This is a genomic window from Acidisoma sp. S159 (genome assembly GCF_009766125.1).
Classification (GTDB): domain Bacteria; phylum Pseudomonadota; class Alphaproteobacteria; order Acetobacterales; family Acetobacteraceae; genus Acidisoma.
On the sequence record NZ_LMUG01000009.1, the window covers coordinates 1 to 115,343 of the forward strand.

Sequence of the window (115,343 nt, forward strand, 5' to 3'; positions counted from 1 at the left end):
CAATCCAGCGCTTCTGCCAAAGAACCGTCGACGTCCAGCAGAGATGTGGATAGAAACTTCGGAATCAGGACACTAGCCGACGACTGCTGGTCCATTCCAAATCTCCGGACCATGACGGTCAGCCCGCGGTTCTTCGGCAGTCCAGCGGAGGCGGTGGGGGAGAATGCAGCTTTGGACTGTTGATACCGGAGTGATGCTCCCCAGAAGCGCCGTTTGAATTCTCCCCAAGTGGCCTTGTTTGCTGGGCTTGCGGAGCTAGCTCCGCAAGCCCAGCGGCCGCGATGCGTGGATGCTTCCCCCGATCGGCGGGAGGGGCGCAACGGTGGTCAGGCTGGAGGGGATGGTGATGATCCTGGATCTGCATCGGCAGGGGCTCACGATATCTGATATCGCCCGACAGTGTGGGCTCGATCGCAAGACCGTCCGCCGTTACATCGAGCGTGGGCTGGAACCGCCGGCCTATGGGCCGCGGCAGCCGAGACCGACGCTTCTGGACCCGTTCACCAGCTACCTCCGTGAGCGGGTGAAGACCTATCCCGGGTTGACCGGCTCGCGGCTTCTCCGAGAGCTGAAGGAGTTGGGATACGCGGGCAGCTACACGGCCGTCACCGACTTCCTGCGCGACGTGCGGCCAAGCGCCGACACCAAGTTCGAGGCGCGCTTCGAGACCGCCCCGGGGAGCAGGCTCAGGCAGACTTTGCACGGTTCCAGGTCGTGTTCACCGACGAGCCCACGACGCCGCGGATTGTTTGGCTGTTCTCCATGGTGCTCGGCTACAGCCGCCTAATCTGGGCGAGATACGTGGTGCACCAGGACCTCGCGACGGTGCTGCGTTGCCACGTTGCCGCCTTCGAGGCGTTTGGCGGCGCGCCACGGGAGATCCTCTATGATCGCATGAAGACCGCGGTGACCGGCGAAGGCGAACGCGATGGCATCGTTTACAATACCGTCGCCAATCCGCGGGTGCACGCCACCACACGCCGGGTCGTCAACGAAGCCTTTGCCGAGGAGAAGCTGCATCTGCGTCCTTTGCCGCTGGCACCGTTCCGGGCAGTCCTGCGACTTGAACGTCGCATCTCTCGCGACGGCATGGTGAGCGTCGGCGGCAATCTCTACAGCGTGCCGGATGCCACCCGCCGCCGCATGGTGGAGGTGCACACGCTGGCCGAGGAGGTCCACATCTTCGAAGACGGCGCCCTGATCGCCGCTCATCCCGTCCTGGAAGGCCGCCACCAGCGGCGCGTTGCACCGGGCCACCGAAAGATCGGTGCCGAGACGCGCAGGCGCAGGGACGAAGCGATAACTCGGCTCGGCCGCACCGGCGACATGGTGACGCCACGGCCGTTGGAGTTCTACGACGCCGTCGGCCGCCGACTGGCGCGGGAGAACCGCCCATGAACGCGCTCGCCGAGCTCACGCCTTCCATGTTCGACCGCATCCGCCACGACCTGGTCGGGCTAAAAATGCCGCGGGCGCTGGAAGCCCTGGACCAGATCGTCCGCCGCTTGGAGCGCGCCGAGATCAGCGCCTTGGAGGCAATCGACATCCTGCTCTCCGAGGAACTGACGCTACGCGAGAACAGCCGCATCAAGACCGCGCTGCGCATGGGCCGCCTCGCCACCATCAAGACGCTTGCCGGGTTCGACTTCTCCTTCCAGCCCTCGCTCGACCGTGATCGGATCCTAACGCTGGCCCAACTCGGGTTCGTCGCGCGCCACGAGGTCGTCCACTTCCTCGGACCGCCAGGCACGGGAAAAAGCCACTTGGCGACGGCCCTCGGTGTCGAGGCGGTGAAAGCGGGCCGCAGTGTCTACTTCTGCACATTGGCCGATCTGCTCGGCCAACTCGCCCGCGCCGAGCGCGAAGGTCGATTGCACGAACGCATCCGGTTCTTTGCCCGGGCGGGGCTGCTAATCGTCGACGAGATCGGCTACCTGCCGGTCGTACCCGGCGGTGGCAATTTGTTCTTCCAACTCGTCGCTGCACGTTACGAACGCGGCGCTATGATCTTGACCTCCAATCGTGGCTTTGCCGAATGGGACGATGTCTTCGGCGACCCAGTCGTCGCCACGGCGCTGCTCGACCGCTTGCTCCACCATGCTGTCGTCGTGCAGATTGAAGGCTCCAGCTATCGCCTACGCCAACATGCCGAACTCATGCCCGAGCACGTCCGCTCGAAGGCGATCATCACCCCACCAACGTCAACATTAGCGACGCGCCGGCGCGGTCGGCCACCCAAAAATGACCATGCACACCCTGGCCCCTAACCGGCGAAAGTGAGGAATCTTACTTCGGCGGAGCTGCGGATAATTCACGCGGCATTGACATTGGACTTCTAAGGCCGCTCCGATGACCAACGGAAGTCGGCAAGCATCTCGGTCGCCCGCACGCCCCCTCGGGGCAAGCTCGGGCCTCCAGCACGGCAATCCGGCGATCCAATGACTGCGACATCGTCCTCACGCCCCTCGCTCACCCCACGAGACGACTGCCAATGTCTGGCGAGGGCTTGGTGCTTTGCATGCGCCAAGATCTGCCTCTTCTGAAGGTGACATTCCGAGTGGCATCCAGACGGAGGCCTTTTGTAGAACAGCGCCAGTCGCATTGGCCTCCAAGGCCCCAAGACGGCGGATCAACGAGATAGCATCCAGATCGCTCCCCCCGGCATGCAGACGAGATCCCATGAGCGATCGAGGAACGCGACGTTTTCGCGGCCGGCAGCCGCGCCCCTCCAAAATATCAATGCTGGCGTGTGTCGACGGCTCGTCTGGCGCGGCTGAGCCCGCAATCACCTCGAGAGTGCTGCAGGACGCTTCGGACGATAGTCCCGCCACCAAAGGATCGTGCCCCTCCGTTCAGAGCGCTCTTGATTACGGAGTGGAAAGCGGCGACAGGCGGCGCAGCGAGGATGCATAGCGTCTCCCAGCAAGCTCATTAAACACTGCTCCATGATATTTACTTAAATACACCTTTGCTTTCGTCTCGTTTCGGCAATATGTCGCGAAATCATTGTCAGCCGACAAACCACTAGCATCTTCGGCACACCAAGCATGGATCATGCCTTCATACCAGTTTAAGAACCTGTATCCCTTTAGGCTGAGTTTTCTGAACCAGTCAGTTCCGATGTCGAGACTCAGTGTGCCGAACGGTTCGATCTCTCCGATCGGGGAAACGAGATTTCGCACCATCTGAAGATTGACCAAGCACCCAAACTCATTGAGGCGGCATTCCGGGAAAGGCATTGGGCTTTCGCGGTCGATGCCCTCGATAAAGGTGCGCGGCGAGGGGTGATTTTGAACGATCGCGGCGGCCTCTGCATAGTCAGGCTTGTAATTTGCGTAGGTGTTGCCGTCACAGAAGCCGGCACTGTGGGCGGGGCAATTCCAGCACTGCCCAACCCGTCCGACGCCCGCGTATTCTTGACCTTCCAATCTCCGAAGCATGCCTCCGATGATATCGGTCTCGTAGAGACAATCGTTGTGGGTAAGGAACAAAAAGGGCTTGTCGCTTTCCTCCCAACCATACTGATAGCGTATGGAACGTCGATAATCATCTTGCTTGAGGCGCTGCTTGTCCGTGAAGGCGACCCCAATGTGATGCTGCGGTTTGAAATGCACGATGCTCTTGTGGCGGAAGCATTCGACAACTGACACTACTTCGTCGTCGAAGGGTTGCTGCCTCTCTTCCTGAAAGTATATCTTGTCGATATGCTGACTGCAATGCTGGAGGAGTGATGCTAGAGTTATGGCAGTTTGGTATGGTTTGCCATAGGCGCAAATTACGACATCCACCAAATTCCGTGGCTGTGTCGGATCCTCCCGACCGGTTGCATCATCTGCTGACGAGCGTAGAGTTGCATCTACATCCGGTTCCAGCAATTTCCACTGATCTTTATGCACGAGATTGATGTGTGGCTCGACCGCTCGATCATCAACTGTCGCTTCCGCGATGAGCCAATACTTGTCAACCTCGCCGGCAATGACGCCTCTAAGGAGCACGCCTTTTCGCACGGCCCTCTTTTGATCGTCAGGCAAATCGCGTGAGTGACGGAGTTTGGACTTTAAGAAAGTATCTATGAGAGCGAGCCACTCTCGCCGCTCTGGAGACATCAATTGAGCCACCGCACCCTCGACCAATGGAATATCCCGCTCACATGAGAGCGGTTTAGCCTTTGCTGCCTCGCTTGAAGGGATGGCGGCCTATTGGTTCACCATTTGCCTTCAAGTTCGGCATTCGCAGAAGAGACCCAGGCTAGCGCAAATGGGTGCGAGCGCATACCGTGTTAGGGCTTTGATGGACCCAGCCAAGACCTTAGCAGGACTGGAGAACGGAACCGATGACGACCGTGTGCGTGACGTCCCGCGGTTAGACTGCGGGCACGACGAGTCGCGGCGCGTTGGCGGCGGGCAGGCCGTCAAATCGTGGCTGAACCTGCACTGGCGTGGTCGAGACAGCAATGGTGTTGTTGCGGTGATTTGTCCTGGGCATTGCCTCTCGCCATCCGAACCGTGGTGGGCCGCCGGATGGATCAGGTCTTCGACAACTTTATTTCCGCTTTCGGCCGCACCTGCTTGACGGTGGCGGAAACGGCTCCAAAACAGCTCGCTCAGAGCTGGTCAGAAGGCGGGCAAAGGGGGCCCTTCCGCCTTACGAGCCAGAGCTAAACGCCGCGCAAGCTGCTCTCTTGTGAGAGCCATGCAACAACATCCGCGGCGTTCCGGTCCGGCGGGAATACGGGATAGAAGACGTGGGTTATGGTTCCATCATCGATGATGAGCGTGAATCGCTTTAACAGTGTCATGCCGCTCGCTTCGAAGGTCGGCAAAGCCAGCGCCTTGGTCAGCGCCTCAGCTTCATCGGACAGTAGTGGAAACGGAAGGTGCAGACGTTCCGCCGCCTCGGCCTGAAAGTTAGTGTCCTGTGTCGATAGGCCGAAAACATGGCTGGCCCCGAGGGCCTGGAGCTCCGCGAAGTGATCCCGGAAAGCACAGGATTGAGGGGAGCAACCGCGCGCCCCCGGGATCATGTCCCAACCCTCAGGATTGGGGATGCCGGGCCGACCAGTCCGAGGATAAGCATAAACCACGGAGCACCCCGGAAGCGCCGCGAGGTCCACAGTGCGACCATCCGTCGCGGCCAGCGGGACCGAGGGTAGCTTGGCGCCCATTAAATGCTTGATCGCTCCGTCGTCCTGAGGAGCCGGAATGCTCGTCCAATCCGGCGTATCAACGAAGGTTTCCGCCATCAGACATCTCCCTGCTGCCAAGCGACGTGATTGCCTGCAAGCCGTCGCCTGGCCGATGGTGATACCCGACGATTTTAACTCTGATACGGATCGAGCGCACGCCGAGTTTTGTGGGGTCTCCCCGGCAAGGGATGTGGATTGTCTCATTCCGGACAAGACGCGCTGGTCCGCGTAGTGCCGCCCAGGCCGACCGTGCTGATGGCGACTTCCCCCGCCGCGAAATACCCCGCCCTTTCGCGGTGAGGCGATAGCTGGCAGCCTGGGGCATGCTCGTGTCGCTGCTACCCTTTTTGGCCTTCGCCATCGTGGCCTCCGCGACGCCGGGTCCGAACAACCTCATGGTATTCTCGGCTGCCGCCACGCACGGCCTTCGGGCCACGATCCCACTCATCCTTGGAATTGCGTTGGGCTTCGGGGTTCTGGTTGCCGTGGTCGGCAGCGGCCTCGCGGGTCCGCTCACGCGCTATCCCCCGCTCTACACCGCGCTGCGCTTGCTGGGCGCCGCTTGGCTGTTGTTTCTCGCCTGGAAAATCGCGCGGGCAGGGAGTAAATCCTTGCCCACCAAGGCGGCATCGCGCGCCCCTATGGGGTTTTGGGGCGGAAGCGCGTTCCAGTGGGTCAACCCAAAGGCCTGGATCCTGGCGTTGGCCACGACCGCGATCTACACGGTGCCGGGCCACAACCTTTATGCCCAAGTTTGCTCGCTGGCGCTGATTTTCGTTCTTATTTCCGTGCCATGCGTTGGAATGTGGGCGATTCTTGGACTAGGCGTCAGCCGGCTTCTCGAATCTCCGGCACGCTTACGCTTCTTCAATTTGCTCATGGGGGTGCTTTTGGCCGCCTCGGTCATACCGGTGATCTGGGATAGGTAGTTGCCAAGATGCTTTTCTGGCGTCATGCGACATCTACCACTATTGGGTGTTCAGAATTTACTTGCTCCGGAACAGAATTTGTTGACACTTCCAGTCAATATCACAAGAAACTGGAGGGCGGCTATGAGTGGTACACAATCCGGGACATGCTTTTGCGGTGCTGTCGAGATCAAAGTGACCGGCGAGCCGAATGCAATGGGCTATTGCCATTGTGAATCATGTCGTTCGTGGTCGGCTGGCCCCGTCAATGCTTTCACACTTTGGTCGCCAGAGGCCGTGGAGGTGACAAAAGGCGCGGAGAACATCGCGACATTTCAAAAGACAGATATGAGCCAGCGCCAATTCTGCCAGCTTTGTGGCGGCCACGTGATGACCGCGCATCCTCCTCTGAATATGATTGACGTCTATGCGGCAACGATACCAGGGCTAACCTTCGTGCCCCAGGTGCATGTTAACTACGCCAACACCGTTTTGCCGATGCGAGACGGGCTGCCAAAGTTGAAGGACTTTCCGGCCGAATTTGGTGGCTCCGGCGAACTCGTTGCGGAATAGGTCGATTGCGGGGCTTTAGTCTCACCCGGCCGGAGATATCGTAAAGCGGTCGCAGGCTGCTTTAACAGCCTGCGACATTCGCGATGCGGACAATCGTCAATCCGCCGGCTGGACCGGCTCCCAGGCGACCTAGGCCAGAATGGGCCTGTGGACGGCGCTTCGGAGGGTGGTTTCCGCCCTCCTTTTTGCTTGTTGCGGCCCGTGAAATCGGCCGGCGGGTATGCTAGCTTCGAAAAATGTCCCTCACTATCGCGTTGATCGTCATCTTGTTCTCGACGCTTATGGCCGCCTTCGCGAGCATCGCCGTGCATCGGAAGGTCCACCTGGATGTCCGGCGGCGCCATAGCGAGGTTGGGACCGCTGTCTTTCTTCAACTCGGGGTGATCTTCGCTGTTTTGTTAGCATTCGTCTTCAGCGAGGTCTGGAGCCAGTATAACGCGGCCGCGAGCGCGATTGAATTCGAGTGTGGTTCTCTCGAGGATGCGGCGACGCTCATGAGCGCGATGCCTGCAGATCAGGCGCGGCCGCTTCTCGCGGCCGAAGCTGCCTATGTTGCTTCCGTCGTGAAAGACGAATGGCCCGAGATGTTCGCGAATCGCGCACCGAACAACGGCGCGGACCGGAAGCTCACAAGTCTGATCCAAAACGTCGTGCGGCTGCGGCCGACCAGCCCGGCGGATCTAGGGACACGACAGCAACTGTTGATTTACCTGGAGCAGGCACATAGCCAGCGAACCATGAGGATCTTCCAGCTGGCGAGCGGTATTCCCATTTTTCTCTGGGCGCTTTTGATAGGCTTGGGCGCGATCCTAGCTGCATTCGTGACCATGGCAGGAGTTGAAAGCGGTCGCGCGCTTGCAAGCTTCTCGATGACGTTCGCTGCGACAGTCGCCGCGATCCTCGTCCTGATTCACCTGCTCGACTATCCGTTCGAAGGAGCGCTCGCCATGCAGCCTGATCATTTTGTCACAACGTTGCAGAAAATCACGGCGCTCGAGCACTCGTTGCAATAAGAAATGGCCCTCCATGTCCTAATAGTCTCGCAAACTCTCGCCTTGCGTGAGCTTGCCGTCTATTGTGGTGATGAGGGCTAGAAAAGCCCACGTTTAAGTCAGGAGCGGTGATGCCAACAGATATTCGAGTCGTGGCGATACTCAAGTTCAAAGCCGGCAAAAAGGACGCGGTGGCAGCGGCCATTCGTGGCTGCCTGCAGCCCAGCCGCGCGGAGCCTGGCTGTCTTTTTTACGTTCCGCATTGGGACAAGGAAGACGACCAACGGGTCGTGTTCGTTGAGCATTGGCGGAGCCAGGACGACCTCGACAAACACATGCAGACCCCTCACTTCAGTGCCCTGATCGAGAAGCTCGACGGTCTGCTCGATGGTGCTCCAGACATTCGGACCCTAACAGAGTTTGAGTAGTCCCTGCTCGGAGGTGACAGCTTGGGAGCCTAGTGGCTCGTCGGCTGTCCAGGTGAGTATCGCAGCCTAAACATGTCCTCGCGCGCTGGGAGATTGAGTTTGTCGGAGGAAAGCGGAACGCGCGAGACGATGGCGTCGTCCGTTTACAGCCAGCTGCGAGACGAGCTGCTGCATTGTCGTATCCAGCCGAACAGTAAACTCCGCGTGGAATGGGCGGTCGCGCGATATGGCGCGGGCGCCTCGCCCGTAAGGGAGGCGCTGAACAGGTTGGCGTCGGAGGGGTTGCTCGATCGGCGGGACCAGCGCGGCTTCTTCGTGACACCAATCACTCTCGAAGAACTCGAGGAGCTGACGAGAACGAGATGCTGGCTGGAGGAGCGCGCCCTACGCGAGAGCATGCTCCACCGGACGACGGAATGGGAGGAGACAATCGTGCTCTCGCTCCACCGTTTGTCACGCGTGCCGAGGCGGATGGCGAACACCGGCGCCTATAACCCGGAATGGGAGGCGCGGCACCGCGCCTTTCATCGCGCCCTCATCGCGGGATGCCGCTCACAACCGCTGATAGGTTTTTGCGAACAGCTTGCGGATCGCGCCTATCGCTATCGGCAGGTAGCGCGTGAGGGGGTCGGCGCGCCGCGAAACGAACTCACGGAACACAACGACATCGCGTCAAAAGTGATCGAGGGCAATATAGACGCCGCGGTGGACGCCCTGATGCATCACTACATCCTCACCAGCGAGCTATGCGCCAGTGGCCTCGTTCAACAGCCCGATGCGGCAGTTGTCGTTGCATCCGCCGCGGGATAGCCGAGCTTACTCCGCGGCAAGAGGAACGTCGTTCCTGGCAAGCCGGAATGTAAGATCGATGACTGGCCGCCCATCCTTCTGCTCGGCAGCCACGATCAACGATTTGCGCACCCCGAAAACCGCGTCGCTGCCGAGATAGCGGTCACCCGCTACGAAAATCTCGGTAGTGACGGAACGGTGACCGGGCGCCATCACAAGGAAATGAAAATGTGCCGGTCGCCATGCGGTTCGGCCACCGGCACGCAGCAATTCGCCAACGGGGCCGTCGTCCGGAACCATATAAGGTCCCGGCAATACTGTGGTGAAACTAAAGGTGCCATCATCCGCGCAACGCATCTTGCAGCGGAAGGCATTGTCCGGAACTGCGTCGTCTTGAGTAGCGTAGAGACCGTTCTCCGCCGTCTGCCACATGTCGATCGCCGCGCCGGGTACGGGTGCCCCATCAACATCGACGACGCGACCGAGCACCAGCTGTCCGGTTCCATCAGCGGTCGGCCTCAGATCTCCGCCAAGCGGAACCTGCGGGCTATCCGACGCGTAAAACGGTCCGAGCACGCTGCCTTCTGTCGCGCCCTGCGGTGCGTCCGTCATATCGACGAGTGAACTCAGCCCCAGCACATCCGACAGCAACATGAACTCGTCGCGCTTATCCGAGCTGATCTCGCCGCAGCGAAACAGAAACCCAATCGCCTCGGCCCATTCGGCATGGGTAAGCTGGTTTTCCCGCGCGAAGCTGTGCAGATGTCCTACGAGGCTGTTCAGCAACTGCTGTTGTCGTGGCGTCTTCATGACGAAGGAGGCGATGACCTTCTCGGTGACATTCGCCGGGCTGATATCATAGGCGGGAGTCTGACTTTGGCGATCCATGAGGGTTTTCCCTGTCACGCGGCGACGAGTGGCGAAGCGGCTCGTTGCGCCACCTCATCCTGGATGACATTGCGCAGAACGCCAATTCCTTCGATCTCGACCTCCGCGACATCTCCATGTCGCATCCACAAGGGCGGCTTGCGCGCATGGCCGACGCCGGAGGGTGTTCCCATCACAACGACATCGCCTGGCTCCAAGGTAATGCATTCCGACAACAGCGCGAGGGTTTCCGCCACTGGGAAGATCATCTCCCGCGTATTCGCATTCTGCACCACTTGGCCGTTCAGCCGGCAGGTGATGCTGAGGCCGCTGGCCCCGCGTGGCAATTCGTCAGCGGTCACCAGGTAAGGACCGAAGCCGCCGGATTGTTCGAAATTCTTGCCCATCGTCCACTGAATCGTCTTGCGCTGATAGTCGCGCACGGAGGCATCGTTGAAGCAGGAATACCCGTAGACTGCATCGACCGCCTGTTCAGGCGTGGCGTGGCGGATGGGTGAGCCAATCACCAGGGCGAGCTCTGCCTCGTAATCAAGCTGCTCGGAGACGATCGGGCGGATGATAGGGGCGCCATGCGCCGTCAGGCTCCGAGGGCAACGCAGGAAGATGGTGGGCCAGGAAGGGCGCTGATAGCCTCCCTCCGCCGCATGCTCCGTATAGTTCAGCCCGAGGCAGAGCATCTTGCCGGCCGACGGGATCAGGGGTCGGAAGGTTATGCTTTCGGGATTGAGAAGCGAGTGGCCGGCCCCAACCGCCGCTAGAGCTTTGTCGCGTAAGACGGCTCCGCCGGTGATGAATTCGACGAGTTCGCTGGGAAATCCCTCATCCAACCCGGTAAGATCGAGGATACCCCCCTCTTGCGCGATGCCGACCGCGGGTCGGCCGTTCTTCAAGAACGATAGCAGACGCATTGTTCCCTCGTTTTCCCACCCTTCCCAAGGATCTAGCATCGGCGAACAGGTCCGACAAGGAAAATCGATATTTCGCTTGGAATGGTAAGTTCTGACGACGACACCGCGAACGGATCATATTACCGCGCAATGTGCATTGCAGCATAATAAAATCGATATTCCATGTTTACACTTGAAAACATATGCCGCAAGATGGGCTTCTCATCGGGGTCGGTGAGATAGGGCCGCCGTAGAGCCGCCGTGGGGAGCGTTGATGACCGAGACGCGCATACTCGAAAATTTTTTTAGCCTTTCCGGAAAAGTCGCGATGGTGACTGGCGCTGCGGGAGGGCTCGGCCGCGCTATTGCCGCGGCCTATCTCCAGGCGGGGGCTAAGGTGGTCCTCGCTGACTTGAAGGAGGGCGAGCTTCAGAGCGCTGCGGAGGAGCTTGGCGCTCTGGGCGATGTATTCCCGGTCGCCGTCGATGTCACTAAGGCTGCTGCCGTCGAGGAAGCTGTCTCTTCCGCCCACGCGCATTTCAAGCGCCTCGACATCCTGGTGACGGCCGCAGGGATCGCGCGGCGCAAGGCCGCTGAGGAATTGCCGCCCGAAGAATTCGACTTTGTAATGGACGTCAACGTTAAGGGCACGCTGTTCTGCGCGCAATCCGTTGGCCGTCATATGATCGCGCAAGGCGGCGGGCGCATCATCACCATCGGCTCGGTGCGTGGTCTTGTCGGCCATCCGCTTGGCTACGTCGCCTATGGTGTGAGCAAGGGCGCGGTTCATCTGCTGACACGTCAGCTTGCAACCGAATGGGCGAAGCATAGCATCAACGTGAACTGCATTGCACCGAGCGTGCTCAAAACACCTCTCGCCGACTTCATCCTGAAGACCCCGGAAGTGCGGGATCTCTTCATGTCTCGCATTCCTTTCAATCGTGCGGCCGAGCCGGAGGAATTGAGTGGCACCGCGATCTTCCTGGCCTCCCCAGCAGCCAGCTTCATCACGGGTCAGATCCTTTTCGTCGATGGCGGAAGTGTCGCCGGGTAGCCAGAAACTTCGGTCTCAGCGTCGCGGCCAAAGAAGCCGACAAAAGCAAAAGCATTAACGGAGGAGACATCCATGAAAACGCCAAAGAGCCAGTCCTGCAGAGGCGGAATGTTCCGCCGTAGCCTGTTCGCGGCCAGCTTCGCCGTTGCCGCGGTAACGTCCATGGCGACGGCCTATGTCTCGCCGGCCCGCGCGGCGGAGAAAGGCAGCCTGATCATCGGCATCGATGAAACAGCATCGGAATACTGGGCCGAATATACCCAGGGCGCCCAGGATATCGCCGACTCGATCGGCACGAAGCTCACGGTCATCACAAGCAATTACCAGGGTGCGCAGTTGCTCGCGCAGCTTGGCGCGATCTATGCCACCGGCTGCAGCAAATGCGCGCTGGCGACGGACCCGTCGTCCAACGCATTCGTCAAGGCGGTGGTCCATCGTTCGGCGGTCGCGCAAGTGCCGATCGTCACCATCTGGAACCGCCCAGAAAATATCCATCCGTGGGATACCGACCCGAAATACTGGGTGGCTCACACCTCCTTCGATGGTGTGATGTCCGGCTATTACCAGATGACGGCGCTTTGCAAGGCACTCGGCGGCAAGGGTCAGATCGCGGCAGTCGAGGGGGTGCCTTCCACGCCGCCCGCCTATCAGCGCATCCAGGGCCTGCACAAAGCGCTGGCTGAATGCCCTGGCGTGAAGCTTCTCGATACCCAGGTCGGAGACTGGCAGGAAACCAAGTCTCAAAACATCGTGCGTACCTGGATTGCGCGCTATGGCGACAAGCTGAACGGCGTTTTCGCCTCGAATGACGCGATGGCTCGTGGTGCAGTGGCCGCTTTGCGCGAGAAAAACTTGAACGGCAAGGTTTTCGTGACCGGTTCGGATGGTTCGAAAGTCGCGCTCGATATGGTGAAGAGCGGTGACATGCTCGTGACCGTGTGGAATGATCCCGTTCTACAGGGCGCCGTTTCCATCTCGCTTGCCCATGCCGCAGCGGTCGGGGACATCGATCCCGAGAAGCTGACCCACGCGCAACGTGACTTCTACCTAAAGCAGGAAGTGGTCGATAAGAGCAACGTTGACCAGTATCTCGCGCTCAAGGCCAATGCACCGAAATACACCTACGACCAGATGAAGGCCAATTTCTGGAAAGACTCTGCTGGCCAGATCCCGGTCGGTGCCAATAAATAGGCTATCTCGAGGAGCGGGAGGCGCGGCCGGATCATGAAGCTCGTCGCCAAGGCCGGGGAGGTGCCCGGCCAGCCCGCTTCCCGTTCGCTGCGTTTCCCGGCCAGGCCGGGCCGTTGGCTGCAAAGCATCGGTCCGGTAGCTGTTCTAGTCGTCCTTGCTCTCGCTTTTCAACTTGCGAGCCACAACTTCCTCTCGCCTGGAAACCTCGCGGCTATTGCTGAGGCGGTAGCTGTTCCCGTCATCCTGGCGACCGGCCTGAGCTTCGTCATTCTCCTTGGCGCCATCGACCTGTCGCTCGAAGGCGTGATGGCGACATCGAGCATGACTGTCGCGTTGCTCGCGGCTAATAATGTCAACGGGCATCACTGGGGCATCTGGGCCATCGTCGCGGCGCTCGGTGTCGGCGTCGTCTTCGGGGCCTTCAACGGCGTTCTGAATACCTACTTCCGAATGCCTTCGCTGATCGTGACGCTCGGTTCTTGGTTCATTGGCCTCGGTATCGCGAGCGTGCTGTTTCCGAGCCAGGTGCCTGGCATCCGCGATCCCATCGTGCTCGGTCTCGCCTCGACGCAATTTGCCGGCCTTAGCCTCATCGTCTTTATCGCCGTCGCGGTGCTGGCGATTTTCCACCTTGTCCTGAACTACACTCATCTCGGCCGCATGATCTACGCGGTCGGCGGCGGGGAGGCGACGCTGGTCGCCACCGGCCTGCGCGTGCCGCTATTCAAGCTCGCCGCCTTCATGATTTCCGGCTTTCTCGCGGCCTTGGCGGGCCTGCTGCTGTCGGCGCAACTAGGCGACGGCAATGCGGATATCGGCAATGGCTTGCTGTTTCCAGCTGTCAGCGCCTGCGTGCTCGGCGGCACATTGCTGAGCGGCGGACGGGGCGGCGCGATCCAATCCGCGATCGGCGCGGTGATCCTGGAAGTGCTCAATAACGGTCTGATCCAGATCGGCGCCGGACCCTATGTGCGCAACATCATCAGCGGTGCGGTCATCGTGACGGTCGTCGCGATCAGCGGCCTGCATCTCCGCCGCAAACTGAGGATCGTCAAATGACGAATCTTCTGGAAGTCCGCAGCGTCGGCAAAACCTTCGGCCGCGTTGTCGCACTCGAGCCGATCGATCTCAGCCTTCGCCAGGGCGAGGTGCTGGGGCTGGTTGGCCAAAATGGCTCGGGCAAATCAACGCTGCTCAAGATCATGGCCGGCCTGGTGCAGCCGGGGCAGGGCGAGATGCTTCTGCGGGACAAGCTCGTCCGCCTAAATAGTCCTGCCGAGGCCACCATGCATGGCATCGGCATGGTGCATCAGGAACAGTCGCTCGTGCCGAACCTCACGGTCGCCGAGAATATCTTCCTGGACAAGCCGAACGCCGCCAAACGCCACGGCCTCTATCGTTGGCGCCGTTTGTTCGAGGCGGCGGAGCGGCAACTCAAGAAGATCGAAGTCGATATCGATCCACGCGCGATCGTCGAGGATCTGCGCTTTGCCGAGCGCCAGCAAGTAGAACTCGCTAAGGTTCTCGCCATCGAGGATCTGGTCGATCACCCGCCGATCATTCTGTTCGACGAGCCGACCTCCGTCCTGACCCAAGGCGAGATCGTGCAACTTTTCCGCCAGATCGACCGGCTGCGGCAAACGGCCGCCATAGTCTTCGTGTCCCATCGTCTCGACGAAATCCTCTCCATTTGCGATCGTGCCGTGGTTATGACGGACGGCCGCAAGGTTGCGGAGCACCCGACCGCCGATATTGATCGCGACAGCCTGTACCGCCTCATGGTCGGCCGCCAGCGAGCGACTCATGGGCCACGGGTGAGCGTAAGCGGCAGTCCGGCGTCCACAGAAAAGCCTCGGCTTGAAGTGGAGAACCTTTCCTCAGCGAACCATGTGCGTGGGGTGGGCCTAAGCGTGGCACCCGGTGAAATTCTCGGCATGCTAGGTGTCCAGAGTTCAGGCGCGGAGGAGCTTTGCCGCGCCATATTCGGCGCCGAGGATGAAATGACCGGCGTCATTCGCTTGAACGGACGCGAGACCGATGTTGCCTCTCCGGCCTCCGCCGTTCGTCAAGGCATCGGCTACCTTCCGGCCAATCGTCACCTCGAAGGGTTGCTGAAGGGCCGCACGCTGGTCGAGAATATGGTGCTGACCTCCGGCCTCGATTACGGGCATGGCGGCATCGTCATCAATCGCGCCGCAGAGCGAAAAGCCGCGACAACCTGGATCGAGCGCCTCAAGGTCAAAACACGCTCGAGCGATGCCAGAATCGACGAGCTGAGTGGCGGCAACCAGCAGAAGGTCGTGCTCGGCAAATGGCTGATGTCGCGGCGCCTGCAGCTTCTGTTGCTAGATCATCCAACGCGAGGCCTCGACCCTGGCGCGCGAGACGATCTGTTCGACGCGGTGCGTGACGAAGTCGCGAAAGGTCTCGCTGTGATCTTCGTTGCCGACACCATCGGCGAGGTATTGGATTTCTCGGATCGCATTGTCGTCATGCGGGACGGCGCCATAAGCGCGCAATATGATCTGAACCGCGGAGATGCGCCAAGCGAGGAAGACCTCGTCCGCGCGATGGTCTGAGCCAGAGGTAGAACCGCCATGTCCGCATTCAGAGGCACAGGCCGCGCCGAAGGCTTCGACCTCGCCGTGGCTCTGCGGCGTTTCGTGCCAATCAGCGTTTTGGTCCTGCTGCTCGGCGCCAGCGCCATCGTGGCACCCGGCACCCTGTCCTTCTCCGCGCTCACCGGCTTCGTCTCGGATGCGGCGCCGTTGTTGATCCTGGTCATTGGCAGCACCATGCCGATCCTGACTGGCAGCATCGACCTCTCGGTCGCCGGCATTGCCTCATTAACTGGTGTGCTCGTCGTGCAGCTTGCGCCGATCTTCGGTCCCTGGACCTGCCTCGTGGTGCTGCTGATCGCGATTGCTTTCGGTGCGCTTCAGGGTTTCGCGCATGCCTGGCTGCAGATTCCGTCCTTCATCACCACGCTGGGCACCCTGAGCATGCTGTCCGGGCTGTCGCTGCTGCTGTCGAATGCGACGGCGCAGCCGCTGCCGGACAGCGATCCCTTCATCACGCTGCTCAGCAACACCACCTTCGGCATTCCAAACACCGGCTACGCCGTGATCGTGGTGGTGGCGCTGCTGGCCCTGCTCATGCGCTACAGCCGGATCGGCCGCGACCTTTTCGCCTTGGGAGCGGGGGAGCGGACCGCCGTCATGTCCGGCGTGCGCACGATCCGAGTGCGCAGCTTCGCCTTCGCGTCCTCGGCGGGCTGCGCGGCGCTCGCGGGTCTGGCACTCGTCTCGGTCACGGAGTTCAGCTCGCCGACGCTGGCGGGTAACCTGCTTTTGCTTTCCATCGTCGGTGTGGTGCTAGGCGGCACTGCGATTTCGGGTGGCGTGGGGGGCTTGTGGGCCGGCGTGATCGGCGGTTTGATCACGGCATGGCTGCGCGTCGCCACAGTGCTGATCGGCGTCGCTCCGACGGCCCAATATATTGTCTTCGGTATCATGGCGCTCATCGCCGTCGGCCTGACCACGGATCGTGGCAAGATCGGCGTCATCAAATAACTGGCGCGGAAATAAGCGCTGGAAACTGGAAGGACTGAGGGAATGCCACGTCTGGAAGACAAGGTCGCGATCATCACCGGTGGTGGCACCGGCATCGGCGAAGCAACCTGCGAGCGCTTTGCCCAGGAAGGTGCCCGGGTCGCGATCTTCGATGTCGATCTCGCCTCGGCCGAGAAAACGGCGGAACGCCTTCGCGGCGGTGGCTATGAAGCCTTCGCCATCCGTGTCGATGTCACCAAGGAAGACACCATCACCGAGGGTGTGCGGCAGGTGATCGATCGCTGGGGCAAGATCGACATTCTGGTCAACAACGCCGGCATTCCGGGCGCAAACAAATTCACCCATGAGGCGACTGTCGAGGAATGGGATCTTGTTTTCGCGGTGAATGCGCGCGGCCCTTTCCTGTGCAGCAAGCATGTTCTGCCGCATATGATGGCGGCGAAGCGTGGCTCCATCGTCAACTTCTCTTCGATCTACGGGCTGATCGGCAATGACGATCTGCCGCCCTACCACGCCACCAAGGGCGCCGTGCTGATGATGACCAAGACGGATGCTATCTGCTACGCGCCCTATGGCATCCGCGTGAACTGCGTGCATCCCGGTTCCACCAAGACGCCGCTGTTCCTGAAGGCCGGCGAAACTTATCCGGGCGGCTTCGACCACTATATCGAGATGATGAGCGCCAAGCATCCGCTGACCTTGGGCGAACCGGTGGATGTCGCGAATTGCGTGCTGTTCCTCGCCTCGGATGAGGCGCGGTTCGTGACCGGCGCCAGCTTGGTTTGCGACGGCGGCTATACCGCGCAATAATCTTACCGAACAAGAGGGCGGCCCAATGCTGTTCGCGATCCACTGCCTCGACAAGCCTGGCGCCCTCGATCAACGCCTGGCGCGCCACGCTGAGCACCGCGCATATCTCGCCGAGGGGCGGGTTCACCTCATCGTCGCGGGTCCGCTTGTCTCGGATGACGGAACTGCCATGCTCGGCAGCCTCTTCATCGTCGATGCGCCATCGCGCGAAGCGGCGGAGGCTTTCAATGCCGACGATCCCTTCACCAAGCACGGGATCTGGGGCGAGGTCATTATCAAGCGCTTCGACAAGAGGACGGACAACCGGTCCGATTTACCGGCCTCGTGACCACAGCCACACGCAAAGTCTGGGACGCCGCGCGGCAGGATCGCAATGCACGACGCGCGGCGGGCGCGGCTTTCGCCGATGGCAAGCTGGTGCCGGCGGCGAATACGACAGCGTTGCTGGAGTCAGTCATTTGTCCGGGTGACCGGTTGTGCGTCGAAGGCGACAATCAGAAACAGGCGGATCACCTTGCAGCCGCGCTTGCAGCGGCCGATCCGGCAAAACTGTACGACTTGCATATCGTACAGTCGGGCGTCGTGCTTCCCGAGCATATCGACCTGTTTCGGCGCGGCATCGCGAAGAAGCTCGATTTTTCCTATTCCGGTCCGCAGAGCACCGCCATTGCTCGCGCGCTGAGGGCGGGCACCATCGAACTCGGCGCCATCCACACCTATCTGGAGCTGTTTGCCCGCTACTTCGTGGATCTCACGCCGAATGTCGCGCTGATCGCGGCGGTTTCGGCCGATCGCGAAGGGAATCTCTATACCGGCGCCAATACCGAGGACACGCCTACCATCGTGGAGGCGACAGCTTTCAAGAACGGCATCGTGGTGGCGCAGGTGAACACGCTGGTCGATCGCGTCCCGCGCGTGGACATCCCCGCTGACCAGGTCGATTTCGTCATCGTCGCGCCACGGCCATTCTATGTCGAGCCGCTTTTTACGCGCGATCCGGCGAGCCTGACCGAACTGCACGTCCTGATGGCGATGCTCGCGATTCGTGGTATCTATGCAGAATATGGCATCCGTCGCCTCAACCATGGCATCGGCTTTTCCACTGCCGCGATCGAGCTTTTGCTGCCGACCTATGGCGAACAACTCGGGCTGAAGGGGAAAATTGCGACGCACTGGGCGCTCAATCCGCACCCGACATTGATCCCCGCGATCGAGAGCGGCTGGGTAGAGCAGATCCACTGTTTCGGCTCGGAAGTCGGCATGCAGGATTACATTGCCGCGCGGCCAGACATCTTTTTCACGGGCCGCGATGGTTCGCTGCGCTCCAACCGTGCGCTTTGCCAGGTTGCGGGTCTCTATGCCTGCGACCTCTTTATCGGTTCGACGCTTCAGATCGATCTCGCGGGCAATAGTTCGACGGTGCTGCGCGACCGCATCGCGGGTTTTGGCGGCGCGCCCAATATGGGCTCCGATCCGCATGGGCGCCGCCATCCGTCCGAGCCTTGGTTGAAGGCGGGACGGGAAGGGGCTTCGGAACAAGGTATGGCCCAAGGCCGCAAGCTCGTGGTGCAGATGGTCGAAAGCTTCGGAGACAAGATGGCGCCAGTTTTCGTCGAGGAACTCGATTGTGTGGCACTCGCCGACGAATTGAAGCTCGATCTTGTGCCGATCATGATCCGAGGCGACGATGTGACCCACATAGTCACCGCGGAAGGTATCGCCAATTTGCTCCTTTGCCGAACAGCCGGGGAGCGTGAACAGGCGATCCGCGGCGTCGCAGGCTATACGGATGTCGGCCGTGGACGCGACAAAGCGATGGTCGCGCGCCTGCGCGAAAGACGGGCGATCCTCTATCCTGAGGATTTAGGCATCGACGTTCTGGAGGCGCAGCGGCACCTGCTTGCCGCGCGGTCGATCAAGGATCTCGTGCGCTGGTCCGAAGGCCTCTATCAGCCGCCCGGCAAGTTCCGCAATTGGTGATTCGTGATGGAAACGATCGATATCTGCCATTCGGGCCTCAAACCGTTGCCGGGTAGAAAGCCTTGGGCCTTGGTGGGTGTTGTCGCTTCCGGCAACCTCGAGGTTTTGCTTGAGCGTGAGGAAGGCGATCGTTGCTACGTCCACATCGAAACCAGCGTTCCGGGCTTTGCCACCGTGTGGCGCGCCGTCGTCGAGGATTTTGTGACGCGCGCCGCTCCTGGTGGCCTGCGCATCTCGATCAATGATTGCGGCGCGCGACCGGATACCGTTTCGTTGCGGCTCCTTCAGGGCGCCCGGCTGATGGAGGATGCGCCATGAGGCCGGACGCCCTCGTCGCAACGAGCTGGTATGAATCCAGCGCCCGCGAGCGTCTCGCTGAATTGCTCGACCCCGGCAGTTTCACTGAAATTATTCCGCCCACCGAACGCTGTATCAGCCCGCATCTTGCCGGCTTCGATCTTCCCTCGGCTTTCGACGACGGCATCGTCATCGGCAGCGGGCGGCTCGAGGGGAACCGCGTGCTCGTCGCCGCTCAGGAGAGCAGTTTCCTAGGCGGGACTTTCGGCGAGGTCCATGGCGCTAAAATGATTGGCTTGTTGCGGGCAGCCGCCGGCTCTTCAGGCGTATCGGCGGTGCTGCTGCTACTCGACACGGGTGGCGTGCGACTACAGGAGGCGAATGCCGGGGAAATAGCCGTCGGGCAGGCGATCGTGGCGTTATTGGAAGCGCGCGCTGCGGGCGTGCCCGTCCTCGCGCTGATCGGCGGCCGCGCGGGCTGCTTTGGCGGTGGTGGGCTTATCGCGGGATCCTGCAGTGCCGTCGTGATTTCGGAGCAAGGGCGTCTCGGCGTCAGCGGACCAGAGGTTATTGAAACAAATCGCGGCGTCGAGGAATTCGATGCGCGCGACAGGCCATTGGTCTGGCGCATCACCGGCGGCCGGACTCGTCGACTGCTGGGTATCGCGGATGCCTATGTGGAAGACACCATCGACGCGTTCCGTACCGCCGCCAATCGTCTGCTCGCGGATGCGCCGCCCTTAGACCTGCCGGTGCTTCTGGCGGAACACGAGACGCTGGCGCAACGCCTCGCCATCTTCGGCGATTGTCGCGACGCTCCCGAGATCTGGCAGCTCCTGCATCTGCTCACCGCAGTGCAGGACGTGTCCGACGCCGCATTCGAGAAAATGGTCGCCGGATTGCAAGCCCCACCGGACGGGCCGGCGGCCCTGGCTGTCGCATCGCAGCCCGTTGTCCTCTCGGAAATGCTTGGCGTCGCTTTCGATTGGCGACATCAGGTCACGATCGATACGGATGGTGTCATCCTTGGGAACGCTCATCCGCCATCCGGTGTGCCGATGGCGATCGTCGGCCTCGCGAAAGGCCTGCCACTCGGTGCTGCGGCGGCGCTCAGACTTTCCGCTGCTGTGCAGTCCGTGATGCAATCCGCCCCCAGCCAGCCGATCCTTGTTCTCGTCGATACTGAGGGCCAGACGATGAGTCGCGGGGAGGAGCTGCTCGGCCTCAGCCAAGCGATTGCTCATCTGGCGAAAACCATTGTCCTGGCGCGTCTTTCTGGGCACCGCGTTATTGCACTTCTGTACGGCAAGGCGGTGGCGGCGGCCTTTATCGCGCTCGGGCTGGTGGCGGAGACCGCGCTTGCGCTACCAAAAGCCGATCCCGCCGTCATGAATCTCGCAGCGATCGCCCGCGTGACCAAGCTGCCACTCGCGCACTTGGAATCGATGTCGCAGACAACGCCGGTTTTCGCCCCGGGCCTCGGCCCAATGCTGCGCTTGGGAGCGATCAGCGAAATCATCGGTCCGGACATCAATCTGGCAACGCGCCTGGGCGAGATTTTTGCGACACCCGGCAAGCTGGTAGCGAATGTCGCATTGCCGGGTGCTGATCTGGCGCGCCGCGTGCAAGCCGAAGCCTCGCGCGAGTAAGCGGTGCGGCGTCACGACCTACTGACAGTCGATCCCGCCTACTGGTCGTCGATGCTGCGCGACAAGCCGGAATTCGCGGCAATTTCGTTGCTGGACGAATGGGCGATGCGAGGCTTCCCGGTTATCCTGCGGCGTGCTTTGCCGGGTGAAACACCTAACCTCGTGCCGACGGGTATTCCTCTCCCGCCCTCGCAAGGCAGGCGGCATGTTGCAATTCTTCTACCGGCCGCCGCCATCATTGCCGTCCGGCAGCCGCTGCGCGCGGAGGAGGTGATCGCGGCGGCACCATCGTCCTGGCGCGAAACTCTCATTGCTGCCGGTCAGGCCCCAGGCGCGGAGGACGGCGCGCGGGTCTTCGGAAGTCTGCTTTGGGAGAGCATCACGGGTTTTTCTTACATGACGGAGAAATCGGATCTCGATCTTCTATGGTTCTGCCCTGACGATCCGTTCCCGCTCGCCACCGCCATCGCGGATCTTGAACAGCGTAGTCCCGTTCGGATCGATGGAGAGATCGTCTTACCGGATGGCGGGGGGTGCCACTGGCGGGAAATTCTCGACACAGGATTGCCGGATGTCCTGGTGAAAACGCTCACCGGTGTTGAGCTACGATCGAAAGCATCTCTTCGGCCCAGTCCGCGCACTTCATGAACGCCACTATTGAAGCGTTCGCCTCTCGAAGTGACCAAGCCGCAGCGCTGGCCGAGATCGCCGTGCGATGCCTCCGCCTTGAGTTGGAGACGTGGCCGAAACCGGGGCTGGTCAGCCACATTGATAGCGGCAGCCATGCCGATATGGATGCCACGATGCTGCGCGCCAGTGCCGCGACCTTGCGTTCGCATTTCGCGGCTCTCGTCGCGGCAGGTACAGAGGGCGCCACCATGCCGCGCTTGCGCCAACTCGGTTTGGCGGCGGAGCGCGACATGCTGGCACGAACTGGGGGCGTCAACACACATCGCGGCGCGATTTTCGCGCTTGGGCTGCTCTGTGCCGCCGCCGGCTTCCTTGGCCGTCGCGGCGGGGTCTCGGTGGAGGGCAGCCTGGGTCGATGCGTCAGGACTCGATGGGGCGAGGCCATCATGGTGGCGGTCGGATCATCCAGCCATGGCGCGAAGGTCAGAGCGCAACACGGCGCCGGTGGCGCGAGAAGCGAGGCGGCAAATGGCTTCGACACCGTCTACAGGATCGGACTGCCCGCACTAAGGTGGGCGCGCCGCCATCATGCGGAGGACGACGAGCCACCGCGCGTCCAATGTTTCTTCGCGCTTCTGGCCGCTGTCGAGGACACCAACCTCTTGTATCGTGGTGGTGCGGAGGGGCTGGTATTTGCGCGAGAAGCGGCCCGGCGCTTTCTCGAAGGTGGCGGCGTTGCGCGACCCAAATGGCGCGATGCGGCTTCCGTCATCCATGCGGAGTTCGTGCGACGCGGATTAAGCCCCGGTGGCTGTGCTGACTTGCTCGCCGCTGCCCTCTTCATCGATCTGCTCGAAGTCTGATGGCGGAGGCGCTTGCCTTCTTGCTCGCCGGCCAAGGAGCGCAGCATGCCGGCATGTTCGACGCGCTTCAGAACCAACCTGAGGCCGAGCCAGTCTTCGCCGCGGCCTCAGCGCTTCTCGGGGGAACAGATCCCCGCGATCTGGTGCGCGCGCCTGCCGCCGACCTACAACAAAACCGCCCGGCACAAATTCTATGTTGCACTGCTATCGCCGCAAGCTGGGCGATCTTATCGCCGAGGATTACGCAGCCATACACTCTTGCGGGCTACAGCCTTGGCGACCTGGCGACATGGCATTGCGCCGGCCTACTCAACGCGCCGACATTGTTGCAATTGGCGGCCGCGCGAGCGGAGGCGATGGATGATGTCGGGCGTCAGTCACCCGGCGGCCTGATCGCCGTCTTAGGTCTAAGGCGCAGCGCGATCGACGAAGTTTGCCGGGAGCACAAGGCGGAAGTCGCCATCATCAACGGAGAGGATCACTTCGTCCTCGGCTGCCGATCGGACTTGCTTGCCTCCCTCGTGGAGGCGCTGGAGCAGGCACGAGCCGCTGTGGTCCGCCCATTGCCAGTCTCTGTCGCCTCGCACACCTCGCTGCTGCAACCAGCGACCCCTGCCTTCCATCAGCGATTGGCAGCGGTCAGCATGCCGGAGATCGTTCCAAATACTGTCCGACTGCTTTCCGGCCTCGATGGCGAAAGCGTCTTCAAGACGGCACCCGGGCAAGCCAAGCTTGCAGCCGCCATCTCGCACACCATCGACTGGGCCGCGTGTCTCGACGCTTGCGGCGAGGCAGGGGCGACGACGATTCTGGAGCTCGGACCCGGCCGCGCCTTGGCGACCATGGCACGCGAGGCAATACCCGAGGCACGTATTCGCAGCTTCGATGATTTCCGCACCCTCGACGGCGTCTCTGCGTGGTTGGAGGCTGAGTGACCGCCGCGAGCAGGCCAAGACCTAAGGACGAACGAGGATCTTGAGGTGCTGCCCCTGTGGGTCGAGCAGCGCCTCGAACCCTTCGGCCACTACATCCTTCGCATCAATCGTCGCGGTGACGACGCGTTCCACCGGGAAAATCCCAGCCGCGATCATGCGGGCAATGCGTGACCAGCTCTGCACCGGATAACACCATGTTGCTTCGATGCTGATGTCCTTCAGTGCCCAGGTCATCGGCGTCACGGTCGCGGGCTTGATATGCAGCCCAGCCTGAACAACGACACCCTGGCGCCGCACGGAATCGACACAGGCGTTGAGCGAGGCTTCGTTGCCGACGCATTCGATCGCCGTATCGACGCCGATGCCTTCTTCCGTATGGCTGCGCACCACCTCGGCGACATTTTGCTCCCGCGGATTGATCGCGATCACGCCGGGCACAATTTCCTGCGCCTTCCGCAGACGATGCGGGTTAGTCTCGGCCACGAACAGGATGCTGGCACCCGCCGCGCGCGCGGCAAGCAATGTCAGCGCGCCGATGGGTCCAGCACCCGAAACCAGCACTGAAGAACCTGACGTGACCCGCCCGCGGTCCACAGCATAAACCGCGACAGCCGCCGGCTCAATCAGTGCGGCTTGTGCATCGCTCAGCGAATCCGGCACCGGAATCGCGTTGATCGCATCAACCACGGCCTTCTGCCCGAAACCGCCCCAGGCCCAGGACAGCCCCACAACACCCAGCCGATCGCTGAGATGCACCAGCCCGCGCCGGGCGAAATAATCATCCTCTGGCGCCATCAAAGGCTGGATGGAAACACGATCGCCCGGCTTGAGGTTCGTCACGGCCTTGCCGGTCGCCAGAATCTTCGCGGAAAACTCATGGCCCAGGATCTGCGGCAGCACAGCGCCTGTCAGGCTGTTCGGTGTCGCCGGGGTCACGATCGGACCCGCGATATACTCGTGCAGATCGGTGCCGCAGATGCCGCAGAGCTTCGGCTCGATCAGCACCTGGTGGTCGAGAACCTCGCTAGGCTCCGCGATCTCTTCCACCCGGATATCACGCTTGTCGTAGAACCGAACTGCCCGCATGACGCACTTCCTTTAAATCGCCGCCCGCTGTCGCTTGGCCGCCGTAAATCAGTCGCGGTTATCCATGCGTTTGAGGAAGGGGTGGATCGACACCGTCTTCCAAACATTCGCTGCCTTGAAGGGGTCGTTGTCGTGGAACGACTGAACCTCAGCTTGTGTTGCTGCTTCGACCAGGAACAGACTGCCGATCATCGTCTCGTTGTCCGCCGCAAGGAGCGGACCCGAGATCACGATGCGCACCGGGGACTTGGAGAGATAGGTCTTGTGCGCCTCGTAGTGCGCAAGCCGCGTCTGGACCGCATCAGGGTGATCCAGACAATGAATGATGAAATGCATGCGCGTTTCGCTTTCGTTGATCGTCAGCTGACGGAGTAGCCGCCGTCAGTCATGAGTAGATGGCCGTTCACGCCGGTTGCGGCATCGGAAACCAGGAACCCGACCGTGCCGGCAATTTCCTCCTGCCGCAGTAGCCGGCCGATCGGCATGTCCTCGATCCAGATTTTCATGACCTCCGGCTGGGTGCGTCCCACCTCGGCCAATAGTTCCGTATCGACATAGCCCGGCCCAACCGCGTTGACGCGGATGCCGAAGGGCGCCCATTCGATGGCGAGGATGCGCGCCATATGCGCGACGCCAGCTTTGGCGACATCGTAGCCGACATGCAGTTCGGGCCGCACCGCCTTCACGCCGGCGATCGAGGAGATCAGCACCATCGCGCCTGTTTTCTTGGCGATCATCGCCGGAGCAAAGGCGCGCGCCGTATAGAACACCCCGTCGAGATTGACGGCCATGACCCGGCGCCAATCCTCGTCCGTATGATCGACCGCGGATTTTTCATACGCGATGCCCGCATTGGCGACGAGGATATCCACCCGGCCATGCTTGTCGAGCACCTGCTTGGCGGCGGCATCGACGGCTTTGGAATCGGTTACGTCGAACACCAGTGCGCTCGCCGGCGATCCGAGTTCGCGCGCGGTCTCCTCCACGGTCGCGTTGCGGTCCGCCAGCACCACTGTCGCGCCCAAAGCCGCTAGGTGGCGGGAAATCGTCGCGCCGATGCCGCGGGCGGCACCCGTGACCACAGCGACGCGGCCCTGCAGGCCGTAGACGGATAATCCGGACATTGCTTCCTCCTCTAGTCGGCTCGCCCGGCTTACCGCGGGCATTTCAGTCTCTGTGCGTGGCTTACCTGGTGCGGTAGCAGGCTGCCGCCAATACGATCACGAGACCCTTGAGAATGATCTGGAACTGCACGGGCAATCCGACAAGCAGCACGATGTTGGATACCAGCACCAGAACGGCCGCGCCCGCGAGCGCGCCCGGTATCGTGCCACGGCCTCCGGACAGCGCAAAGCCGCCTATGACCGCCGCCACGATGCTGTCGAGTTCGAAGCCGCTACCCACCGAGTTATCGACGATCTCGGCATAGCCGCCCAGAATGAGTCCCGCGATCGCGGCAAGGCAGCCCGACGCGACATAGGCTCCGATGGTGATGACCGCCACCGGATAGCCCAGCAGCCCCGCCGCCACCGGATTGCCGCCGATGATGTAGATCTTGCGGCCGAGAATCGTGCGATGAACCACAATCCCGACCACAGCTGCGATGGGCACGAGAACGAATAGGCTGAGCGGCACCTGATGCCAGCTCTGGGTGCCCAGTGCCCGGAAGAAGGGCGGCATCGCCCCGGTCGGCGCGCCATGTGTCCAGGCGAAGCGCAGCCCCTGAAGGACGATCATGCTCGCAAGCGTCGCGAGGAAGGGCGAGACTTGGCGTTTGGTCACCAAAAGACCGTTCACTAGGCCCGTGGCGGCGCCGATCAGCACGGCGACAACGATGATCGGCAGAACCGCGTGATTGTCCCCCGAGAAGCTGGTCCCGACCACGGCGGCGGTCGCCATGACGGAGGCGACCGACAGATCCAGCCCCCGCGCCATGATGACCAGGCATTGTCCGAGAGCCACCAAGGCGAGCGGCACAAGCTGTATGACGAGGTTAGAGAGGTTTCGCGCATGGAGAAAGGACGGCGCGACAATGCCGGAAACGACGATGAATAGCACGAGGAAGACGTAGATGCCCCATCGCGCGGCGAGGGCCCGAAGCTCTCCGCTATGGCGGCGGATGCCGGCGGTTTTGACGCCGGCGGGCAGCGCTTGCTCGCTCATCACGCGACCTTCTTCCGCTCGACATAGGCCGAGACCGCAACCATGATGATCAACCCTTGGGCGATCAGTTGGATCTGCGTCGAAACATGCATGAAGTTCAGCAGATTGTTCAAGACGGACAAAAGATAGGCACCCAGCAACGTGCCGATGACGCCGCCGCGCCCTCCGCTGAGCATTGTCCCACCGACCACCACGGGCGTGACGGATTCCAGCGTGTAGTAGGTGCCCGCGTAAGGCTGTCCGGTGCCGAAGCGCGAGACGAGATAAATCGCCGTGAGCGCACAGAAAAATCCGCAGAGCGCGTAGACGAGAACGGTGACTCGCCGAACCGGCAAACCAAGCAGCACCGCAGCCGCGGGCTCGTCGCCGGTCGCATAAATCGCGCGCCCCGTCGCCGTTCGCCGCATCAGGAAGGCGACGAGGAGATACAGCAGAACCGTGATCGTCGCGCTTACGGACAGGCCTCCGACCCGCGAATAAGCCAGCGCGTCGAACCCGTCAGGCGTGCTTCCTGCCGGGCCCAGGGCGTAGAGCAACGCGACACCCTGCAACACCGCACCCATCCCGAGCGTTACGATCAGCGGATGGATACGAAGGAAAACCACGCCCAGCCCGTTGACGACACCGATCAGCACGCCGAGCGCGATGACCCCCGCGCAGACCGGCAGAACCAGCGAGCCATCGCCATTGATCAAGCCGGAGGTCAACACGGAAAGCAGGCTGATTTGCGAGCCGACCGAAAGGTCGATGCCTCCCGTCAGGATCGTCAGCGTCTGACCGAGCGAGACCAAGGCAAGATCGGTCGACTGCTCATAGATGTTGAGGAAATTTGTGCTGCGGGCAAAGCGGTCGGTCAACACCGAGCCGATAACAATGAGCACGGCGATGAAAAGCACGACCAGTCCCAGCCGGATAACATGGGGCGATGGCCGGAAGGTCGGACTCTTCGCCGGTGATGAGATGCTCAAACCATTCTCCTCAGGCCGCCTGAGCGTGATGGGTCGCGAGTTCCATCACCGCCTCTTCGGTAATCGCGTCGCCCTCCAGGAACCCGGCGATCACGCCTTCCCGCATCACATAGACGCTGTCGGACATGCCGATGACTTCCGGAAGCTCCGAGCTGATCATGAGGATGGCGATGCCCTGCGCCGCAAGGTCTCGCATGATGCGATAAATTTCGGTGCGCGCCCCAACATCCACGCCGCGCGTCGGCTCATCCAGGATCAGCACGCGGCGGCATGTTCGAGCCCAGCGCGCGATGAGCAGCTTCTGCTGGTTGCCGCCCGACATGGTAGCGACCGGATTGGACGGGCCACGACAAACGACGCGGTAATTCGCAATGCCAGATTCTGCGACCTCTTGCTCCTTTCCGCGATCCAGGAAAGGCCCGCTCTGCACGGTGCCAAGGGAGGCCGCGGTGATATTCGCCGCCACGTCCAGCAGCATGGCGAGACCCTGGCCCTTGCGGTCTTCGGTCACGAAGCCGATCCCGAGCGAGATAGCCATCGCAGGCGTCATATGGCGGATGGTCTTGCCGTCGCAGGTGACCGAACCCGAGTCCATAGGCAGACCGCCAAATATCGCCATCGCGAGTTCCGACCGGCCGGCGCCGACCAGCCCAGCGAGGCCCGTGATGGTCCCGGCACGCAGCGAAAGCCCGGCGCCCCGAACGCGGCGGCCAAGGTCAATGCCCTCAGCTATCAGAACCACCGCCGGCTCCTGTTGCGCGGCTGTCAAAGCGGGCTTCGGCGGGAAGAGGTGGCTAAGATCGCGTCCGACCATCATGGTGATGAGGTCGGCACGGCTGACCTCCGACACTTTCCGGCTACCGACCACCCGGCCATCTTTGATGACGGTTAATTGATCACAGAGCTGAAAGATTTCTTCCAATCGATGCGATATGTAAATGACTGCGACGCCCTCGTCCCGCAGTCGCCTGATGCGCTCGAACAGAAGAACCACCTCCTGCCCAGCGATGACAGCGGTCGGCTCGTCCAGGATGAGAACCTTGGGCCGATGGATCAGCGCCTTGGCGATCTCCACCATCTGCTGGTCGGCGACGGTAAGGCTCTCCACCAATCGCTGCGGATCGAGCGCAACGCCCAGCCGCGCCAATACCTCGCGCGCGGCGGTAACCGCGCCTTTGCGGTCGAGCAGCCCTAGCCGTGTCCGTGGCGCCTGGCCGACGAAAATGTTCTCGGCCACCGTGAGGTGGGGGAAAAGCACGAATTCCTGGTAGATCACATGGATCCCGGCGGCCTTCGCCTCCGCCGGTCCATGCCACTTCACGACGCGGCCATCGAGCCGCAACTCGCCTTCATCCGGGGGCTGGACCCCCGCGATGACCTTCGTCAAAGTCGACTTTCCCGCTCCGTTCTCTCCGACAAGCGCATGAATTTCCCCGGCCGCGACATCCAGGCTGATGTCGGAAAGCGCCTGAACGCCGGGGAAATACTTGCTGATGCCGGAGACGGAGAGCACGGGGGTGCGCCTCGTGTTCAGTGTGGATATTGAATATGCGCTGTGGCGGGGTTGTAGGTCGGCCCTAGATCGTTGGTGATCAGCAGATCCGGCGGTCCATTCGGCACAACCATGTCTTTGATCGCGCGGTCGGGATGGGGGATCGAGGGTGTCTCATCACCATCCGTCAAACCGATCTGGGAATTCACCGTCACGACGCAGGGAACTGTCGCCCCCGACAGAACCTTGATTGCCACGTCGATCGCAAGCCGGCCCTGAGCTGGCGGGTCACCAATCTCCAGCATGGGCACGTGATACTTCAGCGCATCCTGTAGCGCGCCATTGATATCGGCAGTCGTGTGCATCGGGATCTCGCCCGGCTTGAATCCGGCTTCGAGAAAGGCCTCTATCGAGCCCGGAACCTGCAAGCCATGCGCCGACCAGACGGCGTCGATCTTATGGCCATATTTCGCGATGACCGCCTGCATGACCTGCTTGGCCTTCACCGGGCTCCAATCCGAATAGACGGTATCGAGAATATGGATGTCGGGATACTGCGCGAAGATCTCCTTCGCGGGGCCCATGCGGTTCTCGTTCGGGCTCGATCCGGCCTGGCCGCCGAGCAGGACAATATTGCCCTTGCCGTGCAGCTTCTCGACGATCCACTGCGCCCAAAGACGGCCCATCATCGGATCAGAGGCATTCACATAGGTCACGAAATGATCGGAGGAGATGCGCCGGTCGAGCATGACGACCGGGATGCCTTGCTTCATGGCGCGTGTCACGACGGGATCCAGCGCCTTCTCGGTATTCGCGCTGACGATCAGCAGATCGACCCCTTGCGAGACGAGATCCTGCACATCCGAGACCTGTTTGGAGTCGTCATGCCCGGCATCGGTAATGATGAGCTTCTTGACCACGTCCTTGTGATCTTCCGCGCCCTGCTTGATCTCGTCGAGCATGACGACGCGCCAGCTATCACCGAGACCGGCATTCGAGAAGCCGATCGTGTAGGGCGGCGGCTTCTTGTATTGCGCGGTATTGCGCAGGCAGGTGGTCAATGCCGGATTGAAGAGCATGGTGCGCGGCGCGCCCTGATAGCCGTCCGCCAGCGCGGGCGCGGTGATCGCCCCCACAGCCAGCATCCCGAGGAAAATAGTTTTCAAACTGTCCCGCATCGTATCCCCCTACCGGTCCCTATGGGAAACCAGCTGTTCTTTGCGCTGAGCTTATGAACAGCTTCGGCCTCTGAGAATTGCGATTTTGTCCAAAGCGGATAAATTGACGCTCGTCAGGATAGTTCCGGCGGTAGAGTTTGCGATGCCGCAAGAGCCGTCGCGATGCCGTTGTGCAGTTGCGAAGACATGGGAGAAATGCCGATGTTAAGCCCCTTCGTATATGAAGCGCTACCGATGCGCGTGCTCTTCGGCAATGGCACAGTCGCGAAGCTCGCTTTCGAGGCTGAGAGGCTCGGGATGAAGCGCGTTCTCGTGCTCTCCACGCCTGAACAGGCCGCGCAGGCCCAGGACATTGCCACGACTTTGGGACCGCTAAGCGCCGGGGTCTTCTCGCAGGCCACCATGCACACGCCGAGCCATATCACGGAACTCGCGCTCGAAGTCGTCCGGCGCGAGGCCGTGGATGGCGTGGTTTCCGTGGGCGGCGGGTCTACGACAGGGCTGGGCAAAGCCATCGCGCTCCGCACGGATCTGCCGCAGATCGTCATCCCGACTACCTATGCCGGCTCCGAGATGACGCCAATTCTGGGCGAGACGAATAACGGCGAGAAGGTCACGCAGCGCACCCTCAAGGTTCTGCCAGAGACGACGATCTACGACGTCTCGCTTACGCTGAGCTTGCCCGTTGGTTTGACCGCGACCAGCGGCATGAATGCCATCGCCCATGCCGTCGAGGCGCTCTATGCCGAGGAAGGCAATCCGATCATCTCCCTGATGGCCGAGGACGCCATCGCCGCATTGGCGGCGGCATTGCCGGTCATCATCGAAAAGCCGCGCGATCTCGAGGCGCGTACCCGCGCGCAATATGGTGCATGGCTCTGCGGTGTTGCGCTGGGAAGCGTCGGCATGGCGCTGCATCACAAGCTTTGCCACGTGCTGGGCGGCAGTTTTGGCTTGCCCCATGCGGAAACCCATACTGTGGTTCTGCCTCACGCGGTCGCCTATAACGCCGCAGCGGCGCCGGAGGCAATGCGCCGCATCGCCCGTGCGCTGGGCGCATCTGATGCCGCTGGCGGTCTGCATGACATTGCCCGCAAACTGAACGCGCCGACAGCACTTGCCGCGCTCGGGATGAAGGAATCCGATCTTGACCGTGCTGCCGATCTGGCGACCGCGAAACCATATCCGAATCCCCGCCCATTGGAGCGCACCGCCATCCGCGCTTTGCTGGAAGACGCTTTTCGCGGCGCTCGTCCGAAATCTTCCAATTCCGTCATCCACGGAGCCGCCGCATGAGCGTGGTCGATCGCGACTTCAACGAAGAGACCGCAACGGAGATCGTGCTCGGCCGCAACGCCGCCTGCACCAGTCCCCGCCTCAAGCAGATCATGGAGGTCTTGGTGCCTCATCTGCATGCGGTGGTGCGAGAGCTTGAACTGACCTCGGCGGAATGGATGGCGGCGATTGAGTTTCTGACTGCGACCGGTCAGATCAGCAGCGATCGGCGGCAGGAGTTTATTCTACTCTCCGACACGCTCGGCGTTTCCATGCTGGTCGATGCGATCAACAACCGCAAAACGCAGGACGTCACGCCTTCCACCGTGCTTGGTCCTTTCCATGTTGATGGCGCGCCGCGCATGGCGATGGGAGAAAACATTTCCAAGGACGGTCGCGGCGAGCCCCTTTTCGTGTCGGGCCGCGTGCTGGATGAAAACGGCGAGCCCCTCCAAGGCGCGGTCCTGGATGTCTGGCAAACCTCGGAAGATGGTTTCTACGACACGCAAGATCCGCGCCAGCCCGACATGAATCTCCGAGGCGTCTTCCGCACGGGCAGCGACGGCCGCTTCTGGTTTCGCACCATCGTGCCCGCTTCTTACCCGATCCCAAATGACGGGCCGGTCGGACGAATGCTGAAGGCTCTGGCGCGCCATCCCATGCGCCCGGCCCATATTCATTTCATCGTCACCGCCGCCGGTTTCGACTCTCTTGCGACCCATGTTTTTCTCGCCGATGATCCCTATTTGCAGAGCGACGCGGTGTTTGGCGTGAAAGATGCACTTATTCGAGAGGTCGAGATTTCCCAAGATTCCGACCGTGCCGCCGCCTTTGGGACGCAGGCGCCGTTCAAGTCGCTCGACATTGATATCCGGCTGCAGCACGAGGAGGTTGGCCACATACGCGGGTCGCGCGCCGGCTTCGCAGAGGGAAAGACTTCATGATGGACGTGGCGACGGGCACCCCCCGTCTAGGCTGGATCGGCCTTGGCAAGATGGGTGCGCCGATGTGCTTGCACCTGCTCAAGGCAGGCCATTCCGTCGATGTCTTTGACACGCTGACCAGCGCGATGACCGCGGTTGAGGCAGAGGGCGCCACTGTTGCCGCCTCTGCTCGCGCGGTTGCTGAAAGTGCCGCGATCATTTTCGTGTCGCTACCGAACGACGGCGCGCTGCGTAGCCTGATTCTGGGTGAGCACGGCATCGTTTCCGCCCTCAAGCCTGGGAAAATTATCATCGAGACAAGCACGGTTTCGCCCACCGTTTCTCAGCAGGTCGCTGAGGCCTTGACCGCAGGGGGCGTAGATTATCTGCGCGCCCCTATCTCCGGCAGCACGGCCACAGCGGCTTCCGCGAAACTCACCGTGCTCGCGTCAGGGCCTGAAGCCGCGTATCGGTGCGTCGAACCTCTCCTGGGTGCTTTTGCTATTCGCTGCTTCTACCTCGGCTCTGCCGAGGAAGCCCGTTACATGAAACTTGCAATCAATATGCTGGTGGGATCCACCTCGGCCGTGCTTGCAGAGGCGCTGACCTTCGGTCGCAAAGGCAATCTCGATGTCGCGCAGATGCTGGAGGTGATCGGCGAGAGCGCCGTTGCGTCTCCGCTGATAGCCTATAAGCGAGACATGCTGTCGCGACGCGACTTCAGTCCCGCCTTCTCGGTCACTCAGATGATCAAGGACTTCGACCTGGTGCTAGACGCGGCAAGATCGGAACACGTGCCGGTCTATCTCATCGCGCTGATCCGCCAACAATATGAAGCGGCCTATGCGCAGGGACGCGGCGACGAGGACTTCTTCGTGCTCATGGAACAATACGAAGCGCTGGCAGGTTTTGCCGCGACCGCGCCTACGGCGGCTCCCGTCTGACCGGCGATGGGGAAAGCCTGCACTAACGCGCTGGAGACCCTGCGGATCCTCGAGTTCCTTGAGCATCTTCGCGCACCCTGGGCAGCCCTTTTCCCTTACGGCGACCCCGAACTTGTGTGGCGCATCGTCAACCACCTCATCCGCAGCAATCTAAAAAGCGAAGTGGTGACCATCTCGGCGCTCGCCCAGGCGGGTTACGCGCCCTACACGACCGCCCAACGCAAGGTCGAGGAGTTGATCGCCACCGGTCTGATCGAGAGGGTCCCGCGCGGCAAAACCGGAAAATCCTTCGCGCTGCAGCCAAGTTCGGTGCTCTACGAATCCTTCGAGACTTACATGCGGCAGGTCAAGGGCTTGTTGGCGCAGACCTTCGGGAACCGGCAAAAAACGGAAGAGGCAGACAATTATTATTTCGGCGGCATGCCGTCGGGCGAAGTCATGGGACCGCCGCCACGCCTGCTGCAGCAACCAAGCCGGCGGCCCGATCTGCGCTTCCTTATGGGTGAGGACAACTACTTCATCGCGTTGCAAAACATGTGGGCGGATCTGCGCACCAGCTTCGGCGCGCGGCGGGACTTCGATCTCGCGGGCCTGCCCCAACTCTACCGCCTCGCGACCGCTAATGCTTCGCGCCCAGTTTCAGAATATGACGTGATCGCGGTCAATTTTCCTTGGGTTGGCGAATTCGCAAGCCGAGGCCTGATCCGGCCCATCAGCAGCGAACTCGCCATAGCGGGCATCAAGCCCGACGACTTCCACAATCGCTTCTGGCCGAGCGGGCAATGGCGAGGACAGCAGTTCGGCGTGCCGATCTACTGCACAATCGAAACCCTCGCTATTCGGCGCGACCTGTTCCACGACGCCGGCCTCACGCAGCCGCGCACTTTCGACCAGGTAATCACGGCGGGCCGCGCGCTGCATGCACCAGCGCATGGCCGCTACGGCATCGTATGGAATGCCGCACGGGGCATGCCGATCGCCTCGAGTTTTCTGTTTTTACTCGGATGCTGCGGTGCTTTCATCGTGAGTCGCGGCGATGATGGGCCGGATGCCCGGCCGCATTTGCCTCTAGAGGCCAGCCTGCGTGTGCTCAACTATATGCATCGCCTGACCGAAATCTCGCCCCCTGGCGTCGCCGAACTGGACTGGGAATCGAGCCTCGACATCTTCCTCAATGGTCACGCCGCCATGACCTATTGCTGGAGCATGCGGGCCACGCGTTTCGAATACGACACTCGGTCGCGTGTGCGTCGGCAGGTGGATTACTTGCCACATCCCGCCGGACCCGAGGGTGCCAGCACTGCGCCTGTCGGAGGCTTCGTCCTCGCGGTTCCCGCCAATCTTCCCGAAAGTCGCGTGCAACGGGCGGTGGACGCCATCGCCTGGATGCATTCGCCGGATATGGTTCGCAGCCATGTCAAAAGCGGCTTTCCTGTGCTACCGCGCTTCAGCCTCGCCTCCGACCCTGAGATGCAGCAGAGCTCGTCGATCGTGCATTTCGTCGAACGTGTCGCGCAGCGCAATTTACTCGATAGTTGGCAGCGGCCGCCCATTCCGGAATATCCGGCGATCGAACGGATCCTCGGCGAAGAGATCCACGACGCGCTGACGGGCCGCAAAACCGATGTCGCCGCCTTGAGCGCTGCGCAATCGGCGATCGACGCGCTCTACAAGGTATCGCGCCCCGCGCGCAGTTCTCGTGGTCGCAAGAAAGACGATGCCGAGGCTCCAGCGGCAGTGGCGCGGAATGACCAGACGGCATTTCGCGTCGGCGCCTGACAGGATCGGCTTGGCGTAGCGAACGGATGGAATGAGGGAGCAAGAAACAATGGCAATCGTCAAGGTTGCGCTTATCGGTCTCGGCTGGTGGGGCCGCAAGATGGTCGATACGCTGGGAACGAAGAGCGACGTTATCCGCATAACCCGCGCCGTGGATCCGGCGATCGAATCCGCTCGCGATTTCGCGTCGGCTCGCGGGCTTCCGGTTGGCAATGATTTTGCCGATGCGCTCGCCGATCCCGAGATCGATGCGGTCATCCTAGCGACACCGCACTCGCTGCACGAAGCCCAAATCGCCCAGGCGGTGGCGGCGGGCAAGCACGTCTTCTGCGAAAAGCCACTGGCCCTCACCGGCGCCGGTGCGGCGCGCGCGGTGAAACTATGCCGAGACGCCAGGCTCGTCCTCGGCATGGGTCATGAGCGCCGTTTCGAGCCGCCGATGGCGGAACTGCTGCGGGACGCGGCGGCCGGGCGGCTCGGACGCCTGCTGCAGATTGAGGCGAATTTCAGCCACGACAAATTCCTCACGCTCGATCCGACAAATTGGCGCCTAAAACCCGACCAGGCGCCGGCGGGGGGCATGACCGCAACCGGCATTCACCTTACCGATCTTGCCATCCACCTGATGGGAGCAGCGTCGGAGGTGACGGTAACCTGCGAGCAGTTGGCCTCGAAACTTCCGTCCGGCGATACGATGAGCGCCTATATCCGCTTCATCGGCGGCGGCACCGCCTATGTTTCGGCGAGCCTCGCCACACCCTTTGTCTCTCGCTTCGCTGTTTTCGGCACGAAAGGCTGGGTCGAAATCCGTGACCGTGCCCATGTCGAGGCGCCTGCTGGCTGGGTTGTGATCAAGGGTTCCTCCACCGGGCCGATCGCAACATCGGAAGTTGGGCCTTCGGAAGCAGTGTTCGCCAATCTCGAAGCCTTCGGGCGGGCTGTGGCCGGTGCCGCGCCCTATCCCATCACCGGTGAGGAGATGATCGCGAATATCACATTGCTGGAGACGATCGTGCGCGCTTCGGGCTCCGGCAAGGTCGAGCCGGTCGACAAGGTCGATCTAACACTGCAACGCGCTTTGGCGGAGGCCGTATGATGCGAGCCCTGACATTCAACGCACCCGAACAGGCGGAATTGCGGACCGTCGAAATGCCACGGATCACGCCGGATGAGATCCTCGTCCGCATGAAAGCCGTCGGCATCTGCCACTCGGACTACGAGTTGCTCGGTGGCCGCTACATCATCCCGATCTCCTATCCGGTAACGCCGGGTCACGAATGGAGCGGCGAGATCGTGGAACTAGGGCGCAACGTTCAGGGTTTCTCGGTCGGCGACCGGGTCGTTGGGGAATGCGTGGTGCGTTTGCCAGACCGCATCCACCATTTCGGGTTCTCGCTGGATGGCGCGGATCGTGAGTTCTTCACCGTGCGGCCGGAATGGCTGCACAAATTGCCCGACGGCATCGACGATCTGGCGGCTTCCTTCATTGAGCCATTCACCTGCGGCTTCTACGGTGTGCAGAGGCTGGGCGGCACCGATGCGAGCGAGACGGTCGTCGTTTCCGGCGGCGGCACGATCGGCCTTGTCTCGGCGGCAGCGGCCATCGGCATGGGCGCGCGGGTGATTGTCATCGACCCGATTGCACACCGGCGAGAAGCCGCGCTCAAGCTTGGCGCGGATGCGGTGATCGATCCTCTGGCCGAAAACCCCGTCGATCGCGTCATGGAAATGACGCGTGGTGGCGCGGATCTCGTGATCGAGGCTGCGGGACATGATCGGTCGCTGGGCAAGGTCTTTGATCTGGTGCGTGAAGAAGGCCGCGTCGCGATGATCGGCATCAATATCGGGCGCGAGGTATCCTCGCATCTCGGCAATATCCAGATGCGCAATCTCACCGTAAAGGGCTGCATCGGTTCGCCCGGCGTTTGGCCTGCCGCGATACGCTTCCTGGAGCGCACCGGCCTAGATTTGTCGCCGATCCGCACCCATAGCTTCCCGTTGGAGGAGGCAGTTTCGGCCTTCGAACTCGGGAAGCAGGCGGATAAATGCATCAAGGTTACGTTGTTGAATAGCTAGAATCCTGGAAGCACGGTGAGATCGTCATGGAAAGACTGAATGACCGCGTCGTTATCGTAACGGGTGGCGCGCAGGGGCTCGGCGAAGGTATCGTGCGACGTCTTTTGCGGGATGGCGCGCGGGTGGTGATCGCCGATCGCAATGGCGAAAAGGCGCGGAGCCTCGCCGCTGAACTGAGCGCCGACGGAACGAGAGCGCTCGGCGTTGCTGTCGATGTTGCCGAACGCAATCAGGTGCAAGCGATGATCGCACAAACGTCGGAGGCCTTCGGCGGCATCGACGTTCTCTTCAACAATGCCGGCTTCAACAAGCCACTGCCCTTCTTCGATGCGGATGAGGACAACTTCAACTCAATCATGCGGGTCAACGCGCTGGCGGTGCTGATCGGCATGCAGGAAGTCGGAAAATACATGATCAAGCAGGGCAGGGGCGGCAAGATAATCAATACCGCCTCGATCGCCGGGCGGCAGGGTTATCCCGAATTCGCGCCCTATTGCGCCAGCAAGGCGGCCGTCATCTCGCTCACTCAAGCCGGTGCTCGCGCCATGGCGCCGGACCATATCACGGTCAATGGCATTGCGCCCGGTGTTGTCGTGACCCCGCTTTGGGACGGGTTGGAGCAGGATATGATCGACAAAGGCGTCATCAAGGAGAGGGGGGAATTCATCAACTCGTTCTCTGCCGGAATCCTGATCGGTCGGCCGGCAAAGCCGCAGGATCTCGATGGTGTCGCCGCTTTTCTCGCCTCGTCGGATTCCGATTACATGACAGGCCAGATCATCATGTGTGACGGCGGCATGGTTCTCGTTTAGAGACGCGCGGGTCCGGGCGCAACGTTGCTCCCGGACCCGGCCCCAAATTACGGAATGATCTTGCTCTGACGCAGCCGAGCAAAAAGATCGAGGAGAGACTTGCGGCTATCCTGATAGGCGAGGAAACCGGCATTCCGGCTCTTCGACATATCAGTGACGCATTCGAGCTGACGGCCGAGATCCGCATCCGTGTGCCACGGTGAAACCAGGCGATCGAGCTTCGTCTCCCGCAAGCCATACTTTGCGGCGATATCCGCCCAGGCCGCTGTGTCGTCCTTCATCTGCTCTTCGAGCAGTGTGGGATGGCCAGGATAGGGCGCCGCCTCGATCCCGAACTGTGCGGCGATCTGGGACCACATCCAGCGCCAGCGGAAAACATCGCCATTAACGATGTTGAAGGCTTCGTTTCGTGCCGCCGGCGTGGTCGCGGCCCATTCCAGCTGTTCCGCGAGAATTCGCGAATCCGTGATGTCGACTAGGTTATTCCACTGTTCCGGGGAGCCGGGGAACAGGAACGGGCGCCCGAGCTCACGGCAAATCGTCGCGTAGACAGCGAGCGTCACGCCCATGTTCATCGCATTGCCGATGGCATAGCCGATGACGGTATGTGGCCGATGGATGCTCCAGCCAAAGCCTTGCTTTTCGGCAGCGGCGTAAACCTCGTCCTCCTGCGTATAGTAGAAGTTGTCGCCCGGCAGCCGCGGTTGCTCCTCACGGAAAGGCGTGCTGGGAAGATTGCCTTTGCCATAGGACTCGAATGGCCCGAGGTAGTGCTTCAACCCCGTCACAAGTGCGACGTGCTCGAGCGGCGCGGTCCGCAGCGCGTTCAACAGGTTGTGCACTAGCCGCCCATTGATCTCGCAGTTTTCGATTTCCGTGGGCTGGCGCATCCAGGTTGTGATGAACACATGGCTCGGCCGAATGTCTTGCAGGGCGTGACCGAGGGCAGCGGTGTCGAGAAGGTCTGCGGCGACGGGGTGCACGCCTTCGAGATCCGTGAGCGGCCTGCGCGCGAGCCCGTGGACCTGCCAGCCGTTCCCGGCAAGCCGCCCGGCAAGCGTATTGCCGATGATGCCGCTCGCGCCGACCACCAGCGCTGATCGAGTTGTCATGGAAAACCTCCGGAAATTCTAGCAAGTGCCAATCAGGCTCGGAGAGTGATACCGCTAAGTGCCGTGAATGGGCTAGACGACATCCATCTGCCAGCCATGTCTCGCTTTGCCGAGGAGGAAAGCCCATGAAAAACGACCAAGCCGCATCAGCATCTCTTTCGCAAGCCGTCGGCCGGTCCGAGGAGCGGCATGATGTGGTCGGCCCCGTCACCTTGCGCGGCTTCGCGGCCCTCCTCGATCTCTCTCCGGACGAAGCGCGTCTGGATGAGGGTTTGCCGCCGCTGTGGCACTGGGGCCTGTTCCAGGACTGGGTGCGGCCAGCTTCGATCGGAGATGACGGTCATCCGCGGCGAGGCGGCTTTCTGCCCGCGATAGAGGGGCTAGACAGCCGGATGTTTGCCGGCGGGCGGCTGCAGTTTCTCCGGCGGCTTAGGCCGGGTGAGGCAGTCACCCGCCGCTCCATTATCCGCGAGGTGAAAGAGACGGAGGGCGGGGCAGGGCGCTTGGTTGTGATAACCGTCGAGCACCGCATCGGCGGCGACGCGGGCGATGCCACGATCGAGGAGCAGGACCTCGTCTTTCGCGCTGCGGTTCCTCTTCCAGCGCGCGCGGACGCTTCCGCGCCGCCAGCTCCTACCGACGCCTGGCGTCGCGAAGTGAGGCCTGATTCCGTTACCCTGTTTCGCATGTCGGCATTGACCGGCAATGGCCATCGGATTCATTACGACCACCCCTATGCGACCGGCGTAGAGGGCTATCCGGCCCTCGTCGTTCACGGACCAATGCAGGCGATCTGGATGGCGGATCTTCTGCGGCGTCATACGCCCGAGGGTCAGCGCCTTGGCCGGTTCTCCTTCCGTGGACGCCGGCCTGCATTTGCCGACAAGCGGTTGACGCTAGAGGGATGGCCTCTGAAAGGCGGCTTCCAACTGCGAACGTTGAACGAAGACGGCGTCGTCTGCATGACGGCGGAGGCCGAGTTGGTTTCCGAGTGAACCGCCGCGCACGACTATAAAACGACTCCACCATGCCGCATCATAGAAGCGCCGTGGTTGAGCCGATGAATTCCCAGAACCGCTTCGGCCAAACGCTCCGATGCTTCCACGCCGAGCACATTATCGACGAGACCGGAGAATTTTCCACGTAACTCGATTTCGGTCAGGAAGTTCGTGGGTTCTCCTTTCGGCACGATCACGCTGCGAACGAAAACCTGGTCTCCGGACTTCACGGTCAGTTTTCCCGACATATTGACGGGAAACTCGGCTTCCATGTCCGGATCATTCTCGCAACTCACCCGCTGCATCAGAGTGCGGACGGAGGGATCGCCTAGCTGCCGATAGCTATCCCACTCCATCTTCCCGTTCAGCAACGCCACCGCGACAACGAAGGGGCCGCTGAATTGGGCATCGACGATATTCGCGGGGTTCAGCTTTTTCTGTACTGGCTCACCGATGAGCAGAATTCCGGCACGGGAGATGCCGAGGGTGACCGCATCAATGGTCTCGGCGGTTAATCCAAGTTCCGCGCGAAGGGCGATCGCCGCGTCAATGCCGGCATGACCCCAGCGGCAGGACGGGTAGGGCTTCACCCCCGTCCGCATCAGTTCCCATTCCACGCCGATATTCTGCAGCACGCGCTCCGGCTCGGGTGCTGGGGCGTAGGATCGCAGGAACCCGTGCTTGCCCTCGATCGGTTGCGCCGCTCCCTTAAACCCCTCGCGAGCCAAGGTTGCCGCCGCAAAGCCCGCCATGCTCGCCCAACCGACCTGGAAGCGCTTCGTCCAGGCGCCATTGGCGAGAAATTGCAGGCTCCCCGCACTCTGGCTAAGCACAATGCCAAGTGCATGCTCGGTCGCGGCGGCATCCATCCGAAATGCGCGCGCAGCCGCGGCAGCAGCACCGAAGGCGCCGCACGTCGCCGAGGGGTGAAAGCCGCGATCGTAATGCGCCCCTGCGGGCAGCGCGAGCGCCAGACGCAGCGCCACCTCGTACCCGGCCACAATTGCCGCCAGAAGTTCTGCACCGGAAGCGCCGCTGATTTCCGCCGCTGCCAAGGCCGCCGGAATGACCGTCGCGCCGGGATGGAGAATGGCCGCCGCATGGGTGTCGTCGAAGTCGAGCGAATGGGCGAGCGTTCCGTTCACCAGCACCGCTCCCGCCGGCGCATAGCCTACGGGATCAGCAAAAACCCGCGCCTCACCCAAGCCCAGCCCCATCGCTCGCACGGCAGCCAGGAGGGAAGGCGTGCTCTCGGAATCATGACGCGCGCGAACTGCGTTGCCGACCAGGTCGAGGAGCAGGAAACGGGCACGCTCCGCCAGCTCAGCCGAGAGGTCGCCCGGCTGAAGTCCGGAGGTGAAGGCAGCCAGCTGCTCGGTGATATTCATGCCAGTCGCTCCGCCTCCGCTCATTCCAATAGAACGCAAATCCGCCGTCAATATGAGCGCGGTAGACCGAGCACATGTTCCGAAAGATAGCTCAGTATGAGGTTGGTCGAGATCGGTGCCACCTGATACAGCCGGGTCTCGCGGAACTTGCGCTCGACATCGTATTCCTCGGCGAAGCCGAAGCCGCCATGGGTTTGCACGCAGGCTTCCGCCGCGTCCCAGGAAGCCTCAGCGGCGAGCAGCTTCGCCATATTGGCTTCAGCGGCGCAATTCAGCCCAGCTTCGAACAGCGCCGCCGCCCGCTGCACCATGAGTTCCGCCCCCCGCATCCGGGCATAGGCTTTCGCAATTGGAAACTGCACGCCCTGGTTCTGGCCGATCGGCCGGCCGAAAACGACACGCTCATTGGCGTAGGCGGTGGTCTTCTCGATGAACCACTTGGCGTCGCCGATACACTCCGCGGCGATCAGGATCCGCTCGGCATTCATGCCCGACAGAATGTAGCGAAACCCGCGACCCTCCTCGCCGACCAAAGCGCTGGCCGGGATACGAACATTGTCGAAAAACACTTCCGTCGTCGCGTGGTTCATCATCGTGCGGATCGGCCGGATAGTCAGGCCATTCTCCTTCAAGGCGCGCATGTCGAGCAGGAAAACCGACAACCCGTCGGTCCGCTTCTTAATCACCTCGCGGGGCGTGGTCCGTGCGAGCAGTAGCATGAGATCGGAATGTTCGGCGCGGGAGGTCCAGATCTTCTGGCCGTTGATGACATATTCGTCGCCGTCGCGCTTTGCGGTGGTCTTGAGCGCGGTGGTGTCTGAGCCTGAGGTCGGTTCAGTCACGCCGAAAGCCTGCAAACGCAGCTCGCCGCTGGCGATTTTGGGCAGGTAGAACGCCTTCTGGGTCTCGCTGCCATACCGCAGCAAAGTGCCCATGATATACATCTGCGCGTGACAGGCGGCTCCATTGCATCCCGCGCGTTGCACCTCTTCGAGGATCGCGGCGGCCGCGGACAGCGTCAGCCCTGAGCCGCCATGCTCTTCCGGGATCAGCGCCGCGAGCCATCCGCCTTCAGCGAGAGCACGAACGAATTCCGCCGGATAGGCTGAGTCTCGATCCAAGGCGCGCCAATAGCTGCCGGGGAATTGCGAGCAGAGGCGCGCCACCTCGACGCGGATCTCCGCATGCGGGTCCGAATCGAGCGAGGCGGATGATGGGTTCAAGCGATTTCTCCGTCGACGAGAAGGGCAGGGCGCGCCCCACCTCACTGCCCATCAGTTGGGCCCCGAAGACTATGACGGCTGGCGCCTCGGATCAAAAATCGTTAAGCGGCCCAGGCTGAGGTCGATGCCCGCCCATCGCCGATCGCGGTTGCGCGAAGCGAGGCGAGGCGAGGATCGCCCGAAGGGACAGACCTAAAATGATGAGCGCTAAGTCCTTCCCTCATTAAGTATCCAATGACTGCAACGAAAAAAGCGGCTCTTGTGCCTTTTTAACATGGCTGGCTAGGCGACCCACCTAAGAGGGAAGTCAACGGATGCAATCTCAGCCGAAAACCTCTCTTTGGATGGCAGGTGCCTTCTCGGCCGCGATCTGCCTCGCTGGGGCTATGCTCGTGACCTTTGGCACGGGCCTGGAGGGAATTTCCGCCGCTCTGGCCGCCACGGCACGGCTGGGTTTCATGTTTTTCCTGCCTGCCTACGCCGGCAGCTCCATGGTCGCGCTGTTCGGCCCGGCTTTCCTGCCACTGAAGCGATACGGCCGGGAGCTTGGCCTGGCTTTCATCTCCGTTCTGACGGTGCATCTGAGCCTCGTTACATGGCTCTGCCTGATCGGGGAGGCGCCGGGGCGCTCTACCTTCATTCTATTCGGTATCGGCGTGATCTGCGCCTATGCCATTGCGCTGCTATCGCTCGGCGGGCTCCGGAAGGCCATGGGACCCGGCGTATGGTGGTTGGTGCGCGTGTTGGGGATGAATTACATCCTCTACGCCTTCGCCATCGATTTTCTCAATAGCCCTCTGCATGGCAGCGCATGGCATATCGCCCTCTATCTACCTTTCGCCAGCCTGGCCCTCGTCGCGCCGGTTCTGCGTATCGCTGCCGCGATACGACGCGCCGATCACCTGCTGCGTCACTCGCCTTATCGGCCAAATGACCGGCGCAAGGTCACATCGTAAGTACGTCAAGGTCACATCGTAAGTACGTGCAGGCCGAGGCGCCGGCTATCGCGCGACCTCGATGATCATGGCGTGATCGCTCAGGCCGAGAGAAACGGAGCGGACGTTCTTCAAAACCTGCACAGGTTCGGTTCCGGTCGTCACATCATAGACTTTGACGGTCTGATGCTTTCCCCCTAGCGCGACAGTGACATTGTCGCTGCCCTTCACGCGCTCGTCCCAAACGATCAGTTCAAAGGTTCCGCTGCTTTTCTGCAGAAGCAAGTCGTGAACAGTCTCCGGTTGATTTGAAATTGAGTAGGTAAGGCGCCTCGGATGGGCGAGCTGCCCGCTATCGGCGAGGATCGTCGTCAGGTTATGGATATAAGTGGCGGCAAGCTTCGGAGCGCTCTTGTGATACAGGCCTTGATTGCCTGCGCCACCCTCATCGTCCCGCATCTCATAGATAAAAGTATATTGCCAACCACGCTTGAACTGCGCGAGATAGGTATTCGTCAGAACGGTGCCCTGGGTGTGCTCGCCACCCGCGTTGACAGCCGTATCCCAACCCGTTTCCGTCGTGACGCGCGCCACATGCGGCAATTGCTGGTCGCTGTAGCCTTTGTAGTGGTGGGCCCAGGTAAGTCCGTTATTTCCATAGAGCCCGTCCCAACGGCCGTTGAGCGTGGGATCGGCGGCGTTCCAGGCTTGGTTGTCGCCATATTGGTTGCCGTTTCCGCTGACATAGTTGTGCGGATTCACATAGTCGGCGAAGCGGGCTTTGTCGGGAAAGATCGCCTCCGCGCCTACGGGGATTGTCAGGAACTGCAAACCGACATTGTCGGTTTCCGCCCCGGTTTCGGAGGGGCTGAAGACCGCATAGCGCTTGAGAACCAGATCACTCTTCACGGCGGCATACAGGTCCTTCTGGTACAACGCCACCGGAATCCAACTCTTGCCCTGTCCGCCGCCGCGCTGGCCGTTGTAGAGAATTGGAAAATTGTTGACCTCGTTCGGTCCCTCCAGCGCGAGAAGCGCGTTCGCTTTCGCGAGTGTTCTTCCGTCGTTCAGGAGGTTGTCGAGATGCAGCTCCCCCCCATCGCTAATGGTGAAGTGCGCGCCGGTCTTCTGATGGATCATCACATCGCTGTCGATGTGGCGCGACCCGTCCCGGACCTGGCGGATCCCAGTAAATTTCAAGGGTTCGACATAGGAGTTAGGGTCATAGCCTTGATCGACATGGGTATTAACCCCGAGGGAACTCAGGAAACGGTCCGCGCTCACTGCGAGAACTCCGGTGAGACGCGAGTGTTTGTGGGATGACGCGCCAAACGCGCTCGACACAGCCGTCGGCAATACGTTCAGAACGCTGTGCCGGCCGACGAGGTTGGGCAGAACAAAAGCCGCGGACAAGATGCAAGTTGTCGCGACGTAGTATGAAGACATGCGCATCAAATACCGCCGATCTGGTCAAGTGTAACGCATCTTAGGCCACGGCCGCTGACCGCAGACTCACGGGAGCCTATCCACCAGCCCATCCGCGCCACGTCTTTCGTCCGCGGAACATCGTCGGAGCCAGGCCGGGCACCAAGTCAGCCGATCGGACAAGGCGAGGAAGGCGAAAATCCCATCGGTTCAAGCCAATAGTCCTGATATTGCACAGCTCACGGATTCTGCGAAAGCTCATCATTTCGGAGTCCGGTGGGTGTCAGAACAGGATATTACCTTCCGTTCATGGCGAAGTTTTTCCAGGCACAACTGGCCGAAACCGATCTGCGGCTGCTTCGCGTCTTCCATACCGTCGCGGAGAAAGGCGGATTTACGGCTGCCGAGGTGACTCTGGGCAAGAGCAAATCGGCGATCAGCGCCGATATTTCGGCGCTGGAGAGCCGGCTCGGGGTAACGCTCTGCCAGCGCGGGCGGGGCGGTTTCTCTCTCACCAGCGAGGGAGTTCAGGTCCGCGAGGCGATCGAGCGCCTGCTGGTCGACTTCGATAGATTTCGCGATCGCGTCAATCGGGCCCGCGGCCGTTTGACGGGCACCCTGACCCTCCATGTGACCGACAATATCGTCACCTATAGCGATAGCCCGCTCGTCCGCGTCATGGGCAAATTCGCGTGCGACCATCCGGAGGTCTTCATCCAGCTCGCCTCCGCCCCAGCCAGTGACGTCGAGCAGGCCGTCCTCGAAGGGCGGGCCGCGATCGGCGTTTCGGTCCTGCCCAGGCTGGTCCCCGCGCTCGATCTGGTGCCGCTCTTCACCGAGACTTTGTATCTCTTCGCCGGTGCGGGCCATCCGCTCTTTTTGGCCGATCCGCAAAGTCTGACGCCGGAGGTCATCGGCCAATACAGATCGGTGGAAGTCTCGGCCGGAGCGACCGGACCCCACTGGCCGATCTGGCGCGAACATCTCAATTTCTCCGCTCATGCCGGCAGCATCGATGCCCGCGCCATCCTGCTCCTGAGCGGCGAGTTCCTCGGCTTCCTCCCGCCAGCCTATGCCGAGCCCTGGGTCAACCAAGGCCGGATGAAGGCGCTTATCCCAGACCGGCTATTCCTCACCAATGTCTTCCATGCCCTGACCCGGCGCGGGGCATCGCATGGATTGGTGGTGGAGTCGTTCAAAGCGATGCTGATCGCGGGTTTTGCCGACGAAGCGGGCACTTCGACGGATTTCGCGCCGGATCAGGCCGGCTGAAGTTCAGTTTGCGCCTTTCGCAACCATCGCCGCCTCGCCCCATCCTATAAATCGGCCTGCTAGGGCTGCTTGGAGTTGAAGCGATGCAGGATTGGGTCTCGGCGCGAGGGGCGAGGGTGGTGCCTTCCACCGTACTGAAGTCGCTCAGCGCGCGGTCCGATCTGCGCGGGCTGCTGCAACTTGGCAGCCAAATCGCGGCCATCGCGGCGACCATCGCCCTGGTAGTCATCCTGGCCTCCAGCGCTTGGGTCGTCTTGCCCTTCGCGGCGCTCGGCATCTTGTTGAACTGTATCTACGCGGGCCAGCATGAGATGAGCCACCGCACGGCCTTCCGCTCCCGTTGGCTGAATGACGGCGTGGGCGCCGCCATTGGCTTCCTCTCGATCTATCCCGCGCGCTGGGACCGCTACTTCCATTTCGCCCATCACCGCCACACCCAGGATCCGGAACGCGACCCCGAGCTACAGGCCCGTGGGGCGTACACGCCAATGTCCTATGCGCTCTACCTCATGGGCTTCACCTACTGGTATGGACGCGCCCGCAGCACCATCCGGATCGCTAGAGGACTTCTGCCCAGCTACGCGACCTATCTGTCACCGGCCCAGCGGGATGAGGTCATCGCCGAGGCGCGGTGGCACCTTCTCGGCTACGCGGCAATCCTGCTGATTTCCCTGGGTCTTCAGAACTGGGCCGCTTTGACCTTCTGGCTCGCGCCCATGATGCTGTTCAAATGGGTCCACAACCTGCAGAACACCGGCGAGCACACTTGCCTCACCCATGAGCAGGACACGCTCCGCAACACCCGCACCCTGCGCGGTCCGCCCCTGGTGCGATGGCTGGTCTGGAACATGTCCTACCACACCGCTCACCACACCTTCCCTGGCATTCCCTTCTTCGCTTTGCCGGCGCTCAACCATGAGATCCAGACCCGTCTCGGCGAAGTGCTGCCCGGCGCGGGATATATCGGCGCCCAGGTCGAAATCGTGGCGACGCTGCTGCGGGACGGGGACCGCATGGAAGCGGTGGCGTGAGCGCCCATCGGCTGGAGGTCTTCCAATCCCTCTGGGCCATGGAGCAGCGCCGCCCGGGCGTCCCCGAGCGGCCAGTCGAGGAAAGCTTTGCCATGGTGGCCGAGGCCGGCTTCGACGGCATGTGCATCGACCTCGGCGTGACTCCCATCGAGCAGGTCGCAGCCCTGGAGCCGCTTTTCGAGCGATACGGGCTCGCCTGCCTCATCACGGCGTTCGTTAAAACCATGGGCGGCCTCGCGCCGGTGCTTGATCTCGCTCGCCGGATGGACGCGCGCCACGTCAACCTCATCGGCCAGGTGATGCCGCTTGGTGTCGAAGCGACCGTGCCGGTGGCGCGCCGCTGGATGGAGATGGCCGAGAACGCCGGCGTCGCCCTGCACTTCGAGACGCATCGCAACAGCATCACCAACGACATGTTCGCGATGCTGCAACTGCTCGACGCCGTGCCGGAGTTGGTGATCTCGGCTGATCTCTCGCATTACGTGGTGGGCCGCGAATTCGACTCTCCGCCGGATGAACGCACCCAGTCGCATATCGCGCGGCTCCTGGCCCGCGCCGGCTCGTTCCAGGGGCGCGTCGCCTCTCGCCAGCAGATCCAGGTGCCTTTCGGCTTCCCGCAATACGCCAAATGGCTCGACCTGTTCCTGGCGTGGTGGGAGAAGGGATTCCGTCACTGGCGCGGGCACAGCGAACGCCGTCTCGAATACGGCGCGCTGAACTTTCTCTGCGAACTCGGACCACACGAATACGCAATGACCGGACCGGACGGATACGAGCTGTCAGATCGCTGGAACGAGGCGCTGATCCTTAAGAACCACGTTCGATGCATCTGGGCCGCGCTGGATGCAGAGGATGCCGCATCACGACAGCACGCCTAACTCGAAATTCACTTGAAATCCGCAGCGCTGATGAGCTCTAGGCCGAGGGTGACATCGTGACCTCCGGCTGGGGCTGGGTTGGGCATTATCGATCGAAGCTGGCTTGCCACGAGGCGCGGCTTTGGTGTCATGAGACGTCATTTTCCTGGCAAGGAGGACATGATGACGTTCCGCTGCGAGATTCCGGCACGGCCCACGGTCCAACAGGATGACGATGCCGTTCGGATCACGCGCTGGGACTTCGCACCCGGATCCGCGACCGGATGGCACGAGCACGGCTGGCCCTATGTCGTCGTCATGCTGGTGGCGGGAACGCTGCTGGTTCACGACGGAGCGAAGGTGACAGCGGTGCCGCTGGCCCAGGGGCAGTCCTACACGCGCGTCGCCGGCATCAAGCATGACGTGATGAACGGCTCGGACTACCCGATCGCCTTCGTGGAGATCGAACTCAAGCAGCCCTACGACATCGCGCCAAACCCCGGCGCCTGAAGCAACCCCGCAATGGCCATTTCCGAGCCTGCCATTTCCCCACTTTCCGACTCCGGCCCTGCCGAGCTTTTCGCCGCCTTCGCCGCAGGCGTGCAGACCCAGACCCTGCTCCGATCCACAATCACCGCCGCCTATCGCAGATCTGAACCCGACTGCCTTCCAACCCTGGTCGCGGCAGCCACCCTATCGCCCTCCGCCGCCCAGAAGGCTGAGGCACTGGCCCGCCAACTCGTCGAAGCCTTGCGGCGGAAGAAGCGCAGCGGGGGCGTGGATGGCCTCATTCACGAATACGCTCTGTCGAGCCAGGAGGGTGTCGCGCTGATGTGCCTGGCGGAGGCGCTGCTGCGGATCCCGGATGTCGGCACGCGGGACGCTCTGATCCGCGACAAGATCGCACCCGGCGATTGGCGCGCTCATCTTGGCCGCAGCCCGTCCTTGTTCGTGAATGCCGCCACCTGGGGTCTCGTCGTCACCGGCCGCCTGACCGCCACCAACAGCGAGACGACGCTGTCCGCCGCGCTCACCCGGCTGATCGGCAAGGGTGGTGAGCCACTCATCCGGCGGGGCGTCGATATGGCCATGCGCATGATGGGCGAGCAGTTCGTTCTCGGCCAGACGATCGACGAGGCGGTCACCCGCGGCCGCCGGATGGAAGCCAAGGGATTCCGCTACTCCTACGACATGCTCGGCGAGGCGGCGGCGACGGCAGAGGACGCAGCACGCTATCTCACGGAATACGAGGCGGCGATCCACGCGATCGGTAAGGCGTCAAAGCGGCGCGGCATTCTTGAGGGCGCTGGAATTTCGATCAAGCTCTCGGCGCTGCATCCGCGCTACAGCCGAGCCCAGCAGGATCGCGTCATTCGCGAACTCTTGCCGCGCCTCCTGCATCTGGCTCGGATGGCGCGCGGCTACGACATTGGCTTGAACATCGACGCCGAGGAAGCTGATCGTCTCGAACTGTCGCTCGATTTGCTGGAGGCGCTATGCCAAGAGCCCGCACTCGCCGGCTGGGGCGGCATCGGCTTCGTCGTGCAGGCTTACCAGAAGCGTGCCTTCTTCGTGCTGGACTGGGTCATCGATCTCGCACGGCGAACGGGCCATCGTATCATGCTAAGACTTGTGAAAGGTGCTTACTGGGACAGCGAGATCAAGCGCGCTCAGGTTGATGGTCAGGATGGATTCCCGGTCTTCACCCGCAAGGTCTACACGGACGTCTCATATCTTGCTTGCGCCCGTAAGCTGCTCGATGCCCCGGACGCCATCTTCCCCCAATTCGCCACCCATAACGCGCAGACCCTCGCCGCGATCATCGCGATGGCAAGCGAGCCGTTCTCGCCCGGTCAATACGAGTTCCAATGCCTCCACGGCATGGGCGAGCCGCTGTACGAGGAAGTTGTCGGGGCCGCCAAGCTCGGCCGCCCCTGTCGCATCTACGCCCCGGTCGGCACACATGAGACCTTGCTCGCCTACCTCGTGCGCCGGTTGCTGGAAAACGGCGCTAATTCCTCCTTCGTCAATCGCATCGCAGATTCCGCAGTCGCAATCGACGACCTCATCGCCGATCCCGTAACGACCGTGCGCGCCCAACACGCGAACTACACGCCGCATCCGGCAATCGCTCTCCCGAGCGACCTTTTCCGGCCGGATCGCGCAAACTCCGCAGGGCTGGATCTGTCCAACGAACAGACTCTCGCCTTGCTAGCCACTGTGTTGATTGACAGCCGGAACATCGCATGGCGCACGCAAGCGCCGAGTGTTCTACCGCAAGGCATCGCTAGGCCGATCCTCAATCCGGCGGATAGGCGCGATGAAGTCGGCACCGCATGGGATTCGTCTGGCGCGGAGCTCGAGAGCGCGCTCTCACGAGCCGCCGCGGCCGCATCTGCCTGGGCGGGAACGGCGGCGGCCGAGCGAGCCGCGATCCTCGCCCGAGCCGCCGACGAACTGGAAGCGCGGCGCCCGGAGCTGTTGGGACTTCTGGTCCGCGAGGCCGGCAAGACGCTCCCAAATGCAATCGGAGAGGTGCGGGAAGCTGCCGATTTCCTTCGCTACTACGGGGTTGAGGCGGCCCGTCAGTCCGGTGTTTCGGGACGGCCACTCGGCCCCGTGGCCTGCATCAGCCCGTGGAATTTCCCGCTTGCCATCTTCACTGGCCAGGTGGCGGCAGCGCTCGCCGCGGGCAATCCAGTACTCGCCAAGCCCGCCGAGGAGACGCCACTCGTCGCCACTGAAGCGGTGCGGATTTTTCATGAATCCGGCATTCCCCCGGACGTGCTGCAACTCATTCCCGGCGTTGGTGCCACCGGTGCCGCCCTGGTGGCCGATGCGCGAGTACAGGGCGTGGTCTTCACCGGGTCCACCTCGGTCGCGCGAGCAATCCAGAAGCAACTCGCCGGCCGCCTTTCGACCGACGGTACTCCCATCCCGCTGATCGCGGAAACCGGCGGCCAGAACGCCCTCGTCGTCGATAGCTCCGCCCTGGCCGAGCAGGTGGTCGCCGACGTGCTCGCTTCGGCCTTCGATTCAGCCGGCCAGCGCTGCTCCGCTCTCCGCATCCTGTGCCTCCAGGACGACACCGCTGACCGCACCCTGGCCATGCTGCGTGGCGCGATGCGGGAGCTAACGATCGGCCGGCCCGACAGCCTGGACGTCGATATCGGCCCCGTCATCAGCGCAGAGGCCCAGGCCGCGCTCCACGCCCATATCCAGACAATGCGCGAGCGGGGCCACAAGGTTGAGGCCTTGCCGCTGCCCGACGAAACCCGTCACGGCACCTTCGTCGCCCCCACACTGATCGAGATAAGCGCCATCGCCGATGTTGAGCGCGAAGTCTTCGGCCCGATTCTGCATGTCTTGCGTTTCGACCGCGAGAAGCTCGATGCGCTGATCGACGAGGTCAATGCGACCGGCTATGGCCTGACCTTCGGCCTGCACACCCGGATCGACGAAACAGTCGCGCGAGTCACAGCGCGCGTCCGGGCGGGCAATGTCTATGTCAACCGCAACATAATAGGCGCTGTCGTCGGCTCCCAGCCTTTCGGGGGTGGGGGTCTGTCCGGCACCGGACCGAAGGCAGGCGGTCCGCTGTATTTGCGGCGACTTATGACGACACCAGGCCCTGGCCATATGACAAGGGGCCTAGGCTGCGCGGCAGGAGACAGTTTCGCCGAGTGGCTGCGAAAAACAGGACGCGACGAGGCGGCCAAGCGCTGCAAGGCTTATCTCGACCGCTCGCCGCTCAACGTGTCGACCGACTTGCCGGGCCCGGCAGGTGAGCGCAACGTCTATCAACTTCATCCCAGAGGCTGCATCGCCGCGGTGTCACAGACGGAGGCAGGACTCTTGGACCAGCTTGGCGCGATCCTCGCCACGGGAAATACCGCTCTCGTCGATCGCCGGCATCCCTCACTCGCCGCGCTTACAGGCTTGCCACCGGACCTTGCGCGCCACGTTGTTGTCGCCGCTGACTGGCTGTCCGTTCCTGACATCGGTGGTGTATTGTTTGAGGGTGACGGAGACGCGCTGATGAACCTGAACGCTGAAGTAGCCGCTCGCCCAGGCGCGATCCTCACCGTACAGAACCTGCCCGTCGGCGAAACGGGATACTGCCTGGATTGGCTGCTCGAGGAAGTCTCGACCAGTACCAACACGGCTGCAGCGGGCGGCAACGCGACGCTTATGGCGATCACCTGATGACACCGGCCGAGACGCTCCACACCTTCCATTGCATTGACGGACATACCTGCGGCAATCCCGTTCGGCTGGTCGCTGGCGGCGGCCCGCTGCTGCGTGGCGCCACAATGAGCGAGAAGCGGCAGGACTTCATCACGCATCACGACTGGATCCGCCGTGCCCTCATGTTCGAGCCACGCGGCCACGACGTGATGAGCGGTTCCATCCTTTATCCGCCGACGCGCGATGACTGCGACATCGGTATTCTCTTCATCGAGGTCTCCGGCTGCCTGCCGATGTGCGGCCACGGCATGATCGGCACCGTCACGATGGCGCTGGAAAACGGCCTGGCGACAGCGCGGGAGGAGGGGCGGCTGATGCTCGACGCTCCTGCTGGGCCGGTTATGGCTGAATATCGCCGCCATGGACGCTTCATCGACAGCGTGCGCATCCACAACGTGCCATCCTACCTCGCGGCGGAAGCGGTCCTCATTGATGTGCCGGGTCTCGGCGAGCTCGCGGTCGATGTCGCCTATGGCGGCAATTTCTACGCCATCATCGACACGCAAAAGAATTTCGGCGGATTGGAGAGCCTTTCCGCCGCCGAGGTCCAGCACTACAGCCCAATCGTCCGCACGCTCGTCAACGCCGCGACAAACGCCGAGCATCCGGAGGATTTGACGATCCGCGGTATCAGCCACGTCCAATGGACCGGCGCGCCGCGCGACAAGCGCGCGCATGGCCGCAACGCAGTCTTCTATGGCGACAAGGCGATCGACCGCTCGCCTTGCGGCACCGGAACCTCGGCCCGCATGGCGCAGCTCGCAGCCAAGGGAAAGCTGAGTGTCGGCGATGACTTCATCCACGAAAGCATAATCGGCAGCCTGTTCGACGGCCGCGTCGAAAGCGACGCCTCCGTCGGCAATGTAAAGGGCATCCGCCCCAGCATCGCCGGATGGGCGCGCATGCATGGCTACAACACGATCTTCGTCGATCCGCGCGATCCTTTCGCGCATGGTTTCCAGGTCGTCTAACGCCGTGCCAAAGCCGCGCATCCATCTAGGTTTCGACTTTTCCTATACGCATATGGGCGGCCGATGGCGCATGCCCGGCTCCTGGCCCGGCCGCACTTTCCCTGATGTGGCGATGTTCGAGGAAATGGCGCGGATCGCCGAACGTGGCTGCCTCGACCTGCTGTTTTCCGGAGATGGCACCGGGGTCCCGGATACCTGGCGCGGCTCGCGTGACGCGGCGATCGAGTGGGGTGTGAGCTGGCCGCGCCAGGACCTCAATCCGCTGACCGTCGCCATGTCCCGCGTAACCAAGCATATCGGTTTCGGCCTGACCTATTCCTCGACCTTCATGCATCCATACTACACCGCACGGCTAATGAACTCGCTCGATCACATCACGAACGGGCGGATCGCGATGAACCTCGTCACCTCCACCCGCAAATCCGACGCCGCCAACTTCGGCTTCAACGAGCTGATGGAGCACAACACGCGCTACGAGCGCATGGAGGAATTCACCGACGTCTGCCGCGCCCTTTGGGACAGCACAGAACCCGACGCTATGCGGTGGGACCGCGAAACCGGCCGCGTAACGGACCCCGGCAAGGTCCATAACGTGAAACATGTCGGCAGATTCTTCAAGGTCGAGGGACCGCTCAACACGCCGCCATCGCCGCAGGGCCGCCCGGTTCTCATCCAAGCCGGCGGCTCGCCGCGCGGCATCCGCGCTTCCGCCTATGTCGCCGACCTTGTTTTCGGCCCCGACACGACGCTCGCGCAGCAGGTCAAACACCGCCATGCCCTCGATAGCGCTCTGACCGATCTAGGCCGTGCATCCAAGGGCGTCGGAATTCTGTGGCAAACGCCGATCGTCGTGGCGGAGACGGAGCGCGAGGCAAAGACGCAGCGCGATCGTCTGCTGACCGCCATCCCGCCTGAAGCAGTCGGCGCCTATCTCTCCTACAATAGCGGTTACGACTTCTCGACTTTGCCCGAGCGCTTCTCTCTGCAGGAGATCCAGCAGCAGATCATTGCCGCCAACGCCTCGCCGATCGGCTTCGTCCACGAGCTGCAAATGCAACTCGGCGAGACCGCGGAAGTCACCCGCGACACCTTCTTCGAGCACGGCCTCCGTGCCGCGACCAGCTATGACAAGACGGTCGCGGGCAGCGCCGCGCAGATGGCCGATCATCTGGAGGAAGCCTTCGAGGCGACCGGCAGCCGTGGTGGCTTTATGCTTGGCCACACCGTCTCGATGCCGAAAGACCTCATCGCCATTGTTGATCTTCTGGTCCCGGAGCTGCAGCGCCGCGGCCGCTTCCGCACGGCCTATTCCGGACGGACGCTGCGGGACAACCTGGCGGACACCTAACTCAGATCGTGCAGATCCTTCCCGAGAGGTGCGCTCACGCGAAAATCCGAAAACGCGACCTCTAGCCCCGATCGTTCAGGCGTGCAGCACATTGGCCCGACGAGATAACGCGCGGCCTTCGGAAATGGCGCCAGCCGAAATAGCGGCCAAGTTTCGCCATCCGCCGATACCTGCAACCTCAACACACCCTGCGCCACCGTCGCGCGGATCCAGAAGCTTGCCGCATCGCCGCCGTAAGCACCAATCGACCAGTCGGACTTCCCATCGGTCAGCACGCTGCTGAGCATCGCCGCCCCGTCGGAGATCTCGATCCCAGCCTTGAGCCATTGCGTCTCATCGATGCGCAGCATGAGACCCGCCTGATCATAGAGTTCCTCGTATCTCGCCTGAACCTTGATCTGCGCGGTGAAATCGCCGCTCACCAACCGGCCGAAGAAATGGCCGCTATCCCGCGTGAAGCCATAGTGCGTCTCGCGCCAAAAATCCGTCTCGGACTCTGTGATGACGCGCAGGGCGCCATCCTCCAGGCTCCAGTTCCGGGGCTCGTTCAGCCACGCACAGTCCTCGAACATGCCTTGCTCAGCCTTCACGAATTCGCATTGATGATCGCCTTGATCCGCGTTGCCAGCATGTCCATGCCGAAAGGCTTGATCATCACCTGCATGCCCGGCTCCAACTGGCTGTTGCCGACGATAGCGTTCTCCGCATAGCCCGTAATGAACAAGACCTTCAGCTCAGCGCGACTGATGCGTGCCGCGTCGGCCAACTGCCGGCCATTCATTCCACCCGGCAACCCGACATCGGTGATGAGCAGGTCGACCCGCGCGTCCGACTGCAACACCGCCAAGCCTGATGCGCCATCCGCCGCTTCGATCGCTCCATAGCCTAGCTCCTCAAGCACTTCCGCGACGAGCATCCGCACCGTCGGTTCGTCATCCACGACCAGCACGGTCTCGCCTGCCTCCGCCCTTGGCGGCGAAGCGAAGTGGAGAGGCACCGCGTCCTCCTGGACCTCGCCATGGTGCCGAGGCAGATAAATCCCGACTGTCGCGCCTTCGCCTATTTCGGATGTGATCCTCACCTGACCACCGGACTGCTTGGCGAAGCCGTAGATCATCGACAGGCCAAGCCCGGTGCCCTGACCAAGCGGCTTGGTTGTGAAGAACGGGTCGAAGGCTCTCGCCACCACGTCAGGCGGCATCCCGATCCCGCTGTCACTGACGCGGATCACCACATATTCCCCCGCAATCATGTCGCGCTGCCGCGCTTCCGCCTCGACCAGCGAAATATTGGCGGTCTCGATCGTCAGTCGCCCCCCATCCGGCATCGCATCCCGCGCATTGATACAAAGATTGAGGAGCGCGTTCTCCAACTGATTCGGATCGCACAGCGTCGGCCATAGTTCACCTGCCAACACTGTCTCGACACTGATTTGCGGCCCCATCGTGCGCCGGATCAGTTCCTCCATCTCGGCCACCAGCCGGTTAGCCTGGGTGGGCTTTGGATCGAGCGTCTGGCGGCGGGAGAAAGCCAATAGCCGGTGGGTCAGGGCGGCGGCGCGGCTGGCCGCGCCCTGGGCCGCCGCAACATAGCGATCGACCTCGCCGAGGCGCCCTTGCGCGACACGCGTCTGCAAAAGCTCCAGACTACCCGAGATGCCGGTCAGCAGATTGTTGAAGTCATGCGCGAGACCGCCTGTAAGCTGGCCGACCGCCTCCATTTTCTGACTCTGACGCAGCTGCTCTTCCAGCAGCCGCCGTGTTTCGGCCTGCTCCTTGTTCGAGGTGATATCGCGAACGCTCGCATAGACGAGCCCGTCGCGCGGCACCGCGTTCCATGAAAAATTGCGGTAGCTGCCGTCCCTGTGCCGGTAGCGATTTTCGAAGCTGAGCTGCGCCTCTCCGACTTTCAGCCCCGCTGCTGCCTTCAATGTTGCGGGACGGTCGGCGGGATGCACGAAGTCGATGGAGGGCACCGCCTTCATCTCATCTTCGGTCCAACCCAGCGTTGCGGTCCAGGCCGGATTCAGACTGAGGAAGAAACCCTCGAAATTCGCCACGCAGAGCATGTCCCGGGACGTCTGCCACACTTGGTCACGCTCGCGCGTGCGATCCTCGACACGCCGCTCCAGCGTCGCATTGATCTCCTGCAACGCAATTTCCGCCCGCCTGCGGGCAATGGCGGCACGGGTACGGTCCGCGAGGTTACGAAGAAAATCGATCTCCTCAGGCAGCCAGGCGCGCGCCTCGCCATGGGCGAGATAAAACACGGCCACAAAGACACCGCGTTCGAAGATCGGCACATTGACAGCGGCGCGGACACCGATCGCCCCAAAAGCGCCAGCCCCTCCGGCGGTGCGCCGATCAAGCTCCGTATCCGGGAAGACAACGGTTTCGCCCCGCTTCAGGTCGTCGATATAGGAACCGAAGTCACGAAAGCGGTGCATGCCGGCGATGCTGGCGATCCCAGGCGCCGTCCAGTCCCGCTCGATCGTTACCGTCTCCCAGGCAGCATCGATCGCTCCGTACCCCGCGCGGTTGATGTCGAGCGTGCGCCCCAGAATCTCGGCCGCCGCGAACGCCATCGCTGCAGGCTCCGCCGTCTCGCGCAACCGGTCGCCCAATTCCAGCAAGGCGACTTGCCGGATCTCCGCCTGCCTGCTCTCGGTAATATCGCGGCCGACGGTGACCAGGCGCTCCGGCCGCCCGTCGGCGTCGAACAGCGGTGAGACGACGACATCCCACCACTTCGGCGTGCCTTTATGAGTTGCGCAGAAACCCCTGAAGCGACCGGTGCCGCCGGCACGCGCTTCCGCCACGGCGGCGCAGGCGGCTACGTGGTCGTCATCCTTCCAGACACGAAGCCAGGACAGTCCGAGAATGGCATCGACATCGGCGATCTCCATGCTCTCGATGCCGCCGGCGTTGACGAATTGCGTATGGCCCTCGAGGTCGAGCACCACGATGCAATCGCGGCTCGAGGAAAGGATGAGCGCGTTGAGACCCTGCGCCTCGCGCAAAGCTTCCTCAGCGCGCCGGTTCTCCGTGATGTCCCGTGAAACGGCGAGCAGCTTCTCCGGCTTCCCATCCGCATCGAGCATCGCGGTGACCTGCACGTCCCACCACCGTGGCGTTCCGGCCATCGTGTCGCCCTGGCTTTGAAAATGGCCCGTGCAGCCTCGTCGCGCGGCTTCCACCGCGGCCAGCGCCTGTTCGTTGCCCGTGTCCTTCCAGAAGCCAGGCCAAGGACAGCCATGAATGCTGCCGAAATCATTCACCTCCATGACACGCCTGCCGCCATCGCTCATGAAGATGAGCCGGGCGTCGAGGTCGAGCACGCTGATGCAATCATTGGACGCGGCAAGGATGCTGCGGGTGAATTCCGCATCCGCCCGATGCCTCTCCGCGACGCGCCGGTCCTCGGTGAGGTCCCGAAGGATTTTGATGAAGCCGAGATGCACGCCGGCGTCGTTCTTCAGCGGCATGAGCTCGCCGCTCGCCCAGAACCGCGACTGATCCTTCTTGAGGTGCCAGCGTTCATCGCTGGCGCGCCCGACTGTCAGCGCGCGGTGCATTTCGGTACCCAGCCGGTCAATCGCCCGATCTTCCGGGGTGAAAAAGCGATCGGCCGGCGCGCCCTTCATTTCCTCCGCCGACCATCCGAAAATGCGCTCCGCACCGGTATTCCAGTCGGTGACCTGTCCTTCCTGATCCGTGGCGACGATCGCGAAATCGATGGCGCTCTCGAGAATGAGGCGACGACGATGCTCATCCTCCCGCTCGGCCGCCAGCGTCTCCCGCAGCAGATGCTCCTCGGTGACGTCGCGGCAAACGGCGAGCACGCCACCCACGCCATTCGGCACGGCTTCGTCATCGATCGCGGAAAAGCTGTAGGTCCAGAAGGACGGACCGTGGGCCCCGTGCCGCCGGACGGGGATCTGTTGATCCTCGTGCCAGGTGCTGGGCCCGCCATTCATAACGCCGTCGATCTGCGGACCAAAAATGGCCCAAGATTCCGGCCACCACTCATGGCCGCTGCCGCCGAGCGCAGCCGGATGCTTCTCCGGCCCCATCGTCTGGCGATAGGCGTCGTTATAGAACTGGACGAGACGAGGTCCCCACCAGATGAACATCGGGTGCTGAGAGGAGAGCGCCAAGCGGATGACGGTCTTCAGGCTCTGCGGCCAAGTTTCGAGCGGCCCGAGCGGGCTCGTCGACCAATCCCGCGCCCGCATCAGCGCGGCGATTTCACCGCCGCCCGCAACAAAGCCTGGCACGCCAATCGTCATGCGTAGCGGCTCGGCGATGGACCCGATATCCAAGGGGGTTCGCGACAAAGGCGGTGCGCCATGGGCGGGTTTGTGACACGCTCACAAACGAACCGAAAGCCCTCCAAGGTTGCCCCGAGATCAGGCCCCGGCCAGCGCGGCCATACGGGCCCGTTTCGGCACCCGGGTCGCGTGGGCGGCCACGCTGAGGAGAGTGGGCGCTAGCCCCGCCGTCGCGAGAAGCAGGTTTTGCGCATGCGGGTTGAGGAAGAGCCGCGAAACGACAGTCGCTCGGGAAACCTGCGAACCAACATCCCGACGAAGGCGTTCGATGTAGGAGGAAGGAGTTCCTCCTTGCAGCAGCCCGCTCGCCGCGCGGCGGGCGCTATGCAACGCGATCGACATTCCGTCTCCCGAGAAGGAGGGGATAACGGCGGCCTGATCTCCGAGCCGCCAGGTCTCCGCCTCGTCGGGCTGCGCGACAAAGCCGTAGGGGATGCCGGCGATGGCCAGGGGCCGTCGCCAAGCCGCCTCGGCCTCCGCAAGGCGCTCGCCGAAAGACGGGACCTCGTGGGAGATGGCCACGAGCAGCCTCACCCAGTCGTGGCCGAGTTCCGCGAAACGCGACCGCCGCACGACGAGGCAGAGATTGGCCCGATCATCCTCGACTGGCTGGAGACCGGCATAGCCGCCATCGAACAGCGCTAGCACAATGTGCTGGTCGATGGCGGCCGCCTGAACCGTGCCAAGCCGGAAATACATTTTGAAGCCGATGAGGTCGGCTTGCTTCCCCGGCGGCCGGCCCGCACCACGCAAATCGTGCTTCCCAGTAGCGAGGACAAGCTTCGCCGCCGCAACCTGGGTCCCATCCCGCAGGCGCAGCCGCCAGCCATCACCTTCCTGTCTCGTCTCCACGACAGCCTCGCCGCGCAGCAGCCGCGTGCCCTCCGCCGCTGCGTGGGCGAGCAGCGCCTCGTCGAGCACGCGGCGGGAGAGGCTGCGGGCCGGAAAGGGGAGGGTGATGTTGACCTCCCGCTCGCCGGCCGCGAGCGAGAGCTTACTGATCGGCACCGCTCCGAGAGCCTCGGCGTCGATACCGAGGGCGTCGAGCGACACCAGCGCCTCGTGGCTAAGGAATTCGCCGCATACCTTGTCGTGCGGCCCCGCTTCGCGCTCGATCAGCAATACGTCGCGGCCCGCGCGGCTCAGCTCGATGGCCAGCCCAGCGCCCGCCGGGCCGCCACCGATGATCACGATTTCCGCTCCCACCGGCTGGAATGAGTGGCCCATCGCTCAGACGGTGCGGAACAGCATGGTTTCGGCCATGAGGCCGGGTCCGAAGGCCATGGCGCAGCCGCGCTGTCCCGGCGCGACGGATCGCATCATCCGCTCCAATACGAAGAGGATAGTGGCCGAGGACATGTTCCCAAAGTCGCGTAGCACACCCCGCGAAATGTCAAGCGCCGCCGCCGGCAATGCGAGGGCGCCACCGACGGCATCCAACACCGAGCGGCCTCCCGGATGGACGGCCCACAAACCCATCTCTTCTGGCCCAACCCCGTTGAGGATCATTGGTGCCGCCGCCGTCAAACCCTCCGCGAGCGCCGAAGGCACCTGCCCGGACAGGTGCATGTCGAAACCGAGGTCGCCGATACGCCAGGTGATCAACCCCTCGCTCTCAGGCACTAAAGCGGCGTGGAAGTGGTCGAGGGCCAAGCCTTCGGGTTCCGCGCTCACCAGTGACGCGGCGCAACCATCGGCAAAGACCAGGAACGACAGCACGCGTTCGAGATCCTGCGTTTCCTGAAGATGCAGCGTGCAAAGTTCGAGATTGATCAGAAGCACACGCGATTCTGACTCCGACCGAACGATGTGCCGCGCGAGCTTGAGCGCGTTGAATGCGGCATAGCAGCCCATGAAACCGACCATCGTGCGCTCGACATTCGGCCGCAAACCCAACGCTGCGGCAAGCTGCATGTCGAGCCCCGGCGCATAGAAGCCGGTGCAGGAGGTCACGATAAGGTGAGTGATGGCGCCAAGGTCATTGGTCCGTTTCAAGCTTGCCACGGCACCGAGCGCAAGCGGCAGGGCCGTGCGCTCGTAGAGCGCCATACGGGTGGCCGAAGAAGGAAAGGCGCCGCGCGTGTAGAAACCGCCATCATCGACGGCGGCGCCCCCGGGATCCTTCGCTGGCGCGAGAACGGAATAGCGATGGGAGATACCTGAGCGTTCAGCCATGCGGCGGAACAGCCGCGCCCGGCGCGGATCATCGAGTAGGGAATCGGCAAAGCAGACGAAGGCGTCGTGAACGTCATTCCTCGGCACGCTGGTGCCGATACCGTTGAGGTAGGCAACCGCCATGGGTGAGGCTACTTGTCCAGTGGAGCAGGCCTAGCGAGCAATCCGTGGCGCGAGCCCGCAGGGACCTGCGCGCCGGATGCTCATCATTATCACAGGATACTGGACAAGTGGATGCGCGGCGGGAAGCGGGTCTGCCCTGCCGACGCCAGCGATGTTTGTATCGAAGAGATCGAACCCGTCGCGTGTTTAATCCTGGGAGTGACTCAGCGTTTCGGGAGGAAAGCGCTCGCCTCATCCCGAAACGCAGCAACGAAAGGGCCTAGGCGGCTTGCGCCTCCCCGAAGTGCCGAGCGGCTCGTTCCGCGAGACGGCGTAGTGTGGCACTCGGAACCTGCCGCTGAGCCTGGGCACGCGGATAGGGCATTTCCTCGATCGGTGCCGCGTCTGGCAGAGAAGCCTCATGCTCCTGCCAGTTGTCGAAGGCGAAGCGATCGACATTGTCGATGAAGGTCTCCGACGGCACGCCCTCGGCAAGCACGAGCGCGTGATCCGCCAGCTCGACGTGATAATACGCGAAGAACAGCGGCGTGCGCGTCTCCCGCACGATCGAGACGCCGTTTTCGAGCGCGCCGGCTTGGATCAGCACATCGTCCACGAGCACCGCGTGGTCGGGCGACAGCAGCAGGTCGCGCAAGGGTAGCGCCTCGCCCAGCGCGCCAGCGCGGATACGGATCGGCATGATTTTGAGCGGATCGGAGAAATCGCGTGCGATGGACGCCTTGCCAAGCCAGCGCACGGGTGCGACCCCACCGCTCTGCGTGCTTACCAGGTCGCCGGGGAGCAGAGCCTCAACCAGAACTTCTCCATCAGGCGTGGCGATCCGCGTCCCGGCCAGGAAACAGTTGGGAGTGCCGTCCTGGATATTCCACTGAGTATGGCCGTCCTTGGGGTCGTCCTTAACCGCGGTGGAGATGAAGCTTAGAAATCCTTCGAGAAAGCCGTCCGTGCCGTTATTGGGCAGGAATAGGTGCAAGTTGCCCTGCTGATCCTCACCGATCAAACCCTGCAGTTCCGGCACCAGGGCGGATGTGGTGACGCCGATGTAGTTCATCGTCGAGAGCGTCGTCGAACCTTGCGAAACATCGAAGGCTTCTCTTAGCTGATCGCCAAGGATGTTCGGCGTGGCCCCATCACCGGTCAGCGTGACGCCACTCGCCGTGGGCACGGGGTTGTCGAGTATATACTGGCCGTTTTGGATAATTATATCGTATTCGAAATATGTTGTCATGCGCTGATCCTGTCGCTCGCTATACGATGATGAGGCGGAAGTGATCCGGTGGGCGGCTGGAGTCCGTTGCGAGAAGGCAATTAACGAAGCACTAAAGGCCCTAGCCTGTCGACCAAAAACGCATCAGCAACGATCCAAAATAATAGGCTAGATTACAAAAACAGGGTTCTTCTGCGATGCGCCGCAATATCGCGAAAAAACCCCGCATGTGCGCAAGAACTCTCGTCTCTATCTCGTAGAAGAGACGCGGCGCGAAGGATCGCCAAACTATTTCGAGGGCGGAGTCTCGCGAACACCAGGCGCATTGCGACCATGCGCGAGTTCAGTGATCACGCCATGCAGCGTCCGCAATTCCTGCTCCGTCACCTCGCCGCGCTGGAACAGGTGCCGTAGGTTGCGCACCATGCCCGGCCGCTTCGGCACATTGCGCAGAAAGCCGCAGGCGTCGAGTTCGCGAATAAGGTGGCCGAGGAAATTCTCCAGCTCCCCCTTCGTCGCAACCTTCGTTTCATTCGTCATCAAAACGCGCGGCGGCGTCTCCTCGACCGCGCTCCACCATTCATAAGCCATCACCATGACGGCCTGAGCGAGGTTGAGCGACATGAAGGCGGGGTTCAGCGGGAAACGCACCAGCATATCCGCCATCGCCATATCCTCGACATCGAGCCCGGCGCGCTCGGGCCCGAACAGGATGCCGCACCGCAAGTCGAGCGCCGCTGCCGTCCGCAGCTCGGCCGCGGCACCCCGCGCCGTCAGCACCGGCTTGACGATATGACGCGGCCGAGGACAGGTCGCCGCCACATGATGCAGGTCGGCCACCGCATCGGCTACCGTCTCATGCAGCGTCAACTCGTCGAGAATGCGGTCGGCGCCGGAGGCCATGCGCCAGGCCTTCTCCTGCGGCCAGCCATCCCGAGGTGCCACCAGCCGCAAGTGAAACAGCCCGCCATTGGCCATGGCCCGCGCGACGGCGCCCACATTATCCGCGAGCTGCGGCCGCACGAGGATGACGACCGGGCTATTGCCGATCGGCCCGATCTCCGCGCCCCGATCGCGTCCCGTCATGAGGCGGCGCCGCTCTCCACCCGCCGCCAGCTGGTGCCGGAGGCATTATCCTCCAGCGCGATTCCGCGGGCGAGCAACTCGGCGCGGATCGCATCCGCCCGCGCGAAATCCCGCGCCTTGCGGGCGGCGATCCGCTCGGCGATGGCCGCGGCGACGCCGGCATCTTCCTCATCGCCATGGAACCACGCCTCTGGGCTGGCCTGCAGCAGGCCCAGCACCCGCCCGGCGGCATGCAGCCCGGCCGCCGCCTCGGCATCCCCCGCCATGGCTTGGTCCGCCAGCACATGCAGCGCCGCGATGGCCGCCGGCGTATTGAGGTCGTCGCACAACGCCGCCATCAGCGGCCTCGGCACTTCGGCCGGCGTCTCCGCGAAGGCCGGCGCGTGGCGGGCGAGGGCGCGGTAAAACCGGTCGAGCTCCCGCCGCGCCTCGGCCAGCGCCGCCTCGGTGAAGTCGAGCGTGGCGCGGTAATGGGCGCGCAGCAGCAAAAACCGCACCGCCTCGCCCGGCGCGAGCGCCAGCACATCCCGCACCGTGCGGAAATTGCCGAGGCTCTTCGACATCTTCTCGCCGTCCACCAACAGCATGCCGTTATGGACCCAGGTATGGGCGAAGCGGCTGCCGGGGAAGGCGCAGCAGCTCTGGGCCATCTCATTCTCGTGGTGCGGAAACAGCAGGTCGCTGCCGCCGCCATGCAGGTCGAAATCCTCGCCGAGATAGCGCCAGGACATCGCCGAGCATTCGATATGCCAGCCCGGCCTCCCCCGGCCCCAAGGGCTGTCCCAACCCGGCAGCTCCGGCCCCTCTGGATTGGCCGGCGAGGGCTTCCACAGCACGAAGTCGCCCGGATCGCGCTTGAACGGTGCCACCTCGACGCGCGCCCCGGCCTGCATCTCCTCGGGCGAGCGGCCCGACAGGCGGCCATAATGCGGATCGCTCTCGACGGAGAACAGCACATGGCCCTCCGCCTCGTAGGCGTTCCCATTGGCGATGAGCTTCTCGATGATGGCGATCATCTGCGGGATATTATCGGTCGCCCGCGGCTCCTCATTCGGCGGCAGGGCGCCGAGGGCGGCCATATCCGCATGAAACTCGGCGGTGGTCCGGGCCGTAACCTCACCAATGGAGACCCCGAGCTCCGCCGCCCGCGCGTTGATCTTATCCTCCACGTCCGTGATGTTCCGGACATAGACGACATGCGGGAACAGCACCCGCAGCAGCCGCGCCAGCACATCGAACACCACAACCGGCCGGGCATTCCCCAGATGCGCCCGGTCATAGACCGTGGGCCCGCAGACATAGAGCCCCACGCGCTGCGGGTTGATCGGCGCAAAGACCTCGCGCCTGCGGGTGAGGCTATTGTGGAGTGTCAGGGCATGCATGGTCCGGGCGTTGTGCCGGGAGCGGGCGGGGAGGGCAAGCGACGCTCGCACACAGCTCCGACGCCCCAAACCTACCCCACCAACCACCCCGCCACCTCCGCCACCTCTCCGAACCCCCGCACCGTCGCATCCGCCTCCGCCCCAACCTCTTCCGGCCCGTAACCCCAGCTCGCGAAGATCGTCGGCAGTCCCGCCGCCTTGCCCGCCGCCACGTCGTTATGGTGGTCGCCGATCATCACCGACCGGCCCATATCGCCCCCCGCCGCCGCCACGGTCAGCCGCACATGTCCCGGATCCGGCTTGCGCACCGCGAAGCTGTCGCCGCCGCCGACCGCCGCCAGGAAGGGCAGCACGCCCAGATGGGTCAGCAAAACCCGCGCCGGAGCCTCCGGCTTGTTGGTGCAGACCGCGAGGCGCCAGCCTGCCGCCCGCAATTCCCTCAGCGCCGCGAGCGCCCCCGGATAGAGCGCCGTCTCCGCTGTCGCATTCGCCGCATAGTCGGCGGCGCCGGCGGCGAGATCCGTCTCGGTCAGCACCAGCCCCCGCGCCGCATAGCCGCGCTGGAACAAGGGCGGGATCCCGTCCCCCACCATCCCGCGCGCCTGCTCAAGCGTCAGCGGCGCCGCGCCATGCCGGGCCAAGCTGCGATTAAGCGCCGAGGTCAGATCCGGCAGGCTATCGCTCAGCGTCCCATCCAGATCGAGGACCAGCAGGCGAGGGGGCAGGGCCGTCATCGTGTTGCACTCCGAAACGAGAGTTGTTCGCCAAGCCTTTGACATGACGAGGCCGGGACCGCTACCGCTCGACTCATGAGCGCCACCGCCGTCATCCTCGCCGCGGGTCTTGGCACCCGCATGAAATCCGCCCTGCCCAAAGCGATGCACCCCATCGCGGGCCGCCCGATGCTCGCCCATCTGCTCGCCTCCGTCACCGCCGTTTTCGACAAGGTCGTGGTCGTGACAGGGCCAGAGATGGAAGCCGTGGCGCGCGCCGCGGCGCCGCATGAGGTGGTGATCCAGTCGGACCGCCTCGGCACCGCCCATGCGGCACTCCACGCCGCGGCCCAGTTCGGGACCGGCGAGGTCGCCATTCTCTATGCCGACAACCCGCTCATCACGCCGGAGACGCTGCGTCGCCTGAAGGAATCGCGGTCAGACAGCGGCGCCGGCCTGGCGCTGCTCGCCATGCGTCCGCCCGATCCTGGCCGCTATGGCCGCGTCATTCAGGACTCCAACGGTGATGTCACCGCGATCGTCGAATGGGCGGAGGCGAGCGAAACCGAACGCGCTGTTTCCCTCTGCAATGCCGGGGTGTTCTGTGCCCCCGGCCCCGATCTCGCGCGCTGGCTGGCAGGCGTCAGCAACGCCAATGCAAAAGGCGAATACTACCTCACCGATGTCGTCGCCCTAGCAGTCGCCGAAGGCCGCCGCGTCGTCGCCGTCGAAGCCGATTACGGAGAACTGCGTGGCGTGAACTCCCGCGCCGAACTCGCCCAGGCGGAAGCCGCCGTGCAGTCCCGCCTGCGCCAGGCCGCCATGGCGGGCGGCGCGACACTCACCGCCCCCGACACCGTCTTCCTCTCCGCCGACACAGTGTTGGAGCCCGACGTCACAATCGGCCCCCACGTTGTTTTCGGTCCGGGCGTGACCGTGCGCTCCGGCGCCGAAATCCGCGCCTTCAGCCACCTCGAAGGATGCTTGGTCGCCGAGGGTGCCATCATCGGCCCTTATGCCCGGCTCCGCCCCGGCGCCGAGGTCGGCGAGCGGGCTCATGTCGGCAATTTCGTCGAACTCAAGGCCACGAAACTCGGGGCCGGCGCCAAGGCCAACCACCTCGCCTATCTCGGGGATGCCGAGATCGGAGCCGGTTCCAATATCGGTGCCGGCACCATCACCTGCAATTACGACGGCTTCGCCAAGCATCGCACGGTCATCGGCGCCCGCAGTTTCGTCGGCTCCAACAGCACCATCGTCGCTCCGGTGACGCTCGGTCCCGGCAGCTTCATCGCCGCCGGCAGCACCATCACCCGCGACGTTCCAGCCGATGGCCTCGCCTTCGGCCGCGCCCGTCAGTCGGTCAATGAAGGCGGCGCCACCGCCATTCGCGCGACCTGGATCAGGCCCGCCCCACCCGAGAAGGAGACGCGCTGATGTGCGGCATCGTTGGCATTCTCGGCGCGCGCCCCGCCGCGCCGCTCATCCTCGAAGCCCTCGGCCGTCTCGAATATCGCGGCTATGACAGCGCCGGCATCGCGACCCTGGATGGCGAGGCAATCGACCGCCGCCGCGCCGAGGGCAAGCTGGGCAACCTCGCCGCCGTCCTCGATCGCCGGCCGCTCAACGGCACCACGGGCATCGGCCATACCCGCTGGGCCACCCACGGCGCGCCGACCGAGGGCAATGCCCATCCGCACGGCACCGCTCGGGTCTCCGTCGTCCACAACGGCATCATCGAGAACCACGCCGCTCTCCGCTCCGAGTTGGAAGCCGAGGGCCAGGAATTCACCACCGAGACCGACACGGAATCAGTCGCCCAGCTCCTCGACTTCTACCTCGCGCGTGGCATGACGCCCGAGGAAGCCGCCGCCGCCGCCTTGCCCCGCCTGGAAGGTGCCTATGCCCTGGCGCTCATCTTCGCGGGCCATCCCGATCTGCTCATCGGCGCCCGTCACGGCGCCCCGCTCGCGGTAGGGCTGGGCGATGACGAGATGTTCCTAGGTTCGGACGCCCTGGCGCTCGCCCCGCTGACTCGTCGCATCGTCTATCTTGAGGACGGCGACTGGGCCGCCATCAGCCGCGCCGAGGCTCGCTTCTTCGACCGCGCCAACCGCCCTGTGACGCGGGACGCCCGCCAAACCCGGCTCTCCGGCGCCGCCATCGGCAAGGGGGGCTATCGCCATTTCATGGAGAAGGAGTTGCACGAGCACCCAGTGGTGATCGGCAATGTCCTCAACCGCATGATCGACCCCGCGACCCGCCGTGTCGCTCTGCCCGATCCCGGTATCGACCTCGCCTCCGTCTCCCGCGTCACGCTCAGTGCCTGCGGATCCGCTTTCTACGCCGGCCTGGTCGGCCGCGTCTGGCTGGAGAGCCTCGCCCGCCTTCCCACCGACGGCGATGTTGCCAGCGAGTTCCGCTACCGCGCGCCACCCTTGGCCGCCGGTGGCATGGGACTGCTGGTCAGCCAATCGGGCGAGACCGCCGATACCCTGGCGGCGCTGCGCTACATGCAGGACGAGGGGCAGCACGTCCTTTCCATCGTCAACGTCCCCGAAAGCAGCATGGCGCGCGAAAGCGATGCCGTGCTGGAGACGCTCGCCGGTCCCGAGATCGGCGTCGCCAGCACCAAGGCCTTCACGGCGCAGCTAACCGTCCTGGCCGTCCTGGCTCTGGCCACCGCCCGTGCGCGCGGCACGATGGACGCGGCGCGGGAAGCCGCCCTGGTTGCGGCATTGCTCGAAATCCCCGGCCGCGCCGCCGAGGTGCTGGAAGGCGAAACCGCCGCCGCCATCGCCCGAGTCGCCGAGCGCATGGCCGAGGCTCGCGACGTTCTCTATCTCGGCCGCGGCGCCTGCTTCCCGATCGCCCTCGAAGGCGCGCTGAAACTCAAGGAGATCAGCTATATCCACGCCGAGGGCTATGCCGCCGGCGAGATGAAGCACGGCCCCATCGCGCTGATCGACCGCCATGTCCCGGTGGTCGCCATCGCCCCGTCCGGTCCGCTTTTCGAGAAAACCGCCTCCAACGTGCAGGAGGCAGCGGCGCGCGGCGGCCAGGTCATCGTCTTCAGCGATGTGGCCGGGGCGGAGAAACTGAAGGGCATCGCCGCCGAGACAGTGGTGCTGCCGGACTGCGATCCAGTCTGGGCACCGATCCTTTATGCCGTGCCGGTGCAGATGCTGGCCTATCAGGTCGCCGTATTGAAGGGCACCGATGTCGACCAGCCGCGCAACCTCGCAAAGTCCGTAACGGTCGAGTAGGACTGCCCCGCCGGTGGTTGCAGCCCACGGATCGCACTGCTAAAGCAGCGCCGCACCCGCGCGAGACCCGGCGGCGTCGCATCGGCCGGAGCGTAGCGCAGCCTGGTAGCGCATCAGTCTGGGGGACTGGGGGTCGTGGGTTCGAATCCCGCCGCTCCGACCAAAAAATCAAAGCCTTACAGGCTGTCCAGTTCGCATAGTTCTTGGACGGTTTGCAGAACTGGAAGTGCAACCCGGCAACCTGGGAAGGCTTCTAGTCGGCCTTGAAAAAAGTTCGGAGCATCGCGTATCGCCCGAGATGCTCGTCGGGAGCCCTTGCGACCGCGCTCCATACTCCGTCTCAAGCTGACCTCATCACAGCCAACCATCCGGTGACCTGACACTGGGTGGGAAGTCGTTCCGTTCGCTTCTGGAACCGGGGCGCGAACGTCCGTGGCGCTCAGTGCGGTTCGCGCACATTGACGACAGCCTCCGCCACCACGCTGTTATAGGCCGGCGAGCCCGGCACCAGCGTGCCGAGCCGGTTCATCAACTCGAAATTCAGCCTCGCGGTCTCTTCGGAGTTATGGTCAGCATCCTCGTAGAACATGACCGCTGGGATTAGCTCGGCCATCGGTCTCTTCCGCATGACTTGAGCCTAATCAATGACACGCTTTCCGGAACAATAAAATGAGCCATTCGAAGGTCTGTTGTTGCAAACTCATGATGTCTGAGGCTGAATGTCATTGTGCTGATCCGATAGCTCTTCCCGGCTTGCCGATACAGCATAGACCGTCAGCGCGCGGCTCGGTGATTGCTGGTCCGTAATCGGAAGAAGGATCTGGCCAGCAATGAGCTCCGTCATGTCGTTCGGCGCGGCGCTGCTGCGTTGCAAGCCCGTGGGTGCGTTGGCCGACGAGGCGGATGCAGGACGCGGCGGTCATCTGGCGCGCTCGATGGGGCTGTTTCAGCTGGTGATGCTGGGCGTCGGCGCCACTGTCGGCACTGGTATCTTCGTCGCCTTGACGGCCGCGGTGCCGGAATCAGGGCCCGGCGTGATGATCTCTTTCGTCATCGCGGGCGTCACCGCCGCGTTGACCGCGCTGTGCTACGCCGAGCTTGCCTCGACCATTCCCGTGTCCGGCTCTTCGTATTCTTATGCTTATGCCACGCTCGGGGAATTTTTCGCCTTCATTGTCGGCGCCTGCCTGCTGCTTGAATACGCCGTGTCGGCCTCGGCGATCGCCGTGGGGTGGGGCCAATATCTGAATGAATTGCTGCGCGACGTGACGGGCCTGCAGATGCCCGCGTCGATCAGCCAGCCGCCCGGGGCAGGTGGTGTGTTCAATGTGCCGGCCGTCGTGCTGGTCGCGATCTGTACACTGCTGCTGCTGCGAGGAGCGCGTGAGTCCGCCACGGTGAACGCCGTTCTGGTGCTGGTGAAACTCGGCGTGCTTTTGCTGTTCGTCGTGATCGCGCTGACGGCATTCAAGCCCCACAATCTGACGCCATTCACGCCGCATGGCTGGGTCGGCGTGGGCACCGCCGCCTCGACAATTTTCTTTTCCTATATCGGCATCGACGCCGTATCGACCGCCGGTGACGAGGTGAAGGATCCTGGCCGCACCTTGCCGCTGGGCATCATCATATCGCTGGTCCTGGTGACCTGCATTTACTTCGCTGTCGCCTTCGCGGCGGTGGGCGCGCAGCCCTGGACCGAGTTCGCCGGACAGAACGCCGGCTTGGCAGTGATTTTGCGCAACGTCACCGGAGCGGCTTGGCCGTCGCTGCTATTCTCGGTGGGGGCGATCATCTCGATCTTCAGCGTGATGTTGGTGACCATGTATGGACAGACGCGTATTCTCTTCACCATGAGCCGTGACGGGCTGCTCCCGAAGCTTTTCCAAACCCTCGATCCGAAGACACGGTCGCCAACAAACAACACGCTGATCGTCGCGGGTTTCGTCGCGGCGCTTGCCGCGGTGGTACCGCTGGGTGTGCTCGTCAACCTGACGAGCATGGGCACGCTGGTGGCTTTCGGTGTTGTTTCGCTGGGTGTCATGATCTTGCGGCGCACCCGGCCCGACCTCAAGCGGGGATTCCGGGTGCCGCTTTATCCGCTCGTGCCGGTGGCGAGCGTGGGCTTCTGCCTCTATCTCGTGACCGAGCTGCCGAGGCAGACGCATCTGTTGTTCGTGCTCTGGGTGGTTGCGGCGCTGCTGTTGTATTTCGGTTATTCGTTCCGCAATTCAGAAATGTCGGCAAAGTAGCTCCGGAAAGCATTTGGCATGACCAGCCGTGCGATTTCGTCGTTCCTTCGCGATGAATGGTTTCTCGCGGTCAGCGCCGCAACCTGTCTAGCGTTTTACCTGTTCAGGGGCTCGATTTTCGCTGGACTGTCGAGCCCGCCCTATCTCGCGCTTGTTTTCATATGGCTCTTCGCCGTCATGGTCGGCACGGCGCTGTCTGTCGTCCGACAGGCCGACCACCTTGCGGCTCGGCTCGGCGAACCATATGGCACGCTGATCCTGACCCTCTCGATGACGTTCATCGAAGTCACCAGCATCACGGCCGTGATGATGCATGGGGAGAACAACCCGACCCTTGCCCGTGATACGATGTTCGCCACCGTGATGATAATCCTCAATGGGTTGGTGGGCCTGTCGCTCCTGATCGGCGGCTGGCGGCATCGCGAACAGCAATACAATCTTCGGGGCGCCAATGCCTATCTCGGTGTAATCGTTCCATTGGTCGTGCTCAGCCTGATACTGCCGAATTTCACGCAGTCAACGCTGGGGCCGACGCTTTCCTTCCCGCAACGGATGTTTTTGGTGCTGGTTTCGGTTGGGCTCTACTGCACGTTCCTTGCGATGCAGATGGGCCAGCTGCGAGGCAATTTCGCGTCCGTCACCATGATCCCCGAGCCGTCGCGCGATGAGGCTGGCTCTCGGTCCAGCCTCCTACCGAGGGTCGTGTTGCTGGTTGTCTATCTTGTGCCGGTCGTATTCTTGAGCGAGAAACTGGCGCACCCGATCGATTACATTATCGAGACACTGGACGCTCCCACAGTGCTGGGCGGCGTGATCGTGGCTGTCTTGGGATGCACGCCCGAGGCTCTCGGCGCCGTGCGCAGCGCGCTCGCCAATGACGTGCAACGTTCCATCAATATTCTGCTCGGGGCAGTCCTATCGACCATCGGCATGACGATCCCCGCGATGTTACTCGTCAGCCATCTAGCAGGCCGGGACATGCTTCTCGGTCTGGGGCACACGGACACCGTGATGCTGTTGCTGACGCTCTTCGTGAGCGCGCTCACCTTTGCCAGCGGGCACAGCAACATCATCCAAGGCGCCGTGCATCTGATCATGTTCGCCGCATATCTGCTCCTCCTCGTTCAGAACTGAGGCAGGCGCCGCCCGCCCTTTCCTCGTCGGTGTTTGGGACCTGGCGATTTCCCAGCCAAAGACATTCGGGCACCTGGTGCTTCTCGGGCGGCCGCTCCCGCCCAGGCATGTCCTGGCGGCATTGTGCACTGCACAAAAATCGCTTGCGGTCGGTCGCTGGTGCTGACAGTCTCGTTTCGGCACCGCGCCAGTCGCGTGGCGACGGCCCGTTTTCCGGGCACTCTCGGCGCTTCGAAGGCGCTGATTAAATTCTTAGGGCTTCAGATGGCAACCGGACCGGCCGGAAGCGACCGGCCTTTGACTGACACTGAGTCAGGTGGAGCGAGCATGGACGGCTACTACGTAGAGGTTTGGCAATCCGACGGCGAGCAAGCCGAGGAGCACAGCACATTGCAGACCTTCGAGGGTGCGATGGACTGGATCATGTCGAGGAAGTTCGACGACGCGGGTCTCAAGGGGCGCATCACGACGCGCGATCCGATCACTCTTGAACAGCAGAACGTGATCCAACGCTTCGGGGTGCAGATCGAAGCACACTGAAGTCTTGAGAATGCTTAGATACGCGCCGCACAGACATGGCGCGTATCGTCTGCTTCTAAGAAGCTTCAGGCGATCCTCGGCTGGACTCCTTATTGGTCCCGCCCCAGCCGAGCCCGTGCTCCTCTCGGCCAACGTTGACAAGCACGGAAACCAGGCAGCCAATACCCGGCGAACGCGTGGAGCGGTTCGATCTGTGACGCGCCTCGGCTAGATCCGGAAAATGCTGCACCTGGGAGTACAGGAAATGGATATCGCAGAACTAACTGCGGAACAGTTCACGAGCCGCGAGGGGCCTCCCTTCGACACCGATCACCTCGATCGGCTGATGGATGAGGCCGGCCTTGACGTGCTGGTCATAAACAGCAAGCACAACGTTCAGTATCTGCTTGGCGGCTATCGCTTTTTCTTCTTCGATGCGATGGATGCCATCGGGGTGAGCCGGTATCTTCCCGTCATCGTCTACGCCAAGGGGAGGGCGCAGGATTCCGGCTATATCGGCAATACCATGGAGTCCTATGAGCGGGATCTGGGCAAGTTCTGGATGCCCTCCGTTCAGACCAAAAGCTGGACCAGCCAGACCTCTGCGGAACTCGCCGTCGATCACATCCGGAAACTGGGTCTTGAGACCAGGCGGATCGGCGTGGAGATGGCGTTCTTGCCCGCCGATGCCTTCCTAGTCCTTCAGAATGGACTGCCTGGCGCGAAGTTCGCGGATGCTCTGTTGCCGCTCGAACGCCTCCGTGCGGTCAAGAGCCCGAGGGAGCTGAAGCTCCTGCGGGAAGCCTCGGAGAAGGTCGTGGACTCGATGATGGCGGTGATCTCCACCCATGGGCCAGGCAGCTCGAAACGGCAGATGGTCGAAGCCCTCAAGCGTGAGGAAGTCGCCCGCGGAATGACCTTCGAATACTGTCTGATTACTGCCGGCCAGAGCCATAACCGCGCGCCCTCCGATCAGATCTGGCAGCAGGGCGAAGTCATGTCGATCGATTCAGGCGGGAACTACAAGGGCTATATTGGCGATGTCTGTCGCATGGGCATTCTCGGCGAACCCGATTCGGAACTGATCGATCTGCTCGGTGAGATTGATGCCATCCAAATGGCGGCTCGCCAGCCCATCAAGGCGAAGGCTCGCGGCGGGGATGTGTTTTCGCCCGCCCTCGCGATTCTCGATCGCTCGCTGCACAAAGCCTACACCCACTTCACTGCCCACGGCATGGGCATCATCAGCCACGAAGCCCCTCGGCTTACTAGCAACGGCTTCGTGCCCTATCCCGGGTACGACGAGGACCGCCCGCTTCAGACCGGTATGGTGATTTCGATTGAGACCACGATGCTGCATCCCACCCGGGGCTATATCAAGCTCGAGGACACCGTCGCCGTCACCGAGACCGGGTGGACTGGCTTCGGCGACGGGGGCCGAGGCTGGAATCGCGGCGGGGCGGCGAAGTAACACTTAGGATGGCGGGGAAGCCTCCGCCGGCTTTGGTCAGGCGTTCTCGTTTTTCGGAGCTCCTCCGAATGCCTCCGCGTTCGCTGCTTCGTCAGAGACGACGATCCGGTCCCGACCACTCTCTTTCGCAGCGTAGAGTGCTCGGTCCGCCCGCTCGATCAAGGTTTTGACGTCGGCTGAAGGCGTCGACGGGAGAGCCGCGACGCCGATGCTGACAGTGACGATGCCGCTCGCTGAGTTTTCATGCGGAATGGCAGAGCCGCGCACGGCTGCCCGGATCGCATTCGCGACGACAAGTGCGCCCTGCTCATCCGTATCCGGCAGAAGAACCGCGAATTCCTCCCCGCCGTAGCGCGCCGCCAGGTCAGTGGGCCTCTGCAGCGTTGCACGGAGCGTTGCCGCGATCCGTCGAAGACAACCGTCGCCCGCGTCGTGTCCATAGTGATCGTTGAAGGCCTTGAACGAGTCTACATCGATCATGAGCAAGGCGAGGCCACCATTCATGCGGTTCGCGCGAACGACCTCGCTGCCGATGGAGCGGTCGAACTGACGTCGGTTCGAAATGCCAGTCAAGCCATCGACCAGGGCCAACTGCTGCAACGAATTCGCCATCCCATTGAAGGTTGTCGCGAAGATATGCATCTCCTTCATTGGGATCTTATCGAGATCGACGCGCGCATCCAGCTCCCCGCGTGACAGGCGAGAGGCGGTAGCAGCCAGATGCCGCATCGGCTGCAGAACCCGCAACTCCGCCAGCCAGCCAACGACCGAGATAGCGATCCCGAATGCCAGTAGGGCAACGGCGAGAATGATGGCTATCTCGTGCCTGGCGTCCTGGACCGCGCTTTCTCCCGCCAAGCCGGTGGTATGAAAGGCGAGTGAGTAGCGGGAAGCCGACTCCAGCACGAGCAGACAGAACAACGGCAGCATCGCGATGCCCACAAGCACCATAAGCTTGCCGCGAAGATTCAACATGCGCAGGGTTCCAAAAAGCCATCACCGAATCCCTCACCTTAACCCAGGTCGGCGCGACCAGCGAACCACGTTTCACTTCAAAAGACGCGTTCCAAATAAAAATTTGGACCAACTGTGAATTCATTGGCGAAGTTATTGAAAGCACGGACTGCCCAGTGATGTCATTCGAGCAAAATCTCTAGCCGACTGGGAATCGCTAGCCACCAATCATCAAAAAATCGGAAGATCTGGTGATCGAGAAGCGTTCGTATAGCGCAACATCCGCGGATATGACTGCAAGCAAGCGGACTCGCCTTCCCCGGTATCGAAGCGAGAAAACTATAGGCAAATCTTAGTTAGCGTGGGAAGGTTGCCGGCAAGAGACCAAAAATACATCACTGCACCGGTCATTAAATAAATGGGGAGCCTCGTCTTGACGGCACTTACCGTAACGAATTTGAACGACTCCGGCACTGGCTCTCTGCGCGCCGCCATTGTGGCTGCAAACGCTGCCCCGATCGGAACTCAGTCAACGATCGATTTTGCCGTCAGCGGAACCGTTGCGTTGCAGAGCGATCTTCCTCCGATCGCGCGCAGTGTCGTCATCGACGCGACCACCGCACCGGGCCATCAAACGGGTGGAGCGCCCAGCGTCGAACTCAATTGCAACGGCAATGCGGGTCTTGTTTTCGCGCCGGGTTCGGACAATTCGCAGCTTCTCGGTGTCGCCTTGGGCGATGCTTCGGGCAATGGCGTCACTTTAGATTCCAGCGCCATCACACTCGCGGGAAATTATATTGGTCTGAACCTCCAGGGAACGGCTTTCGGCAACGGCGGAGACGGTATCCACGTCTCCGCCACTTCAGCCAACGATATAATCGGTTCGAATCCAACCGCCGCCTCTGGCGTAATTTCCAATGTCGTCTCCGGAAATGCCGGAAACGGAATAGTTCTCGATGGTTCCTTCGGCAATACCTTGGTCAATAACTACATCGGAACGGACCCCACCGGCACCAAAGCAATCGCGAATGGCGGCAACGGCGTTTGGGTGACGGGCGCATCCCACGGCAACACAATCGGCGGAACAGCCTTTACCGATACCGCAACCGGCGCGGTCAATAACCCGACCGGCGACAAGGGATCCGTCCCCGCGGTTTTCGTCGTGCCGCCACTTGGGAATCTCGTGTCTGGCAATGGCGCGAACGGCATCCTTATCGACAACAATTCTCAGAACAATGTACTAAACGGAAATTTTGTCGGCACCACCGCCGACGGTGATTCAGCGCTCGGGAATGCGTTGGACGGCGTCGCCATCAACGGGGCCAACAACAATTCTCTGATTGGCTGCCAGTTCGTCAACAACCCGTTCGTCTACTACAATGTCCTAAGCGCGAACGGTGGGAACGGTCTTCACGTCACTAACTCGGACAACGTCACAGTTCAGGCCAATTTCTTCGGAATTGGCGCCAATAATACCACGGTAATCGGAAATGCGCTGAACGGCATCCTTGTTGATGGTAGTTCTAAAAACACCCAGGTCGGCGGCGTCATTCCCTTGGGGAATGTCTCGGCCGGCAATGGGCAGAACGGCATAGAGGTCGCGGGAACCGCCAGCGGCTTCACGACCTTCAACACCTTCGGTGGCTTGCTGGCGTTCAAAGGCGCCGCGCCGAACGGCAATGATGGGCTCCTCATCACCTCGACCGGCGGCGGCCAGTTGAGCCGAACAAATGTTTTCTCCGGCAATGCCAATAACGGCATCGAAATCGGTGGGAACGCTTCTGGTGTCACGGTTGATCCGGATATCGTGGGCCTCACGACGGATGGAACCGGGCTGCTTCCCAATAGAGGGAACGGCGTCGTGCTCGATGGCACGGCTCACGACAACATCATCGGTGGTGATCTGGGTTCCGTCATCCCGGAAAATCTTTTCTCCGGCAATGACGGCTATGGCCTCGCGATTCTGAACCAGGCCCATGACAATCAGGTCCTCAATACCTGGGTTGGGGTCGATGCTCTCGGCACTGTGCCGGATGGCACGTCGCCGCAATCCTTTGGCAATCAGCTGGGCGGCATCCTGGTCGGCGATACGGCAATGGGCAATATCATCGGCGGCACCGCGCCCGGAGGCGAGCCCGTTGCTGATGTGGTGAGCGGTAACGTCGGCAACGGCATCACCCTGGCGAGTAGCACAAGCTCAACCGAGATAACTAACGACATCATCGGATTCGGTTCCGACGGCATAAAGCCCGTCCCGAACACCGGCGATTCCATTGCTACGAACGCGAGCACGAACAACACCATCTCCAACAATCTGGTGTTCGCCGGAAACACCTTGGAACCCTTCGTCTTCAGCGGCGGAGGCGGCCTTGAATCCTTCGCCAACGCCTCCTTTGGCGACCAATCGGTCTTCTACGCCGGCTCGGGTCCGCTTCCCGACCCAGCCACATCTGGCAATGGCACCCTCGTCATCAACGGAAGCGGTTCCGATATCACGGTGCCGGGTGGGTATTCGGCCATCTATGATGAGGTCGGCAACGATACCATCACCGGCAGCGGCAATCTGAGCATCTATTTGCAGGGCGATCTTTCGATCGGCACCGACTTCAGCACGGGCTCAGGGGCGGACACCATCTTCGCGGGCGGTGCCGATACGATCACGGGCGGCTTGGGCAACAGCAGCGTTATCACAAACGGAAACAACTCCGTTGTCGGAGGATCCGGCTCCATCACGGTCGACGATACGTCGGGGAACAATCTTTCCTTCGTGGGCGGCAGTGGTGCCGCTTCGGTTATCGGTGGCGCCGGGAATTCCACGCTCTTCGGAAGCACAGGATCCAGCGCGACATTCCTCGCGGGCGGATCCGGCAACAGCACACTAATGGGCGGTTCGGGAACAGGCGCATCGACGATCGGCGGCGGCAACAACGTCACGGCCTTCGCATCCGGCAACGGACCGGCGACGCTCACCGCGGGAACCGGCAGTTCCCTGCTGAACGGAACGACTGGCACGGGAAACGAGCTCGTCAGCACAAACCCGCTCGGCAACAGCGGCTCCGCCCTTATCGGGCTGAACGCGGCGGCCGACACCGTCGTTGGGGGCAGCGGCAACTCGACAATCGTGGGCGGCGCCGGGCCAGACACCTACGCATTCCTGTCGGGTCATGCGGGAGGCACAGCGACGATCCTCGGCTTGGCGGATGGCGACATAATCGCCTTCGGTGGCTATGAAAATGCCGCGGGTGGGACGGCCAACCCCATTCAGACGGAAACGGTTGTCGATGGCAGCGATCAGATCAAACTGACGGATGGAACAACGATCAACCTGACGGGGGTCAACCACACTCTCTTCACCTAGCTCCGATCTCGGTAGCACCGGGCAATCATCTCTCAACGACTGCTACCCAAATCGAGAAATCGCCGATGATTCTGTTTCCACCACTCATCTCCCTGATCATCCTGCTTATCATCTTCGGCGGCGCGCTGGTCGGCATGCTGATCGCGCGTCGCCTGCCTGAACAGCATCTCAGCAGCGAAACAAAAGCTGTTATCACTACCTCCATGGCGGTCGTGGGAACCATGTCGGCTTTGGTCATCAGTCTATTGATCTCGAGCGCCAATACGTCGTTTTCGGCACGCAACGCGGAAGTCGCACAGTTGTCGACCGATATCATCAGAATGAACAGTTTGCTCGTCCGCTATGGACCCGCAGCCGATCCCGCCCGTCAGGCTCTGCAACAATATGCCGCGATGACCTACCACGACCTTTTCGCACGAAGAGAGGGTAGGAAGACGACAGTTGAAAACGCTTCAACGGACAAAGTGTTGGAGCAAATTCAGGATCGTATTCTGAATCTCAAGTCCGGCGACAGCCGCCAGCAATGGCTGGCCTCGCAAGCGCTCCAACTCGCCGCCGATGTCAGCGCTGCGCGATGGTTACTGGTGCAGGAGGAGGTGAGTTCCTTTCCATTGCCATTCCTCGGCGCGGTCATCCTTTGGCTAACCGTCCTATTCGCGAGCTACGGTCTGTTCGCACCCAGAAATGTCACAGCGCTCGTCGCCATATTTCTCTGCGCATTCGCGGTCGCGGCGGCGGTCAAGCTGATCCTTGATATGGACACACCTTTCGCGGGTGGCATCCGGCTGTCGGCTCCCCCGATCCGAATATCAAGTGACCCGATACGCCACGCAATCGAACTTCTAGGCAAGTGAGTGTCATGAATAAAAGCCGCAAGCTGATCTCTTTTGAAAACCGGCATTTCGCCGTCACGGCACTCGGAACCTTGTCGCTTATCACGATCGTCGTCTTGGCGGCCGCTCGGCCGCTTCCGGCTTTCGCCGACGCCGCAAGCGCCGATGCCTGTGCCACGACACTCTCGCCACCATCGCAGATGATCTACCAGGCGACGGCGCCCGATATTCACAAAGGGGTCAACATAAAGGACGTGGTGACCTCCCACACGCGTCAGCTGGTCATGGATGGCAAGCTCGAATTATCCATAGCGCGGCCCTCCGCAATGGCTGCGGCCACTTGCCTGAAGAAATTGCGGGAATAGTTGATGCAGCGGTAGGGCGGCTCGCACATTCTCAGCGCTGCGCTTAGAATCTTTTCCAGATCCGCACGAACTCCGCCAAATCCTGGGCGTTTACATCGGATACCAGCCAATAAGTGGCCCCGTCCTGATTCCAATGCAGGAAATTATAGCCGTCGCGGCTCCCGGATGACGAGATGGGTGTGACGGCATTCGTGTCGGGCCAGGTGAACAGGTTGATGATATGCTTGCCATGCTTGTAGATCAGCGCTGCCGCTAGGCGCCCGTCGAGATATTCAAGCCGCCCGCCGACCAAAGGGAAGCCTTTCGACGTCAGGTCCTTTACGGGTGGCGCGAACGGCAGTCGGCCGTCGAACCAGGGCTTGACCGTGTGCTGGTCAGTCGAAACCACATCCATGAGATGCCCTGGCTGAAGTGCCCGGATATGGGCTGAAACCACAGCATCCTGTAGGGCCACTCCTCCGCTGGGAAGCAGGAGGAACAGCCCTAACGAAGCGGCGACCGCGAAGCCTGCACCGAAGGAGGCGCTGGATGCGAAAGGCAGCCGGACCTGCCAACGCGATCGCCTAGCGCGACGCGCGCTCGGCACTGGGGCGGGGGCGGCGGCCCTGATGGCGCCATCGATAGCGTCGCGCAATGCCTGGGACGCCGTGTAGCGGGGCGCCTCCTCCCGCAATCGGCGGGACAGTGCGAGTAGCTGAGCTTGCGTCTCCGCGCAGGCCGGGCAGCGCTCCAGATGGGCGCCCACGCGCGCGGCATCGGCCACCGGCAGTTCGCCATCGACATCGGCTTGGATGAGCAGTTGCATCTCGTCGCAGGTGCTATCGCTCAAACCACTTCTCCTTCAACCTGCGTGCCGAGGATCGCCTGGCGTGCCCGCCAAAGCCGCGACATGACGGTGCCGACCGGTAGGCCAATGACCTGAGCGATCTCCTTGTAGGAAAGTTCCTCCAACTCCCGGAGAACCAGACATTCACGCAACTCCACTGGCAAGGCGGAAAGGGCACGTTCGAGACTGTCGAGCCGTTCGCGATGAGCCAGCGCCTCCTCAGGATCGTCCGACGGATCCGGAATATTCAGAACAACATCGTCGTCGGCGAAGGACGACGCCCCGGCATGCCGCGTTTCGACGGTCTGCTTTCGGGCCGCAAGAGTGCTGTAAGCAGCATTGCGGACGATTTGCATGAGCCAGGCGCGCGCATCGCCGCCGCGAAACGACGGAAAGTAATTCAAAGCGCGAAGCACGGCTTCCTGCACCACGTCCTCGGCGAGGCTCGCATCCCGCACGAGCCATCGCGCAAGATTGTTTGCGGAATCGAGGTGCGGCAATACGACTTGCTCAAATGTCGTGCTGTCCGCAGGGCTCTTTAACCGATCGGTAGCCGGTCGCAGAGGCCACTTCATCGAACAGCTCTCGTCACCTCTATGACTCCGTTGCCGCGGAGCCGGGAAAGTCATTACAACCCCGTGGCGCCCCGAAGCCAAGGGCATGTCGAGCACTATACCGAAATATGCCCGACCTGCCCCAAACATAGACTTAGCCGTCGCCGGTGTCGAGCGGGTGGCATTGCGCAGCTACCGGCCAGCCCGCCCTATTTGCAAACAAAAGCAGATCAACCTCCCATTGTATATCGGTGGCCTTCGGTTGACGTTTGCTGGGTATAGAAGGCGGTTTGAGCGGCGGCATCGCCTGCACCGGCGGTTGCGGCCGAGCCTTCGCCGGGCAAAGAAAGTTCGGATACCTGCGGCGGTCCGGACACCGCGCATCCGGCGAGTGCAACGCATACCGCAATAGCGGACAATAGTTTTCGCATGACAGATCCAATTCTGTGTAAGGAAACTAATTCGGCAAAGCGCGGCGGTGACGCGAGGATCGCCGCCGGCTTCGAGATCGGAAGAACCAGAAGGTTGTATGTATTGACCGATCTAGATATTAGGCGAGATAATCCGGTCTCTGACTTGGCATAACAACGCTGTTGCTACCTTGAGTGCTATTACCGGCAAGGTAAGTGGGGTGCTGATTCGGCAAGACAGTCTCGTTCCGCGCCTCTTTGTACGAATTGTGGCTCGAGACCGGCTGACCAGCCATCGCGACCCCCGTCATGCCGAGCGTCACCGCCGCGATAGCCGCCATCAGAATGCTTTTCATTTTGTCGTTCCTTGTATGTGTTGGTATCTAAGAGACCACAACGTGGCTCGATTTATTCCGTCTATTCGAATTATTCTGCGTTTTATATAGCCGTGAGCGTAAAGAAATGCGTCCGTCAAAAGATGTGCTTGGAAAACCTACCGCACGACGACTGTGCCCAACATGTATGGATGCACTGAACAGTAATAGTGATACGTGCCAGCCTTGGTGAATACATGAGCGAAGCTATCGCCGGTATCGAGCGCCGGTGACGAGATCGTCGGCGCCGCGGTCGCTTCCACCACGGTATGTGGCATGTCGTCCTGGTTGGTCCAGATCACGCGGGTTCCAGCATCGACAACGAGTTGCGCAGGCGAGAACTTGAAATTGTCGATCGTCACCCGCGCATCCGCCGCGAAGGCGGTTCGGGCAGTCAGCAGCAGCGCGCAGGTGAGGATCGCGGCGTATTTAATTCTGGTCATAAGAATTTTCCTTGAGTCGGATGTCAGGCAGCGAGCGTCGTGTCGATGATGGCGAGCGGTGTCGCGGTCCGGACTCGCGTGACTTTCGTAATCCCAAGCATGGCGCGCAGATGGCCCGGCGGGACGTTTTTCATCGGCCCTGGCGACGCGGCGGTTCCGGGCGCCGGCTGCGGGAAAGCCGTCGAGCGCGCGGTATGGAAGGCGCAATTGCCTTCGACTTTCTGCATGATCTGATGGATATGTCCGTTAAGCACGGTGACCGAGCCGAAGCGGCGCAGCAGTGTGAGAGCCTGCCCTGCATCGGCGGTTCCCCAGCCCCATGCCTCGCTCACAGTCCAGAGTGGAACATGGGCGAAAACAACGATCGGCTGACTTGCCGAACGGCCCTCCAAATCCTTGGCGAGCCAATCGAGCTGATCGGCACCAAGATTGCCCATCCCGCCGGCCTTGAAATTCTGCACATTGTTGAGTGCAATGAAATGGACGCCGGCTTGATCGAAAGAATACCAGCCGCGTGGAGCCTTTGGTGCGAAGCGCGCGAAGAAAGCCTTGCCGTCGTCGAATAGCACGTCGTGCTCCCCCGGCACGTAATGAGTGTCGAGCCTCGCGCCACGGATGATCTGGTCGGCTGTGTCGAACTGCTTTGCCTTCGACAAATGGCTGACATCGCCCGTGTGAATCATTAGGCCAGCATTGCTCTTCTGAGCATTCACCAATGCGATGGCCGCCTGCAGCGTGCCGGGCGTATCGGTATTCGGCGGATGGTTGAAGCCGATATGGCTATCGCTGATCTGTAGGAAACTGAAAGTGGCGTCAGATTCGGTAGCTGCCTCTGCGGCTCCGATCAGTCGGGAATGCGGCACGCCGCCGGTGACCGTCCATAATACCCCGGCACCGGCCCAAACCATGCATTCCAGCGCCTCACGGCGAGACTTCCCGCCATTTCGGCTAGTCTCTGAAGCGTCAAAAACCTCGTTCATCGTCACGTCTCCTCATGTGTCTGAGGTAGAGACCGAGGGGAGACGCGCTTTATTCTCCGTCGCTTGATTTTTTTTCCGGTGAGGCAGTTTTTCCGATTTTGACGCAACCCTTGCAATCAACCGGGTGCTGGCCACCTCCGAAACAACCAACTCAGCTAAAAGGAGCGAGAAGGCGATGAAGTCTTATCTATGCAGACGGGGCATGCTCCCCGTTTTGAGTCTTGCCATCGTTCTCGGTGCGGCCTCTGGCGCTATGGCACAGACAGCGACCTCCTCCTCGGCGAGCGAGGCTCAAGGGGCAACCTCTGGCCTTGGCACATCCCATCGCTTCGCGACGGCTGCCGCCGCTTCAGCGCATTGCCCCGGTGATACGATCGTGTGGTCTTCCGGTTCGGAGCTAACCTACAGCCTCTCGGCGGGATCGTCGGGTGGCGCGCATGGCTTTTATGCCTGCAAGGCCGAAGCTGACAGCGCCGGGTTCCATGCCGCGCCCTGATTTGGGGTTAGCCTTGCGCTAAGCCGGATCGCTTTCCGGGGTGAAGGCGTTGAAGCCGATGATCGTATAGGTATCGGCGACGCCTTCGACTTTCTGTAGCACTGTCGTCACGAACAGCCCCGGATCCTGCCCTTCGGCCAGACGGAACTTGGCGAGCAAGTCATATTGCCCGGATGTCGAAAAGATCTCCGCCACCGGCTCCACAGTGTCGAGAATGCGCGCCGCTACCTCATAGGATGTGCCGAGGTGGCACTTGATCTGCACGAAGATCGTCCGCGCCTTGATCGCCGTCATCTGTCCTCCGATCGCCTCACCGAGGTCTCCCGGGCTTCCCGCCCTGCTAGGCGATGCCCATCTCTCTATGGACCGGCGAGGGGTATCTTGTCGCGGTCCGGGGGATCGTCATGCGGAATGTCGCCTATCTCGCCCTTCTCGGCTTGGCCGCCTGTGCCACGGGTCAAGCACCGCCGCGCACCGTGCCGCAGGTCGATCTCCAGCGTTATGCCGGGCTTTGGCATGAGGTCGCGCGCTACCCCAACAGGTTCGAGGATGGCGGCAAGCTGCGCTGCGTCGATGTCACCGCGACCTATATCCAGCGGCCGGATGGCAAGATCACCGTGCGGAACGCCTGCCGGGATCTCGGCAAAGGCAAGACCCGCATGTCGGAGGGTTGGGCGAAGGTCGCGGACCCTTCCGGCGCCAAGCTTCGCGTGACCTTCTTCTGGCCCTTCTTCGGCGATTATTGGGTGATCGGCCTCGATCCCGACTACCGCTGGGCCGTGGTGGGCACGCCTGATCGCCGCTACCTCTGGGTGCTATCCCGCACGCCGACCCTGCCGCAGGACATTTTCGTCCGTGCCACCGCGACGGCGGCCGGCCAAGGCTTCGACCTTGGCCCGCTGGTCAGGACCCCGCCCCAACTCTGAGCTTAGCTGACCCACCTTCCGCCTTGCGCATGTTCACGTTATGTTCGCATTCGGCTAGGAACATCGCATGTGAATACCCTCTCGACGACGCATTCGCTGGCGGAGCTGCGTCAGACCATCGCGCGGTTGGAGCGGCAGAACGCGCAGGCCGCCGACCGCCGGAATCTGCCCTTTGGCCTGGAGGAAATCGACAACCACCTGCCCGGAGGCGGCCTCGCCCTCGGCTGTCTGCACGAGGTCGCCGATACCGGGCCCGGACAGGAGCATGCGAGTGCCGCCGCCCTGATGGTGGCCGGCATCCTCGCGCGCATCTCCGGCACCGTGATCTGGGCCGCCGACCGGCGAGACCTCTTCGCTCCGGCGCTTGCCGGCGTCGGGCTCGGCCATGGCCGCATCCTGCATGTCGCGGCTGGGAACCGTGTGCTGCTCGCGATGGAGGAGGGGCTGCGTCATCCCGGCCTTGCCGGCGTGGTGGGGGAGGTGGGGCGGCTCGATCTGACAGCCTCGCGCCGGCTGCAACTCGCGGCGGAAGGTTCGGGGGTCGTCGCCTTCGCTTTGCGCCGTAGCCGGAAGTCAGCGGATCCGGCTTTGGCGGCGCCGCTCGCCGCGGTCAGCCGCTGGCGCATCGGCAGCCTGCCATCGGCGCCGCCAGTGCCTTACGCGCCGAAGGTGCAGGGGCTCGGCCCGATGCGCTGGCGGATCGACCTTGTCCGATGCCGCGGCGCTGAGCCCGCATCCTGGATCGTGGAGGCTTGTGATGCGAAGGGTCGCCTGCGTCTGGCTACCAACCTGGCCGACCGATCGCTGGCGCCGCCAGTTGGGAAGCGACGCGCCGGATAGATCCGTCCCGCTCATCACGCGCATGCATGACGGCCGGCGCATGGTCATCGCCTCCGCCGATGCGGCGGCGCAGGCGATGGGGCTGCGCGCCGGCATGCCGCTCGCCCAGGCACAAGCCATGCGCCCCGGCCTCACCGTGATCGATGCCGATACGGCCGCCGATGCGGCGGCGTTGCGTGACCTCGCCATCTGGTGCCAGCGCTATGCGCCGCTCACCGCCGCCGATCCGCCGGACGGCATCCGCATCGACAGCACAGGCGCCGATCACCTCCATGGCGGCGAGGCGGCGATGCTGGCCGATCTGCTGCAGCGTCTTGCCCGCAACGGCCTGGCCGCCCGCGCGGCTCTGGCCGATACGCCCGCCGCTTCCTGGGCCATGGCGCGCCACGGCCCAACGCCCGCGACGATCGTGCCGCCGGGCGGCACGGTGCCGGCCCTGGCACCGCTGCCGGTTACGGCACTTCGCCTGACCACCGATGTCTCTGCCGCGCTCGACCGCGTGGGGCTTGAGACGATAGGTCAACTCGCCGCCACACCGCGCGGCCCGCTTGTCCGCCGGTTCGGCGAGGGACTCATGCGCCGTCTGGATCATGCCCTCGGCCATAGTTTCGAGCCGCTGGAGCCGGTGCCGCCGACCTCCCTCATTCGCCAGCGCCTGACCTTTGCCGAGCCATTGCTGACGGGCGAAGCCTTCACCAACATCATCGCCCGCCTCACCCGCGCCGTCGCCGCCGGCCTGGAGCGGCGGGGAGAGGGCGCGCGGCGCCTGGATCTTGTCTTCGAGCGGGTGGATGGCCGTATGCAGCTCATCACCATCGGCACCGCCCGGCCCGTGCGCGATCCGCCGTATCTCGCCAAACTCCTCTGCGAATGGCTGGAAACGGTAGATCCCGGTTTGGGTGTCGAGGCGATGACCCTCTGGGTGCCGCTCGCCGAACCGCTGGCCGGGGAGCAGCTTCGTGTTCTGCCTAGCGAAACGCAGGCGACCGACCTCGGCCCTTTAGTAGATCGCCTTTCCAACCGCTTTGGCGCCGCGCGGGTCTATCGCATGGCCCCGGTGGAAAGCGATGTGCCGGAACGCTCGGCGGAACGTCGCGCGCCGCTCGATCCGGCGCCCGGCCTCGCCTGGCCTTCGACCTTGCCACGCCCCGTGCGCCTGATCTCTCCGCCGCAGCGGGTGGAGGCGCTGGCGATTTTGCCGGATCAGGCGCCTGCCTTCTTCGTCTGGCGCCGCCACCGCCACCGCATCCACCGCGCCGACGGACCCGAGCGTATCTTCGGCGAATGGTGGCGCCGCGATGCCGAAATGCGCGCGGTCCGCGATTACTGGGCTGTCGAGGATCTCGACGGCCGCCGCTTCTGGCTCTACCGGCGAGGCGACGGCATCGAACGTATCACCGGCGATTTATCCTGGTTCCTGCACGGGCTGTTTTGATCGGGGAGGGAGATTCCAATTTTATGCAATCTACTCTCCGGCGCTTTAGGCTTCTGACGTGTCCCGAACATCAAGATGAAACCTTAAGCCCAAAGCTGGTGACGCGGGGTTTCCACATTTCTCCGCGGTCCGGATGCTGGCACGCGTGTATCATGTAGTTTAGTTATGAGACCCATATAGCTGTCCGCATTACAAATCATCGCGTCTGGATTTGTCGGCAATCCTCTAAAGCGGATCTTTCCTGACTGAAAATATTCGTCGACATCTACGTATCCCGCTGATGGATGTTGGTGTGAAAACATATCGGAATCGGTACAATCCACAGTACCTGCAGCACGATGGCTCAGTTCATGGCCAGCGATCCAGTCACACAAACCTGGACTATCTTTTAGGAACTTGCGGTTTATCCTTACTGTTCCAGGAAACAGTGTCTTCCCGGTCCACATATTGCGGACAGTTGAATGGCCTTTTTCCGCAAGCTTCCGCGTGGGTGTCATCATGACACAGCCAAGGGCGCCATTCAACTCGGCCGTTTCCTTAGCGCCCATCAGCTTGATGGTGACATCGCCACGCGTATCGATATGCATACGCGATAGGGCGCGTTTTATGGTGGCGGCCTGCTCAGGCGAAGGACCGGACAGCGGAAGGAGAAAACACTCGGCCGCTATTCTCCGGGTGCGTTCGTCCCAATGGCCCGCGACAGCGTCGCACGCCGATTGAATCTTTACTCTTTCGCTCTCGACAATTTTCTTTAGTGTTTGGACTTCCTTCGCCGTGGCGGGGGCCTCGTCCTCTCGGGTTTCGACGGTCAAGCTGCCGCCTCCCAGCATTCGCGTCGGATGGGACTTTTGCCACGCCGATCTTCGAGAGTTGACGGCAAATGGGATGTTGGAACCGTTGTCCGCATGGAAAGCCCGCGCTGAGGTCGGAGCCGATCGAACCGGTGCAATGTGCATGCTGAACCTTCGTGGATTTGATTTTAGTCTCTATTCAGGAAGAGTTGCGCCGGGATTAATCCCTCATCCTGAACCGCAGCCGCCAGCCGAGCGTGCAGCCTCGTATCGCGAGAAACACCAGGAAAGCGATCCACAACCCGCTATTGCCCAGCAGCGGCGCCAATACCGCCCAGCACAGCAGGAAAATCGCGAGCGACAGCAGCATCATGTCGCGCATATCGCGAGACCAGCTCGCGCCGATGAAGATGCCGTCCATCTGGAAAGCCACGGCACCCGCCAGCGGCATTAACGCCGCCCAGCCGAGTGACTCCATTGCCGCTTGCCGCACCAAAGGCGCGCCGGTCAGCACTGCCACGAATGGCCGCGCGATCGCGAAATAGGCCAAGGTGAGCGCCAATCCGCTCGCGAGACTCCAGCCGAATGTAAGGCGCACCGCGCGGCGGAACCCAACTCTGTTGCTTGCGCCGATCATGACCCCGGCAAGCTGCTCCGCCGCCGCCGCGAACCCGTCCAGACAATTGGCCGCCAGCGCGAAGAACTGCATGTGAATGGCATTCGCCGCCAACACCACCGCCCCGAAAGCCGCGCTCTGCCGCGTGAAGAAAGCGAAAGCGAAGAGCAGCGCGAGCGTGCGGATGAGAATGTCGCGATTGAGCACGCCCATGCGCCGCCAGCCGTCGCGATCGGATAGCGCGATGCGCGCACCCGCCGCGAACAGTCCGCTCCATCGCCACAGCAAAAGCAGCCCCGCCGCGAAAGCCACCGTTTCGCCGGCGAAAGCGGCCATGGCCGCGCCCCTTACGCCCCAGCCCAGCGCCAGCACGGTCCAGGCGCAGACCGCCATATTGGTGCCATTGAGGAGAATCTGCAGCGCGAGACCCCAGCTGGCACGCCCGCGCCCGAGCAGCACGCCAAGGATCGCGTAATTGCCCAGCGCCATTGGCGCCGAAAGGATACGGATAAGCGTATAATCACGCGCCGCGGCAAAGACCCGCCCATGCGCCCCTAGCAGCGGCAGCCCGAACCGCGTCTCCGGCCCGCTCAGCGCGACGATCACCGAACCCAGCAGCATCGCCAGCACGAGCGCGCGCAATTGCACCGCGCGCATCTCCGCCACATCCCCCCGGCCCATCGCCTGCGCCACAAGGCCGAGCGTTGCACTGCGCAAAAAACTCAGGCTCGTCAGCAGGAGGTCGAAGAGTATCGCGGCGATGGCGATGCCGGCGGAGAGTTCCGGGTCGGCCAGCCGACCCACCGCCGCCGTTGAAACCACGCCCACCAGCGCCGTGCTGAGATAGGCCAGCATCATCGGCAGGGCGATGGCCAGTACCGCGCGATGCCCCGGCATCTCCGTCTCGATGCCAGAGGCTCCGCTCACGCCCACCGATCAGCCGATCGCGGCCTGGGCCTCGGCCAGCGTCAGCCGGCCATCATAGAGCGCGCGGCCGATGATGACCCCCTCGATGCCCGGTGTCTCGGAGGCGACAGCGCGCAGCGCCCGCAGGTCCGCGACGGAGCCCACACCCCCCGAGGCGATCACCGGCGTTGTCACCGCGCGCGCCAGTGCTGCCGTCTGGTCGAGGTTGAGGCCGGACAACATTCCGTCCCGCCCGATATCGGTGAAGATCACCGCCGCTGCCCCGGCATCCTCGAAGCGCAGCGCCAGCTCGATCGTCGTGATGGTTGAGGTCGCGGCCCAGCCCTCGGTCGCCACCATGCCGTCCCTCGCGTCGATGCCGACCGCGATGCGGCCAGGAAACCGGCGGCAAGCGGCACGGACCAGCTCGGGGTCCCGCGCGGCGATGCTGCCGAGGATGACCCGGCGAATGCCGGCGGCGAGCCACGCCTCGATGCCCACCATATCCCGAATGCCGCCGCCAAGCTGCACCGGCACCTTGGCGACGCCCAGAATAGTGGCCACCGCGTCGCCATTCCGCGACCGCCCGGCGAAGGCCCCGTCGAGATCGACGACATGCAACCACGTCGCCCCGGCGTCCTGCCACGCCTCCGCCTGCGCGCCTGGATCGGTAGCGTAGACGGTCGCCTGGTCCATTTCGCCCTGACGTAGCCGCACGCAGGCGCCGCCCTTGAGGTCGATGGCCGGGTAGACGGTGAGGGGCTGATCACGGGGCAGGGCGGGCAAGGCGCGTTCAGCTCTTCCGTTGCAGCAACTTATAGAAGTAATGGCCCGCGATGATCTGGCCGCCGACGCGGGCATAGGCGGGATGGGTGCCCCAGCGCTGGTAGCCGAGACCCTCATAGAGCGCGATGGCGCCCTCATGTGTCTCGCGCACATCGAGGTTCAGCACCTGATAGCCCAGGCTGCGCGCCCGTTCCTCCACCCGCAACGCAAGCATCCGGGCAAGGCCGAGACGGCGGGCATAAGGCGCGACAAAGGCCTGGGTGATGACCGCGGCCATCGCCTGCGCCTCGTTATTCCGCGACGGACGGACAAGCTGGGTCGAGCCGCAGACGATGCCGTCCACTCGCCCGACATAGACCTCGCGCTCCGGCACCATGAGCAGGCCGCGGAAATAGCTCTCCAGCACCTGCCGCCCCGGTGGCGTGATCCAGCCGAAACCGCCGCCGTCGATAATGGCGGCATCCGTCGCCTCGCAGAGGGCGAGCAGGTCCTCCTCGTTGAACGACGAAATCCGCTCCACCGAGAGCTTCGCCGTCGGCTCGCGTCCGATCGCCCGAGGTTCGAGATCGGCGGGCAGCGCCGCGGACTGAAATGCGGTGTCGTCGTCGATGGCGCTCATGGCGACCAGCCTAGGAAATTGCCGAGAATGCGCAGACCGGTGGCCTGGCTCTTCTCCGGGTGGAATTGCGTCCCCGCCCGATTGCCCGAGGCCACGATAGCCACAACCGGACCACCGTAATCCGTCGTCGCCAGGCATTCCTCCGCAGCACCTTCAGCCAGAGCGAAGCTATGGACGAAATAGGCGTGGTCCCCGCGCTCCAACCCATCGAGCAAAGGATGGCTGCCAGGCTCGAAGTCGAGCTCGTTCCAGCCCATTTGCGGCAGCCGAAGGCCGGGCGCGGCCATGCGCGAAATCTCGCCGCCAATCCAGCCGAGGCCAGGTGTCGTGCCGAATTCCAACCCGCGCTCCGCCATAAGCTGCATGCCGACGCAGATGCCGAGGAAAGGCGCGCCGCCCGCGACCGCGCTTTCGATCGCCGGCCGCAGCCCGTCCACCGCGTCGAGACCGCCCATGCAATCCGCGAAGGCGCCCTGGCCCGGCAGCACGATGCGGTCGGCCTTAGCCACCATCTCGGGATCGGCGGTGATCACCACCTCGGCGGCGATCCCAGCCCGCTCCGCCGCCGTGGCAAGCGCCCGGGACGCGGAAGCGAGGTTGCCGCTGCCATAGTCGATAACCGCGACCTTCATCCGGCGAGCGATCCCTTCGTCGATGGCACGCGATCGAGCTGCCGGGCATCCGGCTCGACCGCCATGCGAAGCGCCCGCGCAGCGGCCTTGAAGCAGGCCTCGGCGATATGGTGATCGTTGCGCCCCGCCCTCTGGATCAGATGCAGCGCGAAAAGCCCGTTGGCGGAGAGCGCCCGAAAGAACTCCTCGAACAGCTCAGTATCCATCTCGCCGATCTTCGGCCGGGTGAAGCGCACCTGCCAGCCAAACGTGGCGCGGCCGGAGAGATCCACCGCCGCCTCAACCAGTGCCTCATCCATCGGCACCACCGAATGGCCGTAGCGCGTGATGCCGCGCTTCTCACCGAGCGCCTGCAGGATCGCCTGGCCGAGCACGATGCCAACATCCTCGACGGTATGGTGGAAATCGACGTGAAGATCGCCCTGCGCCTGGATGTCCAGATCGAACAGCGCGTGGCGGCCGAGGGCGGTCAGCATATGGTCGAAGAAGCCGATGCCGGTTGCGGCGCGCACCTCGCCGGTGCCATCCAGATCGAGGCGAAGGGTGACCTCGGTCTCCGACGTGCGGCGGGTGAGGTGATGGCAGCGGGCAGCCGGAGGGGCGGGCGCATCCATGGCGCGTTCATAGTCCATTAGAGGTTGCCTGTCGCGCCCGGACGGTGCCCGGCATATGACGATCCCGAGCGGATCAAGCACGCACCAAGGTCCTTCCGGGGCCGGGAAGACCTCATCTCAGCCGCGCCGCGCCGGCAGCAAGCCCACGCGGGCCTCGACCTCAGCGACAATCGGATCGGCGATCGAAGCCGCCCGCACCGCACCGGCCGACAGGATGGAGTCAACGTGGTCCGGATCGGCGAGCAGCCTCTTCGTCTCACGCGCGATAGGGGCAAGCTTGGTGACCGTGAGTTCGGCCAGGGCCTCCTTGAATGCCGAGAAACCTTGGCCGCCGAACTGTTCCAGCACCGCCGTCGCCGTCGTCTCGGCCAGAGCCGCATAGATGCCGATGAGATTGCGCGCCTCGGCCCGCCCTTCCAGGCCCGCTGGCTCGCTCGGCAGCGGCTCGGGGTCAGTGCGCGCGCGCCGGATCTTGGCGGCGATAACCTCGGGCTCGTCATTGAGGTTGATCCGGCTCTGGTCGGAGGGATCGGATTTCGACATTTTCTTCGTGCCGTCGCGCAACGACATGACACGCGTCGCTCCGCCGATGATCAATGGCTCGATTGTGGGAAAGAACTCGCCGCCATAGTCGTGGTTGAATTTCTGGCCGATATCATTGGCCAGCTCCAAATGCTGCTTCTGGTCATCCCCAACTGGTACCCGGGTAGCGTGATATGCCAGGATGTCAGCGGCCATGAGATTGGGGTAAACATAGAGACCGGCCGACGCCGCCTCACGGTCCTTACCCGCCTTATCCTTGAATTGGGTCATGCGGTTCAGCCAGCCTAGCCGTGCAACGCAATTGAAAATCCAGGCGAGGCGGACGTGGGCCGGAACGGCCGATTGATGAAACAGGATATGACGGTCGGGATCGACACCACAGGCAACGATAACCGCGGCCATTTCCCGCGTCTGGCGCCTCAGCGCTTCCGGCTCCTGCCATACCGTGAGCGCATGGAGGTCAACGACGCAATACAAGCATTCGTGGTCGGATTGCAGGGCGACCCAGTTCCGGATGGCGCCAAGGTAATTGCCAAGAGTTGGGATTCCGGAAGGCTGGATCCCCGAGAATACGCGTTGCATGGACCTTGATCTCCTGTCGCCGGCGGCGGCTTTTCCGCGCAACTGGCGGGAACGTCAATCGCCGAACCACCGGGCAGACGCGATGCTGCGCCGCGCCATGCAAGTTGACCGATCGGTCAGCTCGTCTCTAAAGATTGCGCCGTCGCCTGTAAGTGAGCGTTAGGATGGCCCGAATGAGGCTCCGCTACCCCGCCGCCGCTTTTCTCCTTGCCGGGTCGCTCGCTGCCAGTGGCACGGCTGCCCGCGCCCAGATGGGTGGTGGACCGCCTGCTGTTGGTGTGGTGAAGGCCGAGCTGAAGCCGATCTACCAGTCCAGCCAATATGTCGGCCGCATCCAGGCGATCAACCGCGTAACACTCCAGGCCCGTGTCATTGGCTTCCTCGAGCAGCGGAATTTCAAGGAAGGCAGCGACGTCAAGAAGGACCAAGTTCTCTTCGTGATCGAGCAGCCGCCCTATAAGGCAGCCGTGCTCCAAGCCCAGGGCGCGGTCGCCCAGGCTCAGGCCCAGCTTCGCAATGCGACGATCAGCCTCGGCCGTTCCCGCACCCTGCTCAATACGCCAGCCGGCCAGCAATCCACCGTGGATACCGACGTCGCGACAGCCGGGTCCAATCAGGGGCAGCTCATGACGGCGCAGGCGCAGCTCCTGCAGGCCGAAATCAATCTCGGCTATACGACCATCGCTGCCCCCGTCGATGGCCGGATCGGCCTTTCAACCGACCCCGGCAACGTCGTCTCGCCCACCAGCGGCTCGCTCGCGACGATCGTGAGCCAGGATCCGGAATACGTGCTCTTTCCGGTGTCCGAGCTCGCCTTGAACCAGCTTCAGGATGAATATTCCGGCAAAGGCGGCCTCCAGGCGCTGACCGTTAAACTTCAGCTCCCTGACGGCAAGATGTACGACAAAACGGCGAAGATCGACTTCTCCGGCATCTCCGTGAGCTCCTCCACCGACACCGTGACACTGCGCGCGGTGGTGGCCAATCCGAACCGCGGCGCACCTGACGGAACCGAGGGCAATCGCACCCTCGTGGATGGCGGCTTTGTGACCGTCTACCTGCAGTCGGCCTCGCCCGAGCAGCAGATCACCGTGCCACGCTCGGCGATCCTGGCCGACCAGCAGGGCGACTATGTCTTCGTCGTTGGGGCCGATTCCAAGGCCCAGCGCCGCAACGTCACGCTGGCTGATTCGGCGAATGTCCTGGCCGTCGTCACCTCCGGCCTCAAGCCCGGCGAGACCGTTGTCGCCGACGGTGTACAGCGGGTGAAGCCGGGCGCTTCCGTCAAGCCGGTGCCCTATACGCCGCCCAATTACGATGCCTCGGCTGGGACGAGCGGAACTGCCAACTAGATGATTTCCTCCGTCTTCATCGATCGGCCGCGGCTCGCCGTCGTCATCGCGGTTCTGATCACGCTCGCCGGCTTGCTGGCGCTGCTGCGCATCCCTGTCGCGCAGTTCCCCGACATCGTGCCGCCGCAGGTCTCGGTCACCACCAGCTATCCGGGCGCTTCGGCCGCCGTGGTGGAGGCGACCGTCGCGCAGCCGCTCGAGGCGCAGATCGTCGGCGCTGACAAGATGCTGTACATGCGCTCGTACAGTGGCAACGACGGCAGCTACAGCCTGACCGTCAGCTTCGCGCTCGGCACCGATCCCAACATCGACGTGGTGAACGTCGAAAACCGCGTAACCCAGGCGCTGTCGCAGCTCCCGCAGCAGGTCCAGCTCGAAGGCGTCCAGCTGCGGCAGAAGTCTTCCGCCATTTTGCAGTTCGTTATCTTCTCGAGCCCGAAGAAGACGCTCAAACCGCTCTTCATCAGCAACTACATTACGATCAACGTGCTCGACGTGCTGTCGCGCACGCCGGGCGTGGGTCAGGCCTTCCTGTTCGGCGCGCAGAACTACTCGATGCGTATCTGGATGAACACGGCGCGGCTGACCCAGCTCAACCTGGCGCCGCTTGACATCATCAACGCGATCAACAGCCAGAACGTGCAGGCGGCGGTAGGCACCATCGGTGCCGAACCAATCGGTCCCGAGCAGCAGTTCCAGGTCAATATCCAGACCCAGGGGCGCCTCGTCACGCCGACACAGTTCGGCAATATCGTACTGCGTGCCAACCAGGACGGCTCGATCCTGCGCATCAAGGATGTCGCGCGAATAGAACTCGGCGCGCAGAGCCAGGACACCCAGGCGCAGCTCGACGGCGCGCCGGCGCTGGGCATCGGTATCTACCTGGAACCGGGCGCCAATGCGGTCGCGACCTCGCAGCGGGTGCGCGATGTCATCGCCGATCTGTCTAAGCGGTTCCCGCCGGACCTCAAAGCCCAGGTCATCTACGACACCAGCGACTTCGTGAACGACACCATCCACGAGGTGGTCAAGACCATCCTGGAAGCCTTTGCCCTCGTCGTGCTCGTCGTCTTCCTATTCCTCGGCGGCAATATCCGGGCGACCATCATTCCCGCTGTCGCGGTGCCTGTAAGCCTCATCGGCGCCTTCGCGATCCTGCTCGCCCTCGGCTTCTCGGCCAATACGATTTCGATGCTGGCGCTCGTCGTGGCGATCGGCGTGGTGGTTGATGACGCGATCGTCGTGGTCGAAAACGTCGAACGCGTCATGGAGGAGAGACCGGATTTAACCCCGGCCGATGCCACCAAGCTCGCGATGCGGCAGATCTTCGGCCCCATCATCGCGATCTCGCTGGTGCTGCTGTCGGTGTTCGTACCGGTAGGCTTCATCCCCGGCCTGTCGGGCCAGCTCTTCAAGCAATTTGCGGTCACCATCAGCGTGACCATGTTGATCTCGGCCACCAATGCGCTGACGCTTTCGCCCGCCCTCTGCGCGCTCTTCCTGCGACCGGTGAAGAATCGAGAGACCCGCAAGGGACCCTTCTCGCGCCTCAGCCGCGGCATCGACCATGTGCGAGACGGCTACGGCAATGTCGTCGCGCGCCTCGTGCGCTTCGCCCTGCTCGTGGTTCCCGTCATCGCGATCGCTGCCGCAGTGGTTCTGTTCCTGGCAGCGCGAACACCCGGCGGCTTCCTTCCTGAAGAAGATCAGGGCGCCTACTTCACGGCTGTCCAGCTCCCGGACGGCGCATCCATCAACCGCACACAGGGGATCGTCGATCGCGTCGCCGGCATGATCAAGGCCGAAGACGGCGTCGCCCACGTTATCTCGATCGTCGGCTACTCGATCCTGGACGGCGCGGCGGAGCCTAACGCGGCCTTCGTCGTGGCGAGGCTGGCCGGCTTCTCCCATCGCACCCATCCCGCGCAAACGGTCAACGCCTTGATCGGCCGCATGTTCGGTGAGTCTCAGCAGATCCTCGGGGCCAACGTCTTCCCGTTCAATCTGCCGCCCATCATCGGCCTCTCAACCGGTGGCGGCTTCGAATACCAGATGCAGGCGCTAAACGGGCAGGAGCCGCAGGACATGGCCTCGGTCCTCGGCAGCCTGCTCGTTGCGGCCAATACCGACCCGCGCCTCAGCCGTGTCTTCTCGACCTTCTCGGCCAGCAACCCCTCGGTCTATCTCAACATCGACCGCGACAAGGCGCAGGCGCTCGGCGTCAATATCAACGACATCTTCACTACGCTCCAGGCGACGATGGGCGGCTTCTACATCAACAACTTCAACCTGTTCGGCCGCGTCTGGCAGGTCAACGTCGAGGGCGAGGGCAAGGACCGCAACGCCTTTGCCTCCTTGTGGAAGATCTACATTCGCAATGCCCAGGGCGACATGGTGCCCCTGCGTTCCCTCGCGACGATGAGCATCGTCACGGGTCCACAGGTCATCACGCGCTACAACAACGTCCGCTCGGTCACGATCGACGGCTCGCCGGCACCCGGCGAATCCTCCTCGCAGGCGCTCGCCGCGATGGAACAGATTTCCGACAAGGTGCTGCCCAACGGCTATGGCTACGAGTGGACAGGCACCGCCTATCAGGAGATCCAGGCGGGCGGACAGACCGGCATCGTGCTCGCGCTCGCCGTGCTCTTTGCCTATTTGTTCCTCGTCGCTCTCTATGAGAGCTGGACCATCCCGATGTCCGTTCTGATCTCGGTGGTGGTCGCCGCCGTCGGCGCCTTCATCGGACTGACTGTCACCGGTCTGGCTCTCAATCTCTATGCCCAGATCGGCCTCGTCACCCTGATCGCGCTCTCGGCCAAGAACGGCATTCTAATCGTGGAATTCGCCAAAGAGCAGCGCGAGATGGGCAAGCCGATCCGTCAGGCGGCGGTCGAGGGTTCCAAGCTGCGATTCCGCGCGGTGATGATGACATCCTTCGCCTTCATCCTCGGCCTCGTGCCGCTGGTGATCGCGACGGGCGCGGCGCAGATCAGCCGCCGCTCGGTGGGCACGCCGGTGTTCTTCGGCATGATCGCCGCGAGCTTCGTGGGCATCTTCGTGATCCCGATGCTCTACACGGTCTTCCAGACCATGCGCGAATGGGCCCGCGTCCATATCTTCCGCATGAAGGCGATGGAATTCCACGAAGCACCGCACGCTCCGCCTCCAAGCGAACCTCTACCGGGGCCCGAGCACCACTAGAGCAGAATGTCTCTGATCCGGACGGTGCTATTTCACCCCGTCATGCTCTGCAAAGGCCGAGAATCCACGCCTTCGTGGAGCGAGCAAGGCGTGGATGGCACGCCTTCGCGTGCCATGACGGATCTTTGGGTCGCGGTTCAATTGGATCACCACGCGGCCTAGCTTGGCGCCTTTTTAGGCCAGTGTCGCCAGCGCTCGCTCGAAGATCACCGGATCGACATTGCCGCCGCTGAGAACCACGGCGGTCGTGCGATCCCGTCCGTCAAAGGCGCCGGACAGCAAGGCGGCAAGTCCAATCGCGCCACTCGGTTCCAGCACGAGTTTGAGGTGCAGGAACGCGAAAGCCATCGCCCGCAGCACTGCGTCATCGGTCACCACCACTCCGCCCGCCAGCCGCTCGCGGTTGATCGCGAAGGTGAGTTCGCCCGGAGACGCCGACATCAGCCCATCGCAAAGAACCGAACCGCCATCGCCGTTCTGCTCCCGCTGGCCCGACAGCAGCGAACGGCGCAGATCGTCCCGCCCCTCCGGCTCCAGGGCATAGACACGAGCCGACGAGAAATCATGCTCCAGCGCCAGTGTGCAGCCCGCGATAAGACCCCCGCCGCTTACCGGCACCAGCAGCGCATCGATGTCGAGCCCCCCAGCCGCCGCATCCTCGGCGAGTTCCAGCGCGGCGGTTGCCTGGCCGGCGATGACATGCGGATGGTCAAAGGGCGGGATGACCGCCGCGCCGATCCGCTCTGCCTCCGCGCGGGCCAGCGCTTCGCGATCGTCTCGCAGACGGTCGAAGGGAATGACGGTCGCGCCCCAGCCGCGCGTCGCGGCGGTTTTGATCGCTGGCGCATCGGCCGGCATGAAAATCGTGGCCGGCATCCCCACCGACGCCGCCGCATAGGCGACTGCCTGCGCATGATTGCCCGAGGAAAAGGCGACGACCCCCGCGCGATGGCCCGCTTCCGCGAGGCTCAGCACCGCGTTCATGGCTCCGCGCAGCTTGAAACTGCCGGTGTGCTGCAAAGCCTCGGGCTTGAGCAGAACGGTGCCGCCGATGGCGCGATCGAGCACCGCGCTCCGCAGCAGCGGCGTATGCCGCACCCGGTCACCGATCCGCGCGCGGGCGGCCATAAGGTCATCATAACTGGGCGGCATCATCGTCAAGGCGCGTCTCCTGAGGGCAAACGTGTCAGCAACTGGCCTGCGTTCGGACCCGCGGTGATGGCATAGAGGGTATAACTCTCGCCAATCCGGCCATGGCGTCCGCGTCCGATATCGCCGGTCTTCGCGATCGCCGACCAGGGGGCCGCGTCGGGCGCCGTGCGGCGGCGATCGGTCCGCACGAGCAAGCCGAGTGCCCCAGGCGCAAGGGTGGCGCGCGGCAAGCGGAACAGGAACCAACGCGGGTCCTCGGCCACCAGCGGCAATGTCGCCGGCAAGCGCAAGGCGAGTTCGCCCGCCAGGCCATATTCATCGACAGCGACGAAACTCGCCTTCATCGCTTTTGCGCGATCCTCCACGGTGGCGGCGAAAGGCGCCCAGCCACCAAGCACGCGAATCGTCGGATCGCTCACTCCACCGAGCGGCAGCGGGCTCCCTATCGCTTGCACGTAAACGAGGAGGGTTAACGCGAAACCAAGCCCGATCGCCGGCCGCAAGATCCGCGCTGTCAGCGGCACGGCGATCGCGGCGATGACGGCGGCCGGATAGACGATCTCCGGCCAATTCCCCTGCACCCGGTCACCCAGCGCGTGCTGCACGAAGACGAGGGCGGGCAGCACGCCCAGCGCCACGAGCAATCCCGCCGCCGGGTCGCGCGTCGAAACGGCGCGGCGCGTCGCCGTCCACAGACCCATCACGCACAGCACGAAGATGAGCGGCGTCGCCAAACCAAGCTGCCCGCCAATCAGCTCGCCAAGGAACTGCATGGCGCGCGCCGGATGCCAGGAGCCTGTGCGGCCTCCCTGTTTGAGGAAACTCGCCCAGTGATGGTCGGCATTCCACAGGATGACCGGCAAGAACAACAGCAGCGCCAGCAGCAGCCCAACCCAGGGCCGTGGATCCCGCAGCCAGCGCCGTCCCGCCGGAAGCAGCAGCAACCAAAGCCCAATCCCCGGCAGCAGCAGCGCCGCGGTGTATTTGCTGACGAGCGCCAATCCCGCTGCGACCCCGACCGCAATCCACCACCAGCCCGAATCGCCGGAAACAATGCGCGCCATCGCCCAAAGCGTGGCGATCCAGAACAACAGCAGCGGCGTATCGGGCGTCATCAAGGCGCCACCCGCGCCGAACAACAGCGTCCCGTTGAGCAGCGCCGCCGAGGCATAGCCTCGGCCCGCACCCAAACGCCGTGCGGCATCCTGGATCATCAGTGAACCAGCCGCCGCCGAAAGCGGCGCCAGCAGCCGGATGCCGCAACCCCCGTCGCCGCAAAGCGCCGTGCCAATCCTCACCCACAGCGCCACCATCGGCGGATGGTCGAGAAACCCCGGCGCCAGCGCGCGCGACCATATCCAGTAATAAGCCTCGTCGGGCGACACCGGTACCGCCGCCGCCACTGCGAGCCGCAGCACCGTGAGGCCGCCAATGGCGAGAAGGAAAAGGGAATAGTCGGAGGGGCGGCTGCGGCCAGTCATGCTGGCCGCAGCCTATGCCCGAGGCTCAGGTCGTGCGCCAGACCAGGGTCGAGGACACCGCATAGTTCCACACCACGCCGATCGCGGCGCCAATCGCGGCTGCGGCGATACCGCGATGCCCATCCGAATAAAGCGCCGTTGCGATGCCGATATTCGCCACCGCGCCAAGGCCACAAACAATCATGAACAGCACCAGACCACGCAACAGCCGTGCCCCGCGCAGCCGGTGCGTCCGATAGGTCAGCCGATTGTTGAGCTGGAAGTTGAAGAGCATGGCGATCGCGATCGCGATAATCTCCGCCGTCAGAAAGTCGAGGCCGCTGGCGCGTCCCGCAAGCATCACGGCGAGGTTCACCACCATGCCCAGCGCCCCCACCAACGCGAACGCGACGAACCGCAGCGGCACCACGCCGCCCAACCCCTTATCGACCAGCAGTGCCGCGAACTGGATCATCACCAGCGTATCGAGCTTGCTCTCGCCAGCCTCCCGCCGGTGGAACTGACACGGGATCTCCAGCAGCTGGAGGCGACGCGGTGCGGAGAGAATCACGTCGAGCAGGATCTTGAAGCCCTGGGCGGAGAGGCGGGGCGCGATTTCCTCGAAAAGCGGCCGAGGCATCATGAAGAAGCCGCTCATCGGGTCGCTCACCTGCATCGGCAACACCCGCTGCGCGATGCTGATCCCGGCATTTGAGATCCGATGACGCATGGCGGAGGACAGGCCGTCATTCGACCCACCCAGCGCATGACGGCTGCCGATCGCGATGTCGCAGCCGCCGGCCCGCAGCCGCGCCAGCATGGTGGGCAGCGCCGTCTGATCATGCTGCAAATCGCCATCCATCACCGCGACAAACGCGGCTGAGGAGGAGAGGGCGCCTTCGACCACGGCAGAAGAGAGGCCTCGGCGACCGATCCTGCGGATACAGCGTACCCGCGGATCCTGCGCCGCAATGGCCCGCGCGGCGGCGGCCGTGCCGTCGGGGCTGTCGTCATCGACGAAGATGATTTCCCAGGCGACGCCGGGAAGGGCGGCCGCGACCCTCTCGACCATCGGCGCCACGTTCGGCCGCTCCTTGAAGCAGGGCACAACGATGGACAACTCCGCCACCGTCGAGATGGCGGGGGCCATGCCCTCGGGCCTCGCCCAAGGGGCTGAGGCTGCTGCGGCGCCCTGCTCAGAAATCGATCGGTCCATGACGAGGTCGTTCATCCTGCGGAACCCTCCTGCCGGCAACAGGGACGTTGAGGGCGGGTGCCGGTATCCTCTGGATTTCAGGCAGCATTTAGGCGTTTTCGGGATGCCATCCGGGCGGCGCCATCTCGAAACCCGCAAAATCGAAGGCCGGTGCGACGATGCAGGACACGAGCGTCCAGTCCCCTAGGCTCCAGGCCCGCTGCCATTCATCGGCAGGAATGCTGTGCTGCAACTCCTCGCCGGCCCCGAGTCCTGGCCCGAGCCGCACCGCCGCAACGGGACCGCTCAGCGGGGCGCCCTCCAGCATTAGCGGCGCCCCGGCATGCCAGAGCCAGATCTCGACGGCATCGACCTTATGCCAATGGCTAACGACACCGCGCGGCAGCAGGAAATAGATGGCCGTCACGGCACCGCGTCCACCGACCGTTTCCGACGGCGCCCGGAAAGTCTCCCGGTAGAAGCCACCCTCGGGGTGGGGGATCAGCTGGAGCGAGGCGACGACCTCCTCCGCCGATATGTTTGCAACACCGAAAATCACGGCTCCTCGCGAGCGGGCATGGGAGTGGTCTCCGGCGCCTTCTGACCCGCAGCCGGTCGAGGCCGGCAAGTCGATCCAATCAACCGCGCTATACTCGAAAGCACGCTGTCATGGCCGTGAGTCATCGTTAGGGTAGAAATTGATTGTTTCCCAGAGGATCGTAGGAAGAAGAAGTTTCTAGCGGGTAACGAAATCGAGATATGGTAACCGACACGAGAGCGTTCCTTGATTGACGATCTAAACATATCGAGGGTTCGTAAAAAACTCGTATCCGCTGCCATCTATTCTTGCGGAAGCATGCTGTGAGCTTGCTGCGGCGGAGCGGCTAGCCGGCTTTATTTCCCGCTCCCGCCCGCGCACCAACGTGAGCAGTCATCCCGGCGGCGCCGTCTGCGCAATGCCATCCAGCCGCGAGAAGGTTTCGAACCAATGGGCGAGGCGCGGCGTATGGTCCCGCCACTTATCGCCCGCGAACCGAAAGTCGAGATAGCCCAGCGCGCAGGCAACGGTGATGCCGCCAATGTCGGGCGTTCCCACAGGCGGCGGCGAACCCTCCAGGGCCTCGATCCCGCGCTGAACCGCCGCCTTCTGGCGCGCAATAGCGGTCGTGCGCGCCGCTTCCTCGGGGCGCGCAGACTCCATGCGCGCCAGCACCGCGGCCTCCATGATCCCGTCGGCCAGCGCCTGGTTTCGCAGCGCCTGCCAACGGGCGGCGCCATGGTCCGGGAAAAGCGGCGGCGCGTCGCCTACGCTGTCGAGATACTCGCAGATCAGCGGGCTGTCGTACAGCGCGACCCCATCCTCGGTGAGCAGGCACGGCACCTTGGACAGGGGATTAGCCGCGAGCAACCCGCCCGGCGAGGAATGCGGATCGGTCGTCATACGCTCGATCCGGCTATCCAGCCCGCGAGTAATCGCACAAGCCACCACCTTGCGAACGAAAGGGCTCGTGGCCGAGTAGAAAAGCTTCATGCGGAATCCCCGGCGGCTTCGGTCAAAGAGAGGGAGGGGGCCGTTCAGCCCTTGAAGACATCCTTCGCCGCCCGCAGCCGTCCAAAGGACGCCGCGTCGCGGGCGAGCAGGAAGGGGTTCACTGTCAGCTCGTCCCGTAGCCGCACCGGCAGCGTCTGCTCATGGGCCGCGCGCTTGCGGTCCACCGCTGCCGCCGTCTCGCGCAGCAGCGCGTTATCGGGATCGACATTCAGCGCGAAGCGGGCATTCGACTGAGTGTATTCATGCCCGGCGCAGATCAGCGTGTCCGGCGGCAGGGCGGCGATCTTGCGGAGGCTCGTGAAGAACTGCTCAGGCGTGCTTTCCGCCATGCGGCCGCAGCCAAGGCTGAACAGCGTATCGCCGCAGAACAGGATCGGACCATCTGGGAAAAAGTAGGAGATATGGCCCGAGGTATGGCCGCGCGTATCGATCACCCGCCCGCGCGCCGTCCCTAGGGTAACCTCGTCGCCTTCCGCCACCTGCCTGTCGAGCGGCGGCAGCCGGTGGGCGTCAGCCGCGCCGCCGATCACCGGGCAGTCGAAGCGCGCCCGCAGTGCGCCGACGCCGGCGACATGGTCGTCGTGATGGTGGGTCAGCAGAATGAGGTCGAGCCGTCCGCCCATTTCCTCGATCGCGCGGATGGCGGCATCGCCATCGGCTGGATCGACAAAGGCCACGCTGCCTGTGCTGTCGTCCCGCAGGATCCAGGCGTAGTTGTCGGAAAGCATGGGAACGCTGAATACGGACAGGGTCATGCGCCCCATGTAGCATCGCCCTCGGCGGTCGGGAATGGCCCGTTGGGGCCTCCATGCTCTAAGCTGAAAGCCATGGCACTGGACGTACACACCGCCGCCGACTTCTACGCCACTGCCCAAGGGGCGGTGGCGGCGCGGCTGGTCCGCGACAGGCTGGCACAGCTCTGGCCGCGCATGGAGGGGATGGCGGTCCTCGGCCTCGGCTACGCGCCGCCTTACCTGCGCGCCTGGCGTGAGGCGGCGCAGGTCACCATCGCGGTCACGACAGCGGAGCTCGGCGCCGCCCGTTGGCCGGCCTCGGCCGCTAATCTTTCCTGTATGGCGGAGGAGGAGGCGCTGCCCTTCGCTGGCCCGAGCTTCGACCGCGTGCTGCTCGTGCATGGACTTGAAGCTTCGGAGAACACCCGACGCCTCCTGCGGGAGATCTGGCGGGTGATGAAGGATGACGGCCGCCTGATGGTGGTCGCGCCGAACCGCCGCGGGATGTGGGCCTATGCCGAGAGCACACCCTTCGGCCACGGCACACCCTATTCGCCTGGCCAGGTCGGTCGGCTGCTGGCGGGCAGCCTGTTCCGCGTGGAGAATCGAGAGACGGCGCTATTCCTGCCGCCCACCGCGATGCGCCTCATCCTGCGCAGCAATCGCGTATGGGAAGGGCTCGGCCATCGCCTGATCCCGCAATTCGCCGGCGTCACGATCACAGAAGCAGTCAAGGACGTCTATTCGGCGATCCCGACAAAGCCGAACGCCAGCCGCCGCTTCGTCTTGGCCGAGGTGCCCTGAGGCAAGCCGAACGCCAGCCCACCTATTCACCTTGCCAGATTGGAGAAATCCTCGACATAAGGCTGAGGACGGCGTGTTCTGGGCATGCCGGGCGAGGAGACGTTCGGATGCTTCTGCTCATCATCATTATTCTGCTGGTCATCGTGCTGGGCGGTGGCGGCATGGGCTGGCGTCGCGGCTACTACCGCGAGCGCCCGCATTACGGCTACGGCACCGGCGGCCTGGGCTTGTTCCTCATCATCGTCCTCATCCTGTTCCTGCTCTTCGGCCACCACCGCTACTACTGAGCGCGATCGCCTAAGCCTTAGCCTCCGCCACGGTCGCCACCGCTCTTCGCGGAGGCGACCGCTTCTTCAGAACCTTTGCCGGCCGTATCTCCTGCACGCGTTCGCCACGAACCTGCATCAGGCGATGGGCGAGGAATCCCGTCACGGCGGCTTCCTCCGGCGTCAAGTTGCCAACTCCCTGGGTCAGCTCCTCTCGCGCCCGCTGCTTCAGCGCGCCGAGCAGGCTCCCATCCAGATAGCCGTCGAAGATCGCTGGGTGGATATAGCATTTCCGACAAATGGCCGGCGTATTGCCCAGCAACTTCGCCACCGCTTCCACAGCCCGCAACATGCTCTTCTTCGGCGGCAAACCCTCCGCCGCCGAAGCCAATTCCTGCAGCGCCAGCGCCGCCAGATTAGTCGCGGCCCAGGTACGAAAATCCTTTGCCGTGACCCCTTCGCCTGAGATCTCCCGAAGATACTCGTTAACATCCGACGAGCCGACGGCATGCGTCGCGCCGTTTTCATCGAGGAACTGGAACAACTCCTGCCCAGGCAAGTCTTGGCACTTGCGCACAATCCGCGCGAGGCGCTCGTCCTGCAGATCGATGTGGTGAGTAATGCCGTGCTTGCCCCGGAAATCGAGAACAAGCCTTCGCCCGCGCACCTTCACATGCCGGTTGCGCAGCGTCGTCAGCCCGAAGCTTTTATTGCTCTGGGCATATTCCTCATTGCCCACGCGCATGAGCGTGACCTCCAGAAGCCGCACGATCGAGGCAAGAACCTTTTCCCTCGGCAAGCCTGACCTCGCGAGATCGCTCTGCACCCGCGCCCGGATGGTCGGCAACACCTGGCCGAAGACCATCATATGCCCGTATTTCGCCTGGTCCCGCACCTCGCGCCATCGCAGGTGATAGCGATATTGCCGCCGCCCACGTGCGTCTTTGCCAACCGCCTGAAGATGCCCGTCCGGATCACTGCAAATCCAGACATCTCGATAGGCCGGCGGAATCGCCAGCTTGCGAATGCGATCGAGTGTCGCAGCATCACGCACGATCTTGCCGGACGGTCCCTTGTAGATGTTCCCACGTGCCGTGGTGGTGCGGCTAATGCCGGGCGTGCCGTCGTTGACATAATGCAGGTTCGCGGCCTCGGCCGCCCGCTCGACACTTTGATCGAGATCAATGAGACGCTTAAGCGCCGAGCTTCGGCGCGGCTGTTTCAACGATTGCTCTTGGGAGCCGCGCACAGGGGCCTGGGCCGCGGTCTTTTTCTTTGCCATAGTTCTGCAACTCAGACGTCAGGCCCAGCCGCGCAAGCGCCACTGTCACAAACAACAGCGTGAGGTCCCGCGTGACCGAATCCGTGATGCAGGGCCACGGCTACTACAATGCCCATTCCGAGCTGCAGGCGCGCTCGGCCCAGGCGAGCGATCCCATCCTCGACACCGCTCTGCGCGAACTCGCCATTCCCGCCACCGGGCCGATTACTTTGGCCGACTTCGGCTCCTCTCAGGGGCGCAACTCCCTGCGGCCGATCGGACGGGCACTGAGCGCTCTGATCGCGCGCGGAGGCGCCGATCGGGACTTCGCGGTCATCCACACGGATCAACCGCATAACGACTTCGCCTCGCTCTTCACGCTCTTGCAGGAGAGCCCGGACAGCTACCTCCGCGATCAACCCCATGTCTTCGCCTATGCCATCGGCCGCACGTTCTACGGCCCCTTGCTTCCCGCCGGCAGCCTGACCTTCGGCTGGTCGTCGATTGCGCTGCACTGGCTAAGCCGAAGACCGGCCATTGCCCCCAACCACCTATGGTTCGATCGCGGACCGCCCGAGGTGCGGGACGCCTTCGCGGCCGTAGCGGCGGAGGATTGGCAAAGCTTCCTCACCCACCGCGCAAAAGAACTCGCCCCCGGCGGCCAACTCGTTCTCGTCTCGGGCGCCAATGACGAAGGGGGCCAATGCGGTATCGAGGGCGTCTTCGATTTCGCGAATGAAGTGCTGCAAAGGATGGTAGCGGATGGAGCCGTGCCAAAAGCCGCCTACCAGGCCATGACCGTCCCCGTCCGCCCCCGCAGCCGCGCGGATTTCGAGGCACCCTTCCGAAGTGGCCTGCTCCCCGACCTGAAGCTCGAGGAAATCACGATTGCTCCGACCCCTAATCCCGCTTTGGACAACTGGCGCGCCGATGGCGACGCCGACGCTCTCGCCCAAGTCATGACCGGCTTCTTCGTGGGCGCCTTCGGGCCCACGCTCTTCGGGGACGATCAGCCATCGGAAAACGCCTTCGCCCTCCGCCTCCACCAAGCCATCGCGGCACAGCCGGAACAGGCCGCGCGAGAGCTTGTTACGGGCACGGTGCGCGTCTCCCGCTTGTAACGCCCCTCCGCGCAGCGCAAGTTTGGTGCGGAGGCCGAGGAGGGCCGGGCTATGATCCGTCTACCAGCGCCAAAGCAGGACGTTCTCGACCGCGCCCCTGAAATCGTGGCCGGACTGCGTGCCCTCCTGCCAGAGAATGGCGTCATCTCGGAGCCCCTACGGCTCAGCCCCTACGAGACGGACGGCCTCGCGGCCTACAAACAGCCACCCATGGCCGTGGTGCTGCCGGAAACGACCGAGCAAGTCGCCGCCGTGCTCGCATTTTGCCATCGCAACGGCGTGCGCGTCATTCCGCGCGGTGCTGGCACCAGCCTCTCCGGCGGCGCCCTGCCGCTCGCGGATGCCGTGGTCATTGGCATGATGCGGATGAACCGGATCCTCGACATCGATTATTCCGACCGCTGCGCCACTGTTCAGGCTGGCGTCACCAATCTCGGCATTACGGCCGCGATGCAGGATAACGGCTTCTTCTACGCGCCTGACCCCTCCAGCCAGCTTGCCTGCATGATCGGCGGCAATGTCGCGATGAATTCCGGCGGGGCGCATTGCCTGAAATACGGTGTCACCGCGAATAATCTCCTCGGCCTCAAGATCGTCACCATCGAAGGCGAAATCCTCGACATCGGCGGCGACCACCTCGACGCCGCTGGCTACGACTGGCTCGGCCTGCTGACCGGCAGCGAAGGCCAGCTCGCCATGGTCACTGAAGTCACCGTGCGGATCCTGCGCGCGGCCGAGGGCGCCCGCGCCATGCTCGCCGCCTTCCGGTCCAACGAAGTCGCTGGCGCTTGCGTCGATCGCATCATCGGCTCCGGCATCATCCCGGTGGCGCTCGAATTCATGGACCGCCCCGCCATCCACGCCTGCGAGGCTTTCGCCCATGCCGGCTATCCGCTCGATGCCGAGGCCATGCTCATCATCGAAGTCGAAGGCTGCACCGAGGAACAAGACGATCTGCTCGACCGCATCCGCGCGATCTGCAGCGAGTTCGATCCCATCAGCCTGCATGTCTCGACATCGGCGGAAGAAAGCGCCGCGATCTGGAAGGGACGCAAAGGTGCTTTCGGTGCCATCGGCCGCATCAGCCCCGACTACCTCTGCATGGACGGCACAATCCCGACCAGCCGCCTCGCCGAGGTGCTGCACCGCATGCAGCAGATGAGCGACGCCTGCGGCCTCAAAGTCGCCAATATCTTCCATGCGGGAGACGGCAACCTGCATCCCCTCATCATGTTCGACGCCAATGATCCGGACAGTTTCGCGCGCGCCGAGAAATTCGGTGCCGACATCCTCCGTCTCTGTGTCGAGGTCGGTGGCTGTCTGACCGGCGAGCATGGTGTGGGAATCGAGAAGCGTGACCTCATGGGTGTGCAGTTCAATGATGTCGAGTTGGACCAGCAGCGCCGAATCAAATCCGCTTTCGATCCCGACTGGCTGTTGAACCCCGCCAAGGTCTTCCCGCTGGCCGCATGATGATGAGTGCTGTCGTTTCTCCCGCCGATGAGGCCGAGATCGCCGCCATCGTGACAGACGCCGCCGCGCGACGAGAGCCACTACTCATCCAGGGAAACGGCTCGAAACTCGGAATGCTGCGGCCTGTCCAGGCGGCGCGTACGCTCTCCACCCGCAACCTCTCGGGCATCACGCTCTACGCTCCGCGCGAGCTGGTGATCTCCGCCCGTGCAGGAACCCCGATCACGGAAATCGAAGCGGCACTCGCCGAACACGGCCAGCACCTCATTGCGGAACCACCGGAACTCGGCGCACTGCTCGGCAGCGACGCGCCGCAAACCATCGGCGGCATGGTGGCGACAAACCTCAGCGGCCCGCGCCGCGTTGCCTGGGGCGCCATGCGCGATCACGTCATCGGCATTCGCGCGGTAAACGGTTCAGGCGAGATCATCCGCTCAGGTGGCCGCGTACTCAAGAACGTGACCGGACTCGATCTCTGCAAGCTCCTGACCGGCAGCCACGGAACACTCGGCGTGCTGACCGAAATCACGCTGAAGGTTCTACCAGCGCCCCAGGACACGGGCTCGCTCGCCATCGTTGGCCTAAGCGCGGAGCAAGCTGTGGCCGCGATGTCTGCGGCCCTTGGCTCGCCTTATGGCGTATCCTCCGCCGCCTGGCTGCCATCTGGCATGACGGATGGTCTCGCGCCACTCTCCGGTGCCTCCGCCGCACTGATCCGGATCGAGGATTTCGCCAGATCCGTCGTCTATCGCATCGGTCGCCTCCAGCAGGATCTCGTACGCTTCGGTAAGGCGATCATCCTGGACGCGGAAACGAGCCGCCAGACATGGCACGCGGTCCGGGACGCCACAGTGCTGAGGCACACGGACGAGGAGGCGCTGTGGCGGGTCTCGGTCCGCCCCTCCCGTGGCGCCGCGGCTTTGGCGACGGCGCAAGCAGCGGGCGCGCGCGGCTTCCTCGACTGGGGCGGCGGCCTGATCTGGCTCGCTGGTCCCGCAACCGAGGCGACGCACAAGGCGATAGCCGCCGCCGCTACCGCCGCTGGTGGCGTCTGGACGCTTATGCGGGCTCCCGACAGCCTACGCGCGAGCGTGGATGTGGTGCCGAGCGAAGCGCCAGCGCTCGCCGCGATCACCCGCCGCGTGAAATCCGCCATGGACCCGCAGGGCATCCTCAATCCCGGACGTCTCTATGCGTGGCTCTAGCATGATGCTGCGACACGCCGCTTGCTTCGACGGCGACAGCGCGTGTCGCATGTCATCACCCGCCGATCTGGACTAACGACATGCAAACCAGCTTCACGCCCGAACAATTGCGCGACCCCGATACCGCATCCTCCAACCAGGTACTGAGAACCTGCGTGCATTGCGGCATGTGCACGGCAACCTGCCCAACCTTCGTGCTGCTCGGCGACGAGTTGGATAGCCCTCGCGGCCGAATTTACCTCATCAAGAACATGCTGGAATCCGGCCGTCCCGCGACAGAGGAAGTCGTGCGGCATGTCGATCGCTGCCTCTCCTGCCTGTCCTGCATGACGACCTGCCCATCCGGCGTGAACTACATGCACCTCGTCGATCACGCCCGGCACTACATCGAGGAAACCTATACCCGCCCTTGGCACGAACGCCTGTTGCGGACCGTGCTTTCGCGCATATTGCCCAACCCACGCCTGTTCCGCACGGCCGTGGGGGCCGCCCAACTCGGCCGGCCCCTCGGCCAACTAATCCCAGGGCAGAGCATGCTCGCCCAGCGCATGCGCGCGATGCTTACCCTCGCGCCCGCGCGTCTCCCGCCGCCGAGCCCGGCCCAGGCTCCGCAAATCCATCGAGCCCAAGGAGAGCGGCGCGGCCGCGTGGCGCTGCTCGTCGGCTGCGCCCAAACCGTATTGGCGCCCGCCATCAACGAGGCCAGCATCCGCCTCCTTACGCGCCTCGGCATCGAGGTTGTTATCGCGAAGGGCGTCGGCTGTTGCGGCGCGCTTACTCACCACATGGGCCGCCACGATCAGGCTATGGCGACAGCCCGCGCCGCGATCGCGGGATGGAGTGCCGAACTCGAAGGGCAGGGGCTGGACGCTATCCTCATCAACACTTCCGGCTGCGGCACGACAGTCAAAGACTACGGCTTCATGTTTCGCAACGAGGCCGAACCTTGGCGCACTCGCGCCGAAACGGTTTCCGCCCTCGCGCTCGATATCAGCGAATACCTCATGCGCATCGGCTATCGTCCGACGCGTGAAACGCCAGATCTCAGCGTTGCCTACCACTCAGCCTGCAGCCTGCAACACGGCCAGCGCGTGACGAGCGAACCCAAGTCGCTGCTCAAGACCGCCGGCTTTCGCGTCGTGGAACCGCGTGACGCTCATCTCTGCTGCGGTTCCGCTGGCACATACAATATCGTGCAGCCCGAAATCGCCGGCCGCCTGCGCACTCGCAAGCTGGAGACGCTGGTCGCGACCAAGCCCGATCTCGTCGCCGCCGGCAACATAGGCTGCATCACGCAACTCGCTAACGGCGGCCTGCCCGTGGTGCATACAATCGAACTCCTGGATTGGATGGCGGGAGGTCCGCGCCCCGCCATCCTCGACAGCGTCTCGGCAACCGCGCCTCAGCCGAGTTCGCCGACAATAAGATAGGGCACGCCCGCTGCCGTCTGGCCCTCCGCCATCGCGAAATTGGCAACGTAGCCGACGCCGGCGAAGGTGATATTCTCCGTATTGCCGAAGCCCGAGGACACCGACAGCGTCTGTCCCTGTAGTTCAGGACTGCCAAAAACCCCAGCCCAAGCCTCGGTCGACACGCCGGCCATAAAGCCCCAGAGCACCATCGAATCCCCGGCGTGAAAGTTCTCGGTCGTTGTCCAGGCATTGCTCGCGGTCAGGATCGACGAAAAGCTATCGGTTCCTGTGCCGCCAATAAGCAAATTCGATCCGCTGCCGCCATTGAGCGCATTGTTCCCGGAGGACACCGCGATCTTGTCATTGCCGGAACCTGTCGTCACCGAGGCATTCGCTCCGCTGGCCAGCACCGAAAGGGCGTCGTCGCCGCCGTAGAGAAATTGCGGGGAGGACGCGGTGGAAGTGTAATCCGTGAAACCACCCGTCAGCGACGTTGCGGTCAGGGTTGGCGGTATGACGACAAGCGCCGCGGCCGGAGCTGTCGTCGCAAAGACGTTGCCCGGATATAGCGCCTCGACATTTGCATAGTCCGTCGCGTCGAGTACCGTGTTCTGCGGCAGCAGAATGGGATTCATAATCGAATACGCATCGCTCGACTCGCCGAGCCCCAATGTATGTCCAATTTCGTGCAACGTGAGTTGCTCGAAGGTCGGATTGAGGTCGTCATCCGTGCCCGCGGCTTCATAGGTGAGCCCGTTCGAGCCTGTATAGAGCGACGTGTACGCCGGATCTTGCAGATGGACCGTGGTGCCGGAGGTAATGGCACCGCTGTCATCGGTGCTGAGGCAGGTGAGGCCGAGCGCCCGCGACGCTAGATTTTGCGCGAACCCGATGCTGATATCGCTCGTGCTCCCAGGCGCATCCTCTACAAAATTAATGCCGCTCGCGGCACTCCAGGTCACGAAAGCCGCGGCGACTAGTGCCTGTTGGGTCGGGTCGGTTATGGCATCGCTGAAACCGCTGCCGCTTACGGCATTGGCAAAACTCCAGCTCACCGTCGAGGACGGCTGAATGCCACCCTCGTACGAAGTATCAATGAGTGATGTCAAATTATGTCGCGCAGACTACTTGCGCAGCCGCGCGCCTTTCTTATTCGGGTTCCGAGAATACTTCCGGGTGACTTCAAGGCATCAGCTAGCGCGAAATCCGCGCCGTCAATCTGCCCTTAAGATTCTCGTAACTGAATATTAACTAATTGAGGTAATCAACTTTTTGAGAGGATCTCTGCTACCAGGCGATTCCGAACGCCTCTACAGGCGCTTCTTGCGGAAGCGCTGATCTCAGCTGAAGTTTTCCACAGCCTACAATTTCTCGATAGGTGGGTGAGGGGACAAGTAGCCGGAGCCCGCGGCTGCGAGACGCGCGGTTGCGCTCGGTCGTGGGCTATCGCTCATCCAAACGATTATTCAGGACTACTGATATAGAGCAACTTAATACTTGCGCCGCCTCAGCAACGGCTCAGTTGGATTTCCGACTCACGCTTCGCAGCAGGCCGTAGAGACTGATCGCCGCCCAGAACCCCTCGATAATCGCCGAGGGCAAATTCCACGCCGCGACGAGCGATGCGAGGATCAACAGCGCGCCGAACAAGTTGACAGTGAGATAAAGCCGCCCGGTAGCGTCCACCCACTTTTGCTGCGTCGAGAAGAAGGCGCCGATAATCAGCGCGGCCCCAAAGGCGCCCGCTCCTGTCAGGATCTCGGGCCACATCACAGCCTTACCGCGACGACGAACAGTTGAAGGAATCGCGGTCCCAATTTTCGAGCGCTATCTCTGTGGAGTGCGGCGCAAACTGCACTCCCATAGACAACCTACCCGCAGCAATCGCCTTTGCCCGCCAGCGTGCTTGCCTTGTTCACGCTCTCAGGCACATCGTTGCTCGGGTTCATGCTGAAGAATCCAGCCGGCGACAGGGTAAACCCGCAGGAGATGCTGGGCTGCACAGGAAAATCCTCCGGCCGCACGATATGGTGCAATCCGAAGGTATGCCACAGCACAATATCTGTGTTCTCGATCGGCCGGTCCTGCTTCACCAGTTCCGCCAGACTGTCATGGCCATCCGAATTGCAGACGAACTCGCCGGCGGGATAGCGCTCCTCTTCCTGGAATGGCGTCACCCAAAGATGATTGCGTGTGAAGCTCGAGCGGACGCCTGAAGGCCCATCCTCCGCCAGGAAGGGCGTCACGCAATCCGGCGTATGAAGCTTGTAGGCGACGGGCCTGCCGACATGGTTGAGCTTCTCGGGGTTTACGACCTTCCAGGAACGATGCGTTTCCAGATTTGCCCGCCGTGCCGCGGCAAGTTCCGTCTTCAGCACGGTCTCCTCGCCATAGAAAGCGTTGCCGTGCGGATTTGTCGGACTCACCGGCTCAGCATGGGTATTGGTCTCGACCACGCTATTCTTCGGGCCATCAACGGCCATGTCGAGCCGCGCGCAGAAAATATGCTGATGGATCGGGGCCACCAAACCTGGTGCCAGTTCCGACGCATATTTGCCTGGCTGTCCCGGCTCACAGGCATTCGTATTGACGATGCCGGTCGCTTTCATCTCGAAATCGATGTCACCGGCCTGAGTGAAATTCCAATACTGCGCGTATTCATAGTTCCCGACTGTGCAGATGCAGGAAATTACCAATTTCCGGCCCCGCCGCAGAATGGTGCGGTCAGCACGGAAATCCCAGTGCTTCCAAAGAACACCGGCGTCTTCCTCGTGAATGCAGATCGCCTTCTCGATCGTGAAGGGCGAGCCATCCAGCGCATTGAGATGCGCGTCGAGGTAGTGGATCGTGCCCAGACAATCGCATCCCAGCCGCAGCGAATTGGTAAATTTGCCGAAACCATATTCGCCGATGTCGAAAATGTTTTGCCGGTAATGTCCACGCTCCGGCGAGCCATAGGGCACCACCAATTCAGCGAGTGCCGCGCGCCGCACGATGGGACGTCCGTCCCAGCGGATGTCATGCAGGATAAGCCCGTCGCGTGGATTGAAGCCGATCGCCAGCGTCCATTTGTCCCAAGCGATCGCGTGGCCGTCCATCGTGAAGCTCACGCCCTCCGGCTGCACCACATTCAGCGGCTTCAGCGGCGCGCGAGCGGCGGGCAGGAACTCGGGATCGTAATTCAGCTCCTGCATGGGGATCGGCGGCGCGCCGGGATGGTCATCCACCCGCAACACCTCGCCCGTCTTGATATCGACGACGGCGTTCAACCCCTCGATCGGATGCGCGTAGAAATTCTCGAAGGCCCGTAGACGCAGCCAGGAGAAGGTGTGGCTGATGAGCCGACCCTCTTCCTCCTTGTAACCGAAATTGCCGCCGGTCCAGGCATCGACGCAAACGCCGGTCATATCGGTGATGCCGCGCTTGCGGCAGGCCTCGATGAAACGCGCATCGGCCTTCACCACGCGCTCGACCGACAT

General features: G+C 62.9%; 102 protein-coding genes, 1 tRNA gene and 2 pseudogenes (1 of these 105 running past the window's edge). 58 read left to right on the top strand and 47 right to left on the bottom strand.

Going from position 1 to position 115,343, the window contains the following annotated elements; all coding sequences use genetic code 11:
• Positions 1-322 precede the first annotated feature (322 nt).
• Together istA and istB are read left to right on the top strand one after the other, a co-directional pair.
• Positions 323-1,398 (top strand): annotated as a pseudogene (istA, locus tag GSQ92_RS05385) (IS21 family transposase).
• On the top strand, positions 1,395-2,267 hold the full coding sequence (gene istB / locus GSQ92_RS05390) for an IS21-like element helper ATPase IstB (RefSeq protein WP_158805448.1): 873 nt from the start codon (positions 1,395-1,397) through the stop codon (positions 2,265-2,267). The pseudogene istA and the gene istB overlap by 4 nt, the downstream one beginning before the upstream one ends.
• 600 nt (positions 2,268-2,867) lie before the next feature.
• Here the strand turns inward: istB and GSQ92_RS05395 are convergent.
• Together GSQ92_RS05395 and GSQ92_RS05400 are read right to left on the bottom strand one after the other, a co-directional pair.
• Positions 2,868-4,133, bottom strand: a complete 1,266-nt coding sequence (locus tag GSQ92_RS05395; RefSeq protein ID WP_158805449.1) for a hypothetical protein — start codon at positions 4,131-4,133, stop codon at positions 2,868-2,870.
• A 524-nt stretch (positions 4,134-4,657) separates the two neighbouring features.
• Positions 4,658-5,242, bottom strand: coding sequence for a peroxiredoxin (locus GSQ92_RS05400; RefSeq protein WP_158805450.1), 585 nt, complete (start codon positions 5,240-5,242; stop codon positions 4,658-4,660).
• A 266-nt stretch (positions 5,243-5,508) separates the two neighbouring features.
• Between GSQ92_RS05400 and GSQ92_RS05405 the strand changes: the two genes are divergently transcribed.
• From GSQ92_RS05405 to GSQ92_RS05425, 5 genes are all read left to right on the top strand, one after another.
• Complete coding sequence (locus GSQ92_RS05405) at positions 5,509-6,114, top strand: LysE family translocator (protein WP_158805451.1); 606 nt, start codon at positions 5,509-5,511, stop codon at positions 6,112-6,114.
• A gap of 123 nt (positions 6,115-6,237) precedes the next feature.
• Positions 6,238-6,666, top strand: coding sequence for a GFA family protein (locus GSQ92_RS05410; RefSeq protein ID WP_158805452.1), 429 nt, complete (start codon positions 6,238-6,240; stop codon positions 6,664-6,666).
• A 281-nt stretch (positions 6,667-6,947) separates the two neighbouring features.
• Positions 6,948-7,679 (top strand): DUF4239 domain-containing protein, encoded by a 732-nt coding sequence (locus GSQ92_RS05415; protein ID WP_158805453.1) that lies wholly within the window; start codon positions 6,948-6,950, stop codon positions 7,677-7,679.
• Between the two features lie 110 nt (positions 7,680-7,789).
• Positions 7,790-8,086 (top strand): putative quinol monooxygenase, encoded by a 297-nt coding sequence (locus tag GSQ92_RS05420; protein ID WP_158805454.1) that lies wholly within the window; start codon positions 7,790-7,792, stop codon positions 8,084-8,086.
• A 99-nt stretch (positions 8,087-8,185) separates the two neighbouring features.
• Positions 8,186-8,896 carry a GntR family transcriptional regulator gene (locus tag GSQ92_RS05425; RefSeq protein WP_254066564.1) on the top strand — a complete coding sequence of 237 codons (711 nt, stop codon included), beginning with the start codon at positions 8,186-8,188 and terminating at the stop codon, positions 8,894-8,896.
• 6 nt (positions 8,897-8,902) lie between these two features.
• Here GSQ92_RS05425 and GSQ92_RS05430 read toward each other — a convergent pair whose 3' ends face one another.
• Together GSQ92_RS05430 and GSQ92_RS05435 are read right to left on the bottom strand one after the other, a co-directional pair.
• Entirely contained in the window at positions 8,903-9,763 is an 861-nt protein-coding gene (locus GSQ92_RS05430) for a dioxygenase (RefSeq protein ID WP_216850551.1), read from the bottom strand.
• Between the two features lie 14 nt (positions 9,764-9,777).
• A complete protein-coding gene (locus GSQ92_RS05435) occupies positions 9,778-10,671 on the bottom strand; it encodes a fumarylacetoacetate hydrolase family protein (protein ID WP_158805456.1) in 894 nt (297 codons plus the stop codon).
• A gap of 253 nt (positions 10,672-10,924) precedes the next feature.
• Here GSQ92_RS05435 and GSQ92_RS05440 point away from each other — a divergent pair, with 253 nt between their 5' ends.
• The 13 genes from GSQ92_RS05440 (at position 10,925) to GSQ92_RS05500 (ending at position 23,631) form a co-directional block, all read left to right on the top strand.
• The gene (locus tag GSQ92_RS05440; RefSeq protein WP_158805457.1) at positions 10,925-11,704 is read left to right on the top strand and encodes an SDR family NAD(P)-dependent oxidoreductase; all 780 of its coding nucleotides are present in this window, start codon (positions 10,925-10,927) and stop codon (positions 11,702-11,704) included.
• A 72-nt stretch (positions 11,705-11,776) separates the two neighbouring features.
• Positions 11,777-12,895, top strand: a complete 1,119-nt coding sequence (locus GSQ92_RS05445) for a sugar ABC transporter substrate-binding protein (protein ID WP_216850552.1) — start codon at positions 11,777-11,779, stop codon at positions 12,893-12,895.
• 33 nt (positions 12,896-12,928) lie between these two features.
• Positions 12,929-13,954 (top strand): ABC transporter permease, encoded by a 1,026-nt coding sequence (locus tag GSQ92_RS05450; protein WP_158805458.1) that lies wholly within the window; start codon positions 12,929-12,931, stop codon positions 13,952-13,954.
• Positions 13,951-15,474: a sugar ABC transporter ATP-binding protein gene (locus tag GSQ92_RS05455; RefSeq protein ID WP_158805459.1), complete on the top strand. Its 1,524-nt coding sequence runs from the start codon at positions 13,951-13,953 to the stop codon at positions 15,472-15,474. The genes GSQ92_RS05450 and GSQ92_RS05455 overlap by 4 nt, the downstream gene beginning before the upstream one ends.
• A gap of 18 nt (positions 15,475-15,492) precedes the next feature.
• A complete protein-coding gene (locus tag GSQ92_RS05460) occupies positions 15,493-16,467 on the top strand; it encodes an ABC transporter permease (RefSeq protein ID WP_158805460.1) in 975 nt (324 codons plus the stop codon).
• 42 nt (positions 16,468-16,509) lie between these two features.
• On the top strand, positions 16,510-17,277 hold the full coding sequence (locus GSQ92_RS05465; protein ID WP_158805461.1) for an SDR family NAD(P)-dependent oxidoreductase: 768 nt from the start codon (positions 16,510-16,512) through the stop codon (positions 17,275-17,277).
• A 25-nt stretch (positions 17,278-17,302) separates the two neighbouring features.
• Positions 17,303-17,605, top strand: a complete 303-nt coding sequence (locus GSQ92_RS05470; protein WP_158805462.1) for a YciI family protein — start codon at positions 17,303-17,305, stop codon at positions 17,603-17,605.
• The gene (mdcA, locus tag GSQ92_RS05475) at positions 17,602-19,257 is read left to right on the top strand and encodes a malonate decarboxylase subunit alpha (RefSeq protein WP_158805463.1); all 1,656 of its coding nucleotides are present in this window, start codon (positions 17,602-17,604) and stop codon (positions 19,255-19,257) included. Before GSQ92_RS05470 ends, mdcA begins: the two co-directional genes overlap by 4 nt.
• A 6-nt stretch (positions 19,258-19,263) precedes the next feature.
• Positions 19,264-19,575 (top strand): malonate decarboxylase acyl carrier protein, encoded by a 312-nt coding sequence (gene mdcC / locus GSQ92_RS05480; RefSeq protein WP_158805464.1) that lies wholly within the window; start codon positions 19,264-19,266, stop codon positions 19,573-19,575.
• Positions 19,572-21,203, top strand: coding sequence for a biotin-independent malonate decarboxylase subunit beta (locus GSQ92_RS05485; RefSeq protein WP_158805465.1), 1,632 nt, complete (start codon positions 19,572-19,574; stop codon positions 21,201-21,203). The genes mdcC and GSQ92_RS05485 overlap by 4 nt, the downstream gene beginning before the upstream one ends.
• A gap of 3 nt (positions 21,204-21,206) precedes the next feature.
• The gene (mdcG, locus tag GSQ92_RS05490) at positions 21,207-21,851 is read left to right on the top strand and encodes a malonate decarboxylase holo-[acyl-carrier-protein] synthase (RefSeq protein ID WP_158805466.1); all 645 of its coding nucleotides are present in this window, start codon (positions 21,207-21,209) and stop codon (positions 21,849-21,851) included.
• On the top strand, positions 21,848-22,696 hold the full coding sequence (mdcB, locus tag GSQ92_RS05495) for a triphosphoribosyl-dephospho-CoA synthase MdcB (protein ID WP_158805467.1): 849 nt from the start codon (positions 21,848-21,850) through the stop codon (positions 22,694-22,696). Before mdcG ends, mdcB begins: the two co-directional genes overlap by 4 nt.
• Entirely contained in the window at positions 22,696-23,631 is a 936-nt protein-coding gene (locus GSQ92_RS05500; RefSeq protein ID WP_158805468.1) for an acyltransferase domain-containing protein, read from the top strand. The genes mdcB and GSQ92_RS05500 overlap by 1 nt, the downstream gene beginning before the upstream one ends.
• A 21-nt stretch (positions 23,632-23,652) precedes the next feature.
• Here the strand turns inward: GSQ92_RS05500 and GSQ92_RS05505 are convergent, their stop codons facing one another.
• From GSQ92_RS05505 to GSQ92_RS05535, 7 genes are all read right to left on the bottom strand, one after another.
• Complete coding sequence (locus tag GSQ92_RS05505) at positions 23,653-24,717, bottom strand: zinc-binding dehydrogenase (RefSeq protein WP_158805469.1); 1,065 nt, start codon at positions 24,715-24,717, stop codon at positions 23,653-23,655.
• Between the two features lie 48 nt (positions 24,718-24,765).
• Complete coding sequence (locus GSQ92_RS05510; protein ID WP_158805470.1) at positions 24,766-25,053, bottom strand: YciI family protein; 288 nt, start codon at positions 25,051-25,053, stop codon at positions 24,766-24,768.
• Positions 25,054-25,076: 23 nt separating this feature from the next.
• A complete protein-coding gene (locus GSQ92_RS05515; RefSeq protein WP_158805471.1) occupies positions 25,077-25,841 on the bottom strand; it encodes an SDR family NAD(P)-dependent oxidoreductase in 765 nt (254 codons plus the stop codon).
• A 61-nt stretch (positions 25,842-25,902) separates the two neighbouring features.
• Positions 25,903-26,880 carry an ABC transporter permease gene (locus GSQ92_RS05520; protein WP_158805472.1) on the bottom strand — a complete coding sequence of 326 codons (978 nt, stop codon included), beginning with the start codon at positions 26,878-26,880 and terminating at the stop codon, positions 25,903-25,905.
• Positions 26,880-27,848, bottom strand: a complete 969-nt coding sequence (locus GSQ92_RS05525) for an ABC transporter permease (protein ID WP_216850553.1) — start codon at positions 27,846-27,848, stop codon at positions 26,880-26,882. The genes GSQ92_RS05520 and GSQ92_RS05525 overlap by 1 nt, the downstream gene beginning before the upstream one ends.
• Before the next feature lie 10 nt (positions 27,849-27,858).
• Positions 27,859-29,361, bottom strand: a complete 1,503-nt coding sequence (locus GSQ92_RS05530) for a sugar ABC transporter ATP-binding protein (protein WP_158805473.1) — start codon at positions 29,359-29,361, stop codon at positions 27,859-27,861.
• A gap of 17 nt (positions 29,362-29,378) precedes the next feature.
• On the bottom strand, positions 29,379-30,518 hold the full coding sequence (locus tag GSQ92_RS05535) for an ABC transporter substrate-binding protein (protein ID WP_158805474.1): 1,140 nt from the start codon (positions 30,516-30,518) through the stop codon (positions 29,379-29,381).
• A 201-nt stretch (positions 30,519-30,719) separates the two neighbouring features.
• On the opposite strand from GSQ92_RS05535, the gene GSQ92_RS05540 reads away from it, so the two are divergent.
• Genes GSQ92_RS05540 through GSQ92_RS05570 form a run of 7 tightly spaced genes read left to right on the top strand, consistent with a single transcriptional unit; the run spans position 30,720 to position 38,327 of the window.
• Positions 30,720-31,814, top strand: a complete 1,095-nt coding sequence (locus GSQ92_RS05540; RefSeq protein WP_158805475.1) for a maleylacetate reductase — start codon at positions 30,720-30,722, stop codon at positions 31,812-31,814.
• Positions 31,811-32,737, top strand: coding sequence for an intradiol ring-cleavage dioxygenase (locus tag GSQ92_RS05545; RefSeq protein ID WP_158805476.1), 927 nt, complete (start codon positions 31,811-31,813; stop codon positions 32,735-32,737). The genes GSQ92_RS05540 and GSQ92_RS05545 overlap by 4 nt, the downstream gene beginning before the upstream one ends.
• Positions 32,734-33,660 carry an NAD(P)-dependent oxidoreductase gene (locus tag GSQ92_RS05550; RefSeq protein ID WP_158805477.1) on the top strand — a complete coding sequence of 309 codons (927 nt, stop codon included), beginning with the start codon at positions 32,734-32,736 and terminating at the stop codon, positions 33,658-33,660. Before GSQ92_RS05545 ends, GSQ92_RS05550 begins: the two co-directional genes overlap by 4 nt.
• Before the next feature lie 6 nt (positions 33,661-33,666).
• The gene (locus GSQ92_RS05555; protein WP_159013114.1) at positions 33,667-35,439 is read left to right on the top strand and encodes an extracellular solute-binding protein; all 1,773 of its coding nucleotides are present in this window, start codon (positions 33,667-33,669) and stop codon (positions 35,437-35,439) included.
• 49 nt (positions 35,440-35,488) lie between these two features.
• Positions 35,489-36,535, top strand: coding sequence for a Gfo/Idh/MocA family protein (locus GSQ92_RS05560; RefSeq protein ID WP_158805479.1), 1,047 nt, complete (start codon positions 35,489-35,491; stop codon positions 36,533-36,535).
• Entirely contained in the window at positions 36,535-37,515 is a 981-nt protein-coding gene (locus GSQ92_RS05565; protein ID WP_158805666.1) for a zinc-binding dehydrogenase, read from the top strand. The genes GSQ92_RS05560 and GSQ92_RS05565 overlap by 1 nt, the downstream gene beginning before the upstream one ends.
• A 26-nt stretch (positions 37,516-37,541) precedes the next feature.
• Positions 37,542-38,327, top strand: a complete 786-nt coding sequence (locus GSQ92_RS05570; protein ID WP_158805480.1) for an SDR family NAD(P)-dependent oxidoreductase — start codon at positions 37,542-37,544, stop codon at positions 38,325-38,327.
• A 47-nt stretch (positions 38,328-38,374) separates the two neighbouring features.
• On the opposite strand, the gene GSQ92_RS05575 is transcribed toward GSQ92_RS05570, so the two are convergent.
• Positions 38,375-39,439, bottom strand: coding sequence for an SDR family oxidoreductase (locus tag GSQ92_RS05575; RefSeq protein WP_158805481.1), 1,065 nt, complete (start codon positions 39,437-39,439; stop codon positions 38,375-38,377).
• Positions 39,440-39,564: 125 nt separating this feature from the next.
• On the opposite strand from GSQ92_RS05575, the gene GSQ92_RS05580 reads away from it, so the two are divergent.
• Complete coding sequence (locus GSQ92_RS05580; RefSeq protein WP_158805482.1) at positions 39,565-40,434, top strand: MaoC family dehydratase N-terminal domain-containing protein; 870 nt, start codon at positions 39,565-39,567, stop codon at positions 40,432-40,434.
• A 14-nt stretch (positions 40,435-40,448) separates the two neighbouring features.
• Here the strand turns inward: GSQ92_RS05580 and GSQ92_RS05585 are convergent, their stop codons facing one another.
• Positions 40,449-41,825, bottom strand: a complete 1,377-nt coding sequence (locus GSQ92_RS05585; RefSeq protein WP_158805483.1) for an MmgE/PrpD family protein — start codon at positions 41,823-41,825, stop codon at positions 40,449-40,451.
• Between the two features lie 47 nt (positions 41,826-41,872).
• A complete protein-coding gene (locus GSQ92_RS05590; RefSeq protein WP_158805484.1) occupies positions 41,873-43,048 on the bottom strand; it encodes an acyl-CoA dehydrogenase family protein in 1,176 nt (391 codons plus the stop codon).
• Between the two features lie 314 nt (positions 43,049-43,362).
• Here GSQ92_RS05590 and GSQ92_RS05595 point away from each other — a divergent pair, with 314 nt between their 5' ends.
• The gene (locus GSQ92_RS05595) at positions 43,363-44,004 is read left to right on the top strand and encodes a hypothetical protein (protein ID WP_158805485.1); all 642 of its coding nucleotides are present in this window, start codon (positions 43,363-43,365) and stop codon (positions 44,002-44,004) included.
• A gap of 45 nt (positions 44,005-44,049) precedes the next feature.
• Here the strand turns inward: GSQ92_RS05595 and GSQ92_RS05600 are convergent, their stop codons facing one another.
• Positions 44,050-45,267, bottom strand: a complete 1,218-nt coding sequence (locus GSQ92_RS05600) for a glycosyl hydrolase (RefSeq protein WP_158805486.1) — start codon at positions 45,265-45,267, stop codon at positions 44,050-44,052.
• Positions 45,268-45,684: 417 nt separating this feature from the next.
• On the opposite strand from GSQ92_RS05600, the gene GSQ92_RS05605 reads away from it, so the two are divergent.
• From GSQ92_RS05605 to GSQ92_RS05635, 7 genes are all read left to right on the top strand, one after another.
• On the top strand, positions 45,685-46,680 hold the full coding sequence (locus GSQ92_RS05605; RefSeq protein ID WP_254065883.1) for a LysR family transcriptional regulator: 996 nt from the start codon (positions 45,685-45,687) through the stop codon (positions 46,678-46,680).
• Positions 46,681-46,763: 83 nt separating this feature from the next.
• Positions 46,764-47,711 carry a fatty acid desaturase gene (locus GSQ92_RS05610; RefSeq protein WP_158805487.1) on the top strand — a complete coding sequence of 316 codons (948 nt, stop codon included), beginning with the start codon at positions 46,764-46,766 and terminating at the stop codon, positions 47,709-47,711.
• Positions 47,712-47,803: 92 nt separating this feature from the next.
• On the top strand, positions 47,804-48,589 hold the full coding sequence (locus tag GSQ92_RS05615) for a sugar phosphate isomerase/epimerase (protein ID WP_216850554.1): 786 nt from the start codon (positions 47,804-47,806) through the stop codon (positions 48,587-48,589).
• A gap of 162 nt (positions 48,590-48,751) precedes the next feature.
• Positions 48,752-49,078 (top strand): cupin domain-containing protein, encoded by a 327-nt coding sequence (locus GSQ92_RS05620; protein ID WP_158805669.1) that lies wholly within the window; start codon positions 48,752-48,754, stop codon positions 49,076-49,078.
• 12 nt (positions 49,079-49,090) lie between these two features.
• Positions 49,091-52,774, top strand: a complete 3,684-nt coding sequence (gene putA / locus GSQ92_RS05625) for a trifunctional transcriptional regulator/proline dehydrogenase/L-glutamate gamma-semialdehyde dehydrogenase (RefSeq protein WP_158805488.1) — start codon at positions 49,091-49,093, stop codon at positions 52,772-52,774.
• On the top strand, positions 52,774-53,787 hold the full coding sequence (locus tag GSQ92_RS05630) for a 4-hydroxyproline epimerase (RefSeq protein WP_158805489.1): 1,014 nt from the start codon (positions 52,774-52,776) through the stop codon (positions 53,785-53,787). Before putA ends, GSQ92_RS05630 begins: the two co-directional genes overlap by 1 nt.
• Positions 53,788-53,791: 4 nt before the next feature.
• Positions 53,792-55,135: an NtaA/DmoA family FMN-dependent monooxygenase gene (locus GSQ92_RS05635; RefSeq protein WP_216850555.1), complete on the top strand. Its 1,344-nt coding sequence runs from the start codon at positions 53,792-53,794 to the stop codon at positions 55,133-55,135.
• On the opposite strand, the gene GSQ92_RS05640 is transcribed toward GSQ92_RS05635, so the two are convergent.
• From GSQ92_RS05640 to GSQ92_RS05675, 8 genes are all read right to left on the bottom strand, one after another.
• The gene (locus GSQ92_RS05640) at positions 55,132-55,725 is read right to left on the bottom strand and encodes a DUF1349 domain-containing protein (RefSeq protein ID WP_254065885.1); all 594 of its coding nucleotides are present in this window, start codon (positions 55,723-55,725) and stop codon (positions 55,132-55,134) included. The genes GSQ92_RS05635 and GSQ92_RS05640 overlap by 4 nt on opposite strands.
• A complete protein-coding gene (locus tag GSQ92_RS05645) occupies positions 55,722-59,456 on the bottom strand; it encodes a PAS domain-containing protein (protein ID WP_216850556.1) in 3,735 nt (1,244 codons plus the stop codon). Before GSQ92_RS05645 ends, GSQ92_RS05640 begins: the two co-directional genes overlap by 4 nt.
• 87 nt (positions 59,457-59,543) lie before the next feature.
• Complete coding sequence (locus tag GSQ92_RS05650) at positions 59,544-60,656, bottom strand: NAD(P)/FAD-dependent oxidoreductase (RefSeq protein ID WP_158805490.1); 1,113 nt, start codon at positions 60,654-60,656, stop codon at positions 59,544-59,546.
• A gap of 39 nt (positions 60,657-60,695) precedes the next feature.
• A complete protein-coding gene (locus GSQ92_RS05655; protein ID WP_158805491.1) occupies positions 60,696-61,763 on the bottom strand; it encodes a type III polyketide synthase in 1,068 nt (355 codons plus the stop codon).
• 259 nt (positions 61,764-62,022) lie between these two features.
• Complete coding sequence (locus GSQ92_RS05660) at positions 62,023-62,991, bottom strand: Hint domain-containing protein (protein ID WP_216856746.1); 969 nt, start codon at positions 62,989-62,991, stop codon at positions 62,023-62,025.
• A gap of 267 nt (positions 62,992-63,258) precedes the next feature.
• Positions 63,259-64,056 carry an RNA methyltransferase gene (locus GSQ92_RS05665; protein WP_158805492.1) on the bottom strand — a complete coding sequence of 266 codons (798 nt, stop codon included), beginning with the start codon at positions 64,054-64,056 and terminating at the stop codon, positions 63,259-63,261.
• Positions 64,053-65,438: a cysteine--tRNA ligase gene (cysS, locus tag GSQ92_RS05670; RefSeq protein WP_158805493.1), complete on the bottom strand. Its 1,386-nt coding sequence runs from the start codon at positions 65,436-65,438 to the stop codon at positions 64,053-64,055. Before cysS ends, GSQ92_RS05665 begins: the two co-directional genes overlap by 4 nt.
• A 71-nt stretch (positions 65,439-65,509) precedes the next feature.
• Positions 65,510-66,172, bottom strand: coding sequence for an HAD-IA family hydrolase (locus GSQ92_RS05675; RefSeq protein ID WP_158805494.1), 663 nt, complete (start codon positions 66,170-66,172; stop codon positions 65,510-65,512).
• Between the two features lie 75 nt (positions 66,173-66,247).
• On the opposite strand from GSQ92_RS05675, the gene glmU reads away from it, so the two are divergent.
• From glmU to GSQ92_RS05690, 3 genes are all read left to right on the top strand, one after another.
• Positions 66,248-67,588: a bifunctional UDP-N-acetylglucosamine diphosphorylase/glucosamine-1-phosphate N-acetyltransferase GlmU gene (gene glmU, locus GSQ92_RS05680; protein WP_158805495.1), complete on the top strand. Its 1,341-nt coding sequence runs from the start codon at positions 66,248-66,250 to the stop codon at positions 67,586-67,588.
• Positions 67,588-69,417 (top strand): glutamine--fructose-6-phosphate transaminase (isomerizing), encoded by a 1,830-nt coding sequence (gene glmS / locus GSQ92_RS05685; protein ID WP_158805496.1) that lies wholly within the window; start codon positions 67,588-67,590, stop codon positions 69,415-69,417. The genes glmU and glmS overlap by 1 nt, the downstream gene beginning before the upstream one ends.
• 86 nt (positions 69,418-69,503) lie before the next feature.
• Positions 69,504-69,580, top strand: a tRNA-Pro gene (locus GSQ92_RS05690).
• Positions 69,581-69,856: 276 nt separating this feature from the next.
• On the opposite strand, the gene GSQ92_RS05695 is transcribed toward GSQ92_RS05690, so the two are convergent.
• Positions 69,857-70,030 (bottom strand): hypothetical protein, encoded by a 174-nt coding sequence (locus tag GSQ92_RS05695; RefSeq protein WP_158805497.1) that lies wholly within the window; start codon positions 70,028-70,030, stop codon positions 69,857-69,859.
• A gap of 217 nt (positions 70,031-70,247) precedes the next feature.
• Between GSQ92_RS05695 and GSQ92_RS05700 the strand changes: the two genes are divergently transcribed.
• The 4 genes from GSQ92_RS05700 to GSQ92_RS05715 all read left to right on the top strand — a co-directional run bounded on the left by GSQ92_RS05700 (position 70,248) and on the right by GSQ92_RS05715 (position 74,790).
• Positions 70,248-71,666 carry an APC family permease gene (locus GSQ92_RS05700; RefSeq protein WP_158805498.1) on the top strand — a complete coding sequence of 473 codons (1,419 nt, stop codon included), beginning with the start codon at positions 70,248-70,250 and terminating at the stop codon, positions 71,664-71,666.
• Positions 71,667-71,684: 18 nt separating this feature from the next.
• Positions 71,685-72,800: a calcium:proton antiporter gene (locus GSQ92_RS05705; protein WP_158805499.1), complete on the top strand. Its 1,116-nt coding sequence runs from the start codon at positions 71,685-71,687 to the stop codon at positions 72,798-72,800.
• A 327-nt stretch (positions 72,801-73,127) separates the two neighbouring features.
• On the top strand, positions 73,128-73,340 hold the full coding sequence (locus tag GSQ92_RS05710; protein ID WP_158805500.1) for a hypothetical protein: 213 nt from the start codon (positions 73,128-73,130) through the stop codon (positions 73,338-73,340).
• 244 nt (positions 73,341-73,584) lie between these two features.
• On the top strand, positions 73,585-74,790 hold the full coding sequence (locus tag GSQ92_RS05715) for a Xaa-Pro peptidase family protein (RefSeq protein ID WP_158805501.1): 1,206 nt from the start codon (positions 73,585-73,587) through the stop codon (positions 74,788-74,790).
• Between the two features lie 36 nt (positions 74,791-74,826).
• On the opposite strand, the gene GSQ92_RS05720 is transcribed toward GSQ92_RS05715, so the two are convergent.
• Positions 74,827-75,765: a GGDEF domain-containing protein gene (locus GSQ92_RS05720; RefSeq protein ID WP_158805502.1), complete on the bottom strand. Its 939-nt coding sequence runs from the start codon at positions 75,763-75,765 to the stop codon at positions 74,827-74,829.
• Positions 75,766-76,177: 412 nt separating this feature from the next.
• Here GSQ92_RS05720 and GSQ92_RS05725 point away from each other — a divergent pair, with 412 nt between their 5' ends.
• From GSQ92_RS05725 to GSQ92_RS05735, 3 genes are all read left to right on the top strand, one after another.
• Complete coding sequence (locus GSQ92_RS05725; protein ID WP_158805503.1) at positions 76,178-79,102, top strand: S-layer family protein; 2,925 nt, start codon at positions 76,178-76,180, stop codon at positions 79,100-79,102.
• A gap of 134 nt (positions 79,103-79,236) precedes the next feature.
• Positions 79,237-79,956: a DUF4239 domain-containing protein gene (locus tag GSQ92_RS05730; protein ID WP_158805504.1), complete on the top strand. Its 720-nt coding sequence runs from the start codon at positions 79,237-79,239 to the stop codon at positions 79,954-79,956.
• Between the two features lie 5 nt (positions 79,957-79,961).
• Complete coding sequence (locus tag GSQ92_RS05735) at positions 79,962-80,300, top strand: hypothetical protein (protein ID WP_158805505.1); 339 nt, start codon at positions 79,962-79,964, stop codon at positions 80,298-80,300.
• Positions 80,301-80,343: 43 nt separating this feature from the next.
• On the opposite strand, the gene GSQ92_RS05740 is transcribed toward GSQ92_RS05735, so the two are convergent.
• The 5 genes from GSQ92_RS05740 to GSQ92_RS05760 all read right to left on the bottom strand — a co-directional run bounded on the left by GSQ92_RS05740 (position 80,344) and on the right by GSQ92_RS05760 (position 83,887).
• The gene (locus GSQ92_RS05740; protein ID WP_158805506.1) at positions 80,344-81,129 is read right to left on the bottom strand and encodes an anti-sigma factor; all 786 of its coding nucleotides are present in this window, start codon (positions 81,127-81,129) and stop codon (positions 80,344-80,346) included.
• The gene (locus GSQ92_RS05745) at positions 81,126-81,701 is read right to left on the bottom strand and encodes a sigma-70 family RNA polymerase sigma factor (protein WP_158805507.1); all 576 of its coding nucleotides are present in this window, start codon (positions 81,699-81,701) and stop codon (positions 81,126-81,128) included. Before GSQ92_RS05745 ends, GSQ92_RS05740 begins: the two co-directional genes overlap by 4 nt.
• A gap of 529 nt (positions 81,702-82,230) precedes the next feature.
• Complete coding sequence (locus GSQ92_RS05750) at positions 82,231-82,446, bottom strand: hypothetical protein (RefSeq protein ID WP_158805508.1); 216 nt, start codon at positions 82,444-82,446, stop codon at positions 82,231-82,233.
• A gap of 137 nt (positions 82,447-82,583) precedes the next feature.
• A complete protein-coding gene (locus tag GSQ92_RS05755) occupies positions 82,584-82,907 on the bottom strand; it encodes a cupredoxin family copper-binding protein (protein WP_159013115.1) in 324 nt (107 codons plus the stop codon).
• A gap of 23 nt (positions 82,908-82,930) precedes the next feature.
• Positions 82,931-83,887, bottom strand: a complete 957-nt coding sequence (locus GSQ92_RS05760) for a metallophosphoesterase (RefSeq protein ID WP_158805510.1) — start codon at positions 83,885-83,887, stop codon at positions 82,931-82,933.
• A gap of 175 nt (positions 83,888-84,062) precedes the next feature.
• Between GSQ92_RS05760 and GSQ92_RS05765 the strand changes: the two genes are divergently transcribed.
• The gene (locus GSQ92_RS05765; protein WP_159013116.1) at positions 84,063-84,383 is read left to right on the top strand and encodes a hypothetical protein; all 321 of its coding nucleotides are present in this window, start codon (positions 84,063-84,065) and stop codon (positions 84,381-84,383) included.
• A gap of 18 nt (positions 84,384-84,401) precedes the next feature.
• Here GSQ92_RS05765 and GSQ92_RS05770 read toward each other — a convergent pair whose 3' ends face one another.
• The gene (locus GSQ92_RS05770) at positions 84,402-84,677 is read right to left on the bottom strand and encodes an Lrp/AsnC ligand binding domain-containing protein (RefSeq protein ID WP_158805512.1); all 276 of its coding nucleotides are present in this window, start codon (positions 84,675-84,677) and stop codon (positions 84,402-84,404) included.
• Positions 84,678-84,730: 53 nt separating this feature from the next.
• On the opposite strand from GSQ92_RS05770, the gene GSQ92_RS05775 reads away from it, so the two are divergent.
• From GSQ92_RS05775 to GSQ92_RS05785, 3 genes are all read left to right on the top strand, one after another.
• Positions 84,731-85,309: a lipocalin family protein gene (locus GSQ92_RS05775; protein ID WP_216850558.1), complete on the top strand. Its 579-nt coding sequence runs from the start codon at positions 84,731-84,733 to the stop codon at positions 85,307-85,309.
• A 69-nt stretch (positions 85,310-85,378) separates the two neighbouring features.
• On the top strand, positions 85,379-86,149 hold the full coding sequence (locus GSQ92_RS05780) for an ImuA family protein (RefSeq protein WP_158805513.1): 771 nt from the start codon (positions 85,379-85,381) through the stop codon (positions 86,147-86,149).
• Positions 86,067-87,584: a DNA polymerase Y family protein gene (locus GSQ92_RS05785; RefSeq protein ID WP_159013117.1), complete on the top strand. Its 1,518-nt coding sequence runs from the start codon at positions 86,067-86,069 to the stop codon at positions 87,582-87,584. Before GSQ92_RS05780 ends, GSQ92_RS05785 begins: the two co-directional genes overlap by 83 nt.
• A gap of 83 nt (positions 87,585-87,667) precedes the next feature.
• On the opposite strand, the gene GSQ92_RS05790 is transcribed toward GSQ92_RS05785, so the two are convergent.
• The 6 genes and pseudogenes from GSQ92_RS05790 to trpS form a co-directional block, all read right to left on the bottom strand.
• The gene (locus GSQ92_RS05790) at positions 87,668-88,396 is read right to left on the bottom strand and encodes a hypothetical protein (RefSeq protein WP_158805515.1); all 729 of its coding nucleotides are present in this window, start codon (positions 88,394-88,396) and stop codon (positions 87,668-87,670) included.
• Positions 88,397-88,595: 199 nt separating this feature from the next.
• A complete protein-coding gene (locus GSQ92_RS05795; protein ID WP_216850559.1) occupies positions 88,596-89,918 on the bottom strand; it encodes an MATE family efflux transporter in 1,323 nt (440 codons plus the stop codon).
• Between the two features lie 9 nt (positions 89,919-89,927).
• Positions 89,928-91,233: pseudogene (gene hisA, locus GSQ92_RS31570) on the bottom strand (1-(5-phosphoribosyl)-5-[(5-phosphoribosylamino)methylideneamino]imidazole-4-carboxamide isomerase).
• A gap of 65 nt (positions 91,234-91,298) precedes the next feature.
• A complete protein-coding gene (gene hisH, locus GSQ92_RS05810; RefSeq protein WP_159013118.1) occupies positions 91,299-91,934 on the bottom strand; it encodes an imidazole glycerol phosphate synthase subunit HisH in 636 nt (211 codons plus the stop codon).
• Entirely contained in the window at positions 91,931-92,548 is a 618-nt protein-coding gene (hisB, locus tag GSQ92_RS05815) for an imidazoleglycerol-phosphate dehydratase HisB (protein ID WP_158805676.1), read from the bottom strand. Before hisB ends, hisH begins: the two co-directional genes overlap by 4 nt.
• Before the next feature lie 117 nt (positions 92,549-92,665).
• Positions 92,666-93,673 carry a tryptophan--tRNA ligase gene (trpS, locus tag GSQ92_RS05820; RefSeq protein WP_158805519.1) on the bottom strand — a complete coding sequence of 336 codons (1,008 nt, stop codon included), beginning with the start codon at positions 93,671-93,673 and terminating at the stop codon, positions 92,666-92,668.
• Between the two features lie 173 nt (positions 93,674-93,846).
• Here trpS and GSQ92_RS05825 point away from each other — a divergent pair, with 173 nt between their 5' ends.
• Both GSQ92_RS05825 and GSQ92_RS05830 read left to right on the top strand, forming a co-directional pair.
• Positions 93,847-95,025: an efflux RND transporter periplasmic adaptor subunit gene (locus GSQ92_RS05825; RefSeq protein ID WP_158805520.1), complete on the top strand. Its 1,179-nt coding sequence runs from the start codon at positions 93,847-93,849 to the stop codon at positions 95,023-95,025.
• Positions 95,026-98,229: an efflux RND transporter permease subunit gene (locus GSQ92_RS05830; protein ID WP_158805521.1), complete on the top strand. Its 3,204-nt coding sequence runs from the start codon at positions 95,026-95,028 to the stop codon at positions 98,227-98,229. It begins immediately after the preceding gene.
• Positions 98,230-98,403: 174 nt separating this feature from the next.
• Here the strand turns inward: GSQ92_RS05830 and GSQ92_RS05835 are convergent, their stop codons facing one another.
• The 6 genes from GSQ92_RS05835 to gloB form a co-directional block, all read right to left on the bottom strand.
• Positions 98,404-99,384 carry a threonine/serine dehydratase gene (locus tag GSQ92_RS05835; protein ID WP_158805677.1) on the bottom strand — a complete coding sequence of 327 codons (981 nt, stop codon included), beginning with the start codon at positions 99,382-99,384 and terminating at the stop codon, positions 98,404-98,406.
• Positions 99,385-99,386: 2 nt separating this feature from the next.
• Entirely contained in the window at positions 99,387-100,862 is a 1,476-nt protein-coding gene (locus GSQ92_RS05840; RefSeq protein WP_158805522.1) for a glycosyltransferase family 39 protein, read from the bottom strand.
• A gap of 25 nt (positions 100,863-100,887) precedes the next feature.
• Positions 100,888-102,072, bottom strand: a complete 1,185-nt coding sequence (locus GSQ92_RS05845; RefSeq protein WP_371418071.1) for a glycosyltransferase — start codon at positions 102,070-102,072, stop codon at positions 100,888-100,890.
• 73 nt (positions 102,073-102,145) lie between these two features.
• Positions 102,146-102,595 carry a cupin domain-containing protein gene (locus tag GSQ92_RS05850; RefSeq protein ID WP_371418072.1) on the bottom strand — a complete coding sequence of 150 codons (450 nt, stop codon included), beginning with the start codon at positions 102,593-102,595 and terminating at the stop codon, positions 102,146-102,148.
• A 372-nt stretch (positions 102,596-102,967) separates the two neighbouring features.
• Positions 102,968-103,567, bottom strand: a complete 600-nt coding sequence (locus GSQ92_RS05855; protein WP_158805523.1) for a glutathione S-transferase N-terminal domain-containing protein — start codon at positions 103,565-103,567, stop codon at positions 102,968-102,970.
• Positions 103,568-103,611: 44 nt separating this feature from the next.
• Positions 103,612-104,352, bottom strand: coding sequence for a hydroxyacylglutathione hydrolase (gloB, locus tag GSQ92_RS05860; RefSeq protein ID WP_371418073.1), 741 nt, complete (start codon positions 104,350-104,352; stop codon positions 103,612-103,614).
• Positions 104,353-104,415: 63 nt separating this feature from the next.
• On the opposite strand from gloB, the gene GSQ92_RS05865 reads away from it, so the two are divergent.
• Entirely contained in the window at positions 104,416-105,126 is a 711-nt protein-coding gene (locus GSQ92_RS05865) for a class I SAM-dependent methyltransferase (RefSeq protein ID WP_158805524.1), read from the top strand.
• A gap of 107 nt (positions 105,127-105,233) precedes the next feature.
• Positions 105,234-105,413, top strand: coding sequence for a DUF3309 domain-containing protein (locus GSQ92_RS05870; protein WP_158805525.1), 180 nt, complete (start codon positions 105,234-105,236; stop codon positions 105,411-105,413).
• Between the two features lie 10 nt (positions 105,414-105,423).
• Here GSQ92_RS05870 and GSQ92_RS05875 read toward each other — a convergent pair whose 3' ends face one another.
• Entirely contained in the window at positions 105,424-106,617 is a 1,194-nt protein-coding gene (locus GSQ92_RS05875) for a DNA topoisomerase IB (protein ID WP_254065888.1), read from the bottom strand.
• 128 nt (positions 106,618-106,745) lie between these two features.
• Here GSQ92_RS05875 and GSQ92_RS05880 point away from each other — a divergent pair, with 128 nt between their 5' ends.
• The 4 genes from GSQ92_RS05880 (at position 106,746) to glcF (ending at position 111,882) form a co-directional block, all read left to right on the top strand.
• The gene (locus GSQ92_RS05880; RefSeq protein WP_158805527.1) at positions 106,746-107,774 is read left to right on the top strand and encodes a hypothetical protein; all 1,029 of its coding nucleotides are present in this window, start codon (positions 106,746-106,748) and stop codon (positions 107,772-107,774) included.
• 51 nt (positions 107,775-107,825) lie between these two features.
• Positions 107,826-109,247: an FAD-linked oxidase C-terminal domain-containing protein gene (locus GSQ92_RS05885; RefSeq protein WP_158805528.1), complete on the top strand. Its 1,422-nt coding sequence runs from the start codon at positions 107,826-107,828 to the stop codon at positions 109,245-109,247.
• 2 nt (positions 109,248-109,249) lie between these two features.
• Positions 109,250-110,452: a glycolate oxidase subunit GlcE gene (glcE, locus tag GSQ92_RS05890; protein ID WP_159013119.1), complete on the top strand. Its 1,203-nt coding sequence runs from the start codon at positions 109,250-109,252 to the stop codon at positions 110,450-110,452.
• 80 nt (positions 110,453-110,532) lie between these two features.
• The gene (glcF, locus tag GSQ92_RS05895; RefSeq protein ID WP_159013120.1) at positions 110,533-111,882 is read left to right on the top strand and encodes a glycolate oxidase subunit GlcF; all 1,350 of its coding nucleotides are present in this window, start codon (positions 110,533-110,535) and stop codon (positions 111,880-111,882) included.
• On the opposite strand, the gene GSQ92_RS05900 is transcribed toward glcF, so the two are convergent.
• From GSQ92_RS05900 to GSQ92_RS05910, 3 genes are all read right to left on the bottom strand, one after another.
• On the bottom strand, positions 111,855-112,973 hold the full coding sequence (locus GSQ92_RS05900; RefSeq protein ID WP_159013121.1) for a matrixin family metalloprotease: 1,119 nt from the start codon (positions 112,971-112,973) through the stop codon (positions 111,855-111,857). The two genes, glcF and GSQ92_RS05900, sit on opposite strands and share 28 nt — an antisense overlap.
• A 409-nt stretch (positions 112,974-113,382) precedes the next feature.
• Positions 113,383-113,634 (bottom strand): CBU_0592 family membrane protein, encoded by a 252-nt coding sequence (locus tag GSQ92_RS05905; protein ID WP_158805531.1) that lies wholly within the window; start codon positions 113,632-113,634, stop codon positions 113,383-113,385.
• 101 nt (positions 113,635-113,735) lie between these two features.
• Positions 113,736-115,343: the 3' portion of a primary-amine oxidase gene (locus GSQ92_RS05910; protein WP_159013122.1), read on the bottom strand. The gene runs 363 nt beyond the window's last position; the window shows 1,608 of its 1,971 coding nt (coding positions 364-1,971); its start codon lies off the right edge, out of view; its stop codon occupies positions 113,736-113,738.

Bases quoted from the DNA above. Each gene is read 5' to 3' on its own strand.
- istB (WP_158805448.1), top strand. From the start codon at position 1,395: ATGAACGCGCTCGCCGAGCTCACGCCTTCCATGTTCGACCGCATCCGC.
- GSQ92_RS05400 (WP_158805450.1), bottom strand. From the start codon at position 5,242: ATGGCGGAAACCTTCGTTGATACGCCGGATTGGACGAGCATTCCGGCT.
- GSQ92_RS05405 (WP_158805451.1), top strand. From the start codon at position 5,509: ATGCTCGTGTCGCTGCTACCCTTTTTGGCCTTCGCCATCGTGGCCTCC.
- GSQ92_RS05410 (WP_158805452.1), top strand. From the start codon at position 6,238: ATGAGTGGTACACAATCCGGGACATGCTTTTGCGGTGCTGTCGAGATC.
- GSQ92_RS05415 (WP_158805453.1), top strand. From the start codon at position 6,948: ATGGCCGCCTTCGCGAGCATCGCCGTGCATCGGAAGGTCCACCTGGAT.
- GSQ92_RS05420 (WP_158805454.1), top strand. From the start codon at position 7,790: ATGCCAACAGATATTCGAGTCGTGGCGATACTCAAGTTCAAAGCCGGC.
- GSQ92_RS05430 (WP_216850551.1), bottom strand. From the start codon at position 9,763: ATGGATCGCCAAAGTCAGACTCCCGCCTATGATATCAGCCCGGCGAAT.
- GSQ92_RS05435 (WP_158805456.1), bottom strand. From the start codon at position 10,671: ATGCGTCTGCTATCGTTCTTGAAGAACGGCCGACCCGCGGTCGGCATC.
- GSQ92_RS05440 (WP_158805457.1), top strand. From the start codon at position 10,925: ATGACCGAGACGCGCATACTCGAAAATTTTTTTAGCCTTTCCGGAAAA.
- GSQ92_RS05445 (WP_216850552.1), top strand. From the start codon at position 11,777: ATGAAAACGCCAAAGAGCCAGTCCTGCAGAGGCGGAATGTTCCGCCGT.
- GSQ92_RS05450 (WP_158805458.1), top strand. From the start codon at position 12,929: ATGAAGCTCGTCGCCAAGGCCGGGGAGGTGCCCGGCCAGCCCGCTTCC.
- GSQ92_RS05455 (WP_158805459.1), top strand. From the start codon at position 13,951: ATGACGAATCTTCTGGAAGTCCGCAGCGTCGGCAAAACCTTCGGCCGC.
- GSQ92_RS05460 (WP_158805460.1), top strand. From the start codon at position 15,493: ATGTCCGCATTCAGAGGCACAGGCCGCGCCGAAGGCTTCGACCTCGCC.
- GSQ92_RS05465 (WP_158805461.1), top strand. From the start codon at position 16,510: ATGCCACGTCTGGAAGACAAGGTCGCGATCATCACCGGTGGTGGCACC.
- GSQ92_RS05470 (WP_158805462.1), top strand. From the start codon at position 17,303: ATGCTGTTCGCGATCCACTGCCTCGACAAGCCTGGCGCCCTCGATCAA.
- mdcC (WP_158805464.1), top strand. From the start codon at position 19,264: ATGGAAACGATCGATATCTGCCATTCGGGCCTCAAACCGTTGCCGGGT.
- GSQ92_RS05485 (WP_158805465.1), top strand. From the start codon at position 19,572: ATGAGGCCGGACGCCCTCGTCGCAACGAGCTGGTATGAATCCAGCGCC.
- mdcB (WP_158805467.1), top strand. From the start codon at position 21,848: ATGAACGCCACTATTGAAGCGTTCGCCTCTCGAAGTGACCAAGCCGCA.
- GSQ92_RS05500 (WP_158805468.1), top strand. From the start codon at position 22,696: ATGGCGGAGGCGCTTGCCTTCTTGCTCGCCGGCCAAGGAGCGCAGCAT.
- GSQ92_RS05505 (WP_158805469.1), bottom strand. From the start codon at position 24,717: ATGCGGGCAGTTCGGTTCTACGACAAGCGTGATATCCGGGTGGAAGAG.
- GSQ92_RS05510 (WP_158805470.1), bottom strand. From the start codon at position 25,053: ATGCATTTCATCATTCATTGTCTGGATCACCCTGATGCGGTCCAGACG.
- GSQ92_RS05515 (WP_158805471.1), bottom strand. From the start codon at position 25,841: ATGTCCGGATTATCCGTCTACGGCCTGCAGGGCCGCGTCGCTGTGGTC.
- GSQ92_RS05520 (WP_158805472.1), bottom strand. From the start codon at position 26,880: ATGAGCGAGCAAGCGCTGCCCGCCGGCGTCAAAACCGCCGGCATCCGC.
- GSQ92_RS05535 (WP_158805474.1), bottom strand. From the start codon at position 30,518: ATGCGGGACAGTTTGAAAACTATTTTCCTCGGGATGCTGGCTGTGGGG.
- GSQ92_RS05540 (WP_158805475.1), top strand. From the start codon at position 30,720: ATGTTAAGCCCCTTCGTATATGAAGCGCTACCGATGCGCGTGCTCTTC.
- GSQ92_RS05545 (WP_158805476.1), top strand. From the start codon at position 31,811: ATGAGCGTGGTCGATCGCGACTTCAACGAAGAGACCGCAACGGAGATC.
- GSQ92_RS05550 (WP_158805477.1), top strand. From the start codon at position 32,734: ATGATGGACGTGGCGACGGGCACCCCCCGTCTAGGCTGGATCGGCCTT.
- GSQ92_RS05555 (WP_159013114.1), top strand. From the start codon at position 33,667: ATGGGGAAAGCCTGCACTAACGCGCTGGAGACCCTGCGGATCCTCGAG.
- GSQ92_RS05560 (WP_158805479.1), top strand. From the start codon at position 35,489: ATGGCAATCGTCAAGGTTGCGCTTATCGGTCTCGGCTGGTGGGGCCGC.
- GSQ92_RS05565 (WP_158805666.1), top strand. From the start codon at position 36,535: ATGCGAGCCCTGACATTCAACGCACCCGAACAGGCGGAATTGCGGACC.
- GSQ92_RS05570 (WP_158805480.1), top strand. From the start codon at position 37,542: ATGGAAAGACTGAATGACCGCGTCGTTATCGTAACGGGTGGCGCGCAG.
- GSQ92_RS05575 (WP_158805481.1), bottom strand. From the start codon at position 39,439: ATGACAACTCGATCAGCGCTGGTGGTCGGCGCGAGCGGCATCATCGGC.
- GSQ92_RS05580 (WP_158805482.1), top strand. From the start codon at position 39,565: ATGAAAAACGACCAAGCCGCATCAGCATCTCTTTCGCAAGCCGTCGGC.
- GSQ92_RS05585 (WP_158805483.1), bottom strand. From the start codon at position 41,825: ATGAATATCACCGAGCAGCTGGCTGCCTTCACCTCCGGACTTCAGCCG.
- GSQ92_RS05595 (WP_158805485.1), top strand. From the start codon at position 43,363: ATGCAATCTCAGCCGAAAACCTCTCTTTGGATGGCAGGTGCCTTCTCG.
- GSQ92_RS05610 (WP_158805487.1), top strand. From the start codon at position 46,764: ATGCAGGATTGGGTCTCGGCGCGAGGGGCGAGGGTGGTGCCTTCCACC.
- GSQ92_RS05615 (WP_216850554.1), top strand. From the start codon at position 47,804: ATGGTGGCCGAGGCCGGCTTCGACGGCATGTGCATCGACCTCGGCGTG.
- GSQ92_RS05620 (WP_158805669.1), top strand. From the start codon at position 48,752: ATGACGTTCCGCTGCGAGATTCCGGCACGGCCCACGGTCCAACAGGAT.
- putA (WP_158805488.1), top strand. From the start codon at position 49,091: ATGGCCATTTCCGAGCCTGCCATTTCCCCACTTTCCGACTCCGGCCCT.
- GSQ92_RS05630 (WP_158805489.1), top strand. From the start codon at position 52,774: ATGACACCGGCCGAGACGCTCCACACCTTCCATTGCATTGACGGACAT.
- GSQ92_RS05655 (WP_158805491.1), bottom strand. From the start codon at position 61,763: ATGGCGGTTGCCTACCTCAACGGTATCGGCACCAGCGTGCCGAGGAAT.
- GSQ92_RS05660 (WP_216856746.1), bottom strand. From the start codon at position 62,991: ATGACAACATATTTCGAATACGATATAATTATCCAAAACGGCCAGTAT.
- GSQ92_RS05665 (WP_158805492.1), bottom strand. From the start codon at position 64,056: ATGACGGGACGCGATCGGGGCGCGGAGATCGGGCCGATCGGCAATAGC.
- cysS (WP_158805493.1), bottom strand. From the start codon at position 65,438: ATGCATGCCCTGACACTCCACAATAGCCTCACCCGCAGGCGCGAGGTC.
- GSQ92_RS05675 (WP_158805494.1), bottom strand. From the start codon at position 66,172: ATGACGGCCCTGCCCCCTCGCCTGCTGGTCCTCGATCTGGATGGGACG.
- glmU (WP_158805495.1), top strand. From the start codon at position 66,248: ATGAGCGCCACCGCCGTCATCCTCGCCGCGGGTCTTGGCACCCGCATG.
- glmS (WP_158805496.1), top strand. From the start codon at position 67,588: ATGTGCGGCATCGTTGGCATTCTCGGCGCGCGCCCCGCCGCGCCGCTC.
- GSQ92_RS05695 (WP_158805497.1), bottom strand. From the start codon at position 70,030: ATGGCCGAGCTAATCCCAGCGGTCATGTTCTACGAGGATGCTGACCAT.
- GSQ92_RS05700 (WP_158805498.1), top strand. From the start codon at position 70,248: ATGAGCTCCGTCATGTCGTTCGGCGCGGCGCTGCTGCGTTGCAAGCCC.
- GSQ92_RS05705 (WP_158805499.1), top strand. From the start codon at position 71,685: ATGACCAGCCGTGCGATTTCGTCGTTCCTTCGCGATGAATGGTTTCTC.
- GSQ92_RS05710 (WP_158805500.1), top strand. From the start codon at position 73,128: ATGGACGGCTACTACGTAGAGGTTTGGCAATCCGACGGCGAGCAAGCC.
- GSQ92_RS05715 (WP_158805501.1), top strand. From the start codon at position 73,585: ATGGATATCGCAGAACTAACTGCGGAACAGTTCACGAGCCGCGAGGGG.
- GSQ92_RS05720 (WP_158805502.1), bottom strand. From the start codon at position 75,765: ATGTTGAATCTTCGCGGCAAGCTTATGGTGCTTGTGGGCATCGCGATG.
- GSQ92_RS05730 (WP_158805504.1), top strand. From the start codon at position 79,237: ATGCTGATCGCGCGTCGCCTGCCTGAACAGCATCTCAGCAGCGAAACA.
- GSQ92_RS05735 (WP_158805505.1), top strand. From the start codon at position 79,962: ATGAATAAAAGCCGCAAGCTGATCTCTTTTGAAAACCGGCATTTCGCC.
- GSQ92_RS05745 (WP_158805507.1), bottom strand. From the start codon at position 81,701: ATGAAGTGGCCTCTGCGACCGGCTACCGATCGGTTAAAGAGCCCTGCG.
- GSQ92_RS05750 (WP_158805508.1), bottom strand. From the start codon at position 82,446: ATGAAAAGCATTCTGATGGCGGCTATCGCGGCGGTGACGCTCGGCATG.
- GSQ92_RS05755 (WP_159013115.1), bottom strand. From the start codon at position 82,907: ATGACCAGAATTAAATACGCCGCGATCCTCACCTGCGCGCTGCTGCTG.
- GSQ92_RS05760 (WP_158805510.1), bottom strand. From the start codon at position 83,887: ATGAACGAGGTTTTTGACGCTTCAGAGACTAGCCGAAATGGCGGGAAG.
- GSQ92_RS05765 (WP_159013116.1), top strand. From the start codon at position 84,063: ATGAAGTCTTATCTATGCAGACGGGGCATGCTCCCCGTTTTGAGTCTT.
- GSQ92_RS05770 (WP_158805512.1), bottom strand. From the start codon at position 84,677: ATGACGGCGATCAAGGCGCGGACGATCTTCGTGCAGATCAAGTGCCAC.
- GSQ92_RS05775 (WP_216850558.1), top strand. From the start codon at position 84,731: ATGCCCATCTCTCTATGGACCGGCGAGGGGTATCTTGTCGCGGTCCGG.
- GSQ92_RS05785 (WP_159013117.1), top strand. From the start codon at position 86,067: ATGCGAAGGGTCGCCTGCGTCTGGCTACCAACCTGGCCGACCGATCGC.
- hisH (WP_159013118.1), bottom strand. From the start codon at position 91,934: ATGAAGGTCGCGGTTATCGACTATGGCAGCGGCAACCTCGCTTCCGCG.
- hisB (WP_158805676.1), bottom strand. From the start codon at position 92,548: ATGGATGCGCCCGCCCCTCCGGCTGCCCGCTGCCATCACCTCACCCGC.
- trpS (WP_158805519.1), bottom strand. From the start codon at position 93,673: ATGCAACGCGTATTCTCGGGGATCCAGCCTTCCGGAATCCCAACTCTT.
- GSQ92_RS05825 (WP_158805520.1), top strand. From the start codon at position 93,847: ATGAGGCTCCGCTACCCCGCCGCCGCTTTTCTCCTTGCCGGGTCGCTC.
- GSQ92_RS05830 (WP_158805521.1), top strand. From the start codon at position 95,026: ATGATTTCCTCCGTCTTCATCGATCGGCCGCGGCTCGCCGTCGTCATC.
- GSQ92_RS05835 (WP_158805677.1), bottom strand. From the start codon at position 99,384: ATGATGCCGCCCAGTTATGATGACCTTATGGCCGCCCGCGCGCGGATC.
- GSQ92_RS05840 (WP_158805522.1), bottom strand. From the start codon at position 100,862: ATGACTGGCCGCAGCCGCCCCTCCGACTATTCCCTTTTCCTTCTCGCC.
- GSQ92_RS05845 (WP_371418071.1), bottom strand. From the start codon at position 102,072: ATGAACGACCTCGTCATGGACCGATCGATTTCTGAGCAGGGCGCCGCA.
- GSQ92_RS05855 (WP_158805523.1), bottom strand. From the start codon at position 103,567: ATGAAGCTTTTCTACTCGGCCACGAGCCCTTTCGTTCGCAAGGTGGTG.
- gloB (WP_371418073.1), bottom strand. From the start codon at position 104,352: ATGGGGCGCATGACCCTGTCCGTATTCAGCGTTCCCATGCTTTCCGAC.
- GSQ92_RS05865 (WP_158805524.1), top strand. From the start codon at position 104,416: ATGGCACTGGACGTACACACCGCCGCCGACTTCTACGCCACTGCCCAA.
- GSQ92_RS05870 (WP_158805525.1), top strand. From the start codon at position 105,234: ATGCTTCTGCTCATCATCATTATTCTGCTGGTCATCGTGCTGGGCGGT.
- GSQ92_RS05885 (WP_158805528.1), top strand. From the start codon at position 107,826: ATGATCCGTCTACCAGCGCCAAAGCAGGACGTTCTCGACCGCGCCCCT.
- glcE (WP_159013119.1), top strand. From the start codon at position 109,250: ATGAGTGCTGTCGTTTCTCCCGCCGATGAGGCCGAGATCGCCGCCATC.
- glcF (WP_159013120.1), top strand. From the start codon at position 110,533: ATGCAAACCAGCTTCACGCCCGAACAATTGCGCGACCCCGATACCGCA.
- GSQ92_RS05905 (WP_158805531.1), bottom strand. From the start codon at position 113,634: ATGTGGCCCGAGATCCTGACAGGAGCGGGCGCCTTTGGGGCCGCGCTG.